Origin of the sequence: Mesorhizobium sp. WSM1497 (assembly GCF_001672455.2) — a bacterium.
Classification (GTDB): domain Bacteria; phylum Pseudomonadota; class Alphaproteobacteria; order Rhizobiales; family Rhizobiaceae; genus Mesorhizobium; species Mesorhizobium ciceri.
This window is the reverse complement of record NZ_CP021070.1, coordinates 5,098,359-5,207,528: the sequence shown is the minus strand read 5'-3', so window position 1 is coordinate 5,207,528 and position 109,170 is coordinate 5,098,359. Positions and strand designations below refer to the sequence as shown.

The 109,170-nt window shown below is 63.4% G+C and carries 118 protein-coding genes, 3 pseudogenes and 1 riboswitch (2 of these 122 running past the window's edge); of the genes and pseudogenes, 68 read left to right on the top strand and 53 right to left on the bottom strand.

The annotated features are described in order from the left end of the window. A protein-coding gene (locus A9K65_RS25595; RefSeq protein ID WP_013532416.1) for an RNA degradosome polyphosphate kinase crosses the window boundary here: on the top strand, positions 1-390 show its final stretch. The gene continues 1,812 nt to the left of window position 1, outside the view; the window shows 390 of its 2,202 coding nt (coding positions 1,813-2,202); its start codon lies beyond the left edge, outside the window; it ends in the stop codon at positions 388-390. Next, complete coding sequence (ppx, locus tag A9K65_RS25590) at positions 390-1,925, top strand: exopolyphosphatase (RefSeq protein WP_064994368.1); 1,536 nt, start codon at positions 390-392, stop codon at positions 1,923-1,925. The genes A9K65_RS25595 and ppx overlap by 1 nt, the downstream gene beginning before the upstream one ends. Positions 1,926-2,209: 284 nt before the next feature. On the opposite strand, the gene A9K65_RS25585 is transcribed toward ppx, so the two are convergent. From A9K65_RS25585 to A9K65_RS25570, 4 genes are all read right to left on the bottom strand, one after another. Continuing rightward, positions 2,210-2,614 (bottom strand): DoxX family protein, encoded by a 405-nt coding sequence (locus A9K65_RS25585; protein WP_064994381.1) that lies wholly within the window; start codon positions 2,612-2,614, stop codon positions 2,210-2,212. 157 nt (positions 2,615-2,771) lie between these two features. After that, entirely contained in the window at positions 2,772-3,191 is a 420-nt protein-coding gene (locus tag A9K65_RS25580; RefSeq protein WP_013532413.1) for a DoxX family protein, read from the bottom strand. Positions 3,192-3,426: 235 nt separating this feature from the next. Continuing rightward, entirely contained in the window at positions 3,427-4,824 is a 1,398-nt protein-coding gene (fumC, locus tag A9K65_RS25575) for a class II fumarate hydratase (RefSeq protein ID WP_024505710.1), read from the bottom strand. A 158-nt stretch (positions 4,825-4,982) separates the two neighbouring features. Continuing rightward, a complete protein-coding gene (locus A9K65_RS25570; RefSeq protein ID WP_064994369.1) occupies positions 4,983-5,462 on the bottom strand; it encodes a cupin domain-containing protein in 480 nt (159 codons plus the stop codon). 106 nt (positions 5,463-5,568) lie between these two features. On the opposite strand from A9K65_RS25570, the gene A9K65_RS25565 reads away from it, so the two are divergent. Then, positions 5,569-6,567 carry a LysR family transcriptional regulator gene (locus tag A9K65_RS25565; RefSeq protein ID WP_064994370.1) on the top strand — a complete coding sequence of 333 codons (999 nt, stop codon included), beginning with the start codon at positions 5,569-5,571 and terminating at the stop codon, positions 6,565-6,567. On the opposite strand, the gene A9K65_RS25560 is transcribed toward A9K65_RS25565, so the two are convergent. Next, complete coding sequence (locus A9K65_RS25560; RefSeq protein WP_064994371.1) at positions 6,552-7,310, bottom strand: glucose 1-dehydrogenase; 759 nt, start codon at positions 7,308-7,310, stop codon at positions 6,552-6,554. The genes A9K65_RS25565 and A9K65_RS25560 overlap by 16 nt on opposite strands. A 124-nt stretch (positions 7,311-7,434) precedes the next feature. Further along, on the bottom strand, positions 7,435-8,073 hold the full coding sequence (gene betI, locus A9K65_RS25555; RefSeq protein WP_064994372.1) for a transcriptional regulator BetI: 639 nt from the start codon (positions 8,071-8,073) through the stop codon (positions 7,435-7,437). Between the two features lie 81 nt (positions 8,074-8,154). On the opposite strand from betI, the pseudogene choX reads away from it, so the two are divergent. Continuing rightward, positions 8,155-9,093 (top strand): annotated as a pseudogene (gene choX / locus A9K65_RS25550) (choline ABC transporter substrate-binding protein). Beyond that, positions 9,090-9,914, top strand: a complete 825-nt coding sequence (locus A9K65_RS25545; protein WP_245321907.1) for an alpha/beta hydrolase — start codon at positions 9,090-9,092, stop codon at positions 9,912-9,914. Before choX ends, A9K65_RS25545 begins: the two are co-directional and overlap by 4 nt. An 82-nt stretch (positions 9,915-9,996) precedes the next feature. Here the strand turns inward: A9K65_RS25545 and A9K65_RS25535 are convergent, their stop codons facing one another. Next, on the bottom strand, positions 9,997-10,782 hold the full coding sequence (locus A9K65_RS25535) for an NIPSNAP family protein (RefSeq protein ID WP_064994373.1): 786 nt from the start codon (positions 10,780-10,782) through the stop codon (positions 9,997-9,999). 149 nt (positions 10,783-10,931) lie between these two features. Between A9K65_RS25535 and A9K65_RS25530 the strand changes: the two genes are divergently transcribed. Continuing rightward, positions 10,932-11,558, top strand: a complete 627-nt coding sequence (locus A9K65_RS25530; RefSeq protein ID WP_245321906.1) for a TetR/AcrR family transcriptional regulator — start codon at positions 10,932-10,934, stop codon at positions 11,556-11,558. 20 nt (positions 11,559-11,578) lie between these two features. Here the strand turns inward: A9K65_RS25530 and A9K65_RS25525 are convergent, their stop codons facing one another. After that, a complete protein-coding gene (locus A9K65_RS25525) occupies positions 11,579-12,172 on the bottom strand; it encodes a hypothetical protein (RefSeq protein WP_024505719.1) in 594 nt (197 codons plus the stop codon). A 110-nt stretch (positions 12,173-12,282) separates the two neighbouring features. Between A9K65_RS25525 and A9K65_RS25520 the strand changes: the two genes are divergently transcribed. After that, positions 12,283-13,413, top strand: a complete 1,131-nt coding sequence (locus tag A9K65_RS25520; RefSeq protein WP_064994383.1) for a metallophosphoesterase — start codon at positions 12,283-12,285, stop codon at positions 13,411-13,413. A 57-nt stretch (positions 13,414-13,470) separates the two neighbouring features. On the opposite strand, the gene A9K65_RS25515 is transcribed toward A9K65_RS25520, so the two are convergent. Beyond that, positions 13,471-13,650, bottom strand: a complete 180-nt coding sequence (locus tag A9K65_RS25515) for a CsbD family protein (protein WP_024505721.1) — start codon at positions 13,648-13,650, stop codon at positions 13,471-13,473. A gap of 198 nt (positions 13,651-13,848) precedes the next feature. Here A9K65_RS25515 and A9K65_RS25510 point away from each other — a divergent pair, with 198 nt between their 5' ends. The 7 genes from A9K65_RS25510 to A9K65_RS25480 all read left to right on the top strand — a co-directional run bounded on the left by A9K65_RS25510 (position 13,849) and on the right by A9K65_RS25480 (position 17,371). Beyond that, the gene (locus A9K65_RS25510) at positions 13,849-14,502 is read left to right on the top strand and encodes a glutathione S-transferase family protein (RefSeq protein ID WP_064994375.1); all 654 of its coding nucleotides are present in this window, start codon (positions 13,849-13,851) and stop codon (positions 14,500-14,502) included. 427 nt (positions 14,503-14,929) lie between these two features. Then, positions 14,930-15,139, top strand: a complete 210-nt coding sequence (locus A9K65_RS25505; RefSeq protein WP_010915421.1) for a cold-shock protein — start codon at positions 14,930-14,932, stop codon at positions 15,137-15,139. A 359-nt stretch (positions 15,140-15,498) separates the two neighbouring features. Further along, positions 15,499-15,726, top strand: coding sequence for a hypothetical protein (locus tag A9K65_RS25500; protein ID WP_013532399.1), 228 nt, complete (start codon positions 15,499-15,501; stop codon positions 15,724-15,726). Beyond that, positions 15,726-16,133: a hypothetical protein gene (locus A9K65_RS25495; RefSeq protein WP_013532398.1), complete on the top strand. Its 408-nt coding sequence runs from the start codon at positions 15,726-15,728 to the stop codon at positions 16,131-16,133. Before A9K65_RS25500 ends, A9K65_RS25495 begins: the two co-directional genes overlap by 1 nt. A gap of 1 nt (position 16,134) precedes the next feature. After that, a complete protein-coding gene (locus tag A9K65_RS25490; protein ID WP_084015952.1) occupies positions 16,135-16,302 on the top strand; it encodes a hypothetical protein in 168 nt (55 codons plus the stop codon). A gap of 55 nt (positions 16,303-16,357) precedes the next feature. Further along, positions 16,358-16,678 carry a YkgJ family cysteine cluster protein gene (locus tag A9K65_RS25485; RefSeq protein ID WP_064994376.1) on the top strand — a complete coding sequence of 107 codons (321 nt, stop codon included), beginning with the start codon at positions 16,358-16,360 and terminating at the stop codon, positions 16,676-16,678. Between the two features lie 81 nt (positions 16,679-16,759). Then, positions 16,760-17,371 (top strand): LysE family translocator, encoded by a 612-nt coding sequence (locus A9K65_RS25480; protein ID WP_064994377.1) that lies wholly within the window; start codon positions 16,760-16,762, stop codon positions 17,369-17,371. A 95-nt stretch (positions 17,372-17,466) separates the two neighbouring features. Here the strand turns inward: A9K65_RS25480 and A9K65_RS25475 are convergent, their stop codons facing one another. From A9K65_RS25475 to A9K65_RS25465, 3 genes are read right to left on the bottom strand one after another with little or no spacing between them, the layout of a single operon-like run. Continuing rightward, positions 17,467-17,853, bottom strand: a complete 387-nt coding sequence (locus A9K65_RS25475; RefSeq protein ID WP_063171832.1) for a nuclear transport factor 2 family protein — start codon at positions 17,851-17,853, stop codon at positions 17,467-17,469. Between the two features lie 16 nt (positions 17,854-17,869). Then, positions 17,870-18,316: an OsmC family protein gene (locus tag A9K65_RS25470; RefSeq protein WP_027163315.1), complete on the bottom strand. Its 447-nt coding sequence runs from the start codon at positions 18,314-18,316 to the stop codon at positions 17,870-17,872. 34 nt (positions 18,317-18,350) lie between these two features. Next, positions 18,351-19,358 carry an NAD(P)-dependent alcohol dehydrogenase gene (locus A9K65_RS25465; protein WP_064994378.1) on the bottom strand — a complete coding sequence of 336 codons (1,008 nt, stop codon included), beginning with the start codon at positions 19,356-19,358 and terminating at the stop codon, positions 18,351-18,353. A gap of 102 nt (positions 19,359-19,460) precedes the next feature. On the opposite strand from A9K65_RS25465, the gene A9K65_RS25460 reads away from it, so the two are divergent. Next, positions 19,461-20,096 (top strand): TetR/AcrR family transcriptional regulator, encoded by a 636-nt coding sequence (locus A9K65_RS25460; RefSeq protein ID WP_063171835.1) that lies wholly within the window; start codon positions 19,461-19,463, stop codon positions 20,094-20,096. Positions 20,097-20,183: 87 nt separating this feature from the next. Here A9K65_RS25460 and A9K65_RS25455 read toward each other — a convergent pair. From A9K65_RS25455 to A9K65_RS25440, 5 genes and pseudogenes are all read right to left on the bottom strand, one after another. Continuing rightward, positions 20,184-20,555, bottom strand: a pseudogene (locus A9K65_RS25455) (type II toxin-antitoxin system HicB family antitoxin); the annotation flags it as partial. Between the two features lie 224 nt (positions 20,556-20,779). Then, on the bottom strand, positions 20,780-22,435 hold the full coding sequence (gene groL / locus A9K65_RS25450) for a chaperonin GroEL (RefSeq protein WP_013532389.1): 1,656 nt from the start codon (positions 22,433-22,435) through the stop codon (positions 20,780-20,782). Positions 22,436-22,497: 62 nt separating this feature from the next. Further along, the gene (gene groES, locus A9K65_RS25445) at positions 22,498-22,794 is read right to left on the bottom strand and encodes a co-chaperone GroES (protein ID WP_006203049.1); all 297 of its coding nucleotides are present in this window, start codon (positions 22,792-22,794) and stop codon (positions 22,498-22,500) included. 164 nt (positions 22,795-22,958) lie between these two features. Beyond that, the gene (locus A9K65_RS36115) at positions 22,959-23,144 is read right to left on the bottom strand and encodes a hypothetical protein (protein ID WP_245321904.1); all 186 of its coding nucleotides are present in this window, start codon (positions 23,142-23,144) and stop codon (positions 22,959-22,961) included. After that, on the bottom strand, positions 23,141-23,755 hold the full coding sequence (locus A9K65_RS25440) for a class I SAM-dependent methyltransferase (RefSeq protein WP_245321903.1): 615 nt from the start codon (positions 23,753-23,755) through the stop codon (positions 23,141-23,143). Before A9K65_RS25440 ends, A9K65_RS36115 begins: the two co-directional genes overlap by 4 nt. Before the next feature lie 115 nt (positions 23,756-23,870). Between A9K65_RS25440 and A9K65_RS25435 the strand changes: the two genes are divergently transcribed. Then, complete coding sequence (locus tag A9K65_RS25435; RefSeq protein ID WP_245321902.1) at positions 23,871-24,542, top strand: hypothetical protein; 672 nt, start codon at positions 23,871-23,873, stop codon at positions 24,540-24,542. Next, positions 24,523-24,723, top strand: coding sequence for a hypothetical protein (locus A9K65_RS36110; RefSeq protein ID WP_245321901.1), 201 nt, complete (start codon positions 24,523-24,525; stop codon positions 24,721-24,723). Before A9K65_RS25435 ends, A9K65_RS36110 begins: the two co-directional genes overlap by 20 nt. Positions 24,724-24,731: 8 nt before the next feature. Here the strand turns inward: A9K65_RS36110 and A9K65_RS25430 are convergent, their stop codons facing one another. Beyond that, positions 24,732-25,358, bottom strand: coding sequence for a TetR/AcrR family transcriptional regulator (locus A9K65_RS25430; RefSeq protein ID WP_064994129.1), 627 nt, complete (start codon positions 25,356-25,358; stop codon positions 24,732-24,734). A 123-nt stretch (positions 25,359-25,481) separates the two neighbouring features. Between A9K65_RS25430 and A9K65_RS25425 the strand changes: the two genes are divergently transcribed. The 3 genes from A9K65_RS25425 to A9K65_RS25415 are packed head-to-tail and all read left to right on the top strand — an operon-like array spanning position 25,482 to position 29,098. Next, positions 25,482-26,669, top strand: a complete 1,188-nt coding sequence (locus A9K65_RS25425) for an MFS transporter (RefSeq protein ID WP_064994130.1) — start codon at positions 25,482-25,484, stop codon at positions 26,667-26,669. A 12-nt stretch (positions 26,670-26,681) separates the two neighbouring features. Continuing rightward, positions 26,682-27,959, top strand: coding sequence for a D-arabinono-1,4-lactone oxidase (locus tag A9K65_RS25420; RefSeq protein ID WP_064994131.1), 1,278 nt, complete (start codon positions 26,682-26,684; stop codon positions 27,957-27,959). Further along, complete coding sequence (locus A9K65_RS25415) at positions 27,959-29,098, top strand: alanine racemase (protein ID WP_064994163.1); 1,140 nt, start codon at positions 27,959-27,961, stop codon at positions 29,096-29,098. The genes A9K65_RS25420 and A9K65_RS25415 overlap by 1 nt, the downstream gene beginning before the upstream one ends. 5 nt (positions 29,099-29,103) lie before the next feature. Here A9K65_RS25415 and A9K65_RS25410 read toward each other — a convergent pair whose 3' ends face one another. Beyond that, positions 29,104-29,937, bottom strand: coding sequence for an AraC family transcriptional regulator (locus A9K65_RS25410; protein ID WP_064994164.1), 834 nt, complete (start codon positions 29,935-29,937; stop codon positions 29,104-29,106). Positions 29,938-30,172: 235 nt separating this feature from the next. Further along, positions 30,173-30,380: riboswitch (cobalamin riboswitch) on the top strand. A 164-nt stretch (positions 30,381-30,544) separates the two neighbouring features. On the opposite strand from A9K65_RS25410, the gene A9K65_RS25405 reads away from it, so the two are divergent. The 3 genes from A9K65_RS25405 to A9K65_RS25395 are packed head-to-tail and all read left to right on the top strand — an operon-like array spanning position 30,545 to position 33,346. Continuing rightward, complete coding sequence (locus A9K65_RS25405) at positions 30,545-31,333, top strand: ABC transporter ATP-binding protein (RefSeq protein WP_064994132.1); 789 nt, start codon at positions 30,545-30,547, stop codon at positions 31,331-31,333. A gap of 49 nt (positions 31,334-31,382) precedes the next feature. Beyond that, a complete protein-coding gene (locus tag A9K65_RS25400) occupies positions 31,383-32,330 on the top strand; it encodes an ABC transporter substrate-binding protein (protein WP_064994133.1) in 948 nt (315 codons plus the stop codon). Positions 32,331-32,359: 29 nt separating this feature from the next. Next, entirely contained in the window at positions 32,360-33,346 is a 987-nt protein-coding gene (locus A9K65_RS25395; protein ID WP_081714386.1) for an iron ABC transporter permease, read from the top strand. A 25-nt stretch (positions 33,347-33,371) separates the two neighbouring features. Here A9K65_RS25395 and A9K65_RS25390 read toward each other — a convergent pair whose 3' ends face one another. From A9K65_RS25390 to A9K65_RS25365, 6 genes are read right to left on the bottom strand one after another with little or no spacing between them, the layout of a single operon-like run. Next, positions 33,372-34,307: a phosphatidate cytidylyltransferase gene (locus A9K65_RS25390; protein ID WP_013532378.1), complete on the bottom strand. Its 936-nt coding sequence runs from the start codon at positions 34,305-34,307 to the stop codon at positions 33,372-33,374. Then, the gene (locus tag A9K65_RS25385; RefSeq protein WP_013532377.1) at positions 34,307-34,969 is read right to left on the bottom strand and encodes a lysophospholipid acyltransferase family protein; all 663 of its coding nucleotides are present in this window, start codon (positions 34,967-34,969) and stop codon (positions 34,307-34,309) included. Before A9K65_RS25385 ends, A9K65_RS25390 begins: the two co-directional genes overlap by 1 nt. Next, complete coding sequence (locus A9K65_RS25380) at positions 34,966-35,409, bottom strand: hypothetical protein (RefSeq protein ID WP_013532376.1); 444 nt, start codon at positions 35,407-35,409, stop codon at positions 34,966-34,968. The genes A9K65_RS25385 and A9K65_RS25380 overlap by 4 nt, the downstream gene beginning before the upstream one ends. Next, positions 35,406-36,731 (bottom strand): phosphatase PAP2/dual specificity phosphatase family protein, encoded by a 1,326-nt coding sequence (locus tag A9K65_RS25375; RefSeq protein ID WP_064994166.1) that lies wholly within the window; start codon positions 36,729-36,731, stop codon positions 35,406-35,408. The genes A9K65_RS25380 and A9K65_RS25375 overlap by 4 nt, the downstream gene beginning before the upstream one ends. 5 nt (positions 36,732-36,736) lie before the next feature. Then, entirely contained in the window at positions 36,737-38,524 is a 1,788-nt protein-coding gene (locus tag A9K65_RS25370) for a bifunctional alpha/beta hydrolase/class I SAM-dependent methyltransferase (protein ID WP_198327527.1), read from the bottom strand. A 48-nt stretch (positions 38,525-38,572) separates the two neighbouring features. Beyond that, positions 38,573-39,181: a CDP-alcohol phosphatidyltransferase family protein gene (locus tag A9K65_RS25365; protein ID WP_013532373.1), complete on the bottom strand. Its 609-nt coding sequence runs from the start codon at positions 39,179-39,181 to the stop codon at positions 38,573-38,575. A gap of 195 nt (positions 39,182-39,376) precedes the next feature. Here A9K65_RS25365 and A9K65_RS25360 point away from each other — a divergent pair, with 195 nt between their 5' ends. The 3 genes from A9K65_RS25360 to A9K65_RS25350 all read left to right on the top strand — a co-directional run bounded on the left by A9K65_RS25360 (position 39,377) and on the right by A9K65_RS25350 (position 42,872). Further along, positions 39,377-39,856 (top strand): MarR family transcriptional regulator, encoded by a 480-nt coding sequence (locus tag A9K65_RS25360; protein ID WP_013532372.1) that lies wholly within the window; start codon positions 39,377-39,379, stop codon positions 39,854-39,856. Beyond that, on the top strand, positions 39,853-41,034 hold the full coding sequence (locus tag A9K65_RS25355) for an HlyD family secretion protein (protein WP_013532371.1): 1,182 nt from the start codon (positions 39,853-39,855) through the stop codon (positions 41,032-41,034). Before A9K65_RS25360 ends, A9K65_RS25355 begins: the two co-directional genes overlap by 4 nt. Before the next feature lie 305 nt (positions 41,035-41,339). Continuing rightward, complete coding sequence (locus A9K65_RS25350) at positions 41,340-42,872, top strand: DHA2 family efflux MFS transporter permease subunit (protein ID WP_064994134.1); 1,533 nt, start codon at positions 41,340-41,342, stop codon at positions 42,870-42,872. A gap of 49 nt (positions 42,873-42,921) precedes the next feature. Here the strand turns inward: A9K65_RS25350 and A9K65_RS25345 are convergent, their stop codons facing one another. Next, positions 42,922-43,431, bottom strand: coding sequence for a CAP domain-containing protein (locus tag A9K65_RS25345; RefSeq protein WP_032899511.1), 510 nt, complete (start codon positions 43,429-43,431; stop codon positions 42,922-42,924). A 12-nt stretch (positions 43,432-43,443) separates the two neighbouring features. On the opposite strand from A9K65_RS25345, the gene A9K65_RS35710 reads away from it, so the two are divergent. Next, positions 43,444-43,698 carry a hypothetical protein gene (locus A9K65_RS35710; protein ID WP_064994135.1) on the top strand — a complete coding sequence of 85 codons (255 nt, stop codon included), beginning with the start codon at positions 43,444-43,446 and terminating at the stop codon, positions 43,696-43,698. Here the strand turns inward: A9K65_RS35710 and A9K65_RS25335 are convergent. After that, positions 43,682-44,905, bottom strand: a complete 1,224-nt coding sequence (locus A9K65_RS25335; RefSeq protein ID WP_027163217.1) for a TadE/TadG family type IV pilus assembly protein — start codon at positions 44,903-44,905, stop codon at positions 43,682-43,684. The genes A9K65_RS35710 and A9K65_RS25335 overlap by 17 nt on opposite strands. 300 nt (positions 44,906-45,205) lie before the next feature. Between A9K65_RS25335 and A9K65_RS25330 the strand changes: the two genes are divergently transcribed. Both A9K65_RS25330 and A9K65_RS25325 read left to right on the top strand, forming a co-directional pair. Further along, positions 45,206-46,030, top strand: a complete 825-nt coding sequence (locus tag A9K65_RS25330) for a DUF2189 domain-containing protein (protein WP_013532367.1) — start codon at positions 45,206-45,208, stop codon at positions 46,028-46,030. Positions 46,031-46,044: 14 nt separating this feature from the next. Next, entirely contained in the window at positions 46,045-46,896 is an 852-nt protein-coding gene (locus tag A9K65_RS25325) for a dienelactone hydrolase family protein (RefSeq protein WP_063167719.1), read from the top strand. Between the two features lie 25 nt (positions 46,897-46,921). On the opposite strand, the gene A9K65_RS25320 is transcribed toward A9K65_RS25325, so the two are convergent. Together A9K65_RS25320 and A9K65_RS25315 are read right to left on the bottom strand one after the other, a co-directional pair. After that, entirely contained in the window at positions 46,922-47,554 is a 633-nt protein-coding gene (locus A9K65_RS25320) for a LysE family translocator (RefSeq protein ID WP_024504845.1), read from the bottom strand. Positions 47,555-47,685: 131 nt separating this feature from the next. Continuing rightward, a complete protein-coding gene (locus A9K65_RS25315; RefSeq protein WP_198327525.1) occupies positions 47,686-49,671 on the bottom strand; it encodes a TadE/TadG family type IV pilus assembly protein in 1,986 nt (661 codons plus the stop codon). Between the two features lie 230 nt (positions 49,672-49,901). Here A9K65_RS25315 and A9K65_RS25310 point away from each other — a divergent pair, with 230 nt between their 5' ends. Beyond that, complete coding sequence (locus A9K65_RS25310) at positions 49,902-50,762, top strand: TIGR01459 family HAD-type hydrolase (RefSeq protein ID WP_063170199.1); 861 nt, start codon at positions 49,902-49,904, stop codon at positions 50,760-50,762. Positions 50,763-50,768: 6 nt separating this feature from the next. Further along, positions 50,769-51,749: a bifunctional riboflavin kinase/FAD synthetase gene (locus tag A9K65_RS25305; RefSeq protein WP_063171845.1), complete on the top strand. Its 981-nt coding sequence runs from the start codon at positions 50,769-50,771 to the stop codon at positions 51,747-51,749. Position 51,750: 1 nt separating this feature from the next. On the opposite strand, the gene A9K65_RS25300 is transcribed toward A9K65_RS25305, so the two are convergent. Beyond that, positions 51,751-52,305, bottom strand: coding sequence for an HdeD family acid-resistance protein (locus tag A9K65_RS25300; protein WP_013532362.1), 555 nt, complete (start codon positions 52,303-52,305; stop codon positions 51,751-51,753). A 194-nt stretch (positions 52,306-52,499) separates the two neighbouring features. Between A9K65_RS25300 and A9K65_RS25295 the strand changes: the two genes are divergently transcribed. The 3 genes from A9K65_RS25295 to A9K65_RS25285 all read left to right on the top strand — a co-directional run bounded on the left by A9K65_RS25295 (position 52,500) and on the right by A9K65_RS25285 (position 57,387). Further along, complete coding sequence (locus A9K65_RS25295; RefSeq protein WP_024504841.1) at positions 52,500-53,306, top strand: MipA/OmpV family protein; 807 nt, start codon at positions 52,500-52,502, stop codon at positions 53,304-53,306. A 234-nt stretch (positions 53,307-53,540) separates the two neighbouring features. Continuing rightward, positions 53,541-56,504, top strand: a complete 2,964-nt coding sequence (gene ileS, locus A9K65_RS25290) for an isoleucine--tRNA ligase (RefSeq protein WP_064994137.1) — start codon at positions 53,541-53,543, stop codon at positions 56,502-56,504. Positions 56,505-56,715: 211 nt separating this feature from the next. Next, positions 56,716-57,387: a hypothetical protein gene (locus tag A9K65_RS25285; RefSeq protein ID WP_013532359.1), complete on the top strand. Its 672-nt coding sequence runs from the start codon at positions 56,716-56,718 to the stop codon at positions 57,385-57,387. A 36-nt stretch (positions 57,388-57,423) separates the two neighbouring features. Here A9K65_RS25285 and A9K65_RS25280 read toward each other — a convergent pair whose 3' ends face one another. Further along, a complete protein-coding gene (locus A9K65_RS25280) occupies positions 57,424-57,873 on the bottom strand; it encodes a nucleoside deaminase (protein ID WP_064994139.1) in 450 nt (149 codons plus the stop codon). A 182-nt stretch (positions 57,874-58,055) separates the two neighbouring features. Here A9K65_RS25280 and A9K65_RS25275 point away from each other — a divergent pair, with 182 nt between their 5' ends. The 5 genes from A9K65_RS25275 (at position 58,056) to A9K65_RS25255 (ending at position 64,553) form a co-directional block, all read left to right on the top strand. Beyond that, positions 58,056-60,092, top strand: a complete 2,037-nt coding sequence (locus tag A9K65_RS25275; RefSeq protein ID WP_064994141.1) for a pseudouridine synthase — start codon at positions 58,056-58,058, stop codon at positions 60,090-60,092. After that, on the top strand, positions 60,089-60,643 hold the full coding sequence (gene rsmD, locus A9K65_RS25270) for a 16S rRNA (guanine(966)-N(2))-methyltransferase RsmD (protein ID WP_064994142.1): 555 nt from the start codon (positions 60,089-60,091) through the stop codon (positions 60,641-60,643). Before A9K65_RS25275 ends, rsmD begins: the two co-directional genes overlap by 4 nt. Positions 60,644-60,778: 135 nt before the next feature. Then, complete coding sequence (locus tag A9K65_RS25265) at positions 60,779-62,167, top strand: pitrilysin family protein (protein ID WP_064994143.1); 1,389 nt, start codon at positions 60,779-60,781, stop codon at positions 62,165-62,167. Next, the gene (locus A9K65_RS25260; RefSeq protein ID WP_245321899.1) at positions 62,167-63,687 is read left to right on the top strand and encodes a pitrilysin family protein; all 1,521 of its coding nucleotides are present in this window, start codon (positions 62,167-62,169) and stop codon (positions 63,685-63,687) included. Before A9K65_RS25265 ends, A9K65_RS25260 begins: the two co-directional genes overlap by 1 nt. Beyond that, complete coding sequence (locus A9K65_RS25255) at positions 63,684-64,553, top strand: patatin-like phospholipase family protein (RefSeq protein WP_064994144.1); 870 nt, start codon at positions 63,684-63,686, stop codon at positions 64,551-64,553. Before A9K65_RS25260 ends, A9K65_RS25255 begins: the two co-directional genes overlap by 4 nt. A 40-nt stretch (positions 64,554-64,593) precedes the next feature. Here the strand turns inward: A9K65_RS25255 and A9K65_RS25250 are convergent, their stop codons facing one another. Further along, a complete protein-coding gene (locus A9K65_RS25250) occupies positions 64,594-65,136 on the bottom strand; it encodes a dihydrofolate reductase family protein (RefSeq protein WP_064994145.1) in 543 nt (180 codons plus the stop codon). 187 nt (positions 65,137-65,323) lie between these two features. Then, entirely contained in the window at positions 65,324-65,893 is a 570-nt protein-coding gene (gene efp / locus A9K65_RS25245) for an elongation factor P (protein WP_013532351.1), read from the bottom strand. 117 nt (positions 65,894-66,010) lie between these two features. Between efp and epmA the strand changes: the two genes are divergently transcribed. Next, entirely contained in the window at positions 66,011-67,051 is a 1,041-nt protein-coding gene (gene epmA / locus A9K65_RS25240; protein ID WP_064994146.1) for an EF-P lysine aminoacylase EpmA, read from the top strand. A 111-nt stretch (positions 67,052-67,162) separates the two neighbouring features. Continuing rightward, positions 67,163-68,413: an FAD-dependent oxidoreductase gene (locus tag A9K65_RS25235; protein ID WP_064994147.1), complete on the top strand. Its 1,251-nt coding sequence runs from the start codon at positions 67,163-67,165 to the stop codon at positions 68,411-68,413. 23 nt (positions 68,414-68,436) lie between these two features. Here A9K65_RS25235 and A9K65_RS25230 read toward each other — a convergent pair whose 3' ends face one another. Then, positions 68,437-68,853, bottom strand: coding sequence for a VOC family protein (locus A9K65_RS25230; protein WP_013532348.1), 417 nt, complete (start codon positions 68,851-68,853; stop codon positions 68,437-68,439). Between the two features lie 166 nt (positions 68,854-69,019). Between A9K65_RS25230 and A9K65_RS25225 the strand changes: the two genes are divergently transcribed. The 6 genes from A9K65_RS25225 (at position 69,020) to lpxK (ending at position 74,639) form a co-directional block, all read left to right on the top strand. Beyond that, positions 69,020-70,363, top strand: coding sequence for a TldD/PmbA family protein (locus A9K65_RS25225; RefSeq protein ID WP_064994148.1), 1,344 nt, complete (start codon positions 69,020-69,022; stop codon positions 70,361-70,363). Continuing rightward, entirely contained in the window at positions 70,350-71,153 is an 804-nt protein-coding gene (locus tag A9K65_RS25220; RefSeq protein WP_013532346.1) for a 3'(2'),5'-bisphosphate nucleotidase CysQ, read from the top strand. Before A9K65_RS25225 ends, A9K65_RS25220 begins: the two co-directional genes overlap by 14 nt. Before the next feature lie 103 nt (positions 71,154-71,256). After that, positions 71,257-71,502, top strand: a complete 246-nt coding sequence (locus tag A9K65_RS25215) for a DUF4170 domain-containing protein (RefSeq protein ID WP_013532345.1) — start codon at positions 71,257-71,259, stop codon at positions 71,500-71,502. A 5-nt stretch (positions 71,503-71,507) separates the two neighbouring features. Continuing rightward, positions 71,508-72,299, top strand: a complete 792-nt coding sequence (locus tag A9K65_RS25210; RefSeq protein ID WP_013532344.1) for a lysophospholipid acyltransferase family protein — start codon at positions 71,508-71,510, stop codon at positions 72,297-72,299. Then, positions 72,296-73,612 carry a lipid IV(A) 3-deoxy-D-manno-octulosonic acid transferase gene (waaA, locus tag A9K65_RS25205; RefSeq protein ID WP_064994149.1) on the top strand — a complete coding sequence of 439 codons (1,317 nt, stop codon included), beginning with the start codon at positions 72,296-72,298 and terminating at the stop codon, positions 73,610-73,612. The genes A9K65_RS25210 and waaA overlap by 4 nt, the downstream gene beginning before the upstream one ends. Before the next feature lies 1 nt (position 73,613). Then, entirely contained in the window at positions 73,614-74,639 is a 1,026-nt protein-coding gene (gene lpxK / locus A9K65_RS25200) for a tetraacyldisaccharide 4'-kinase (protein ID WP_064994150.1), read from the top strand. Here the strand turns inward: lpxK and A9K65_RS25195 are convergent. After that, positions 74,636-74,869, bottom strand: coding sequence for a DUF2093 domain-containing protein (locus tag A9K65_RS25195; protein ID WP_013532341.1), 234 nt, complete (start codon positions 74,867-74,869; stop codon positions 74,636-74,638). The two genes, lpxK and A9K65_RS25195, sit on opposite strands and share 4 nt — an antisense overlap. 77 nt (positions 74,870-74,946) lie before the next feature. Between A9K65_RS25195 and A9K65_RS25190 the strand changes: the two genes are divergently transcribed. Next, on the top strand, positions 74,947-75,582 hold the full coding sequence (locus tag A9K65_RS25190; RefSeq protein ID WP_245321897.1) for a hypothetical protein: 636 nt from the start codon (positions 74,947-74,949) through the stop codon (positions 75,580-75,582). Positions 75,583-75,621: 39 nt separating this feature from the next. Here the strand turns inward: A9K65_RS25190 and A9K65_RS25185 are convergent, their stop codons facing one another. Beyond that, a complete protein-coding gene (locus A9K65_RS25185) occupies positions 75,622-76,548 on the bottom strand; it encodes a LysR family transcriptional regulator (protein ID WP_064994152.1) in 927 nt (308 codons plus the stop codon). 92 nt (positions 76,549-76,640) lie between these two features. Here A9K65_RS25185 and A9K65_RS25180 point away from each other — a divergent pair, with 92 nt between their 5' ends. The 4 genes from A9K65_RS25180 (at position 76,641) to A9K65_RS25165 (ending at position 79,140) form a co-directional block, all read left to right on the top strand. Then, on the top strand, positions 76,641-77,534 hold the full coding sequence (locus tag A9K65_RS25180) for a DMT family transporter (RefSeq protein ID WP_064994153.1): 894 nt from the start codon (positions 76,641-76,643) through the stop codon (positions 77,532-77,534). Between the two features lie 84 nt (positions 77,535-77,618). After that, positions 77,619-78,494 (top strand): alpha/beta hydrolase, encoded by an 876-nt coding sequence (locus A9K65_RS25175; RefSeq protein ID WP_064994154.1) that lies wholly within the window; start codon positions 77,619-77,621, stop codon positions 78,492-78,494. A gap of 57 nt (positions 78,495-78,551) precedes the next feature. Continuing rightward, the gene (locus A9K65_RS25170) at positions 78,552-78,878 is read left to right on the top strand and encodes a hypothetical protein (RefSeq protein WP_024504825.1); all 327 of its coding nucleotides are present in this window, start codon (positions 78,552-78,554) and stop codon (positions 78,876-78,878) included. 10 nt (positions 78,879-78,888) lie between these two features. Next, a complete protein-coding gene (locus A9K65_RS25165; protein ID WP_084015896.1) occupies positions 78,889-79,140 on the top strand; it encodes a hypothetical protein in 252 nt (83 codons plus the stop codon). Positions 79,141-79,212: 72 nt separating this feature from the next. On the opposite strand, the gene mutL is transcribed toward A9K65_RS25165, so the two are convergent. Together mutL and A9K65_RS25155 are read right to left on the bottom strand one after the other, a co-directional pair. Then, complete coding sequence (gene mutL / locus A9K65_RS25160) at positions 79,213-81,087, bottom strand: DNA mismatch repair endonuclease MutL (protein ID WP_064994156.1); 1,875 nt, start codon at positions 81,085-81,087, stop codon at positions 79,213-79,215. Between the two features lie 74 nt (positions 81,088-81,161). Further along, positions 81,162-82,064, bottom strand: a complete 903-nt coding sequence (locus tag A9K65_RS25155) for a LysR substrate-binding domain-containing protein (RefSeq protein WP_013532333.1) — start codon at positions 82,062-82,064, stop codon at positions 81,162-81,164. A gap of 90 nt (positions 82,065-82,154) precedes the next feature. Between A9K65_RS25155 and A9K65_RS25150 the strand changes: the two genes are divergently transcribed. The 4 genes from A9K65_RS25150 (at position 82,155) to A9K65_RS25135 (ending at position 86,589) form a co-directional block, all read left to right on the top strand. Next, positions 82,155-83,705, top strand: a complete 1,551-nt coding sequence (locus A9K65_RS25150) for a trimethylamine methyltransferase family protein (RefSeq protein ID WP_064994157.1) — start codon at positions 82,155-82,157, stop codon at positions 83,703-83,705. A gap of 42 nt (positions 83,706-83,747) precedes the next feature. Next, on the top strand, positions 83,748-85,397 hold the full coding sequence (locus tag A9K65_RS25145; protein WP_064994158.1) for an ABC transporter substrate-binding protein: 1,650 nt from the start codon (positions 83,748-83,750) through the stop codon (positions 85,395-85,397). Positions 85,398-85,493: 96 nt separating this feature from the next. Beyond that, entirely contained in the window at positions 85,494-85,973 is a 480-nt protein-coding gene (locus A9K65_RS25140) for a DUF3828 domain-containing protein (RefSeq protein ID WP_064994159.1), read from the top strand. Positions 85,974-85,977: 4 nt separating this feature from the next. Continuing rightward, positions 85,978-86,589, top strand: a complete 612-nt coding sequence (locus tag A9K65_RS25135; RefSeq protein WP_013532329.1) for a hypothetical protein — start codon at positions 85,978-85,980, stop codon at positions 86,587-86,589. Positions 86,590-86,598: 9 nt separating this feature from the next. Here the strand turns inward: A9K65_RS25135 and queF are convergent, their stop codons facing one another. After that, positions 86,599-87,060, bottom strand: coding sequence for a preQ(1) synthase (gene queF / locus A9K65_RS25130; protein WP_010915503.1), 462 nt, complete (start codon positions 87,058-87,060; stop codon positions 86,599-86,601). A 101-nt stretch (positions 87,061-87,161) separates the two neighbouring features. On the opposite strand from queF, the gene A9K65_RS25125 reads away from it, so the two are divergent. Further along, a complete protein-coding gene (locus A9K65_RS25125) occupies positions 87,162-89,207 on the top strand; it encodes an NADH:flavin oxidoreductase (RefSeq protein ID WP_064994160.1) in 2,046 nt (681 codons plus the stop codon). Between the two features lie 143 nt (positions 89,208-89,350). On the opposite strand, the gene A9K65_RS25120 is transcribed toward A9K65_RS25125, so the two are convergent. Then, entirely contained in the window at positions 89,351-89,758 is a 408-nt protein-coding gene (locus A9K65_RS25120; RefSeq protein ID WP_063167732.1) for a hypothetical protein, read from the bottom strand. Between the two features lie 115 nt (positions 89,759-89,873). Between A9K65_RS25120 and A9K65_RS25115 the strand changes: the two genes are divergently transcribed. Continuing rightward, on the top strand, positions 89,874-90,302 hold the full coding sequence (locus A9K65_RS25115) for a MarR family winged helix-turn-helix transcriptional regulator (protein WP_013532326.1): 429 nt from the start codon (positions 89,874-89,876) through the stop codon (positions 90,300-90,302). 115 nt (positions 90,303-90,417) lie between these two features. Further along, the gene (locus A9K65_RS25110; protein ID WP_245321895.1) at positions 90,418-91,230 is read left to right on the top strand and encodes a hypothetical protein; all 813 of its coding nucleotides are present in this window, start codon (positions 90,418-90,420) and stop codon (positions 91,228-91,230) included. Between the two features lie 71 nt (positions 91,231-91,301). Here A9K65_RS25110 and A9K65_RS25105 read toward each other — a convergent pair whose 3' ends face one another. Both A9K65_RS25105 and A9K65_RS25100 read right to left on the bottom strand, forming a co-directional pair. After that, positions 91,302-92,042 (bottom strand): polysaccharide deacetylase family protein, encoded by a 741-nt coding sequence (locus A9K65_RS25105; RefSeq protein WP_081714379.1) that lies wholly within the window; start codon positions 92,040-92,042, stop codon positions 91,302-91,304. A 76-nt stretch (positions 92,043-92,118) separates the two neighbouring features. Next, positions 92,119-94,185 (bottom strand): EAL domain-containing protein, encoded by a 2,067-nt coding sequence (locus tag A9K65_RS25100; protein WP_064994161.1) that lies wholly within the window; start codon positions 94,183-94,185, stop codon positions 92,119-92,121. Positions 94,186-94,516: 331 nt separating this feature from the next. Between A9K65_RS25100 and A9K65_RS25095 the strand changes: the two genes are divergently transcribed. Both A9K65_RS25095 and tdh read left to right on the top strand, forming a co-directional pair. After that, positions 94,517-95,704 carry a glycine C-acetyltransferase gene (locus A9K65_RS25095; protein WP_064994162.1) on the top strand — a complete coding sequence of 396 codons (1,188 nt, stop codon included), beginning with the start codon at positions 94,517-94,519 and terminating at the stop codon, positions 95,702-95,704. A 52-nt stretch (positions 95,705-95,756) separates the two neighbouring features. Beyond that, the gene (gene tdh, locus A9K65_RS25090) at positions 95,757-96,791 is read left to right on the top strand and encodes an L-threonine 3-dehydrogenase (RefSeq protein WP_086081342.1); all 1,035 of its coding nucleotides are present in this window, start codon (positions 95,757-95,759) and stop codon (positions 96,789-96,791) included. Between the two features lie 8 nt (positions 96,792-96,799). Here the strand turns inward: tdh and A9K65_RS25085 are convergent, their stop codons facing one another. Together A9K65_RS25085 and A9K65_RS25080 are read right to left on the bottom strand one after the other, a co-directional pair. After that, positions 96,800-97,306: a DUF2380 domain-containing protein gene (locus A9K65_RS25085; RefSeq protein ID WP_064995472.1), complete on the bottom strand. Its 507-nt coding sequence runs from the start codon at positions 97,304-97,306 to the stop codon at positions 96,800-96,802. Positions 97,307-97,446: 140 nt separating this feature from the next. Then, a complete protein-coding gene (locus A9K65_RS25080; RefSeq protein WP_024505603.1) occupies positions 97,447-97,920 on the bottom strand; it encodes a MarR family transcriptional regulator in 474 nt (157 codons plus the stop codon). A gap of 87 nt (positions 97,921-98,007) precedes the next feature. Here A9K65_RS25080 and hmgA point away from each other — a divergent pair, with 87 nt between their 5' ends. The 5 genes and pseudogenes from hmgA to A9K65_RS36105 all read left to right on the top strand — a co-directional run. Continuing rightward, complete coding sequence (gene hmgA, locus A9K65_RS25075; RefSeq protein WP_064995471.1) at positions 98,008-99,321, top strand: homogentisate 1,2-dioxygenase; 1,314 nt, start codon at positions 98,008-98,010, stop codon at positions 99,319-99,321. 11 nt (positions 99,322-99,332) lie between these two features. Continuing rightward, the gene (locus tag A9K65_RS25070) at positions 99,333-100,220 is read left to right on the top strand and encodes an MBL fold metallo-hydrolase (protein ID WP_064995500.1); all 888 of its coding nucleotides are present in this window, start codon (positions 99,333-99,335) and stop codon (positions 100,218-100,220) included. Beyond that, the gene (locus A9K65_RS25065) at positions 100,217-101,230 is read left to right on the top strand and encodes a fumarylacetoacetate hydrolase family protein (RefSeq protein WP_064995470.1); all 1,014 of its coding nucleotides are present in this window, start codon (positions 100,217-100,219) and stop codon (positions 101,228-101,230) included. Before A9K65_RS25070 ends, A9K65_RS25065 begins: the two co-directional genes overlap by 4 nt. 4 nt (positions 101,231-101,234) lie before the next feature. Next, complete coding sequence (locus tag A9K65_RS25060) at positions 101,235-101,522, top strand: hypothetical protein (RefSeq protein WP_027162461.1); 288 nt, start codon at positions 101,235-101,237, stop codon at positions 101,520-101,522. A gap of 4 nt (positions 101,523-101,526) precedes the next feature. After that, positions 101,527-101,622, top strand: a pseudogene (locus A9K65_RS36105) (damage-inducible protein DinB); the annotation flags it as partial. 27 nt (positions 101,623-101,649) lie between these two features. On the opposite strand, the gene A9K65_RS25050 reads toward A9K65_RS36105, so the two are convergent. The 3 genes from A9K65_RS25050 to hppD form a co-directional block, all read right to left on the bottom strand. Continuing rightward, positions 101,650-102,024 (bottom strand): type II toxin-antitoxin system VapC family toxin, encoded by a 375-nt coding sequence (locus A9K65_RS25050; protein WP_013532314.1) that lies wholly within the window; start codon positions 102,022-102,024, stop codon positions 101,650-101,652. Next, a complete protein-coding gene (locus A9K65_RS25045; RefSeq protein WP_013532313.1) occupies positions 102,021-102,248 on the bottom strand; it encodes a type II toxin-antitoxin system prevent-host-death family antitoxin in 228 nt (75 codons plus the stop codon). The genes A9K65_RS25050 and A9K65_RS25045 overlap by 4 nt, the downstream gene beginning before the upstream one ends. A 62-nt stretch (positions 102,249-102,310) precedes the next feature. Next, complete coding sequence (hppD, locus tag A9K65_RS25040) at positions 102,311-103,423, bottom strand: 4-hydroxyphenylpyruvate dioxygenase (RefSeq protein WP_013532312.1); 1,113 nt, start codon at positions 103,421-103,423, stop codon at positions 102,311-102,313. 138 nt (positions 103,424-103,561) lie between these two features. Here hppD and A9K65_RS25035 point away from each other — a divergent pair, with 138 nt between their 5' ends. Next, complete coding sequence (locus tag A9K65_RS25035; RefSeq protein WP_013532311.1) at positions 103,562-104,029, top strand: Lrp/AsnC family transcriptional regulator; 468 nt, start codon at positions 103,562-103,564, stop codon at positions 104,027-104,029. Between the two features lie 77 nt (positions 104,030-104,106). On the opposite strand, the gene A9K65_RS25030 is transcribed toward A9K65_RS25035, so the two are convergent. The 4 genes from A9K65_RS25030 to aztA all read right to left on the bottom strand — a co-directional run bounded on the left by A9K65_RS25030 (position 104,107) and on the right by aztA (position 107,246). Next, positions 104,107-104,445, bottom strand: coding sequence for a TIGR01244 family sulfur transferase (locus A9K65_RS25030; protein ID WP_013532310.1), 339 nt, complete (start codon positions 104,443-104,445; stop codon positions 104,107-104,109). Between the two features lie 150 nt (positions 104,446-104,595). Then, complete coding sequence (gene aztC / locus A9K65_RS25025) at positions 104,596-105,537, bottom strand: zinc ABC transporter substrate-binding protein AztC (RefSeq protein ID WP_013532309.1); 942 nt, start codon at positions 105,535-105,537, stop codon at positions 104,596-104,598. A gap of 27 nt (positions 105,538-105,564) precedes the next feature. Next, on the bottom strand, positions 105,565-106,440 hold the full coding sequence (gene aztB / locus A9K65_RS25020; protein WP_013532308.1) for a zinc ABC transporter permease AztB: 876 nt from the start codon (positions 106,438-106,440) through the stop codon (positions 105,565-105,567). Continuing rightward, entirely contained in the window at positions 106,440-107,246 is an 807-nt protein-coding gene (gene aztA / locus A9K65_RS25015) for a zinc ABC transporter ATP-binding protein AztA (RefSeq protein ID WP_027162460.1), read from the bottom strand. Before aztA ends, aztB begins: the two co-directional genes overlap by 1 nt. Positions 107,247-107,473: 227 nt before the next feature. Here aztA and A9K65_RS25010 point away from each other — a divergent pair, with 227 nt between their 5' ends. Then, positions 107,474-107,818: a RidA family protein gene (locus tag A9K65_RS25010; protein ID WP_024505595.1), complete on the top strand. Its 345-nt coding sequence runs from the start codon at positions 107,474-107,476 to the stop codon at positions 107,816-107,818. 45 nt (positions 107,819-107,863) lie between these two features. On the opposite strand, the gene hutC is transcribed toward A9K65_RS25010, so the two are convergent. Both hutC and A9K65_RS25000 read right to left on the bottom strand, forming a co-directional pair. Continuing rightward, the gene (gene hutC / locus A9K65_RS25005) at positions 107,864-108,601 is read right to left on the bottom strand and encodes a histidine utilization repressor (protein ID WP_084016258.1); all 738 of its coding nucleotides are present in this window, start codon (positions 108,599-108,601) and stop codon (positions 107,864-107,866) included. Continuing rightward, on the bottom strand, positions 108,598-109,170 hold the 3' portion of the coding sequence (locus A9K65_RS25000; RefSeq protein ID WP_084016256.1) for a formimidoylglutamate deiminase. 780 nt of this gene lie beyond the right edge of the window; 573 of the gene's 1,353 nt are visible here — the last part of the coding sequence; its start codon lies beyond the right edge, outside the window; the stop codon is at positions 108,598-108,600. Before A9K65_RS25000 ends, hutC begins: the two co-directional genes overlap by 4 nt.

Genomic DNA, 109,170 nt, shown 5'->3' with positions numbered 1-109,170 from the left:
GAGCACAGCCGCATCTATTGTTTCGGCAATGGTTTCGGCCTGCCGTCGGACGAGGCGATCGTCTACATCTCCTCGGCCGACCTGATGCCGCGCAATCTCGACCGCCGCGTCGAAACCATGGTGCCGATCACCAATCCAACTGTGCATGAACAGATCCTTGGCCAGATCATGCTGGGCAACATTATGGACAATCAGCAAAGTTTCGACGTATTGGCTGATGGAACCTCCCGGCGCGTCGTGCTGGAGGAGGGCGAGGAACCGTTCAACGCGCAGGAATATTTCATGACCAATCCGAGCCTGTCGGGACGGGGTGACGCGCTGAAGTCGCATGCGCCCAAGCGCATCGCGCAGTTCAAGCGCCGCAAGAAGAACGCCGCAGCGTCCGGCTGATGCTGTCTGATTCTCAGGGCCGGCTGCAGGACCGCCGACCGCTGTCCATCATCGACATCGGATCGAACTCGATCCGTCTCGTCGTCTATGAGGGGCTGGCGCGCTCGCCGACCATGCTGTTCAACGAAAAGATGCTGGCCGGTCTCGGCCGCGGCATCGTTTCGACCGGCAAGCTCGACCCCGAGGCGGTAACGCGCTCGATGGAAGAGTTCCGCCGCTTTCGTGCGCTTTCCGACCAGGCCGGCGCCGAGCAAATGTATGTGCTGGCGACCGCGGCGGCCCGCGAGGCGGTCAACGGCCCCGATTTCATCCACCGCGCCGAGGATGTGCTGAAGACCGAGATCCGAGTGATCAGCGGTCGTCAGGAAGCGTACTATTCCGCGCTCGGCGTCATTTCCGGTTTCCATCCGGCCGATGGCATCGCCGGCGATCTGGGCGGCGGCAGTCTCGAACTGGTCGATGTCAGCGGCGAGGCGATCGGCGACGGCATCACGCTGCCGCTGGGCGGCCTGCGCCTGCAGGACATGGCGAAGAACTCGCTGACCCAGGCGGCCAGGATCGCGCGTGACGAACTGGCGAAAGCCAAGCTGTTGAAAGGCGGGCAGGGCAGGCCCTTCTACGCCGTCGGCGGCACCTGGCGAAATCTTGCCCGGCTGCACATGGAAATGACCAACTATCCGCTTGGCGTCATGCACCATTACGAGATATCGGCCGAAAGCGCGGCGAACTTCCTCAAGCAGGTGGCCAAGGCCGAGATCGAGAAGGTCAAGGGCATCGAAGGCGTTTCGAAGAACCGCCGTTCGCTGCTGCCCTATGGCGCCATCGTGCTGCAGGAGATCATGGCGGCGATGCAGCCGTCGAAGATCATCGTCTCGGCGCTCGGCGTGCGCGAAGGCTTTCTCTATTCGCTGCTCGACGAGGCGGAGCAGAAGGCCGATCCGCTGATTTCGGCCTCGGAGGAACTCGCCCGCCTGCGCTCGCGCTCCGTCACCCATGCGCACGAACTTGTCGACTGGACCGCCAAGACCTTTGCGGCCTTCGGCATCGACGAGACCGAGGACGAGGCGCGCTACCGCCACGCGGCCGCATTGCTGGCCGACATCGGCTGGCGCGCGCATCCCGAATACCGCGGCAAGCAATCGCTCAACATCATTGCGCACGCGTCCTTCTTCGGCGTCGACCATCCTGGCCGTGCTTTCCTGGCGATGGCCAACGCCTATCGTCACGACGGCATCTTCAACGAAGCCATCGCCCCCGAGATCAAGGCTCTGGCATCGCCGCGTTATCTGGAGCGCGCCCGCGTCCTCGCCGCGATGATGCGCGTCGTCTACCTGCTGACGGCGTCGATGCCCGGCATCATGCCCAGGCTGAAATGGGAACAGCGCGCCAACGGCGTGCTGGCGCTGGTCTTGCCGGCATCGCTGGCCGATCTCTATGGCGAGCGGCCGGCCGGGCGCCTGGCGCAGCTGGCCAGGATCACCAACCGCCGGCTGGTGCTGGCCGTCGAGGGTGGCCCCAGCATGTCGGTGAAATAAGGCGCTAGCTGCTAGCAGACCCGTGTCTTATCTGACTTAAGCGGAGACCTGCCGGTCGTACTTCGCCGGCGGCATCGCGTTTGACGACCGGCTTCCCCCAATCCGTCGCTGCTTTGCAGCGCCACCTTTCCCGCTCCGGAGGGAAAGGAAGGGAGCCTTGTTGGAAGAGCGTTGGCGGCAACAGGCTCGCGGCCTTCCTCTACCCCGTCGATCGGGGGCGAGGTGGCTCGGCGAAGCCGAGACGGAGTGGGGTTGATCAGCTCGGGCCCATCTACGCAAAAATATCAAACCGCGCCGCGCCCGTCGATCGACCATGCGCCGGCGCCGGCCATCGCCAGCGCTACAAACCCACCTGATATCGCAATGTCTTTCATTAGCATCTGCTGGTGCAGGAAGGCGAGCATCGCGTCGCCGCCGCCCTGGCCATAATGGCCGATGAAGCCGGCGACGATACAGAAGGCAGCGAGCAGAAGCGCTATGATCTGGGTCTGGAAACCGACCAGGATGAGCAGCCCGGCGATCAGTTCGAACAGTCCCGTGCCCCAGGCAGCAAGTGTCGGCAGCGGCAGGCCGAGGCCGGCGAAATAGCCTGTGGTGCCGGCGATGTCGCTCAATGCATGGAAACCGGAAGGCACGAACAGGGCGGCGAGCAGCAGCCGGGAGAGCAGGAGCAGCGCGTTGCGGGGCATGTTCACCTCCGTTGTCGGCCGCCGGCCGGCCTCGTCCCGATAGCCCCGATCCTATCAGAAACTCCGGCCGACAGATCGGCGGTCATGCACCAACAACGAAAAAGCGGCGCGGAAAATTCCGCGCCGCTTTCTTGTTCGGCTATTGCCGGGTCTTGGCTCAGCCGCGCTTGGCGTCGATCGAATAGGCACCGGCGCCCGAGGAAGCCAGCACGAGGAAGCCGCCCGCAATGGCGAGGTTCTTGAGAAACTGGATCATCTGCATCTGGTCGGCCCAACCGGTATGGGCGACCAAACCGGTAGCGACCGTGAAGACCGCCAGCACCCAGGCGACAATCCGGGTCTTGAAGCCGACGAGGATGGCGAGGCCGCCGAGAAGCTCGATCAGGCCGACGACGGTGGCCGTTACGGTCGGCAAGGGCAGGCCGAGGCTGCCGAAATAGCCCGCTGTTCCGCTAATGGCGGTGAGCTTGCCGAAACCTGAAAGCAGGAAGATGACCGCGAGCAGGACGCGGCCGAGGAGGATGGTGGTCGAGGCATTGGATGCGCCGGAACCGGCGACTGAAATGTTGGTGGACATGGTGGCTCTCCGGGATGGGTTGATGCCGGGGAGATAGAGCAAACCGACTGTTCACCAAAGCCACCAGACTGGCGACACATTGTTCACAGTACTTACGTTTCCGTGATCGGGCGGCCTGCGCAAAATTCGCTTCGGGTGAGGTCGTGACGGGAGTAAATTCTCCCCTCACGAAATACCGGGCTTTTGGTTGACGCAATTCCGGACCGAAAACCGCAGACACTTTTCCTGGAATTGCCTACCCCGGATGCGTCATATCCTCCGGCCGCACCAGCCGGTCGTAATCGGCTTCGCTGACCAGCCCGGTGGCGAGCGCTTCCTCGCGCAAAGTGGTGCCCTTCTTGTGCGCGGTCTTGGCGATCTTGGCGGCATTGTCGTAGCCGATGGTCGGCGCCAGCGCCGTCACCAGCATCAGCGAGCGGTCGAGTGCCGCCTTGATGTTGTCTTCGCGGGCCTCGATGCCGACGACGCAATTGTCGGTGAAGGAGACCGAGGCGTCGCAGAGCAACTGCACCGACTGCAGGAAGTTGTAGGCCATCAGCGGATTGTAGACATTGAGCTCGAAATGACCCTGGCTGCCGGCGAAGGTGAGCGCCGCATTGTTGCCGAACACCTGTACGCAGACCTGCGTCAGCGCCTCGCACTGGGTCGGGTTGACCTTGCCCGGCATGATCGACGAGCCCGGTTCGTTTTCCGGCAGCGACAGTTCGCCGAGGCCCGAGCGCGGGCCTGAGCCGAGGAAGCGGATGTCGTTGGCGATCTTGAATAGCGCGGCGGCCGCCGCGTTGATGGCGCCGTGCGAAAACACCATGGAATCATGGGCCGCCAGCGCCTCGAACTTGTTCGGCGCGGTGACGAAGGCGATGCCGGTGATGGAGGCGATGCGATCCGCGACCCTTTCGGCGAAGCCGACCGGCGCGTTGAGGCCGGTGCCGACGGCGGTGCCGCCCTGCGCCAGTTCCTGCAAGCCGGGCAACGTCAGCTCGATGCGCTTGATCGACGAAGCGACCTGCGCGGCATAGCCCGAAAATTCCTGGCCAAGCGTAAGGGGGGTGGCATCCTGCGTGTGCGTGCGGCCGATCTTGATGATGTGATTGAACTCTCTGCTCTTGGCGGCGAGTGCCTTGTGCAGGTGCTTCAGTGCCGGCAACAGATCGTGCACGATGCGTTCGGCGCAGGCGATGTGCATGGCTGTCGGATAGGTGTCGTTCGACGATTGGCTCATATTGACGTGATCGTTGGGATGCACCGGCTTCTTGGAGCCCATGACACCGCCCAGCATCTCAATCGCCCGGTTGGAGATCACCTCATTGGCGTTCATGTTGGACTGGGTGCCCGAACCGGTCTGCCAGACCACCAGCGGGAAATGCTCATCGAGCTTGCCGTCGATGACCTCTTGCGCCGCCTCGACAATCGTCTTGCCGATCGCAGGATCGAGCCGCTTGAGCTCCATGTTGGCTTCGGCCGCCGCCCGCTTGACGATGCCCAATGCGCGCACGATCGACGCCGGCTGCTTTTCCCAGCCGATCTTGAAATTGCCGAGCGAACGCTGCGCCTGCGCGCCCCAATACCGGTCGGCGGCGACTTCGATGGGACCGAACGTGTCGGTTTCGGTTCTGGTCTTTGCAGCGGTCACGGGTCTCTCCTTGTCGAAGTCGGCAACGGCGTATCGCGTTGCACAAACGGCTTCAAGCGGAGAATGCGGGCGGCGAGGATGCAAATCGGTTGAAGGCGCGGCGCGTCTCTCCTTCTCCCACAAAGGGGAGAAGGGAAGGGCTGCGCAGTTTCGGCCTCTCACCCCAGCGGCGGACCGACAATGTCGATGCCGTTTTTTGCGCAAAGCTGCACCAGTGCCGCGATGATTTCCGGTGTTGGTTCCATCAGCGGCGGCAGTTCGGGCTGTTCGGCGGGACGGCTCGCCTGACGCAGCATCGTCTCAAAATCCAAACCGCGCGTGATGGTGAGGGCGCGCGCACCTTCCGGGGATTCGACCCGGTAGGTGTGCGGCAGGCCTTTCGGTGCGATGACGGTTTCGCCGGCGTCCGCAATGCGTTCGTGGCCGTCGATCTGAAAGCGCAATCTCCCCTCCAGGATGTGAAACACTTCGTCTTCCCTGCGATGCACATGCAGCGGCGGCGAGTCGCCATAGGGCATGTGATGCTCGACGACGCAGGTGCCGTCCTCTCCTGCCATCGACGAGACGTGGATCGCGACGAGCGTGTTGTTGAACCAGAAGAGTTCCTTGCCTGTGATCGTGCCGGGGGTCATTGTCATGGCGTGTCTGATCCTTCTGTTGCCTGTGCCTGCTGGGCCCATGACGATCTAGCCAGGGATACGCCGACAACGGAAATCGAATGATCGTATGGGGCGAATTGATGCGATGAATTTGAACGCGCTCGACCTCAATCTCATCAAGGTGTTCGACGCCCTTCTGCGGGAGAGAAGCGTTACGCGTGCCGGCGAGCAGATCGGCCTCAGCCAACCTGCCGTCAGCGCTGCGCTCAATCGCTTGCGACATCTCCTCAACGACCAGCTGTTCGTGCGACGGGGCAATGACATGATGCCGACACCGCGCGCCGAGAGCATGGCCGAGCCGTTGCGCGTGGCGCTTCGCGAGATCGAACGCGTCTTCCATTCGGCCAAGGCGTTCGATCCGGCGGAACTGGAGCGAACCTTCACGTTCATGGGGGCGGATTTCTTTTCCATGATGCTGATGCCAGCGCTGGCGGCACGCATCGCTGGCGCCGCGCCGCGCGCGTCGCTAAGGTTTCTCGATAGCGCGCGCGGCGATGTCTCGCGGCTGCTCCAGGACGATGAAATCGACGTAGCGCTCGAGCGTCCGCTGGAGGTCTCCGACTGGGTCTCAAGCACGCCTCTGTTCCATTCACCATTCGCCATCATCGCCGCGCAGGACAACGCTGCGATCAGGCAGGCGGGAATCATGGAAGGCAAGACTCTGCCGATCGACCTCTTCTGCGAGCTGCCCCATATTCTTCGTTCTATCGACGGGTCGATGTCGGGCTCCACCGACGAGGCGCTCCGCAAGATCGGGCGGACGCGCCGTGTAAGCCTGACCCTGCCGCACTTTCAGGCTGTCGCATTAGCCGTGGCAAATGGAAACCACCTGTCGGCGGTGCCCAGGCAGTTCGCGGTTTGGGCGGCCGAGACCCTGCCGCTCGTCATCTTTGAACCGCCGCTTCCCATTGCTGTTCCGGAAATCAGGATGTACTGGCACGCGCGCCACGACGACGAGTCACCCCATCGCTGGGTTCGCGATCAGGTCCTGGAGGCGGTAGGCGTACTTGGATTTGTAGAAAGTGGCGTCGCTGAAAATGTCGGCGCTTGGCGTGGCGCCCGGACGGATCAGCCCGCGGTATAACCACCGTCGACGGAGAAGACCCCGCCGCTGGTCCAGGCCGCCTCGTCGCTAGCGAGGTACACTGCGATGCCCGCCAGATCGTCGGGGCGGCCGATTCTGCCAAGCGGATAGCTGCGCTCGACATAGGCTTTCAGCTCGGCCTTTGCCTCGGCCGGCAAATTGTCGACGGTCTTGCGTCGCATGGCGGTGTCGACCGTGCCGGGCGCGATGGCGTTGACGCGGATGCCGCGCGGGCCGAGTTCGAAGGCCAGCGATTTGGTCAGCGAGTTCAACGCGCCCTTTGACAGGGAATAGAGGCTCGACGGCCGCTTCGGGATCATCTTGTTGGCGAAATAGGACGAGATGTTGATCACCGACGCGCCGGCCGCCAGATGCGGCAGCAGACCCTGGGTGAGGAAGAACACCGCCGTCACATTGAGCGCGAAGGATTGCTGGAACTGCGCCTCGCTGACGGTCTCGAACGGCACCAGGAAAGCCACCCCGGCATTGTTGACGAGGATATCGAGCGGCCTGCCCGATTTTTTCACATTCTCGACGACGGCCGCGATGCCGGCCGAGGTGGCAAGATCGGCCGACAGCGTCTCGATAGTGCCGCCGAGGTGCTTATGGGCGGCGTCGAGCTTCTTGGTGTCGCGGCCGACGATTAGGACGTCCGCGCCCTCGCGCAAAAAGGCCTCGGCGATCGCCAGGCCGATACCGTCCGACCCGCCGGTAACCAGCGCGCGCTTGTTGTGAAGTCTCATCGGATGCTCCGAGATTTCTGCGTCGTCGAGAGCACCGTATAGTGGCGGCCAAGGTCAAGCCGTCAGCCTATCCCACGGTATGAACTTCGACCGCCGCCACCCGGCAGGCCGGCCGAGGCTGGTTTTAAGCGCCGGCGGTCGCAAGCTCCCCCAAAGCCAGCCGTCCCGCGACATAATTCTTGACCTGGCGGACAGCCTGTTCGCGCGACACACTGCCCGGCTGCAGGCCGAGCCGCAACCAAAGCCCGTCGATCAGCGCGGTGACGCCAAGCGCGATGTCGTCGGCATCTCCGGGCGAGGCGAGGCCGCGCAGGCCCGACAACAGGTTCGAGCGCATGCGCGCATGGATCACCCTCTGGATACGAGCCATCTTCTCGTCGCGCGGCACCTCGGCGCAGAGCGACAGCCAGGCATGGCAGAGAGGCGGCTGGAACAGATGCTCCTCGAAATTGCCCTCGATCACCGCATCCATGCGCTCCATCGGCGTCTGCGCCCGGCGAAGCCGCGCGATCACCGCCTGGCACAGGACGGCGTTTGCCTCACGCATCGCGTGCTCGAACAATTCCTGCTTGTTGCGGAAATAGTGCAGCACGATGCCCTTGGAGGCACCGGCCTGCGCCGCCACCTTTTCCAGTGTCGCGCCGGCAATACCCTCGCGCTCCAGCACCGCGAAGGCCGCCTGCCGCAATTCCTTGCGGCGGATCTCACTGAGACGCTTGAGTTTCACGGGATCGGTCCATGCATGTCGAATCCACGTTGACATCTTCGTCCGTTCAGATCAAGAATTGACCCATGGGACAACAAAAAGACCGATTGGTCAATTTTACGGTCGAGGAGAACCGAAATGTTGCGCATCCTTGCAAATGGCGTCTGCCTTGCCGGCTTCATGTTGGCCACTCATGCGGCCCAGGCGGCCGAGGCCGAAGAGTGCAAGACGGTCCGCATGGCCGAACCCGGCTGGAACGACCTTGCCTTCACCACAGGGGTCGCCAACGTCTTGTTGGAGGCGCTCGGCTATCAGCCGCAAAGCCAGGTGCTCGGCATCAATGTCATCTATGAGGGCATGAAAAACAGGGACCTCGACCTGTTCCTCGGCTACTGGGACCCGGCCATGGTCACCTATTACGAGCCCTACAAGAAGGACGGCTCGGTCGAGAATGTGCGCGTCAATCTCGTAGGCGCCAAATACACATTCGCCGTGCCGACCTATGTCTGGGAAGCCGGCGTCAAGGGCATTTCCGACCTGCACAAATTCGCCGACAAATTCGGCAAGAAAATGTACGGCATCGAGCCCGGTTCAAACCAGTTGATGATGGACGCTATCGCCGATCCCGCCTTTGGCCTGGACGGCTGGTAGGTGGTCGAATCGAGCGAAGCCGGCATGCTTTCCGAGGTCGGCTACGAGATCAAGGAGAAGCAGTTCATCGTCTTCCAGGGCTGGGCGCCGCACCCGATGAACACGATGTACGACTTCAAATATCTGACCGGCGGCGACAAGTTCTTCGGCCCGAATTTCGGCGCCGCGACGGTGACGACGCAGGTGCGCAAGGGCTATCTGCAGCAATGCCCGAACGTCGCACAGTTCTTGAAAAACCTCGCCTTCGACATCGATTTCGAGAATGTCGGCATGGGTTATCTGATCAATGACGGCATGAAGCCGGAGGACGGCGCGCTGAAGGCAATCACGGCCAACAAGAGCCGTCTCGATGCCTGGCTCGCCGGTGTCACCACCTTCGACGGCCAACCCGGCCTTGCCGCGGTCAAGGAAAAGCTCGGCCTGTGAGGGCGGCGGTGCTGAATGCCTGCGCGAACCAGGACGGCTGGGCCGGCCGCAAGCAGTTCGTCACTGTCGGCAATCTCGACATCGCCTATGTCGAGATAACAGGCGCCGAGCCGGCACTGCTGTTGGTGCACGGCTTCACCGACACCAGCCGCAGCTTTTCGCTTCTGGCGCCCTATCTGGCCGGCCGCCGTCTGATCATGCCGGATCTGCGCGGCCACGGCGCCTCGCAGGCCGGCAAAGGCTGCGGCATAGCCGATTTCGCCGACGATATTGCCGGGCTGATCCTACGCTTGCGGCTCGACCGGCCGCTCGTCGTCGGCCATTCGCTGGGCGCCATGGTGGCCATCGCATTGGCAGGGCGACACAGGGAGCTGATTGGCGGGCTGGTGGTGCTGGCCGGCACGCTAAAGCCCGATTTCGCGCCGGATCATCCGCTGGTCGCGGGCGTCGAGGCGCTGCGCGACCCGATATCGCCGGCCGATCCGTTCTACGCCTGGTGGCATGCCTGCAGTCCCGACGTGCCTCCAGCCTTTCTCGCCAGCCTAGCGCAAGAGGCCTCGGCGATGCCGACGCCGCGCTGGCGCGCGATTCTCGAGGAAATCCGCCGCGCCGATCTGAGCGATGCGGCGCGGGCCGTGCAGGCCCGGACGCTGATCATCGCCGGCGCCTGCGACCCGCTGTTCGGCGAGGCGCACCAGCAGGCGTTGCAATCCGCTCTTGCCGGAGCCGTCTTCGTCCGGGCCGAGAGCTGTGGCCACAACCCGCATTGGGAAGACCCGGCCCTTGTCGCCAAGACCATCGTCGAGCCATTTGAAGTCTGATGCATGTCGCCCAAAAGTGGCCCCGGTTTTGGGAGAACGACATGCACAAAAAAGGATCTATTCCTAAGCGCGTCGACGCGCTTTAGGAATAGATCCCGACCAGTGATTGCGATGTCGGCGACAGCCGCAAGGTCTCCGTGGGTTTGGTCAGGCCGGGTTGCGCGGCCCGCCAAAAATCCTGCCATGCCGGCGAGGCGGCAAGCGCGGCCTTGTGGCGGGCATGCGCTTCTGTGCTGGCAAAACCCATGACGCTGATGAAGACGTTTTCGTCAGCCCGTACCGGCAGGCGCGGAAAACTGTTTTCGGCAGGCTCGGTCACGAACGCGGCGAGCAGGCGTGCGTCGGCCGTCATCAGGCACGCCGTCTCAATCTCGAAGCGGGTGGTGAAATCTGCCTCCGTGCCGGGCTGCAAATGATGAATCTCGATGACAACGATGCCGGTCAGCGGCCTGTTTCGAATGGGCTTTTCGTCGCCGGCCAGGTTTGGCCGCTGCGCCCCCGCGAGGTCGAAGCCGGCGCCCGGCCACGCCGGCTTGAGCAGCAGCACATCGTCGGAATCGATCATCGTCGCGTTGGCCGCATCGCGGTGCGCCGCCCAGACCGGCCCGCCATAGAAAGCGGCAAGAGCATCTTTCCGCGCATCCATGCTGTCGAAGCCGCGCATCCAGACGAACATGTCAGGCCGATCGAGATCCCGGAACTGGCCGATGATGGTCATGCCGGCGGCCTCCTGGCCCTCGATCAGCCTGCTGTCGAAGATGTCGATGAGCGTGTCGCGCCGGCCGGGTTTCAGCGTGTATTGCCGCAGCTCGACGACAGGCGAGGCGAGCGCCGAGGGTTTCGTCGCGACGTTCTGGGGCAGGTTCATCCGGCATTCTCCAAAACAGGGTGATTGTCCTGTTTGTAAAACAGACCGGTTGTCCTGTTTTGTCAATATGCTAATGTCCGGCAATGTCAGCAGAGATGATCGCTCAACCAAAACCGCGCCCGGGAAAACGCATCAACGACCCTGAGGGCATGCGCAAGAAAGTGCTCGATGTCGCCGAGGACGCGTTCCAGACGCGCGGCTATCACGCCTCCAGCATCGGCGACCTGATGGCGGCGGCTGATGTCAGCGGCGGCGCGCTGCATCACCACTTTCCGACCAAGAAGGCGCTGGCGCTGGCGGTGATCGACGAGCGTGTGGCGGCAGCGGTCGAAGAGACATGGATCGCGCCGGTGCTGGCGGCGGCGTCGGCCCGCGAAGGCGTGCGCGCGGTGTTCGAGGCCGTGGCGGCGGAACTGGAGCAGCAGGGTTTCGTGCGCGGCTGCCCGCTCAACAATCTGGCGCACGAACTGTCGCTTGCCGATCCCGATTTTCGCATTGCCCTTGCCGGTATTTTTGCCGGGTGGCGGCGGGCGATTTCCGACAAGCTGCGAGCCGACCAGCAGGCGGGCAGGGAAGAGGGCACGGATCCCGAGCGCTTTGCCGCGCTGGCGGTCGCCGCCTATTCCGGGGCGATGTCGATGGCCAAGACGGCGCAGGATGCAAGCGTGCTGCGGGATTGTCTGGCGGGACTTGAGCGAAGCGCGCCGTCGCCATCGCAGGGCGCATTGGCGGCCAGGCGACGCAACAGGATACTGCCACGGCCGGGAACCCCTTGACTCGCCGTGCTCTGGTTCAGCTACTCGGCCAGCGGCTTGATCGTCTCGTAGCCGTTGACGGATTCCGAACTGGTGCCTTCATCGTAGCGCCGGGCGAGCGCTGCCTGCAGATCTGGCGCATAGAGGGCGGTAAATGAATCCAGCGTCTCGCCGGCACCGTTCTTGAAGGTCTCCTTGACCGCCAAGACATTGTATTTGCACTCGCCCAGGCTGAATGTCTCCTTGCCCTTCACGACCAGGCTCAGCGTCTTGGTGCCCTTCGGCGGCTTGTTCGGCGACAACTCGACGAACTCTATCGCGGCCTTTGTCCCCGCCTTCAGTGGAAACAGTTTTCGCAGATCGGAAAACGGGATCATCGCCTGGCGACCGGTGTCGCTGTCGCGAAACACCTCGATCAGGCCGGCGAACAGATACTGGGTTTGAGGCGATTGCGATTCGTAGGTGTTGACAACCGACATCATCCCGCCAGCCACGGGCCGAAATTCGCTCTGGATGCCGGGTCTCGCCAGAACGAAACCCTTCCTGGCGGACTTGACGTCGACGCAACCGGCCGCATGCGCAGTGCTCGCGCACAACATCGCGGCCAGGATCATGCAGATAGGTGCGGCTTTCATTTTTCGTCCTCCTCCGCTTGCGCAAGCGAGACATGCCAGACCCGTGGCGTCATGTCGATGATGGCGCAGAGGCGCTGGACGACCGGCCGCTGTCCATGCTGAATCAGCGTATGATGAATCGCCGTTCGACTGCATCGCTTTCCCGACGCAACTTCCTGGCGCAGGCTGCAGGATTTGCCGCGGCCGGCGCCTTGTCGCGCCCGGCCTTCAGCCAGACCGGGCAACGCGTCCAGTCGATCGACGCCACCTTCCTGTTCATCGCCGATGTCCATGCCTGCCGCATGGCGAGCGGCTTGAGCCCCAACTGCCTGCAGGAAGGCAAGACCGACGCCGCGCTGCTGCGCAACGTGGCGGCGCTGAATGCGCTTGGCGACAAGGACTGGCCAACTGAGATCAATGGCGTCGCCACCGGCCTGCGTTCGGCCGGCAGGATAGGCACGCCGCTCGGCCTTGTCGTCGGCGGCGACATCACCGACGATGGCGGCGGCCAGATCACGCAGCCGAGCGAGGGCACCCAACTGCTCCAGTTCAGCCAGCGCTACAGCCAGGGCGTCGGTCCCGATCGCGTGCACATGCCGGTTTATATCGGGCTCGGCAACCATGATCTCGACCAGAACGGCCCGCCGCACCATGTCGACTGGTATCGGCGCGAACTGCGCGACTATGTCGAGGTCAACCATCGCGCCGGCGTGTTCTTCAAGCCGCCGGTGCCGGCCACCGACTATGATGTCGACACCGACTGTTACTCTTGGGACTGGGGCGGCCTGCATCTGATCCAGACGCATCGTTTCGCCGGCGATACCGGCCACGGCGCCGAGAGCAGCCTGCCATGGCTGAAGCAGGATCTGGGGACCTATGCGGCGGACGGCCGTCCGGTCATCCTGTTCCAGCACTATGGCTGGGACACTTTCTCGGTGGAACGTTGGGATGCCGCCAAGCGGCACTTCGATGATGACGGCAGTGGTGCGCCGCATTGGTGGAGCGAGGCCGACCGGCAGGCGTTGCTGGCGGCGCTGAAGGGCTACAATGTCGTCGGCATTTTCCATGGCCACCAGCACGAAACGCCGCTGATCTATCGCAGGGACGGGATCGACCTGTTCAAGCCGAAGGCTGCCTATATGGGCGGTTTCGCGCTGGCCAGGGTGACCAGCGACGGCATGGACGTGGTGCTGGGCGAGGCGGCCGGCGATCACGGCGAGGTCGCCTTCACCAATGCTTTCAGCAAGGGCTGGAGCACCTAAAAAAGGCGGCCTTCGCGACCGCCTTTCCCTCGATAAAGCGCGTTTGCCGATGTCGGATCAGAGCGCCTTCTTGACCTTGTCCTTGACGTCGCCATAGGCCTTCTGCACCTTACCGGCGGTCCGGTCGCCCGTGCCTTCGGCCTGGGTCTGCCTGTTGCCGGTCGCCTTGCCCGCGGCTTCCTTGACCGAGCCCTTGACCTGCTTGGCCACGCCCGCAACCTGATCCTTGTTCACCATTTTTTGCGCATCTCCTGGGGTTCTGAATTCGGAGGAATTCATTTGCGGTAGCTAACGAGCCGGCGTCGGTTAGGTTCCAGGCGTCGCCCGGACGGCAGATCAGGTCGCGCGGCCGCCGCCCTGGGGCAAGGCTGGTGGGCTAGGCTGCGAACACGTGTCGACCATGGAATTTGGATGGCCGTGCATGCGGGGAGAAAAATGGCTGAATTCACGCTCTATATCGGCAACAAGTGTTTCTCCTCATGGTCGTTGCGGCCATGGCTGGCGATGAGGCATCTGGAGATCCCGTTCGAGGAAGGTTTCGTGCGGCTGCGCACACCTGAAACCTTTGCCAATCTGGCGAAAGTGTCGCCGACCGGTCAGGTGCCGGTGCTGAGTCACAATGGCAAGATCGTCTGGGAAACCCTTGCTATCCTTGAATATCTCGCCGACCTGTTTCCCGAGAAAAAGCTCTGGCCGGCCGATATCGACGCCCGCGCGCTGGCGCGTTCGGCCGCGAGCGAGATGCATTCCGGCTTTCGCGAGGTCCGCTATGGCTGGCCGATGAATTTGCGCCGGCCGAAGGGCCACAAGCCGCTCGACGCCGAGGGCGAGGCGCAACGCGCCCGCATCGAGGCGCTGTGGCGCGAGTGCCGGGAAAAATACGGCAGGGGCGGCCCGTTCCTGTTTGGCCATTTCACCGCGGCCGACGCCATGTATGCGCCTGTCGTCACCCGTTTCGACACCTATGGCGGCACGCTTGCGCCGGATACGCGCGCCTATCTCGACGCCGTGCTGGCAACGCCGGCGATGCGGCACTGGTATGCCGAGGCGGCCAAGGAGAGGTGGCCGGAACCCGGGCCGGACGAATAGCCGGATCCAACGAAAACGCCCCTCGCACCTTTTATCGTGCGGGGGGCGTCTTTGCCATCAACCGTTCTTTCGATTGCTCTCACGAACTGCTGACGACAAGGCATAAATGCGCCTTTGCGCGGATGGTTCCTGGATGCCAGAAAATTTTTTCAACTTGGCGCAAGCGCGCTGTTTGGCGCCCGGTTTGCCGTCATGCCAGCTGGTTTAGCCTGGTGTTTTGGGAGAAATCCGCATCTGTGGCTTTATGCAAATTTGACAGCGCGCCAAAAGAAGCCTACAAGCAAATCGTCGATATTTGTTTGACTGACTTTTGTTATCCGCGCTTTCGAGCGCGCCTTTGACGAACTTCCCACATCAAAAATCGGGACAAACGACGTTGTGCATCCGCATGGCGTCGAACGAATATTTGCCATGGAAAGGGTTCGTCATGAGCACCGGCACAGTTAAATGGTTCAACGCCACCAAAGGTTTTGGTTTTATTCAGCCTGACGACGGCTCGGCCGACGTTTTTGTCCACATCTCGGCCGTAGAGCGCGCCGGCATGCGTGACATCGTCGAGGGCCAGAAGCTCGGCTACGAGATGGTCCGCGACAACAAGTCGGGCAAGATGTCCGCCGACCAGTTGAAGGCGGCCTGAAAAACGAATTCTGCTCTCCCGGTGACCACGGATGTACTGGCACCGGTGAGTGGCGAATTCGGGCGCATGGCCGCGGAGACCTGAGTTTCCACGGCATATCATGTGCATAAGCAGGGCGTTCCCGTGCGGTGCATCCTTTTGGATGTCATCTGGTTGCGCGACGCTCTCATGGAAGGTCAGGCGGTGCCTGGCCTTTTTCATTTTCCGCGCCTTGCCGCCGAAAGTGCGCTGCGCGCCGGCCTGGACGTGCTAAGGGACGCTCCAGCAATTTGAATTCGCCGCGCGTATTGCTTTGTGCGTGATCCTGACCGAAGACCCGGTCTCGCTCCATCGGCACAGGCTCCTGACAGGAGAAAGATTTGACCACCAGTTCAAAGACAACCGTCGATCAGGCCGTGTCCCTGTTCAGCAAGACGCAAACCCAGTCGATGTCGCTCAACCGCATCAATTCCGAGCGCGACGCCGTCAGCGAGGCACGCGAAGCCAAGACCGCGCGTCTGCGCGAATTGCGCCTGGAGAAGGAGGCCGACGAGATGGCCGCCGCCGCCGCGCTAGCCGCTTTGCCGAAGCGGGCCGGACGACGCTGATGGCCACCAAACGCGTACCGCCAACACCGATCGCCGCCGACGCAACCATTGCCGATATGGTCGAAGGCCTCGACAAGCCGGTCGAATTCGTCCGGCGTGTGCTGGAAAAGCTCGAACGCTGCAAGCGTGCCCACGGTGATGCCCAGGTTCGCGTCGGCGTGCGCGGCCGCGCCGAATGCCCGAACTACCTGATCGAGTATGTCCGCGAAGACGCCAAGACCCATGAGCGGGTGACGTATCAGGACGCCGCCTACAGCGGCAGCACGCATCGCGAGCTGGCAGCCCACCACATCGAGGCGGTGAAAAACTGGTCGCCCGAGGAAATGAACATCACGGCCGTTTCGGCGCTGATCGGCCGCCTGCGCAATCCGCGCGCCCCATCATCGCGCTTCGCCGACGAGGACTGACATGGCCATAAAATTCTCCTCCAAGGATCAGCCGGCAGTCTCGGGTGCCGCGGCAAAACCGGCCAAGCCGGTTGCCGCGCCGAAAGCTGGCGATGCCACCGAGGCGGCGACCGACCTGTTCAAGTCGCCGGCGGATTCGCCGAAGGGCAAGACGGCCAAGAAGAAATAGCGCCTTGCCGCAAGACGCCGATCACAACCCCGCCGCGCCAGGGCTGTCCGCCCTGGTGGCCGCCGCAAGCGTTTTGCCGTCGCAACAGGGCACCTTCGATTGCCAAAGCTGCGGTGCCTGCTGTTCCTATTCGGCCGAGTGGCCGCGCTTTTCCACCGAGGATGACGCACAGCTCGACCGTATCCCGGAAAAATATGTCGCATCCGACCTGTCAGGCATGCGTTGCGAGGGCGTGCGCTGCTCGGCGCTCTCCGGCGAGATCGGCAAGTCGACCGCTTGCGGCATCTACGACGTGCGGCCGGACGTCTGTCGCGCCTGCATGCCCGGCGACGAGGAGTGTCTGATGGCACGCCAGGCGCTCGGATTACCGGTGTAGCCAATCTCCCGTCGCCTCCGCTTGTGCGCCGACCCGCAGCCCGGTACCTTCCTGGCCGGGTAGGGTGCCGGAGGAACCATCGTGAGCATCGAATTTCTGTTGACGTCCCTGATTGTCGTGGCTTCGCCCGGCACCGGCGTTCTCTACACGCTGAGCGCCGGGCTTTCGCGCGGGGCGCGGGCTTCGATCATCGCCGCCTTCGGCTGCACGCTCGGCATCATCCCGCACATGGCCGCCGCAATCACTGGCCTGGCGGCGCTGCTGCACACCAGTGCGCTCGCCTTCGAGACGCTGAAATATCTCGGCGTCGCCTACCTGCTCTACATGGCCTGGAACACGCTGAAGGAAAAGGGCGGCCTCAGCGTCGGGCAGGATGTGACGCCGCGCTCGGCCGGCAAGGTGATTGCCACCGGTATCCTCGTCAACGTGCTCAATCCGAAACTGTCGATCTTCTTCTTCGCCTTCCTGCCGCAGTTCGTCAGCACCACCGAGCCCAATGCGCTGTCGAAAATGCTGGAACTGAGTTCCGTCTTCATGCTTTTGACCTTCGTGGTTTTCGTCGGCTACGGCATCTTCGCAGCCTCGATCCGCAGCCATGTCGTCTCGCGGCCAATGGTGTTGACCTGGATGCGCCGGACCTTCGCCGGCGCCTTCGTCATGCTCGGCGCAAAGCTGGCGCTGGCCGATCGGTAGCGGGGAGCGGTTCAGTCTCGCTGATCCGCTCTCCTTTGTTGCGCTATTCCGGGCGAAAAGCGGTTATGCGCTTTCGGGGCATTGCTCGGGGCGCGCTACCCCTTCACATAGCCCATCGCTTCGACGATCCGCCCATCGGCCACACGCATGAGGTTGACGCCGCGCAGCGAATTGCCGTCGGTCATGAAATAGCGCCAGCGGATCGTTGCCCGGTCACCGGCAACGAAGGTTTCCTCGATATCGAAGCGCGTGCCGGCCTGGGTCGCGATCGCCGTCCAAAGCCCGACGCACGCTTCCTTGCCGGCATGGCGGGCGCCGTCCGGCGCCGGCACGGTGTTCTCGATCACGCAATCGTCGGCCACCAGCTCGGCGAGTGCCGAAGGATCATGGCGCTGGAATACGTCGTTGTAGCGCCGCATGATCTCGGCCGTCTGCTGGGACAGACCGTACGCGTTTGCGTCCATGACAAGCTCCTGTGTCATCTTCTTTCTCCTGGCTTCATTGACCTTTGGTGGCTTCGACGAGCGTTGCCTTGAGGGTGATCTGAGACACGCCGCCAAGGGCCCGCGAGACGAGGCAGCCCGCCTTGGCGGACTGTGCAAGGCGCTCGAATTCATCTTCGGCAAGTCCCGCGACCTCTGCCTCGGTTTCGAGTTCGATGCGGGTGATCGTCGGACCGGCAGCGGTTGCGCCAAGATGCACCTTGGCGACGGTGCTGATGCTTGTCGGGACATGATTGGCGTTGCCCAGCATGGCGCTCAGCGCCATCGAGAAGCAGCCTGCATGCGCCGCGGCGATCAGTTCTTCCGGGTTGGTGCCCGGACCGTTCTCGAAACGCGACGGGAAGGAATAGGCGCCTTCGAAGACGCCGCTGCCGAGCCGCAACCGGCCCGAACCTTCCTTCAGCGTCCCTTGCCACTTGGCCGAGGCTTCACGAATTGTCATGGTCGTTCTCCCTTGGGTTTGAGGACTCGATGGGTCAGGCGCCGTCGATGATCACCTTCCCGAAGACGTCGCCCTGCTGGAAAAAGCGGTAGGCATCGCCGGCCTCGGTGAAGGCGAAGACCTTGTCGATGACGGGCCGCAGGCGGTGCTGCGAGACGGCGCGCAGCATGGCTTCGAGATTGGTCCGGCTGCCGACGAACAGGCGGCTGATGGTGGCGAGGCTGCGCTGGTAGAGTGCCGCCGGCAGCTGGATCGATCCGCCTTTCGCATCCTGCAGCGTCAAGAGCACGATGTGCCCGTAAAGCGTGCTGGCGATCAGCGACTGCGCGAAGGTCGCCGGGCCACCGGTCTCGACGACGAGATCGATGCCGCCGGTCTGGTCGCGGACGGCCGCACCCCATTGCGGCATATCCGGTGTCGAAATCACCAGGTCGGCGCCCAGCGCCTGCAGCCTGTCGGCTTTCTCGCCGCGCGAGGTGACGACGGCGACATGGCAGCCGAGCAGCTTGGCGAACTGCAATGCAAAGAGCGAGACGCCGCCCGAGCCGATGACCAGAACCCATTGGCCGGGCTTCGGAATTCCGGCGCCCGTCACCGCATTCCAGGCGGTCAGGCCGGCGCAGGTCAGCGTTGCGGCCTCTTGCCAGTCGAGATGATCGGGCAGCCGCACCGCCCATTGTTCGTCGAGAACCGCATATTCCGCCAGCATGCCGTCCAGCGTGCAGCCGAGCTGGTCGACGAGCCCGGCATGGATGCGGCCGTCGATCCAGCGCGCGAAATAGCTGCCGGTGACACGGTCGCCGACGGCAAAGCGGGTGACGGCAGCGCCGACGGCGACAACCACACCAGCCCCGTCGCTCAGCGGAACGACGCCTTGGCGTGGCGGCAGCGGATAGGTGCCGTTGAGGATCATCGTGTCGCGTCGGTTGAGCGATGTGGCGCGAACGCGCACCACGATCTCATGCGGTTTCGGCTCTGGCTGCGCCGCCTCGCGCATCACCAGGGATTCGGTCCCGGATCCTTCGAGGCGGTAGTTGCGCATTTCGTTCTCCTCAAGGAATATATAGACTGATCTACATATTATGTAGACCGATTGTCATATTCTGCGCAAGGCCTATAATGATTCCTACTGACAGAGGTTGACATGGCCAACGACACCCGCACCCGCATACTCGAGACGACTGGGCTGCTGCTCAGGCAGCGCGGCTATCACGGCACCTCGCTCAACGACATATTGAGCGCCAGCGGCGCACCGCGGGGCTCGCTGTATTTTCATTTTCCCGGCGGCAAGGACCAATTGGTCATCGAGGTGACGCGCGCCAGCGTTGCCGACGTGACGGAGAGGCTGGGCGAAGCGCTGGCCGCCGAAAAGGATCCGGCGGTAGCCGTCCATCATATCTACCAGTCGGTGGGGCGCATGCTGGAAGACAACCAGTTTTCACTCGGCTGTCCGATCGCGCCTGTCGTGCTGGACTCGCCCACCGACGTGCCGGAACTGGCGGAGTTGTGCCGCTCGGCCTTCGAACAGTGGATAGGTCTGCTGCGGGACGCCTTCGTCAGGGCAGGGGTGCCCGCGCGCCGCGCGCATGCATTGGCACTACTGGTCGAATCGTCACTGGAAGGGCTGATGGTGATCGCCCGCGCCACAAGCGACCGCGCCCCGGTACAGGCCGTGGCCGATGAGGTGGCGGCGTTGATCGAAGCCGCGGTGCTTGATGGAGTAGGCCGCAATCGCGACGCGGCGATTTCCGCGGTCGGGATATCCTCACCGGGGACCTAACGTTGCGACCGCGCCTGATGTGGTCAACGCGGCAAAGACCCAGCGTATTCCAGCCATGCAGCCGAAGGCAGTGGGCTTTTTGCGCAGCTAATCCACAATGTCTTTGCGAGCAGCTGAAGCAAGGAAGGCCGAGCGTGTCTGTCCACGTTCACGCGCCGTCGCATCGATAGCTTCGAGCAGGCCCAGATCGAAAGATACGTTGATCCGCGTCGTTGATCCGCGATCACGGATCAACGGAATGACAGTCGTCATGGCGCCGTCGCGATCCTCCGCCAGTTCTGGATCGCTCATGATGGCATCGAAGTCGCGCGGCGGCGGAACGGGATCGCCGTCCATTTCCAGCATGCGGACATGGCCCGACAGCGCCTCGACGGCGTTGCGCACAGCTTCGTCGATCGTAACTCCGGCCGAGATGCAGCCAGGCATGTCGGGGAAGCTCACACCGTAGATGCTATCCGGGTCTTTGTGAAAGCAATGTAACGCAAGCTTCTCACTTTTGGTTCAGGAGGCCCGCCTGCTTCAACAAAGCGCGAACGGTTCCTGTCGGTATATCCCTTACGCGGATGTGGAATTGTAACGCGACCTGTAGACGACAGCCAACACCCGTTCTGACGCGTCCTAAAAGAACGAAAAAGGGCGGCATCGCTGCCGCCCTTTCCGTAAGCTTAGCCAGGTTGGCTGGATTAGAAATCCATGCCGCCCATGCCGCCCATGCCGCCGCCGCCCATGCCGCCAGGCATGCCGCCGCCAGCCGACTCCTTCTTCGGAGCCTCCGCGATCATGGCTTCGGTGGTGACGAGCAGGCCGGCGACCGAGGCCGCGTCCTGGAGAGCGGTGCGGACAACCTTGACCGGATCGACGATACCCATGGCGATCATGTCGCCATAGTCGCCGGTCTGGGCGTTGTAGCCGAAGGTCGCGCCCTTGTTCTCAAGGATCTTGCCGGCAACGATCGATGCTTCCGCACCGGCGTTGGCCGCGATCTGGCGGGCCGGAGCCTGCAGCGCACGACGAACGATGTTGATGCCAGCGGCCTGGTCGGCATTGACGCCGGTGGCCTTGATGTTGGCCGAAGCGCGCAGCAGCGCGACGCCGCCACCAGCAACGATGCCTTCTTCGACGGCCGCGCGGGTCGCGTTGAGGGCGTCATCGACGCGGTCCTTCTTTTCCTTGACTTCGACTTCCGTCGCACCGCCGACGCGGATCACCGCAACGCCGCCCGCGAGCTTCGCCAGACGTTCCTGCAGCTTCTCCTTGTCGTAGTCCGAAGTGGTCTCTTCGATCTGCTGCTTGATCTGGGCAACGCGGCCCTGGATCTCCGCCTTCTTGCCGGCGCCGTCGACGATGGTGGTGTTCTCCTTGGAGATCGACACCTTCTTGGCGCGGCCGAGCATGTTGAGGCCGACGTTCTCGAGCTTGATGCCGAGGTCTTCCGAGATGACCTGGCCACCGGTGAGGATGGCGATGTCTTCCAGCATGGCCTTGCGGCGATCGCCGAAGCCCGGCGCCTTGACGGCGGCGATCTTCAGGCCGCCACGCAGCTTATTGACGACCAGCGTGGCCAGAGCCTCGCCTTCGACGTCTTCCGAGATGATGAGCAGCGGCTTCGAGGTCTGCACGACGGCTTCGAGAACCGGCAGCATGGCCTGGAGGTTGGACAGCTTCTTCTCGTGCAGGAGGATGTAGACGTCCTCGAGCTCGGCAACCATCTTGTCGGCGTTGGTGACGAAGTAGGGCGAGAGATAGCCGCGGTCGAACTGCATGCCTTCGACGACTTCGAGTTCGGTCTCGGCGGTCTTGGCTTCCTCAACCGTGATGACGCCTTCGTTGCCGACCTTCTGCATCGCTTCCGCGATCATCTTGCCGACCGACTCGTCGCCATTGGCCGAGATCGTGCCGACCTGGGCAACTTCCTCGGAGGTTTTGATCTTCTTGGCAGCCTTGCCGAGCGCCGAGACGACTTCGGTCACGGCCAGATCGATGCCGCGCTTCAGGTCCATCGGGTTCATGCCGGCGGCAACGGCCTTGTGGCCTTCCTGGACGATCGACTGCGCCAGAACGGTCGCGGTCGTGGTGCCGTCGCCGGCGATGTCGTTGGTCTTCGAAGCAACTTCGCGGACCATCTGAGCGCCCATGTTCTCGAACTTGTCTTCAAGCTCGATTTCCTTGGCGACGGTGACGCCGTCCTTAGTGATGCGCGGGGCGCCGAACGACTTGTCGATGACGACGTTGCGGCCCTTGGGGCCGAGCGTGACCTTCACCGCGTCGGCGAGGATGTTGACGCCGCGCAGCATGCGCTCGCGGGCATCACGGGAGAATTTTACGTCTTTGGCAGCCATTTTTAGCTCCTGGCAGGGGCTTTGATCGAGCCCGGGAATTCAGTTGACGGAAAGGCCTGATATCAGCCGATGATGCCCATGATGTCGGATTCCTTCATGATCAGAAGGTCTTCGCCATTGAGCTTGACTTCGGTGCCCGACCACTTGCCGAACAGGATGCGGTCGCCGGCCTTGACGTCCAGCGGGACCAGCTTGCCAGCTTCGTCACGAGCGCCGGAGCCGACAGCGATGATCTCGCCTTCCTGCGGCTTTTCCTTTGCCGTGTCGGGGATGATGATCCCGCCAGCGGTCTTGGATTCGGATTCGACCCGGCGAACGACCACGCGGTCATGAAGCGGGCGGAACTTCGACTTTGCCATTTTTTCTTCCTCGATGAGAACGGTGAGAAACAGTTCCTCCATCCGGCGGCGCCGGACATGTGGTTAGCACTCACCAAAGGCGAGTGCTAACGTGGCGCTGAAATAGGCTGGCGGCGCGCCGGAGTCAAGGCGCTCGGAGCGCCTCTTGGCGCATGATGATGAACTTACCGGTGCCTGGCCGAACCGAGCACCAGAAGCGGGCACCGTTCCGCCAGCGGATAGCTTCCGCTCGGCACGACGCGCACGTCGCCGAACCAGTTGGCTGCCTCGTTGGTCAGCGTGGCCAGCGTCGCGAAGCTGTAGCTTATGTCCGAGCCTGCATAGACGTCGATCGTGTTGATCGAGGTCATACTCCATCCTGTTCGCGCGGCAAGAGCTTCGCGGTCCGGAAACACCTGCCGAATGCATCGCGGATCGTTGCCACCTTGATGGTAAAATCGCGGTCGTCGGTCGTACACGCCATCGCAATCCGCCATTTGAGCGCGTGGAAATTCTCGATCCCGCCGGCCAGAACCAGAGCTTCGATGCCGCACAGATCGTCCGCCGTTTCCGGTCGTGCGAAGACGCGGATCGCTGCGCGCCTGCCAGGCTTCAGCACCCTGGCGACCTCGCCAAACAACGAACTGCGCGCCGCCTGGGAAGCGACCGCCGACAGGCATCCGTCGCCGATGACGGCGTCGATGCTTGCGCGGTCCACGGGCAGGTTAAGCCAGTTGCCGGCGATTGCCCGTCGCGAGCCGTCGTCGCCAGCCCATACGCCGGAAATCATGGCCGCCGACTGGTCGACCGCCAACATCGACTTGCCCAGAACTGCCAATTCCGGGGTAACCCCCAAGAGAAGGACATCGGCATTTCCGAGATCAAGTTCGCGATCGAATATAGCGACGGTTTCCGCTGTCGGCCGGAGCGGCGCTTCCAGAAGTTTCCAATGGCGGTGGTAATCGTCCCAATGATTTGTCATGCAATTCCATTGGCCCCCTGCACGCCTGGATTTTGGATATCACCGGGGCTTAATAGAGGTCGTTGGACAAGCCAAGAGATTTCAAGGCATCTACAGACAGTCCAGGAGGTGGATAGTGGCGCGTATCGCCGTGATAACGCATGAGCATGACAGGTTCCTGGGCAGGCGCGATATTCTGCTGCGCAGGAGCAGCCCATACATGCTGTTCGACATTCTTGCGGAATTGAAAAGGCGCGGCCATTCGATTCGGGTTCAGCAAGGCCTGTCGAAGCCGGTCAGCGCCGATATGGCGGTATTGCATGTCGATGCCACGGTGACGCCCACGGACTATGTCGACTATGCCCGGAGTTTTGCATTCTGCCTCAACATCGGCGCCGCCGACATATCCAAACGGCGGATCAGCGGTGCATTGATCGACAAAACCGACAGCTGGCAAGGTCAGGTGATCGTCAAAAGCAATCTCAACAATCGGGGAATCCCGGAGACGCTCCTCAACCGGCGATCCGAGCGCGCGGGCAAACAGCCGCCGTTTCCGCATTTGCCAATCTTGCACCCCTATGAGATCCACAGATCTCTCGGCGACGTTCCGGACGGCGTCTTTGATTGCGACGATCTCGTCGTGGAAAAGTTCATTCCGGAGAGAGAACCCGACGGTTTTGCTGTTCGTTTCTGGGTGTTTTGCGGAGAGCGAGAGCGCTGCACCCGCTACGTCTCCCCAAACGGCCTGGTCAAGGCATCGGAGACGATCCGGCGCGAGCCCGTATCCGGTGCCCGACGAACTGCGTGAGCGCCGGCGTGAACTCGGCTTCGACTATGGAAAATTCGATTTCGTCATGCATGAGGGCAGGGCCATCCTCCTCGATGCGAACAAGACTCCCGGCCGTCCGCAAAATCTCGTCAAGATGTTCGCGGCCGGCGCTTCGGATCTGACACACGGCTTCGAAGGCCTCGTCCATCGGGCGAAATAGGCGCGGCTCTAGAGGAACAGCCGCAGCTGCGTGTGAATGATAGACCGGTAATCCTCGATGGTCCGGCGGCTTTCCGCCTCGTCCTCGGCGAGCGCCAGGCGCACCACGCCGCCGGCGAGCTGGAAGATCAGCAGAACCATACGTTCGAACTGCTCGCGCCTCTCGGGCTCGATCAAGGCGATGACGTGGTCGCAGAACATTTTGGCTTGGTGACGCGTTTCGGCGAGGTCGAGGTTCTTGAGCGCCTTGTCGGCCTGGATGGCGTTCTGCAGATCCTGGATGGCCGGATCGCCGGCGACACGGCTGAGATAATCATCGAGCAGCCGGTCAGCGGCCACGATGACATCTTTCGCCTCGTGGATTTCGGCGATGATCGTCGTCAGCCGTGCCCGGCTGACCTCTGAAAACCGCTCATAGAGCATCGCCAGGATCGCCGATTTGTTGGGAAAATAGTGGTAGACGGTGGCGATCGGCCCGCCCGCCAGCATGCCGACCTCCTTCATGGTGACGGCGTCGATACCCTTTTCCCCGATCAGCCGCATGGTCGTCGACAGGATCGCGTCGATGCGCTCGCGGCTGCGTTCCTGCTTGGGCTTGCGCCTCGGCTCGGTCGCCATTCTCTTCAATTCCGTCATGCACCGATCTTTCGCACGGTTTTTAGATTCCGGTTGACAAGAAATATGATCAAGTATCAGTTTCTGAAATACTGACAGGTTGTCAGCTTTTTTGCCGCGCGGCAAGGACGTTGGGAGGCGCCTTTGGCTTCGACAGATACCGGCCATGCAGGCAGTGGCGACTGGCTGGTTGGCAATCCGACCGGCTGGCAGCTTGCCTCGGCTCTGTGGATCGGTTCGGTCGGCCTGCTCATCCTCGGCCTGCAGCCGGTGCTGCTCGGAGCTCTCTACACCGAAGGCCATGTCAGCGGCGACGAACTGGCGCTGGTCGCCACCGCCGAGATGATCGCCATTGCCATCGGTTCGGCCGTCGTGGCGATGCTGCTTTCGGCCCACAATATGCGCTGGAAAAGTGCCGTCCTTCTGCTGCTGCTGGCGCTGGCCAATGTGTGGACGGCCTATGCCGAGAGCGCCAACATGCTGATTGCGGCCCGCGCCCTGGCAGGGCTCGCTGAAGGCGGTCTGGTCGCGGTCGCCACCGAATTGATCGCCCGTTCGCGGCGCGCCGAGCGCATCGGCGGCTATTTCGTCACCATGCAGACGCTGGCGCAATGCGCGCTCGCCCTGTTGCTGGCGCTCTATGTCATTCCGGCCGCAGGGTCGGAGGGTGGCTTCATCGTTCTTGCCGTCGTCTGCGTCGTGTCGCTGGCGGTCGCTTTCACCGTGCCCGGTGACTATGCCGACCTGCCCAAGGAAGAGAATCTGGCCAATGTGCTGACGGTTCCCTCAATGACCGCGCTGTTGTCGGTCTTCTGCTACTTCATGTTCTTCGGCGCGGTCTGGGCTTTCCTGGAGCCGCTAGGCGCGCAATACGGCATCGATGGCCGCACCGTCGGCCTGATCGTCTCGGCCAGCCTCGCGGTGCAGGTCCTGGGGGCGATGACGGCGACCGCGTTCGAGGCGCGCATCGATTATCGCCTTGCCATCGCGGCGATCGGCGTCGTGGCGCTTGTCAGTTCCCTGGTTCTTGCCAGCAGCCCCGGCCTGACGACGTTCTGGGTCGCTGCCCTGGCCATGGGCTTTATCCTGCTGTTCATCGTGCCCTACCAGATCCGTCTGGCGATCACCGCCGACGAGACGCGCACCGCTGTGCTGCTGGTGCCGGCAGCCCAACTGTTCGGCCTGGCGCTCGGGCCGATTGCGGCGTCGCTGCTCATCGACGGCAAGGATTTCCGGTCAGTGCCGGAATTCGCCGCCGCCAGCGCGGTGGCAAGCGTGGCGCTGCTCGGTCTCTTCGTTCTTGTGTCACGTCGCCGTCGTGCGGTTGCCTGAGCGGGGAGCGCCATGTCGAACACTTGGAGCAACTGGTCGGGCTTCGTAAGTGCCGAGCCCAAGCTGATCGCCAGCCCCGGCGATGCCGGTGAACTCGGTGATCTCGTCCGGACCGCGCCCGGCCCGGTGCGCGTTGCCGGCGCCGGTCATTCCTTCACACCGCTGGTGAAATCGCAGGGCACGATCCTGTCCCTGGAGAGACTGGAAGGGCTGGTCTCGCACGACGCGCAAAAACATCAGGCGCGGGTGCGGGCAGGGACCCGGCTCGGCCCGCTCATGCACATCCTGCAAGGCATTGGCCAGGGCCTGCCCAACATGGGCGATATCGACCGCCAGGCGATCGGCGGCGCGCTGGGCACAGCCACGCACGGCTCTGGGCCGACGCTCGGCGCCTATCACACGCAGCTGGAGACGGTGCAGATCGTCGACGGGCTTGGCAAGGTCCGCGACTTCAAGCGGGCAGGGGATCGGGACATGATCCACGCCATCGGTGTCGCGCTCGGCGCTTTCGGCGTGCTCACCGAAGTGACGCTGAACAACATCGCGACCTACCGGTTGCGCCGCCGCAAATATGTGCTGCCGATCACCGAGATGCTGCGCGATTTCGAGGCGATGATGGCCGCGCATCGCTCGGCCGAATTCTACTACATTCCGTTTTCCGGCTATGCGCAGTTCATCGCCAGCGATTTCAGCGATGCCGCACCCACCACGCGGCCGCCGGAAGAGGACGAGGCGGGTTTGAGGACACTGCGCAGGCTGCGCACTTCACTTGCCTGGCTGCCATCGCTGCGTGGCCGCCTGATCCGATCGGCGGCCGCCAAGTTTCCCGCCGAGGACTACGTGCAGGACTGGCTCAACGTCTATGCCAGCGACCGGCAGACCAAGTTCAACGAGATGGAATATCATTTGCCGTTCGAGGAAGGGCCGAAGGCGCTGGCCGAGATCATCGAGCTGACCGAGAAGCGCTTTCCCGAGGTCTATTTCCCGATGGAGGTGCGCTCGGTCGCGCCGGACCAGTTCTGGCTTTCGCCATTCTACAACAGGCTGACCTGCTCCGTCGCCATCCACCATGACGCCGCGAACGATCCTTTGCCGTTCATGCGGGCGGCAGAGCCGATCTTCCGCAGATATGGCGGCCGGCCGCATTGGGGCAAGATGCACAGCCTGAAAGCGGCGGAGCTGAAAAAGCTCTACCCGCGCTGGGACGATGCCATGGCGGCGCGCCGCGACATCGATCCGGAAAACCGCTTCGTGTCGCCCTACATGGCCGGCCTGTTCGGCATCGAATGATGAGCACCTATTTTTCCACCCTCTCGGATGCGCTGAAGACCGCCGGCATCTTCCGACCCTGCCTGCTGCTCGACCGCGATCGGCTGGACGGAAACATTGCCCTGGTAAAAAGGAGGCTGGATCCCGGCCTGGCCGTGCGGCTGGTCGACAAATCGCTCGCCTGCCTGCCGCTGCTTGCGCATATAGGCAAGGCGCTTCGCCATGAGCGCTTCATGACCTTCCACCCGCCGATCAGCGAGGCGGTGCTGAAGGCGTTTCCGGATGCCGATCTGCTCTACGGCAAGCCGATGCCGATCGGTGCGGCAAGGGCTGCGCTGGTGAAGGGTGATGCCGACTGGTCGCGTGTCTGCTGGCTGATCGACAGCGAGGAGAGACTGGCGGAATACGGTGCTCTCGCTGACGAACTCGGCATCGGCCTGCGCATCGCTTTCGAGATCGATGTCGGGCTGCATCGCGGCGGCTTTGCTGATCCCGCGGCCTTGTCGAAGGCGTTGAGCGCGTTGCCGGTCCGGCTGCATTGCGAAGGCGTCATGGCCTACGAGGCGCATGCGCCGCTCATTCCCGGCCTTTTCGGCGGACCGGCAAAGGCATTGGCGGAGGCGTCGGCGCAGGCTGCGGCGTTCGTCGCTTGTCTCGGCGCCGACCAGCGCCGCATCCTCAACATCGGCGGCAGCAAGACCGCGCTGCTTCATCGTGGCGGCGCGGCCAATGAAGTGTCGATGGGCTCGGCCTTCGTGCTGCCCAGCGACTTCGATACGCCAGGCCTCGACGGCTTCCAGCCGGCGGCTTTCATCGCTACGCCGATCCTGAAAGTGGTCGAGCCGATGCTGCCTGGCCCGCCGGCCGTCACCCGCCTGCTGCAGGCGCTCGGCCGGTTTCCGCGCAAGGGCTGCTATCTCTATGGCGGCAAGTGGATGGCCGAGCCGGTCTTCCCCCAAGGCATGAAGACGAACGGCCTGCTCGGCCTGTCCTCCAACCAGCAATTCATGGGCTTGCCCGCCGATGCGACCGCAAGGCCAGGCGACTACGCGTTTCTAAGGCCGACGCAGAGCGAGGCCGTGCTGCAGCAATTCGGGTCGATCGCCGTGTTTTCCGGCGGAAAGGTCATCGATCGCTGGCCGGCGCTGCCGATGGCGTGATCGAGCTACGCCTTCACCGGTACCCAGATCTCCAGCCCGCCATTGCCGCTGTGGGCATCGAACTCCGGTCCATAGCGCTCGAATTCCGGTGCATCCGCGATTTCGTGACCGGAGTCGGGCAGCCAACTGTTCCAGATCGTGTTGATCGTCCGGCGGATGGATGAGATGTGCTCGCGGTGCGAGAACACCGCATATTTCTGCGCCGGCACCCGCACCCGATAGAAGTCCTTCGGCAGATCCGCAAAGCCGGACACTTCGACGCCGACGACATAGTCGAAATTGCCCGCGTCGTCGCCGTTAAGGCAGACGCCGTAGAAAACGCCTGAGATCTCGCCGGGGATGTTGCCGATATAGGGTGCAAAACGCTGCCACTGCATCGGAATCCCGGCGCTGGTTTCACAGCTGTAGCGTTCGCCGAGGCCGGCGATCAGGAACGGCCGGCTGGTCTCGAAGCGCGGTGGTTCGAGATTGGTGAGGAAGGACTGGTCCATCAGGATCGGCTCCACGAGGTCGAGGTTGTTGGTCGAGCCTTGCGCGCGCACCAGTTCCGGCGTGGTGCCGAACTGATCGCGGAAGGCACGGGTGAACGCCTCATGCGAGTTGTAGCCGGCGTCGAGCGCGACGGCGAGGATGTCGGGCGCTCCGCCGGCCAGCTTGCGCGCCGCCTCGGTCAGCCGGCGTGAGCGCATGTAACCCATCACCGAGCGGCCGGTTGCGGCGCCGAAGGCGCGCGTCACATGAAAACGCGACACGCCGCTGCTTTGCGCGACATCGTCAAGCGAGATCGCCTCCGGCAGATGGCTCTCGACGAACCACAGCGCTTTCTCGGTCGGGTTCATGGGGCTCCTTTTCGCATTGGCCGGATCATCTTGGCGTTTCCTGGCGCGGCCAGTTTGATCGAAATTGCGCATCCCGTGCAATCTGCGCCGATCCCATGGGCTTTCGCTTGACAGCGGGCCGCGTCATCTCCTAAGAATGTTATGTTATTACATAAAGTGAGCGTGCAATGCCTGTTTCCCTTAGCTGGCCCACCACTTCGTCCGAGAAATCCATTGCGAAGCGTTTGGTGGAAATCTACGCTGAAGTGGTGATGGTCCCCGAGCCGAAAGGCGAGGGGTGAAAAGGGAACACGGTGAGGCCTGTTCAGGTCGAGGCCGTGGCTGCCCCCGCAACTGTAAGCGGCGAGCAAAATCCGTGAATGCCACTGGCCGGCAAGGCTGGGAAGGCAGGATGGCGCAACGACCCGCGAGCCAGGAGACCTGCCATCACTGAGTTGACCGGACGGGGTGTGCCGGGAGGAAACGCGAGTCCCGGTCTTGTCGGCCGGTTCGCCAGCTTCCTTCCGTCGCCAGTTTTGGAAAGTGACGGAAAGTTGGACGGCTCCATCGATCATCGCATCACCATGCGCACGCTTTGCCGTCCCCGCAATCCGGCGGGCAGCAGCCGATGAGCGCAGTGCTTCTCGAAGCCCATGACCTCTGTGCCATGGCGAATGGGCGGAATCTGGTCCAGGCGGTCAGCTTCTCGGTGGCCGCTGGCGATCGCCTTGCCATCATCGGTCCCAACGGCGCCGGCAAGACGACGCTGCTGCGCATGCTGTCGGGCATGCTGCGGCCAAGTTCCGGCGAGGTGAAGCTTGGCGGACGCGGGCTGGACAGGATTTCGGCCGCCGAGCGGGCGTTGCATATCGCCGTTGTCGGCCAGACCGACCAGCCCGATCCGCGGCTGGCGGTGATCGATTATGTCGAGCTTGGCCGGGTCCCGCACGCCGGGCTGCGGCGCAGGCGCGAGGAACGCGATATCGCCGTCGAGGCGCTGCGCCGGACCGGCCTGCTGCCGCTGCTTGGCCGCACCGTCGGCTCGCTGTCGGGCGGCGAGCGCCAGCGCGCCCAACTGGCGCGCGCCATCGCCCAGCAGCCCAAAATCCTGTTCCTCGACGAACCGACCAACCATCTGGACCCGCGCGCCCGCGGCGAACTGCTCGACCTCGTGGCAGGCTTCGAGATGACGGTGATCGCGGTGCTGCACGATCTGGCGCTGGTAGCACCCTTCGCCACCAGGGTTGCGGTGATGAATCATGCCCGCCTGCAAGCGCTCGCCGCACCGCGCGAAGCGCTGGCCCAACAGCTGATCCGCGAGATTTTCGGCATCGATGTGCTGCGCCTGCGCCATCCGACCGAGGATCGAGAGTTGACGGTGTTCGAGGTTCCGAACCGTGCCGCGCCGCCGTCGTGATTGAAGCCGTTCCATAGTCGACCCGATCCCACCCACAAGGAGCATACCCGTGAAACGCCTCGCTTTTTCGCTTGCCGTCTCGCTGCTGACCTCGACCGCCTTCGCCTTCCCGGTAACCGTCGACAGCTGCGGCAAGCCGCTGACCTTCGACGCGCCGCCGAAGCGCGCTGTCATCCACGATCTGAACATGGCCGAGATGGCTTTCGCGCTGAAATTGCAGCCGTCAATCGTCGGCCTGACGGGCATCACCGGATGGTACAAGGTCGGTTCCGAATTCAAGGCAGAGCAGGGTTCGATCCCGGAGCTGGCGCCGAAATATCCGACGCTCGAAAACCTCGTGGCCGTGGAGCCGGATTTCTTCTTCGCCGGCTGGTACTACGGCATGAAGCCGGGTGGCGAGGTGACGCCCGACACGCTTGCCCCGCACGGCATCAAGACGCTGGTTCTGGCGGAAAGCTGCGTCCATCTCGACAAGAGCCGCCCCGCCGCCTCGATGGACCTGCTCTATGGCGACGTCGAAAAGCTGGGCAAGATCTTCGGCAAGGAGACAGAGGCGGAAAAGCTTGTCTCTGGCTGGAAGGCGCAGCTCGCCGACATCACCGCCAAGGTCGGCAGCGCCAAGGGCACGCGGGTGTTCCTCTACGATTCCGGCGAGGACAAGCCGTTCACCGCAGGCAAGTTCGCCATCCCCAGCGCCATGATCACTGCCGCCGGCGGCGACAACATCATGGCTGACATGGACACCAGCTGGGGCAACACGGATTGGGAAACGGTGGCGTCGCGCAATCCGCAATTCCTCATCCTGCTCGATTACCAGGACGGTGGCGGCTACAGGAAGCTGCTCGATTTCCTGAAAGCGCATCCGGCCATGAAGGAGACCGACGCGGTCAAGAACGAACGCTTCGTTGCCCTGCGCTACGCCGAGCTGACGCCTGGACCCGCCAACATCGAAGCGATCGACAAGATCGCCAAGGCCATGCACCCGGAAGCATTTTGAGCTTGCGTCATCCGGCATTTGCGTTGGCCATGCTGGCGGGAGCGGCGGCGATCGCCGCTCTCGCTCTGCTGTCGATCGCCTATGGCTCGACGCTGATCCCGCTGGCCGACGTTGTTGCAGCGCTTGGCCGCGCAATCGGCTTAGGCGGGCACGACGTGTCCGGGCCGGTCGGCAAGATCGTCGTCGATCTGCGGCTGCCGCGCACGATCCTGGCCATCTGCGTCGGCGCGGGCCTCGGCGTCGTCGGCGCGCTGCTGCAGACGGTGACCCGCAACGATCTCGCCGATCCGTTCCTGTTCGGCCTGTCGTCGGGCGCCGCCGCCGGTGCTGTTTCCGTCATCACCGTCTTCGGCGACAGCTTTGGCATCTGGACGTTGCCGGTCGCGGCCTTCACCGGCGGCATATTGGCCGCCGGCGTCGTCCTGCTGCTGGTCGCGCGGGTGAGGGGCCAAGGGCCGGAGCGGCTGATCCTCGCCGGCCTTGCTGTGTCCTTCATGTTCACCGCCTTGACCAACTACCTGGTCTTTGCCGGCGACCAGCGCGCCGCCCACTCCGTGTTGTTCTGGACGATGGGCGGCCTTGGCCTGGCGCGCTGGGACAATATCTGGCTCGGCGCGCTGGGTGCGGGCACCATTCTGGCTTACGCGCTGTGGAACCACCGCCGGCTCGATGCCTTCCTGGCCGGCGAAAACGCCGCCGAAAGCCTTGGCGTGCCAGTGGCGCGCATGCGCCGAATGACGTTTCTCGTCGCCGCCTTCTCGACGGCGATCCTGGTCTCTGTCGCCGGGGTCATCGGCTTCGTCGGGCTGATGATCCCGCATCTGTCGCGGCCGCTGGCAGGCCCCTTGCATCTGCGCCTGGTTGCCAGCTGCGCCGTCTTCGGCGCGGTGCTTTTGCTGGCCAGCGATCTTCTGGCCCGAACGCTGCTTCCGCCGCAGGAACTGCCGATCGGCATCATCACCAGCTCGGTCGGTGCGTTCTTCGTCGTCACCATGCTGATCCGCAACCGGCTTTGAGCGCCTTTGGCAACCGGTCGCCGGATCACACGGTCCAGAAATAGCGCACGATGTGGAAGAACACCGGGGCGGCGAAGACCAGGCTGTCGGTGCGGTCCATCATGCCGCCATGGCCTTCGATCAGATGGCCCCAGTCCTTGACGCCCTGGTCGCGCTTGATGGCCGAGGCGACCAGCCCGCCTAGGAATCCCATCGAGCAGGCGACGAAGGCCACGCCTGCCGCCTGCAGCGGCGAGAAGGGCGTCACGAACGACAACAGCGCGCCGAGCAGGCTCGCCGACACCAGTCCGCCGATCAGCCCTTCCCAGGTTTTCGACGGCGAGACGTTCGGCGAAAACCGGTGTTTACCAAACAGCTTGCCGAAGATGTACTGCAGCACGTCGCTGCCTTGCACGACGATGATCAGGAAGGCGATCAGCAGCAGGGTGCGGCCCTCGAAGCCTGGCACGTCGAGTGTCAGCAGGGCGGGGACGTGGCTGACGCAATAGACCGAGATCATCACCGCCCATTGCTGCGCGGCGATCCGCTCGAGGAAGCGTTCGGTGTCGCCATGCAGCGCCGTGATGGCCGGCATCAAGAGGAAGCAGTAGACCGGAATGAAGATGACGAAGAGCCCGTACCAGGCGGTCCACACCAGCCAGTACTGAAACGGGATGATGATGCCGAACATGCCGAGCAGCACCCAATGGTCGCTGCGGCGCGTATGCGTCAGCGTCACGAATTCGCGCAGCGCGGCGAAGGAAATCAGCGCAAACAGGATGGTCATCCCGTAACGGCCGAAGAAGAAGGCGACCGTCATCAGCGCCACCATCACCCACCAGGCGTTGATGCGCTGCGTGAGATTGACAAGCGTCGAGCTCAGCGGCTTCGGCGCTCGCGCCGAAAGGATGGTGGCGACGATGCTGGCGGTGGTCAAAACCGCCAGCAGGCCGATGATCAGGATGGAGATCTCGTGGCGCATCAATCGTCTCGCTCGGGACGCGGGTTGAGCGCCAGAAGCGCGGCGTGGGCGCGCTCGAGAAAGGCGCGGCGTTCTTCGCCCGGGCCAACCGCGACAGGCGCGCCGAAAACGACGCGGCACAGCAGCGGCACCGGCAGGAACTGGCCCTTGGGCAGCACGCGCGACATGTTCTCGATCCAGCACGGGATCAGCTCGACCTCAGGCCGCGCCGTCGACAGATTGTAGAGCCCGGAGCGGAACGCCAGCAGCGGCTCGTCTGTCATGTTGCGTGTGCCTTCGGGAAACAGGATAAGCGAGTGCCCTTGGTCGAGAACCGACAGCATGATCTCGATGGGGTTTTCCTCAGGTCTCGTCCATTGCCGGTTGATGAGCACGGACGACAACATGTCCTGCGCGATGAAGCGGCGCAGCCGCGACTTCCCCCAATATTCGCCTGCGGCAACAGCATGGGTGATCGCGCGCTCCCTTTCGCTGAGACAGGCCGACAAAAGGATGAAGTCGCCATGGCTGGTGTGATTGGCGAAATAGATGCGCTGCCGCTCGGAGGGCAGGCTGCCGTTCCAGATCGGCCGCACCCCGGTCACCATCCGGGCCAGAGCCGACAGGCCGACGGAGGTTACCGTCTGCAGCAAGGTGAAGGTCTTGAGCGAAAGCTTGTTCATCGCGGCGCCCAAAACCCTGCCGCCAGAAGCGCTGCGGCAAACAGAGCCAGGGCAGCGCGCTGCTTGAACAGCAAGCGGCTTGTGCCGGCCATGCGGTCATCGAGCAAGCGTGTCGCGAACGGAGCCGGTTTCAGGCGCATGCGCGCCAACATGTCATCCACCGCGGCACCGCCGGAAGCTTCGTCGTCATGGCTCGCCATCAGTCGGAACAGCAGCGCGTCGAATGCCAGCAATGCCGACAGCGCCAGCACCGCAACCGCGCTCGCGGCGGCGATCGACAAAGCGATGGCCGCGGGCAAGGTCTCGAAGGCACCGCGCGCCGATGCGGCTAGAGGCGCAAGGACATTTGCGGCCAGCACGATTGCGGCCGGCCACGCGGCCTGTCGCATCAGCATGCCGGCGAAGCGGTCGGTGCGGTCCTGATAGGTATTGCCTGTCATGACGCCGCCCGCCCCGTGGCCTCTGCAAGGTGGACCGGCCGGCCGGCGGCCGCGAGCATCTCGCGGGCGAGCGCTGGCGTCCCGGCCCTGCCGGTCGCCACCAGCCATTCGGCGACGACGCCGGCGCTGCGCTGGAAGCCGAGCGCGCAGCACACCAGGACGGTGCCGTCGCGGCGTGCATTCTCCAGCGCGCCGGCTGCCTGTTGCCGTATCGCCAGTGGCGGCGGCAACAGGTCGATCATCGGAAAGCTGATCCAGCGGCAATCGGTTGTCGCCGGCTTTTCGAGTTCGGCGGCGAGGTCGATGACCGTGCCGAAGCTGTTGGCCTCGCTTGCCGTGGGAAAGCGCCCGAGAAAGACACCTTCGGCAATCGCCACCTGGGGGGCAAGATTGCGCGTCCAGGCCCATATGTTTGCCCTGGCGCCGAGGCGATAAGGCAAGAGCAGGATACGGCTTGCAAGCGTGATGCTGCCATCGGCGGATTTCTGGAACACTTTTTCGCCTGCCCCTGCATAGGCGAGGGTGACGATGGCCAGCGCCAGCGCCGGCCAAAGCAGGAAGAGCGCGACGGCGCAAACGTAGGCACCGAGCGCGGCACCGGCCAGCGCGAGGACGGCGCCCATAGCGTAGAACCGCGCCAGCCGCCGCGCTTTCGCATCGTTGGTCAGCCGGAAGCCTGCAAACGGCAATGCGCCGCTGCGCGGAAACAGCCACAGCGCAAAGAACCCGAGCAGCGCGCCGGTCGGGATGTCGATGAAGTGATGCTGCCAGGTCGTCAGCACCGAGGCGCCGATGAGGAAGCTCCAGCCATGCCAGAGCGGCAGGAGCAACCCGCCGAGCCGGTGGCGCCAATGATCCCAGATGATCGCCAAAAGGGCGATATGCAGCGAGGGCGCCTGGTTGAACGGCTTGTCGAAACCGCCGAGCACGGCAAACAGGAACCCCGGCAGGCCGGTCGTCGCCGGTCGCACGAATGTAGCGGTCAGCGGGAACAGGATGAAGCAGATAACGGCGACGATTTGCGCTGTGAGATAGCGTCCGGCCAGACGGTCGACCCCTTGCCTGTCGTTGTTGAGCAGCAGCGACAGGCCGTAGAACAGGTTGATCGACCAATAGGGCACGATGGTCCAGGCGACGAACGGGATGCCGTGCTCCCACGAGAACACGATACTGCCGACATCGTCGCGCCGCGACGCCAGCCAGTTGGCGAAGCCGTAGCTGAGATAGAAGAACGGCGCCAGGAAGGCCAGCCACAGGGCTGCCCTGACGACCACCCGGCTATAGGGTTCGGCACGCGCCAGGGATGCAGGCGATGACACCATGCTGCTCAGCGGCGCCGCGCGAGCGAGACGGTGAAGATGCCCCATTGGTCGATGCGCTGGTCGAGCTTTTCGAAACCGGCGGCTTCGACGAGCTGGTCCATTTCGCCTTGCGTGCGCCGGCGCATCACCCAGGCCTCGCCGCCGCGATGCGAGGTCAGGCTGCGGGCGATCATCTCGAGCTGCGGGTGCCAAGGCTGGTTGGTGTAGAGCAACAGGCTGCCCGGCTGCATGGCGCTGGCCAATCCACCGAGCGAGCGGGCGATCATCGCATTGTCCGAGAATAGCTCGTAGAGGCCGGAAACGACGGCGAGGTCCGGCGCCGGATCGGCGTTGGCGAGCATGTCGGCATCGAAAGCGTCGGCGCGCTGGAACGTGACGTCAGCCGGCAATTGCCGCTCCGTGATCAGCTTGCGGCCAAGCTGCACGTTGAGGTCGGAATAATCCTGCAGACGCACGCTCGCCGGCTGGTCGGGGCTCTTCACGATGGCATCGAGAACATAGCGGCCGTGGCCGGCGGCGATGTCGAGAATATGCACTGGCCGGCCAGTGGTCTTGAGCGTTGCCAGGCAAGAGCCGATCAGTTCTTCGAGATGCAGCTTGCGCTGGCGGATGCCGCGCCAGCCGATGGCTTCCAGGAAGACACGGTCGACGACGCGGCCAAGGGGCGTAAGGCCGCGCGCGTCGTTTTCGTAGACATAATCCAGCGTCGAGCCGGAATCGAAGCCGGTGGCAATGCCGGTCTTCATGCCTTGGGAGACCCAGGCGCCCATGCGGATGGAGGCGCGGCTGAATGCCCAATAGAGACCCTTTGGCGACATCAAAGCGAGCGGTGAAGCAAGCCGGTCGGCCTCGTCGCGTGTGTAGCCGGCAATGTCCGCCTGCTTCAGGTCGACCGGCGCATCCGGTGCCGCGAACTGCCTGGCCAGGAACGGCCGGATCAGGTCGAGGGCCTTTGCCCGGTCGCGTTCGCCCAGCGTGTCGTGGAAGAAGCCCGGTAGCACATGACGTTCCTTGATGCGGCTGCCGAGATTGACGAAGAACTCGTGCTGCGGGCCGTGGCGCACGACCCAATCGCTGCCCGAAAGCAGAAGCTGCGTCGGCGCGGTGATGGCGCGGGCGTCCGCAACGATGCGGGCTGCATGCTGGTAGAGTTCGACCAGGATGTTGGAAGCGATCGGCCGCGTGATCAGTGGATCGCTCTCGAAAGAGGCGATTCGCACGGGATCATGGGTCAGGAATTTCGCCTTGACGTAGGAATTGACGAAGAAGCGGCCCTTGATCTTCTGCCAGAGCGCTATGCCCTCCTTGGCGAAGGGCACGTAGAGTTTTACCGAGAAGGCCGGTGAGGCCAGCACCATGGCGCGCAGCTTCGGCGCATAGTCATGCACCCAGGCGGCGGCCAGAACGGCGCCGAAGGACTGCGCGATCAGCGCGATATCGCGCGTGGCGAAGCCATCCCTTTCAGCGATCTCGCGCATGAAGCAGTCGATGTCGCGCACCAGCGCCGAGAAGGACGGGGCATAGCCGCGCTCGCCGGACGAACGGCCATTGCCGCGGGCATCCCAGGCATAGAAGGCGTGGCCCGGCATCCGCAATTCATCGACGAGATGGGCCATGCGGCCGCCATGCTCGTGGCCGCGATGGAAGAGCACCACCGCGCCTTTGGCATCGGCCGAAGCCGCCGGCCAGAATCGGTAGAAGATCTCCGTCCCGTCATGGCTGCGGAAGACCCGCTCTTGCGCTTGCCGCGCAAGGCTTTCCGTGGCCGCGGCGGCGATCGGGTCGTGCATCATGGTCTTTCCCTCTGGCGGCCCCACTGGCGGCATGGCGAGCCTCGATGCTCAGCTGGCGCTGCCAATAAGCCCGGCGCGTATCCGGTTTATGGCGGTCAGCAGCGAAAGCGTTGCCATGGCCGGAAACACAAATGGCGCGATCGATACCGGCCACAGCCCTGGGGCGCACAGCACGGCGACGACGCCGAGCGCCAGCGCCCTGTCGCTCTTGCCGAACGGCCCGGCATAGTTGCGGCCGATCTTGGCGGCGATGCCGAGCACGCCGGCAAACTCGGTCAGCACCGCCGATATTGCGAAGGCGACGACGCCCCATGCGCCAAATTCCGGAAAGACGGCAAAAGGCAAGATCAGCGCGAGGTCCGAAACGACGTCGCACAACTCGTTCAGATACATGCCGAGCGTCGAGGCTTGGCCATGCTCGCGCGCCAGCATGCCGTCCACGGCATTCAGCGCCATGCGCACGAACATCACCACGGGGATAAGCAACAGCAGCCAGCGCCATTCATGCCGGATCGCAATGGCCGCGCCGGCGGCTATCGACATCGCGGCCGCCAGGATGGTTATGCTGTTTGCGGTGACCCCGATGGCCGCCAGCCGATTGACCAGCGGCCGCAGTCGACCCTGGAAGGCCGGCTTGAGAGCGTAAAGCGTCGGCATTGCGTTGATCCCCCGATCCTGTTCAGCGGCTGTACATCAATATGCCAGACGCGACCAGCGGAGAGGCGGCGCGGCCATCATGCGTTCGCAAATCGATAACCATGATTGGCCCGGCAAAGCTGTCATGCACATTTGTCGGCTTTGTGTGCACTGCGGCACCTTGAATAGTGAGCACGCTTATTATATATCCCGCTCATGGTTTCCGATGGCATCGACAGATTGGGCTTCTTGATCCACGACGTGCAGCGCCTGATGCGCAAGCGCTTCGAGGCGAGGGCCAGTGGCTTGGGGCTTTCTTCGGCGCAATGGCGGCTTCTGGTCCGCGTTGCCAAGGAAGACGGTGTCGCGCAGGCGCGGCTGGCCGAACTTCTCGAAATCGAGCCGATCAGCGTTTCGCGCCTGGTCGACCGCATGGAGGAGGGAGGCTGGATCGAGCGTCGTTCCGACGCTGCCGATCGCCGCGTCCGCATGATCTTCCTGACGCCCAAGGCAAGCGATGCCTACGCCGTGATCAAGAGCATTGCCGGAGAAGTCTATGAGGAATCGCTGGTCGGCGTGAAACCGGAAGCCCGTCGCGTCCTCGTCGAGGGACTTGAGGCGATGGTCCGCAACCTGACCGACGACGAGACGCCGTCCATTGAAAAAGTGAAGAACACAGAGGGCGCAGCAGCATGAACGCGGTAGCCAAGATAGACGAGAAAGTGACCGAACTGGAAATGGAAGCGCCGGCGCAGCCGGCCGCGGCCCCGGCAACCGTTGCTCCCCCGGTGCAGCCGGCTCCGGCGCCGGTGAAGAAAAAGCGCCGGCTGGGCCGCTTCCTGCTCATGGTCGCGCTGCCTGCGGCATTGGCTGTTGGCGGCGGCTATGTCTGGGTTACCGGCGGCCGTTATCAGGAGACCGAGAACGCCAATCTGCAGCAGGCCAAGGTGTCGATCGCTTCCGACACGGCCGGCCGCATCGTCAAGGTCGACATCTTCGATAACCAGCTGGTCAAGCAGGGTGACGAGCTGTTTGCCATCGACCCCGAGCCCTACCGGATCGCGTTGGCGCAGGCCGACGCGGCGGTGGCGGGCGCGCGTCTCAATGTCGAGCAGTTGCGCGCCGCCTATGGCCAGTCGATGGCTCAGCAGAAGTCCGATGCCAGCCAGGTCGCCTTCGCCCAGTCGCAGTTCGACCGCGCCGCCGATCTTGCCCAGAAGGGCATCAACGCCAAATCGTCGCTGGACGAAGCCAAGAACGATCTCGACAAGGCCAAGCAGCAGCTCGCCGTTGCCGAGCAAGGCATCATCAGCGCCAAGGCAGCCCTTGGCGGCAATCCCGACATCGAAACCGACAAGCATCCGACCGTGATGGCCGCGCTCGCCGCGCGCGACAAGGCCGCCTACGACCTGGCGCAGACCACGGTCAAGGCGCCGGCTGACGGCATCGTCAGCCAGGCCTCGTCGTTCAAGGTCGGCCAGTATGTCGGTTCCGGCACGCCGCTGTTTTCGCTGGTCGAGACCGGCGACACCTGGATCGATGCCAATTTCAAGGAAACGCAGCTCACCCACATGAAGCCCGGCCAGAAGGCCGAGATCGTGGTCGACACCTATCCGGGGCGCACCTTCGAGGCGACGGTCAAGGCGATCGGCGCCGGCACGGGAGCCGAGTTCTCGCTGCTGCCGGCCCAGAATGCCACCGGCAACTGGGTCAAGGTCACACAGCGCATCCCGGTTCGTCTCGAACTGACCGATGCGGACGCCAAGATGGCGTTGCGCACCGGCATGAGCGCCACCGTTACCGTCGACACCGGCGTGGCGCGTGGCCTGCCTTCGATCTTCGGTCACGCCACGGCCGGCGAGGCCGCGCAGTAACGTCAACAGAATGCCGCAGGACCAGCGGCGGAGGTGAATAGCAGGATTGGTCTGATGGGAGGAGCTGGAAGGATCAGCGTTTGGGCACGCCGCATAGCGGCCTGGCCGAAGTCTGAAATCTCCGACGCGGACCCGTCGGTCCTCATGTTTCCGGGCGGCAAGCATCCGCTGATTAGAGACTTTCAGTCGATGTAACCCCCACATCGACAATCGCGTCCCACCGCGACGAGGGTCTCTCAACGGAAGGCGTTGCCGCCCGGAAACCCCTTGTACACGTTTTTGTTACCTGCTGGAAGTTCCACGCCATGAGCACGCCCGAACCCTTCAAAGAAGTGCCGCATCGCGGCCTGATCACGGTCGCGCTCATGTTGGCGACGATCATGCAGGCGCTCGACACGACGATCGCCAACGTCGCGCTGCCGACCATGACCGGCGATCTCGGCGCCTCGCCTGACAACATCAATTGGGTGCTGACCTCCTACATCGTTGCCGCCGCCATCATGACGCCGGTCACCGGCTGGCTGGCCGATCGCTTCGGCCGCAAGGAACTGTTCCTGACGGCGGTGGTCGGCTTCACCGTGTTTTCGATGCTGTGCGGCATCGCCTGGAGCCTGGAGACCATGGTGTTCTTCCGGCTGATGCAAGGCGTGTTCGGCGCCGCGATCGTGCCTCTGTCGCAGACCTTCCTGCTCGACATCAATCCCAGGGAACGCCATGGCCAGGCGATGGCCATCTGGGGCGCCGGCATCATGCTGGGTCCGATTCTGGGCCCGACACTCGGTGGCTGGCTGACCGAGAATTTCAACTGGCGTTGGGTGTTCTTCATCAATCTGCCGGTCGGCATCGTCGCCTTTCTCGGTATGGCCGCTTATTTGCCGGCTATCGCGCGGCGCGTGCGCGGCTTCGATTTCTTCGGCTTCGCCATGATATCGCTCGGCGTCGGCGCGCTTCAGCTGCTGCTCGACCGCGGCGGCGAGGTCGACTGGTTTTCCTCGGTCGAGATCTGGATCGAACTTGGTCTTTCGCTCACCGGCTTCTGGGTGTTCATCATTCACACCATGACGGCCGAGCACCCCTTCATCGATCCCAAGATCTTCCTCGACCGCAATTTCGTGACCGGGCTCGCATTCATCTTCGTCATGGGTGTGCTCATCCTGGCGAGCATGTCGCTGCTGCCGCCGATGCTGTCGACCATCTTCGGCTATCCGACCGTCACCATCGGCATCGTCATGGGGCCACGCGGCGTCGGCACCATGATTTCGATGCTCGTCGTCGGGCGGCTCATGAGCAGGATTGACGCCAGGATTCTCGTCGTCATCGGCTTCCTGCTGACCGCGCAGTCGCTCTACACCATGTCCAGCTTCACCCCGCAGATGGACAATTGGCTGATCATCAGCTCCGGCGTCATCCAGGGCCTGGGCATGGGGATGGTGTTCGTGCCGCTGTCGACCGTCGCCTTCGCCACGCTTGACGTGCGCTTCCGCACCGATGCCACGGCTCTGTTCAGCCTGGTGCGCAATCTTGGCTCGTCGATCGGCGTGTCGGTCGTGACGGTGTTGATGGTGCGCAACACGCAGATCAACCATGCCGAGCTTTCGGCCTTCATCAATCCGTTCAACCCCAATCTGTGGGCTGTCTCGCCGGCGGCCGCAGGCGGCGACCCAACGGCGCTCTCGCAGGTCGATCGCATGGTCAATCTCCAGGCCATGATGATCTCCTACGTCAAGGACTTCAAAATACTCATGGTGATGACGCTGCTTGCCATCCCGTTTGTTTTCCTGCTGCGCAAGCCGAAGCAGGCGCCAGCCGGCGGCGCGCCGGCGGCGCATATGGACTAGCTTTCCATCAAATCGTCTTGGGTGTGGCGCACCGCACCGGCACGTTTTCCTATTTTCCGAGCACGAGGCTCCAGTAACGGAGCTTGCTGTCGCTGCCGTCGCGCACATAGGCAAGGCCGAAGCGTGTGAAGCGCGGGTCGAGCATGTTGCGGCGATGGCCTGGTGAATGCACCCAGATGTCGAACAGCTTCTCGAGGTCGAAACGACCCTCGGCGATGTTCTCCGCCGCGGCACCGGAAATTCGATTGTCCCTGACGCGCGAGGCGAAATCCTTGCCCCAGCCGGTGGTGTGGCTCATGCGGCGGCGCTGCGCCATGTAGCCTGCCTGCTGCAGGGCGGCCTGTTCGAGCTGCCGGTCGGGGACCAGCGGCGCGAGCCCGGCCGAGGCGCGGATGCTGGCCAGCGTGCTGGTGGCGGAGGAGGAGACCCCGGCGCCTTCACCGGTTGGCAGTGAAACGGTGCTGCAGGCGGCGAGCCCCGCCAGGGCTGCGAGGCCGGTCAGCACCATGCGCCTGTTCAGCTTCGGGATCGGGTGGGTTTCGATTTTCGCTATGGTCATGCCTCTGAGATAATGGCGATCATGGCTTTTGCCGGGCATGGCGGCGAAAATCGAAGAGGGGGCGACAGACTGACGCTGGCCGGTACAACGCTGATCGGCGTGGCATGCTGGGCGGAATTTCACCAGGCGATCGACGGCGCTGCCTATCCCAGGCTGGCCGGATTGCGCCTCGCATCGAAACCGATCCGGCCGTGCGTTATCGCCATTTTCTCAACGCTACCGCTGGCGCCGCCGCACGTCAGGTTGTCTCTCATTTCACCAGAGTGATCATCCGATCGGCATACATTGTGCGATTTCCAAGCGCCGCCGCGCAGTCGGACTTGACGGACGAGTTCCCGGTCATCTGTATCGTATTGCCGACAAGCCTGAGACAGTCGCCCTGGGCGCTCATATCAGAATTGCCGGCGTAGGAAATGGGCGCGTCCGGCGCGTAGATGAAACCGCTGAGCACGGAATTTGCGCCACCATTCAATGTCAGGGCAGACGTGTTGCCGTGATCCTGGAAAATGGTGATGCCAGCATAAGGGCCGCTGGTGGGCGGGGAAAGGTTCACCTTCTCATTGGCATTTATGTAGATCTGAGCGCTTTCCATGAGGAAAATGGTCACGCCCTGGCCAGTCAGGCTGCCGTTTCCCCCTGGCTTTATGGTGGTGCCGCGCATGATGTAGACGCCCGGATTAAGCGTGATGTTCCCCGATAATGTCTTGTCGCAATAAGTGCCGGGCGACAGCGTGTAGGTTTTGCCGTTCGGGACAGGCAAACACAATGTGTAAGGGGGAGGAACGACGTCGGCCAATGGATCAAAGGACGCGTACCTATGTTCGTGCGGCGTTCCGCAGGCGAGACTGGCGCTGGGTGGCAACAGCCCGCTGGTGCCACCGACGGTTGAGACACAGCCGGCCGAAACCAGTGCGGAACCACCCCTGTTGACGGAATCCGACGCGTCCGAGTTCGCCGCGATCACGCAATTGTCCATCGAGACGTTGGTTGAGCCCTGCAGGTTCACGGCGGCGGACGCATGCGGATCGAGCGCCAGCACGCAGGCCTGTGCGCCAGGTTTTATCTTGACCGAGGCCGAGCGGTAGGCCTGCCAGGGGGCCGAGGCGCTGATGAAGCTTGGGCGGCTTATGCTGGACGACAGCGAGATAAAGTAGGCGCTTGGACTGCCGCTTGCCGTTGCCGCGAAAGCGGAGACGCTGCCCAAATATTCCTGCTGGTCGGCCGCGCTCATATTGGCGGCGAAGAACTGCAGCCCAAGCTGCTGGACATCGCCAGCCGCCATATCGGGAGAGAACTTCGTGCCGATGGCGAGCCCAGCCGCGTCCAGCGAGTTCTGGAGTTGCGAGGCGTCATGGCTCGTGCCGATCAGATCGACGGCGCCGGCCAAACCAATCATTATTGGCAGCATAGCGAAGGCGGTCGTTATGGCAAAGTTGCCGCGCTCCGAAGACCAGAAGGCTTTCAATGCGAACATAGTCCCTCGCCGAAACTCGTAAAGCTCAGGTGATACGCCAGGGATCCCTACGAGTAATTTAAGTAAATGCTAAAATGCGTAAATGCTAAAATGCAGCACAATGATTGGCCAAAACGAAGGTCTGCCAAGGTACGCCATATGAGAGGCCATACGGAGAGTTGAACACAACGAGGAGTTGCTCCCCAGGCCATTGACCCGGCGACAATCGCCGCCAACTCTGCTATCATGCTTGTCGATCTTGAAGTGGCAGCTCTGGCGGCCATCCAGGCGGTGACCGCCCCGACACACGGGAGGAAGGTTATGGCCGGCTTTCATGTCATGGCGGACGCACGTGGAATGCATGTGCAGCCGACGGTGCGCCGCATCACCACGTCGGACCTTTGGGATGCGTTGCGTCTCGGGTTCGAGGATTTCTGGGCAAAACCATCGCACTACGTGTTCCTGTGCCTGATCTATCCCATCGTCGGCCTGATCCTGACGCAGTGGACGTCCGGCGCCAATGCCATCCAGCTCATCTATCCCCTGATGTCGGGTTTCGCTCTGGTCGGGCCGTTTGCGGCGCTCGGCCTTTACGAGATCAGCCGCCGGCGCGAGCTCGGCATGAACACCTCCTGGCGGCACGCGTTTGATGTCCGGCGCTCGTCCGCGATCCCGTCGATCGCCGTCATCGGCGTCATGCTGGTGGCGCTGTTCCTGTTGTGGCTCTACACCGCGCAATCGATCTACACTGGCCTGTTCGGAGACCAGCCGCCGGCCTCGATCGGCGGCTTCATCCGCGACGTGCTGACCACCAGTAAGGGCTGGACGCTGATCCTTGCCGGTAATGCCGCGGGCTTTGTCTTTGCCGTAATCGTGCTGGCCACCACTGTGGTTGCCTTCCCGCTGCTGCTCGACCGCGACGTCGGCGCCGTCTCAGCCATCGAGACCTCGGCCCGGGCGGTGATGGCCAACCCGCTGCAAATGGCGCTGTGGGGCTTGCTGGTCGCCGTGCTTCTGGTGATCGGTTCGATCCCGCTGTTTGCCGGGCTCGCCGTCGTCATGCCGGTGCTCGGCCATGCCACCTGGCATCTCTACCGCAAGGTGGTCGAGCCGGAGCGGGCACAGCAGATAAGACGGCCGATGTAACGAAGCAGGCACCCATGGCCTTCACCCTGCCGAGACTGCCCAACAAGGTCGTCTGTCTGACCTGCCTTTGTATCGGTAGCTATCTGCATGCCGCGCCAGCGCGCGCTGACCAGCCGGTGCAGTTTGAAAGCGCGGCTTCGGAGCCAACGCCATTTCAGAAGCGCATTGCGCAAGCGGGCGGCAACGTCCCGAGGGCCGTTCCCGGCACGCCGCTGCAGGGGTATTTAACGCGTCCGCCGGGTGAGGGGCCGTTCCCGGCTGTCGTGGTTCTGCACGGATGTTCAGGTTTGCCCCGAAGTGTAAGGAAAACCTGGTCCGAGCGACTGTCTTCCTGGGGTTACGTCGTCCTCGTCGTCGACAGCTTCAGCACCCGCGGCATTAAGGAGACCTGTGATGGCCTCCACCCTGTTGATCGCGTATATGACGCCTACGGCGCTCTGGAATACCTATCAAAATACAGTTTTGTCGACCCGCGGCGCATTGCGTTGATGGGGTTCTCCGCTGGCGGGAACGCAACGCTCGAGGCCTTGCAGTCTGGTGGAGACGAGCGGCTTATGGAGCGCAAATTCAAGGCTGCGATCGCCTACTATCCGGATTGTTCGGCAACGAATGGCGACATGGCGGTCCCGACCTTGATCCTGATCGGCGAGCTGGACGATCGGACCCCCGCCAAAAATTGCCAGGAGATGATGACGCAGCGCAGCGGCAAGGGAAGCTCTGTGCAGCTTGACGTCTACCCGGGTGCTCGTCACGGATTTGACTCCGCAGGATTGAAGACCGGCATCGAGGCCTATGGTCAGTACAATGCTGCCGAGCAATCCATCCTTGCCTCTCATGCATTCCTGAAAGAAGTCTTCGGCGGCTGACAGCGGCGACCGCCGGTTTGCACTCTCAGCGCTGCGCGTCTGTCGCCATCTTCAGCGCAAGAGCCGCCAGCACGGTTCCCATCATCCAGCGCTGGATGACCAGCCACAAGGGCCGTCCGGCGAGAAAGGTGGCGATTGAACCGGCCGTCACCGCGATGACGGCATTGACGCTGAGGCTGATCGAGATCTGTGTCGCGCCGAGCACCAGGAGCTGCGACAGGACGTGACCCTTGCCAGGGCTGATGAACTGCGGCAACAGCGACAGATAGAGCACGGCCACCTTCGGATTGAGCAGATTGGTCATCAGGCCCATGGCGAAAAGCTTGCGCGGCCGGTCCCTTGGCAATTCGCGCACTTCGAATGGCGAGCGTCCGCCCGGCTTCACCGCCTGCCAGGCCAGCCACAGGAGATAGAGCACGCCGGCAAAGCGCAGCGCATCATAGGCGTAGGGCACTGCGAGCAGCAGCGCGGTGATGCCGAATGCCGCCGCCAGTACATAGAAGACAAAGCCGAGCGCCACGCCGCCAAGCGAGATGAGCCCCGCCTTCGGCCCCTGCGACAGGGAACGCGAGATCAAATAGATCATGTTGGGGCCAGGCGTCAGCACCATGCCGAGGCAGACCAGCGCGAAGGCGAGATGATTGGCTGTTTCGGGCATCTGTTCTTCCCCAGCGCGCCGCGAATGGACGCGCGATCCGGCAGGCGGCCAAGATGTGCCTGTCCCGGGAGGCGCGCGCAAGTGCATGGCGGCGCCAGCCGTTGTTCCAGCCAGCCCCCGAAGCCTGAGGATCAGCCGACGATGCGCAGGTTCGACAATTCGTTGCCGATTTCCTTGAAATCGTTCGACAAGCTGGCGCCGGTGGCATTCCAGAACAGTTTTGCCGGCTTGCTCGCGTCCGTTGGATCCTTGCGGAAGCGCGAGTTCGACGAGCAGGATTTCAGCGCCTCGATCGCCTGCTGATCGGCGGTTTTGGTCGTCGACAGGTCGAGCGCCACCGTCATCACCATGATATTGGCTGCCTTGGCGTTGTTGCAAAGCGTCGCCATCTGCTCGTTGAGCGCGTTGGTGTAGTTGCCGTTCGAATAGTCGAACTGGCCAATGGCGCTCGATGTGCCCATGAACAGGCGGCCCACCGAAGTGCCGTTGTAGCCTGGGTTGAGATAGCCGAAGGACGCATAGGTCGATTTCGAATCGGCGGGGTCGGAATGGCTGAGCGAGGACGGCGTGTAGTAGGTATTGGCGCCGTCGGTCAGCACGATGACGACCTTGTCGTTGCCTCTCTCGGTTTCCGGGCGGCCTTGCGTGAACGGCTCGCCGCTCGAAACCACCCGCCAACCCCAGGCCATGCCTTCGGGAACATTGGTGCCGCCATCGGGCTTCATCAGGTCGATCGCGGCCTTGATCGCGGTAAGCCCAGTGGTAACGCTGACATCGGTCAGCGGCGTGATCGGGTTGGTGGAGCAGCTGTAGTTCGGCCCGTTGCCGGCGGCCAGCGCCGGCGCATTGATCGGCCTCGGTTGGAAATATTTGGACATGTTGCGCAGCCGGGATTGGCCGGTACTGCTCGTCGGGTCGTCATTCCACCAGCTGTTGATGGCGCCATAGGTCGTCGGCGCGGCCTCGTCGGGATCCTGGGTGAGCCTCCAATGGTTGCCGGGTTCGTCCGGGGCGAACATCGGCACAAACATCGTCGCCGGATCGCCGACCCCTATGCCGGTGTTCGCCGAGCCGCCGGAAGGCGCCGCGTCGTTGACATTGTAGGGATAAGGCCTGGCCTCGACGCAGCCCTGCCAACTGGCGAACGGGCCATAGGTGTCGATGTAGTCGTATTCGTCGTGGTCGCGTTTGCAGGTGTTGTTCGGGTTGTATTCGTCGCACACCACGCGCTTGCTGTTGACGACACGCTCATGGTTGGTGACGACCTTCATGTCGCGATAGAGCGAAAACCGGGTCAGCATCTGGCCTTCGTCGGTTCCCCATCCGGTGCCGCGCTTGTACCAGATGCCGTTGGTCTGCTGGGCGTATTTGTCGGCTGCGTTCAGCGTCGACCAGTCGAAATTCTCGTTCGATACCGGCGACAATCCTTCGGTATCCATCCAGGGCGCATTGCCGTTGCCGGGCCCGACATTGACCGAGGCGGCAAACGGCACGAGGCCGAACTGCACCGGCCTGTCGACCTGCTTGATCATCGCCGCCTGCTGGGCCAGCGTGTCGACCAGCTGTTTTGCCGCGGTCTTGAGAAGGTCGATGCGCGTTTGCCCCGAGCCCGTTCCGGTCTTGGTCATCGACCCGGAATTGTCGAGTACCAGGGCGACTTCAAGAGTGTTCTTCAGCCGCACTTCCGAGGTGATGTTGAAGCTGATCCTCTGGTTGGCGTCGGTTTCGGATTTGCCGACGAGCTGGCCGAAGACCGGATAGAAATAGGGCTTGTAGTCAAGCCGCGCGGTCATCTTGAGCAAGCCGCCGCCGGTGGTGTTGCTTGGCAAGGTGACGGTGAGCGTCGTATTGGCGGGATTGATCTTGTTGAGGTTGGCATTGAAGAAGTCGAGCGCATAGGCCCGCAACCGGTCGTCGGTGGCACCCTCCGTCAGCCGGCGCGCCGTGGCGAAGTTTGCGGCATCGAGCGCGTTCGAAACCGCCTGTTTTTCGCGGCTCATCTCGGTGAAGTCGACGGCCATTGCCAGGGCGCCCATCAGCGGAACCATAGCGACGACCGTCATAAGAGCATAGTTGCCGCGTTGGTCGCGGCAGAACTGACGCCAAAGTCCATGCATGTCTTGGAGCGGCCCCCGCCGGCGGATTCTCGATCGACGCCAGCTTTCCACAAAACGCTGAAGGCCGGGTTTGGCAAATCGCTCTATTGCCGGGGCAGCGCTTCACCAACCGCTAACCAATCGTGCCTGGCGAAAGCTGGTGACAGGCCGGAATGGTTCGGCTAATCCGAACCGGCTGCGGCGAACCGTCTGTCGTGGCGGTCGCAACGATCATGACTGAAGGAAACGGCATGGCGGATTCGCCTGAAATCATCGGCTCGCTCGAAGACGTGTCGAAGGCCTATTCGGCAATCCTGTGCGACGTCTGGGGCGTGGTCCATAATGGCGAAACGCATTTCCCTGTGGCAGCCTCCGCATTGGCAAGGGCTCGAGAGGCGAAAATCCCCGTCGTCCTGATCACCAATTCGCCGCGCAGAAGTGCCGATGTCGTGGCGCAGATGAACGCGATCGGTGTTCCACCGTCAGCCTACGACCGGGTGGTTACCTCAGGCGACGTGACCCGGGATCTGATCGCCGAAGGGCCGCGCAAGATTTTCCATATCGGCGCCGACCGCGACTTCACCCTCTATGAAGGTCTCGACGTCGAGCTTGTCGAGGAGTTCGAGGCGTCCGGCGTCGTCTGTACCGGCCTGTTCGACGACGAGGTCGAGAAGCCCGAGGATTACGCGGAGCTCCTGCGGCGGCTGCGCGCCAGGAACCTGCCTTTCATCTGCGCAAATCCCGACATCGTGGTCGAACGTGGCGAACGCATCATCTGGTGTGCCGGCGCGCTGGCGCGTGACTATGCCCAGCTCGGCGGCCGCACATTGATCGCCGGAAAACCTTACGCGCCGATCTACAATCTCGCGATGAAGGAGGTTGCCGAGATTCTGGGCCAGCCGGTCGAGCGCGGCCAGGTGCTGGCCATCGGCGACGGCATGATGACCGATGTGAAGGGCGCCGCCGACAATGGCTTCGATGTTCTTTATGTCTCCGGCGGTATCCATGCCCGCGACTATGGCGATGCCCTGCAACCGGATCCGGCAAGATTGGCGGCCTTCCTGGAAAAGCATGGCTATGGTCCGGTGGCCGTCATTCCCAGACTTCGGTAGGTGACGATGGCAGCCTTCCAGCGCATCCTGGCAACCGCGCCGCTTCCCGCCGACCTGCGCGGCGGCGTCGTGGCGATCGGCAATTTCGATGGCGTCCATCGCGGCCATCAGGCGGTGCTCGAGCGAGCCTCGGCGGAGGCAGGACGGCGCGGCGTGCCGGCCCTGGTGCTGACATTCGAACCGCATCCGCGCAAGATCTTCAGGCCTGATATCCCGTTGTTCGTGCTGACGCCGCCGCCTATGAAGGCGCGGCTGCTGTCGCTGCTAGGCTTTGCCGCGCTCGTCGAGCAGCCGTTCACGCGCGACTTCGCCTCGCTGTCGGCGGAAGCGTTCGTGACGGATGTGCTGGAGACGAACCTCGGCATTACTCACGCCGTGACCGGGTTCGACTTCCATTTCGGCAAGGATCGTCAGGGCGGCCCGGCCTACCTGATGGCGGCCGGCGAGCGTCACGGCTTCGGCGTCACGCTCGTCGACGCGTTCCGGGACGAGGGCGCCGAGGTGGTGTCGTCCAGCCGTATCCGCGGATTGCTGGGCGAGGGCGAGGTGGCTGAAGCCGCCGGACTGCTCGGTTACCGGTTCACCGTCGAAAGCGAGGTGGTCGGCGGACAGCAGCTCGGCCGCACCCTTGGCTTTCCGACTGCCAACATGAGGCTTTCGCCCGAAGCGACTCTGAAAGAAGGGATTTATGCCGTCCGCTTCCGCCGCGCCGACGGCACGCTTCACGACGGCGTCGCCAGCTTCGGCCGACGCCCGACAGTCGACGACAACGGCGCGCCGCTGCTGGAAACCTTTGTCTTCGATTTCTCCGGCGACCTCTATGGCGAGGTTTGTCAGGTTTCCTTCTTCGGTTTCCTGCGTCCGGAGGTGAAGTTCGAGGGGCTCGACGCGCTGGTCGCGCAGATGAAGCGCGATGAAGCCGAGGCACGCGCGCTGCTTGCCGGCGTCAGGCCGCTCTCCGACCTCGACGCTGCGATGGCATTTTAAGCTACTTCTTCAGTGCCAGGCCAACGGCGATGAAGGTCCAGCCCTGGAAGATCAGATCGATCGCCAGGAACAGACCGAGCACCCACAGGCTGTTGACCGGCCAGCCCATGGCGATGATCAGGCCCGCAAGCGCGGTGATGACACCGGCAGCGACGATCCAGCCCCAGCCGCGTTCCGGCCGATGGCTGTAGCCGACCCAGGCCCTGAGCACCCCTGACGCGACCAGCGCAATCGCCAGCAGGAATGTCAGCACCGCCGAGGCAAGCAGCGGATTGCCGAAAGCGAAGAAGCCGGCAACGGCGTACAGCAGTCCGCTGAGCAGCCAGTAGAAGAAGCGGCTCCAGGTCTTGACGCCGAACGCGTGCACGATCTCGATGATGCCCGCCATCAGCATCAGCCATCCCACGACGTAGACGGAAGCCACCGTGGCGACGAACAGGTTGGCGAAGGCAATGCCGCCGAAGATGAGCAGCAGCACACCGAGCGCGACAAACCATCCCCATTTTGTCCGTGTCTGTTCGATCGCGATTTTCAGGGCGTCGCCATGCAGGGTCATTGTCGCGGTCTCCATCGAGGGCTGCGGAATACTGCGGATGGAAGGTAATCCGGGCGCGGGCCAACGTCCAGTCGATGACCGGCAGCGGCATCGCGGCAAAGCGCGAGCGTATGTCTCGGGTTTAAATCAAATTTTACCAAACGGCCGTCAAAGCTGTCATCGGTATTCATATGCGTTGTGTTAGTGGAGTGGCCATGAGTCCGGTCGGAAGAATCTCTCTGGTGTTGGCCGCTGCGGTGCTGGGCGGGGCGGGCGCCGCCAATGCGGGCGAGGGCAGCTGGCTGTCCGGCGACTGGTATCTGACCGTTGGCGCCACCGGCCTGGTCGCGCCCAATTTCGAGGGCGGCAGGAAATACATGCTGAGCGCCCAACCCATCATCTCATTGGGCAAGGCCGGACCGGCGGCACGCTTTGTCTCGCGCAACGACAACATCTCGCTGGCGCTGGTCGACGATGGCGGTGTCCGCGCCGGCCTGACCGGCAAGTTCCTGTTTTCCCGCGACGACGACAACGCCGATGAGCTGAAGGGCCTCGATCCGGTGCGCTGGGGCGGCGAAGTCGGCGGCTTCTTCGAATTCTATCCGACGGACTGGCTGCGCGCCCGCGCCGAGCTGCGCCACGGCATTCGCGCTCACAACGGCTTTGTCGCCGACATCGCCGCCGATGCCTTCTACGATGTGACGCCAACCGTCAGGATTTCGGGAGGACCGCGTGTTTCCTTCGCCTCGGGCAACTATTTTGACGCCTATTATGGCGTCAACGCGCAGGAGGCGGTGGCCTCGGGCCTGAGCGAATACCATCCCGGTGGCGGGCTGAAATCGACCGGCCTTGGCGGCGCCATAACTTGGAAGGTGACCGAGCCGATGACCGCCAGCCTGTTTGGCGAATATTCGCGCCTGATGGGACCGGCGGCCGATTCCAGCCTGGTCAAGGAGCGTGGCGACCGCAACCAGTTCACGGTCGGCGTGTCGACCACCTACCGCTTCGATTTCACGATGTAGGTGAATCGAACGAGAGACGCTTTATTCCTGCCGTGGCTTCGGCTAAAAGCCCAGCCATGACCAGCTTTTCGCGCCTTTTCGCGATCGCGATACGAATTACAGGCCCGGTGTTCCGGGTGGCCTGAGCGCCGCCGGAGCCGCCGGGAGTTTCTGCGCGCCCCTCGCGCTTTTTTCATAACATGATAGTTCACGCCCGAGCTTGTACGCCCGCCGGGCAATGCACATGGCAGACCAATGACCGATACAACTGAAACGATCGACTATTCCAAGACGCTTTATTTGCCGCAGACGGACTTCCCGATGCGCGCCGGCCTGCCGGAGAAGGAGCCGCTGCTGGTCAAGCGCTGGCAGGACATGGATCTCTACCGCAAGCTGCGCGAGAGCGCTGCCGGCCGCACGAAATACGTGCTGCATGACGGCCCGCCCTACGCCAATGGCAACATCCATATCGGCCATGCACTGAACAAGATCCTCAAGGACGTCATCACCCGCTCGTTCCAGATGCGCGGTTACGACTCGAACTATGTGCCCGGCTGGGACTGTCACGGCCTGCCGATCGAATGGAAGATCGAGGAGCAGTACCGCGCCAAGGGCAAGAACAAGGACGAGGTGCCGGTCAACGAGTTCCGCAAGGAATGCCGCGAATTCGCCGCGGGTTGGATCACGGTGCAGGGGGCCGAGTTCCAGCGCCTCGGCGTCATCGGCGACTTCAAGAACCCCTATACGACGATGGCTTTCCATGCCGAGTCGCGCATCGCCGGCGAGCTGTTGAAGTTCGCCATGTCGGGCCAGCTCTATCGCGGCTCCAAGCCGGTGATGTGGAGCGTGGTCGAGCGCACGGCGCTGGCCGAGGCCGAGATCGAGTACCACGACTATGAGAGCGACACGATGTGGGTGAAGTTTCCGGTCGCCAGCCTTGTCCGCCCCATTGACGATGGCCAGACCAAGCTGACGGAGGGCGCCCTCGATCTGCTGCAGGCCCACGTCGTCATCTGGACGACGACGCCGTGGACGATCCCAGGCAACCGCGCCGTCAACTATTCGCCGCGTATAAATTATGGCCTCTACGAGGTCACGGCAGCCGAGAACGCGTTCGGCCCGCAGCCGGGTGAAAAGCTGATCTTTGCCGACGCACTGGCCGAAGACTCCTCGGCCAAGGCCAAGGTCACCTTGAATCGTCTGCGCAGCGTCTCGGCGCAAGAGCTTGGAAGCCTTACGCTTTCACATCCGCTCAAGGGCTTGGGCGGCGGCTACGAATTTGCCGCTCCGATGCTCGCCGGCGACCATGTCACCGACGATGCCGGCACCGGCTTCGTCCACACCGCGCCCGGACACGGCCGCGAGGACTTTGACGCCTGGATGGACGCGGCGGTGGATCTGCGTGCACGCGGCATCGATCCCGCCATCCCGTTCACCGTCGACGATGGCGGCTTCTTCACCAAGGACGCGCCGGGTTTCGGACCGGACCGCGAGGGTGGGCCGGCGCGCGTCATCGACGACAACGGCAAGAAGGGCAACGCCAACCAGGCCGTCATCGACGAGCTGATCAAACGCAACGCGCTGTTCGCGCGTGGCCGGCTGAAGCACAGCTATCCGCATTCATGGCGGTCCAAAAAACCGATCATCTTCCGCAACACGCCGCAATGGTTCGTCTATATGGACAAGGACCTCGGCGACGGCTCGACGTTGCGCAGCCGGGCGCTCAAGGCCATCGACGAAACCCGTTTCGTGCCCGCCGCCGGCCAGAACCGCATCCGCGCCATGATCGAGGAGCGCCCGGACTGGGTGCTGTCGCGCCAGCGCGCCTGGGGCGTGCCGATCGCCGTCTTCGCCGATGTCGACGGCAATGTGCTGAAGGACGAAGCGGTCAACCAGCGCATCATGGACGCCTTCGAGAAGGAGGGCGCCGACGCCTGGTTCGCCGCTGGCGCCAAGGAGCGTTTCCTTGGCAATCACGATGCCTCCAAATGGAAGCAGGTGATGGACATCCTCGACGTCTGGTTCGATTCGGGCTCGACGCATGTCTTCACGCTGGAGGATCGCCCTGACCTGAAATGGCCGGCCGACGTCTATCTCGAAGGCTCCGACCAGCATCGCGGCTGGTTCCATTCCTCGCTGCTGGAAAGCTGCGGCACCAGGGGCAGGGCGCCTTACGATACTGTCGTCACCCATGGTTTCACCATGGACGAGGATGGCCGCAAGATGTCGAAGTCGCTCGGCAACACCGTGGTGCCGCAGGACGTCATCAAGCAGTCGGGCGCCGATATCCTGCGTCTGTGGGTGGTGACGACCGACTACTGGGAGGACCAGCGGCTCGGCAAGAACGTGCTGCAGACCAACATCGATGCCTACCGCAAGCTGCGCAACACCATCCGCTGGATGCTCGGCACGCTCGCCCATGACGATGGCGAAGAGGTGCCGCTGGAGAAGATGCCGGAGCTGGAGCGGCTGATGCTGCACCGGCTGGCCGAGCTCGATGAGGTCGTGCGCTCGGGCTACGACGCCTTCGAGTTCAAGCGCATCACCCGCATGCTGCTCGATTTCATGGTGGTCGAGCTGTCGGCGTTCTATTTCGACATCCGCAAGGACGCGCTCTACTGCGACGCGCCGTCGAGCCTGAAGCGCAAGGCTTCCGTGCAGGTGGTGCGCCATCTCTTCGATTGCCTGGTGAAATGGCTGGCGCCGATGCTGCCCTTCACTATGGAGGAGGCCTGGCTCGATCGTCATCCCGACTCGGTCTCGGTGCATCTCGACCAGTTTCCGCAAATCCCGGCGGACTGGAAGAACGAGGCGCTGGCGGAAAAGTGGCGCCAGGTGCGGCAGGTGCGGCGCGTCGTTACCGGCGCGCTGGAGATCGCGCGCGCCCAGAAGGTGATCGGATCGTCGCTGGAAGCGGTGCCGGTCGTCACCATCAACGATGCAGCGCTCGAAGCGGCGATTTCAGATGTCGACATGGCCGAGATGGCGATCACCAGCGATCTGGTTATCGCGCATGGCGAGGCACCGGCTGGTGCCTTCGCGATCGACGACGTCAGGGGTGTCGCCGTGGTGGTCGAGAAGGCCGAGGATCGCGGCCTGTTAAAATGCGCGCGCTCATGGCGCTACACCGCCGATATCGGCCAGGATCCGGAATACCCGGATGTTTCGGCCAGGGATGCGGCGGTGCTGCATGAATTGAAGGCGCTTGGCCGGCTTTGACAGGCCGGCCGGCCAGCTTGATCGGTGCACAAATGCCACGCCGGGCGGGTGAAAAACGCCCGCGCGTTGCCCTTAACGAGTGGTTGAGGTAAACACGCGAAACTCCGGAAGACAAATTGTCGCCGGATTTCCGTCGCAAGTGCTTGGACGATGGGGACCGGCCAGAAGGCTGGTGGCAATCGAGAGGCTGTCTAGAGTGGGACTTTTTGGCATGACCGAGAGATATAATGCGCGCCTGGCGCTGCTGGCGCCGCTTGTCGCGTCGGGCCTCGCTTTGTCCGGCTGCATGGGCTCTCCGACCTACGGCACCGACAAGACCGCCGGCGAACAGCTGGCCGGCGATATTTCAGGCGCCTTTTCATTTGCGCCGAAGCGCAAGGAACAGATCGACTACAAGCCGCGTCCGACGCTTGTAAAGCCGGCGCCCGGCCAGAAGGAAGCGCTGCCGGCCCCGCAGGACAGCATCGAGACGGCGAGCGCCGAATGGCCCGAATCGCCCGAGCAGCGCCGCGCCCGCTTGCGGGCCGATGCCACCGCCCATCAGAACGACCCGGCCTATCAGTCGGAGATCGTCGACGACGTGCAAACCGATCCGGCCTCGGTGAAAAGGGCGATGGCGGAGTCAGGCTCGAGCCACCCGCCGGCATGGACACCGGCCGATTCCGACAAGGGCCGTGCCGCCGAGATCCAGCGTCGCCTCGCCGACAGCAAGCAGGGCGATCCGAACACCCGCAAATATCTGAGCGAGCCTCCAGTGCAGTATCGTGTCGCGGCCGGCACCGCGCCGCAGAACGAGCTTGGCGAGGACGAGTACAAGAAGGAACGCCGTCTCAAGAAAGAGGCGGAAGGCAAGAAGGGCAGCGGCTGGTTCGATTGGCTGTAAAAACACCGAATTGTGTCGCCGGGCGTAGCGCCCGGTTCAGCCGCGCCGCTCCCGAAAAAATTCTTTGAGCAGCAGGGCTGCTTCGGTCTCGCCCATGCCCGGATAGATGTCGGGCGCGTGGTGGCAGGTCGGCGAGGCGAAGAAGCGCACGCCGTTGACCACCGCACCGCCCTTGTCGTCGGCGGCGCCGAAATAGAGCCGGCGCAGCCGGGCGAAGGAAATGGCGCCGGCGCACATGGCGCAAGGCTCCAGCGTCACATAGAGATCGTGCCCGGTCAGTCGCTCGGCCGACAGTTTGCGGCAGGCTTCGCGGATGACCAGCATCTCGGCATGCGCGGTCGGGTCGGCAAGTTCGCGTGTGCGGTTGCCGGCGCTGGCGACAACACCAGCGCCATTGGCGATGACGGCGCCGACCGGCACTTCGCCTCGCAAGGCGGCAGCTTCGGCCTCCTTCAGCGCCAGCGCCATGAAATCGGGCCGCTTCACGCGATTTCCACTCCGATTATCTCCTCGCCACCTGACGGTGATCCTGTTATGGAGCGCATGACCTCGAAAATCGGGACTCGGTTTTCGAAAATGATCATGCGCCACATCAAAAGTGCTACAGCGTTCGTTGCGCGCCCCAAAGGATGCGCCACGCTGTAGCAGCGCAAACGGATAAAGGCCACATGGACGACAACGACAAGAAATTCCGACCCAGGAAGGGTCCGGCCAAGAGTGGGCCGAAAGCCGCGGGACCGCGCAGCCGCGATGGCGCCGCGGGCAAGGGCGGCAAACCGTCCTTTGGCGCCAAGAAACCTTACGCACCGCGTGGCGACCGGCCGATGGCTGCCGATGGCGAGCGGCCGAAGCGCGATTTCAAGGGCGGCGACAAGCCTTTCAGCAAAGGCCCGCGTCCCGAAGGCAAGCCTTTTGAGAAACGCGAGGGGCCGCGCAAGCCCTATGCACCGCGCGGCGATCGCCCGGTGGCCGCCGAAGGCGAGCGCAAGCCCTATGAAAAGCGCGAGGGGCCACGCAAGCCCTACGCACCGCGCGGCGACCGCCCGGTGGCCGCCGAAGGCGAGCGCAAGCCCTACGAGAAGCGCGAAGGGCCGCGCAAACCCTACGCACCGCGGGGCGACCGGCCGGCTGGGGCGGCAGCGGGCGGCGAAAAGCGCTTCGACCGTCCCAAGCGCGATTTCGGTGACCGCGCCCCCCGTGACGCCGGCGATCGCCCAAGGCGTGACTTCGCCGACCGCCCCAAGCGTGACTTCGGCGATCGCCCGAAGCGGGATTTCAACGATCGGCCGCAAGGCGCGTCAGGCGGCAGCTTCAAGCCACGCCCGCGTCCCGCCGAGGCTGCGGAAGAGGCAGGCGAGCGCATCGCCAAGCGGCTGGCCCGCGCCGGCCTCGCCTCGCGCCGCGATGCCGAGGAACTGATCGCCGCCGGCCGCGTCAAGGTCAATGGCCGCGCCCTGACTTCACCGGCCTTCAACGTGATGCCTGATGACATCATCCATCTCGACGGTATGGAAATCCCGCCGATCGAGCGCACAAGGCTGTTCCTGTTCCACAAGCCGGCCGGCGTCGTCACCACCAACCGCGATCCCGAGGGCCGCAAGACCGTCTTCGACGTGCTGCCGGCTGAATTGCCGCGGCTGATGACCATCGGCCGGCTCGACATCAACACCGAAGGCCTGCTGCTGCTCACCAATGATGGCGGCCTGTCGCGCGTGCTCGAACTGCCGGCCACCGGCTGGCTGCGCCGCTACCGCGTGCGCGTCCACGGTAAGGTCGAGGAAAGCGCGCTTGCCGGCCTGCGCGAAGGCATCGCCGTCGACGGCGTCTTTTACGGCGCCATCGAAGCGACGCTCGATCGCGAGCAAGGCACCAATGCCTGGCTGACGATCGGCCTGCGCGAGGGCAAGAACCGCGAAGTCAGGAACATCCTGGGTTCGCTCGGCCTCGACGTGACGCGGCTGATCCGTATCTCCTACGGGCCGTTCCAACTCGATGACCTCGCCGAGGGCCATGTGCTGGAAATCAAGGGCAGGGTGTTGCGCGACCAGCTTGGCGAGCGCCTGGTCGAGGAATCCGGCGCCAATTTCGACGCCGATGTCACCAAGCCGTTTTCCAACAAGCCGGTGCGGCGCACCGAAGTTCGCGAGCCGGAGCCGGAACGGCCGAAATTCACCCGCGATGGCGAGCGCCGCCCGATCGGCGAGGGCGGGTTGATCAAGAATCGCAAGCGCCGCGAAGGCAGCCGCGATGAGGCTCTGGGCAAACTGTCGACAAGCCCCGACAGAAACGCTGAGAAGAGTTTTGGCGAACGCGCCCCGCGTCCCGAACGCAGCTTTGGCGACAAGCCGCGCGGCAATTTCGGCGACAAACCGCGCGGTGGCTTCGGCGACAAGCCGCGTGGTGCTTTTGGTGGCAAGCCGGGCGGTGGCAAAAAGTCCGAGCGCGAGCAGCGGCCGATCGAGCCGCCCGGCCAGCGCAAGGCCAATGTCTGGATGGCGCCAGGCGCGCGACCGATCGGCAAGGGCAGGGCCGAAGCCGACGCCGCCAAGGCGGCTGACGCCAAGGCGCGCAAGGCCTCGTTCAAACCGACCTATGGCAAACCGGCCGGTGCAAAGCCGTTCGGCAAGCCGCGCGGCGAACGTCCGGGCGGGGCTGGCGGCGGTGAGCGTCCGCGCAACGGTCCCCGGGGCCCCAAAGCGAGATGAGAATCGTCGGCGGTGAGTTTCGCGGGCGTCCGTTGGCGACGCCGCGCTCGAGCGCCATCCGTCCGACGACCGATCGTACCCGCGAGGCGGTCTTCAACGTGCTGGCGCATCGCTTTGCCGAGCAATTGGACGGCGCACGCGTGCTCGACCTGTTCGCCGGCACCGGCGCGCTGGGGCTCGAAGCGCTGTCGCGCGGTGCCTCCTACGGTGTCTTCATCGAGGAATCGGCGGAAGGCCGTGGCCTGATCCGCGACAATGTCGAGGCCTTCGGCCTGACCGGCCGCACCAAGATCTTCCGCCGCGATGCCACCGGCCTCGGCGAGGCCGGCACGCTGGCGCCGTTCGGCCTTGTCTTCGCCGACCCGCCCTATGGCAAGGGCCTTGGCGAGCGCGCCTTGCAGTCGGCCAAAGCCGGCGGCTGGCTTCGCCCCGGCGCGCTGTGCGTGGTCGAAGAGGCCGCGGCGGCGTCCTTCGAGCCAGGCCCCGGCTTTTCGGTGCTGGACGAACGCAACTATGGCGAGACCGTCATCCGCTTCATCGAGGCGGCCTGATACGCCTCGTATCCTTGGCCGGGCATCCATGGGCCGGCCTCTTTGCCGCCGCCTTTGCCGGCAACATGATCAACAAATCACTTTGCTTGTCGCCAGCACCTTGCCTATCGTCTGTCGACAGAACCGGAGCCGTTGATGACATCCAGGATTGAATGGCTGCGGGGAACGCTGTTGGCGACCTCCTTGGCTTTTGTCACGACCAGCCCAGTGCTGGCCGAGAGCCCCGTCTTGCCCAACACGGTTCCGGCCGAGTTCAAGGTCACGGATTTCCTGCTCGACAACGGCATGGAGGTGGTCGTCATTCCCGACCACCGTGCGCCGATCGTCACCCACATGGTCTGGTACAAGATCGGCAGCGCCGACGAGCCGCCCGGCAAATCCGGCATCGCGCATTTCTTCGAACATCTGATGTTCAAGGCAACGACCAACCATGCGGCCGGCGAGTTCGACCGCGCCGTCTCCGATATCGGCGGCTCCAACAACGCCTTCACCTCCTACGACTATACCGCTTTCCACGAGACGGTGGCGCCGTCGGCGCTCGAGCTGATGATGAGCTTCGAGGCTGACCGCATGCGCAACCTCATCCTCACCGACGATGTCATCAAGACCGAGCGCGACGTCATCCTCGAGGAGCGCCGCTCGCGTATCGACAACAGCCCCGAGGCTGTGCTGGACGAGGAGGTCGATGCGACGCTGTGGCAGAACCAGCCCTATCACATTCCGGTCATCGGCTGGATGCAGGAGATGCAGCAGCTGAACCGCGTCGACGCCACCGCCTTCTACGACAAATACTACCGGCCCAACAACGCCGTGCTGATCGTCGCCGGCGATGTCGAACCGGACACGGTGCGGGCGCTGGCCGAAAAGACCTATGGCAAGGTGGCGCGCGGCCCCGATCTGCCGCCCCGCATCCGCCCGGTCGAGCCGGAGCAGAACACCAAGCGCACGGTCACGCTCTCCGACGCGCGCGTCAGCGTGCCGAGCTTTTCCACGCAATGGGTGGTGCCGTCCTATCATTCGGGAAAGCCGGGCGAGGCGGAAGCGCTCGACCTCTTGGCGGAGATCCTCGGCGGGGGCAATCGCAGCCGGCTGTACCAGGCGCTCGTCGTCCAGCAAGGTATCGCATCCAGCGCCGGCGCCTTTTTCCAGGGCACCATGCTCGACGACACCAACTTCACCGTCTACGGCGCGCCGCGCGGCGATGCCAGGATTTCCGACGTCGAAGCGGCAGTCGATGCGGAGGTGGTGCGCATCGTCAAGGATGGCGTGACGCCATCGGAACTGGAAAAGGCCAAGGACCGCTATGTCAGGTCGATGATCTTTGCCCGCGACAAGCAGGATTCCATGGCCAACATCTACGGTTCGACGCTGGCCACCGGCGGCAATGTGCAGGACGTCCAGCAATGGACGGACCGCATCCGCAAGGTCACCGCAGACGAGGTCAAGGCGGTCGCCGCGCGCTATCTGGTGCTCGCCCGGTCGACGACCGGCTATCTCTTGCCGCAGCAACAAGCGGGGAATTGATGATGAATTCGATCCCCATGAGCGAGGCAGCCCCCTCATCCGGCCGCTTCGCGGCCACCTTCTTCCCGCTGGGGAGAAGAGGCTGGCGCCAGCGCTGGCAAGCTCCTCTCCCCGTCGGGGAGAGGTCAGCCGAGCAAAGCGGAGGCTGGGTGAGGGGGAGCGCCGGCTTCCGCGATTGGTCGCTGCCGACGATTGCCGCATGGCGTGCCCTCACCACCCTCTTTCTCTCCATCCTCTTCCTCATCCTGCCGGCGCTCACCGCGCGGGCCATGGAGATCCAGTCCGTCACCTCCCCAAAGGGCATCACCGCCTGGCTGGTCGAGGATTATTCCGTGCCGGTCGTCGCCATCCGCTTCGTCTTTGGCGGCGGCTCGACGCAGGATCCTGTCGGCAAGGAAGGACTGGCCAATCTAATGACCGGCCTGTTCGACGAAGGCGCCGGCCCGCTCGATAGTGAAGACTTCCAGATCAAGCTCGACGATGCCGGCGCCGAGATGAGCTTCGACGAGAGCCGCGACGGCATCTACGGCTCGATGCGCATGCTGGCCGAGCAGCGCGACCAGGCCTTCGACCTGCTGCGGCTGGCGGTCAACGAGCCGCGCTTCGACCAGTTGCCGATCGACCGCATCCGTTCCCAGATCCTGTCCGGCATCATCGCCGGCGAAAACGACCCGGACACGGTGGCGCAGAACAAATGGGCGCGCGCCCTCTATGGCGACCATCCCTATTCCCGCTCCGATCAGGGCACCAAGGAAAGCATCGCCGCCATCACGTCCGATGATCTGAAAGGCCTGCACAAAGCGGTGTTCGCGCGCGGCGGCCTGCATGTCGCCGTGGTCGGCGCCATCGACGCGGAGACGCTGAAGAAGAAGCTCGACATGGTGTTCGGCGACCTGCCGCAGAACCAGGCGCTGAGGCCTGTGGCCGATATCGACCCGAAGCTGGCGCAGCATATCGAGGTCGACTACGACCTGCCGCAGACCTCCCTGCAGCTCGCTTTTCCCGGCGTGAAGCGCAAGGCGGCGGATTTCTTCCCCGCCGTGCTGATGAACGAGATCCTCGGCGGCGGCACCTTCACCTCGCGCCTGTTCCAGGAAGTGCGCGAAAAGCGCGGACTGGCCTACAGCGTCAACTCCTCGCTGATCAACCAGGACCACGCCAGCGCGTTGATCGTCAGCACCGGCACCCGCTCCGACCGCGCGGCCGAGACGCTGGGCATCGTCCGCGATGTGGTCAAGCAATTGGCCGAGCAAGGCCCGACCGAAGCGGAACTGGCGGCGACCAAGAAATACATGATCGGCGCCTACGCCATCAACAATCTGGACTCGTCCAGCGCCATCGCCTCGACATTGGTCGAGTTGCAGCTCGACGATCTCGGCATCGACTACATGCAGCGCCGCGCCGGCTACATCAACGCGGTGACGCTCGAACAGGTCAAGGCGGCGGCGAAAAAGCTGCTGACCACCGAGCCGACCATCATGGTCATCGGCCCGAAACTGGCCGGAGCCGGCAAGGGATGAGCCCCACCTTCGGCATCGCCTTCGGCGGCGGCGGCGCGCGCGGGCTGGCGCATATCCATGTCATCGAGGCGCTGGACGAGCTGGGCATCAGGCCGGTGGCCATAGCCGGCTCGTCGATCGGCGCCATCATGGGTGCCGGCATGGCATCGGGTATGGCCGGCAAGGACATCCACGACTACGCCCGCTCGATCCTCGGCCGCCGCGCCGAGGTGGCCAGCCGCATGTGGCGGGCGCGGCCGGGCACGATAGCCGAAGCCATGCAGAACGGCATCCGCGTCAGCCAGTTCAATGTCGAGCGCATCCTGAAAGCCTTTCTGCCCGAGGCCATCCCCGAAACCTTTGCCGAGCTGAAAATCCCGCTGAAGGTGACGGCGACCGACTATTTCGGTCACAAGCTGGCCGTCTTCGAAGACGGCGACCTGCACTCCGCGCTGGCGGCGTCAGCGGCCATTCCCGCCGTGTTCCGTCCGGTGATGCGAGACGGCAGGCTGCTGATCGACGGCGGCATCTACAACCCCGTGCCGTTCGACCTGATCGAGAACGACGCCGACATCATCATCGGCGTCGACGTCGTCGGCGCACCGGAAGAGGCCGACCGCAAACAGCCGACCTCCGTCGACCTGATGTTCGGCGCCACGCAATTGATGATGCAGTCGATCATCGCCAACAAGCTGAAGCAATGCCGCCCCGACATCCTGGTCCGCCCGGCAGTGTCGAGATACCGCGTCCTCGATTTCCTGAAGATCGACGCGCTGATGAACGAGACGGTGGATATCAAGGACGAGCTGAAGCGGCAGGTGGAGAAGGCGGTGGAGGCGAGGAATAGCGCCGCCATCAAGGGGAGACGGGGCAAGCAGGTCGGGTGAGGATGCATCTTCCCCATTCGATCTGAAAGGCTCCAACCGATTACGACTTCGCCGCCACCGGCGCATACTCCAGCGCCACAACGCCGTTGCTGAACGGCATCGCAGAAATCAATTCCAGCGCCACCGGTTCGCCGCCTGGGAACAGCGGCTTGCCCTGGCCGACGGTGCCGGGATAACTGAGCAGCCTGACGCGGTCGACCAGGCCATGGCGCAGCAATTCCTGCGCGACGCTGAGGCTGCCATGCACATAGATGTTGCCGCCGCTGCCTTGCTTCAGCGTCCTGACCGCTTCCGGCAGCGGTCCCTTCAGCAATTCGGCAGGCTTCCAGTCGAGCGCCTTCAGGCTGTTCGACGCGACATATTTCGGCAGCGCGTTGAACCGTTCGGCAAAATCTCCGGTTTCCGTCGGCCAGGAGCCGGCAAAGATCTCATAGGTCGTGCGCCCCAAAAGCATGGCGCCGCTATCGGCAAGCTCGTCCTCCTTGAACCTGTTCATCTCGTCGTTCCAGGTCACGCTTGGCAGCTTCTCGACCTCGGCAATGCCATCGACGCTGATGAATTCGGTGACGATAAGTTTTCGCATGGCGTTCTCCTTCTTCGCTCAAAGGACGGACCGCGCAGGGTGTTTGCGACATGCTTCGTGAAAAATATCACTGTGCGGGCGGAGGCGCCGCGTTCAAGGGGAGACAGCGGAAGAGGACAAGGGTGAGCCCTGGTGAAACGCAGGGCTGGCCGGTAAACCCGTAACCCCGTAACCCCACCGCTCGTCTTCAGTCCTTCGCCCGCTCCACATAAGCCCCATCCGCCGTCATCACCACCACGCGGGTGCCCGGCGCGATGTGGGGGGGCACCAGGGTGCGTACGCCGTTGGACAGCACGGCCGGCTTGTAGGACGACGAGGCCGTCTGTCCCTTGGTCGTCGGCTCGGTTTCCACCACTTCGAAGGTGGCGCGCTGCGGCAGCACCAGGGAAATGGCAATGCCGTTGAACTGCGACACCTGCACGGCCATGCCTTCCAGCAGGTAAGGCGCCATGTCGCCGACCACGGCTTCCGACACCGCCACCTGGTCGTAGGTTTCCGGGTTCATGAAGTGAAAGCCTTCGCCGTCGCGGTAGAGGAAGGTGTGCTCGCGCTCTTCGACATAGGCGCGCTCGACCTGCTCGGTGGTGCGGTAGCGTTCCGAAACCTTCACCCCGTCGCCGATGCGGCGCATGTCGAGCTGCGTTACCGGCGTGCCCTTGCCTGGGTGGATGTTTTCGGCAAAGAGGATCACATAAAGCTTGCCGTCCTTGTCGACGACATTGCCTTTGCGGAGCGAACTGGCGATGACTTTCACCACGGTTTTAAATCCTGCAAGAAGAGTTGACTGGCGTTTGCCGGCTAGTGCGGCGCTGGATGGGGGCCTACCGCATCTTGGCCGCCGCCGCCAGCCCCCTTCCACCATGTTCCGAGCCGCATGACCGAAGCTTCGCCCTGGTGGACGCCTGACGTTCACGCCGACCGCCGCCCGCGGCTGATGCTGCGCAATGGCATCGCCGCCGGCCTGCGCGACTGGTTCGCCGCCCATGATTTCGTCGAGGTGCAAACGGCGGCGCTGCAGGTCTCGCCCGGCAATGAGGCGCATCTGGCGGCTTTCGCCACGGAAGCGGTCGGGCCGGACGGTGCAAGGGCGCCACTCTATCTGCACACCTCGCCGGAATTCGCCTGCAAGAAGCTGCTCGCCGCCGGTGAAACCCGGATTTTCAGCTTCGGTCCGGTCTATCGCAACCGCGAGCGCGGCCCCTTGCATCATCCCGAATTCACCATGCTCGAATGGTACAGGGTGGGCGAGGCCTATGAGAGCCTGATGCTGGATTGTGCGGCCTTTCTGGCGCTGGCCGCGACAAGGACAGGGGCGACTCTTTTCTCTTTCCGGGGCCGCGACTGCGATCCGTTTGCCGAGCCGGAACGACTGACGGTGGCGGACGCTTTCGCCCACCATGCCGGCATTGATCTGCTGGCCACGGTCGCCGCCGACGGCAGCACCGACCGCGACGCGCTGCACGCCGCCTTGACCCATGCCGGCCTGCGCACCGCGCCCGACGACAGCTGGGCCGATCTGTTCAGCCGGGTGATGGTGGAAAAGGTCGAGCCATTCCTCGGGCAGGGGCGCGCGACCATCCTGTGCGAATATCCTGTGGCCGAGGCGGCACTGGCGCGGCCGAGCCAGCGCGACCCGCGCGTCGCCGAGCGTTTCGAGCTCTATTGCTGCGGCGTCGAACTCGCCAACGGCTTTGGCGAACTGACCGACGCCGACGAGCAGCGCCGGCGCTTTGTTATCGAGATGGACGAGAAGCAGCGCATCTATGGCGAGCGCTATCCGCTGGACGAGGATTTTCTCTCAGCCCTTGCCATCATGCCGCCGGCCAGCGGCATCGCGCTCGGCTTCGACCGGCTGGCGATGCTGGCGACCGGCGCGCAAAAAATCGAGGACGTGATCTGGACGCCTGTCGCCTGAGGGCGGAAAGATCTGGCCTATTCGATTCCAGGGATCAAGACTGGACCGTGACCCCGAACCAAGAGACCACATGATCGGTACTGGATTCAAGGTCAATCGGGAAGATCTATAGTGGCTGCTTCTGAAACGGTCGAAATCGCCATTGTCGGCGCCGGAGTTGTCGGGCTGGCGACGGCACTTCGCCTTGTCGCGGACGGCCGCGAAGTCCTGCTCATCGATCCGAACGAGCCGGGCTCAGGCGCGTCGTTCGGCAATGCCGGAACGATCGCCGAATATGCCTGCATGCCGGTCGGCACTCCTGCGGTGCTGCGGGCTTTGCCAAAGCTGCTGCTTGATCCCGACAGCCCGTTTTCGCTGCGCTGGCCGGCGCTGCTGCAGCTGGCGCCATGGCTCGTCCGGTTCATGCGGCAATCGCTGCCGGCGGCCACCCGGGCCAATGCGCTGGCGCTCGCCGGACTGCTGGCCGACGCCCTCCCGGCCTGGGAAGACATGGCCGGGGAAGCCGGGCTGGAGGACCAGCTGCGCCGCAATGGCTGTCTTTACCTCTATCGCCGCTTGAGCGATTTTGCCGCTGGCGCCGGCGGCCGGGCAATGCGCGCTGGGTTTGGCATCCACCAAGAGGTCCTGACTCCCGAAGAGGTGGCGGCGCTTGAGCCGGGCCTGCCGGCGACAGCAGCGCATGGCGTGTATTTTCCCGACTCGATCAATGTCACCGATCCGGCAATGGTGATGCGGCGGTTGCTGGGCGCGGTGAGTGCCCGTGGTGCATCGGTGAAGCAGGCAGAGATCACCGGGCTGCAGGTCGAGGCTGACGGTGTGCAGCTCAGCGGACCCGGCGTTCGCATCAAGGCTGGCACGGTGGTGATCGCCGCCGGTGCACGGTCGCGCGCACTGGCCGCGCAGGCCGGCGACAGGATTCCGCTCGAGACCGAGCGCGGCTATCATCTGGAATTCCAGACCGACGCGCCGCTGCTCAACCGACCTGTCTGTCCCGTCGATCTTGGTTTCTACCTGACGCCGATGGCTGGCCGCTTGCGGGTCGCCGGCACCGTCGAACTCGGCGGCCTGGTCGCGCCGCCAAATCCGCGCCGGCTGGCGCTGCTTGACCGTGGCGCCAGGCAAATTTTTCCCAGGCTCGGCTCGCCTGCCTCGCAATGGCTCGGCTTCCGGCCGTCCCTGCCGGATTCCAGGCCGGTCATCGGCGCTTCGCGCGGCAGCTCCCGCGTAATTCATGCTTTTGGGCACGGCCATCTCGGCCTGACGCTGGCTCCGATCACCGCGCGGCTGGTCGCCAACTTGATCGGCGGACGCGGCGATCCGGCTCGGCTCGCACCTTTCGCGGCGGGCCGTTTCGGCCGTTGATCGATGGATGCCCTCGATCTGAGCTAGTGCGCGAAAACCTGCTCCAGCGAGCGAAAGCCCTTGAATTCCAAGGCATTGCCCGAGGGGTCGCGGATGAACAGCGTTGCCTGTTCGCCGGGCTCGCCCTTGAAGCGGACCATCGGCCGTTCCAGCCAGTCGATGTCGTCGCGCGCCTCCAGCCGTGTCGCCAGGCGCTGCCAGTCGTCCATCAAGAGCACCGCGCCGAAATGCGGGATCGGCACGACAATGCCGTCGACCTTGCCGTCGCTGGGGGCCTGTGCGGCCTGCGGCCGCAGATGCGCCGACATCTGGTGACCGTAGAGGTCGAAGTCGACCCAGGTCGCTGACGAGCGGCCGATCGCGCAGCCCAGCACCTCGCCATAGAAAACGCGGGTTTCATCGAGATCACGGACCGGGAAGGCGAGATGGAAAGGCGTCATCGAAATGCTCCGTGCAGGCTGCGAACCGATTTTGCGTCACAGGGTTCGCGGTTTGAACCGTCCGCCCTGCATTTTGATTGAAGCCTATGCCATTGCACAAGCCGGACCGGAACAATAGATGGGTGGGCAACGGCCGCACACCGGCCGCACCAGCAGGATTTCAGGCATGACCGACATATCAGACGCAGCAAAATTGACCGACCGCGTCGCGGCCCTGGTCGAGGCTGCCAAAAAGGCCGGCGCCGATGCCGCCGACGCGGTGGCCGTGCGCGGCCGCTCGACCGGTGTGTCGGTGCGTCTCGGCAAGGTCGAGGCTACCGAAGCTTCCGAAAGCGAGGATGTGGCGCTGCGCGTTTTCGTCGGCGGCCGCGTGGCGAGTGTCTCGGCGACAGCGGCGTCCGACCCGAAAACGCTGGCCGAGCGCGCCGTGGCGATGGCGAAAGTGTCGCCGCAGGATCCCTATCAAGGGCTGGCCGATCCGGCATTGCTCGCCAAACAGACGCGCGATCTCGACCTGTTCGACGCCACCGAAGTGTCGGCAGACCAGTTGAAGGAAGCCGCATTGGCGGCGGAAGCGGCAGCGCTTGCCGTCAAGGGCGTGACCAATTCGGCCGGCGCCAGCGCCGGTGCCGGGCTGGGCGGCCTGGTGCTGGCCACCTCGCACGGCTTCCTCGGCCACTATGTCGGCTCGCGTTTTTCGCGCTCGGCCAGCGTTATCGCCGGCGAGGGCACCGGCATGGAGCGCGACTATGAATTCTCCTCGCGCCAGCATTTTGCAGATCTAAATGCGCCCGAGGACATCGGCCGCAAGGCCGGCGAGCGCGCCGTGCGCCGCATCGGCGCGCGCAAGGCGGCGACCGGGCCGGTCGACGTGGTGTTCGACCCACGCGTCGCGCGCGGCATCGCCGGCCATCTCGCCGGCGCCATCAACGGCGCCTCGGTCGCGCGCAAGACCTCGTTCCTGCGCGATATGATGGGCAAGCAGGTGGCCGCCTCCGCCATCACCGTCACCGACGAGCCGCTCCGGCGGCGTGGCCAGGCCTCGCGTCCGTTCGACGGCGAAGGCGTCGAGGGCGAAAAGCTGTTGATGGTCGAGAAGGGCGTGCTCAACCACTGGTTCCTGTCGACCTCGGCTGCAAGGGAGCTGGGCCTCGTCACCAACGGCCGCGGCGCACGCAGCGGCTCCTCCGTGACGCCATCCTCCACCAATCTCGCCATCGAACCCGGCGAGCGGTCGCCGGAAGAGCTGATCAAATCGCTCAAGACCGGCTTCTACGTCACCGAGGTGTTCGGCCAGGGCGTCGACATGGTCACCGGCGAATACAGCCGCGGCGCTTCCGGTTTCTGGATCGAGAATGGCGAACTGGCCTATCCCGTCGCCGAGGTCACCATCGCCTCGAACCTGAAGACGATGTTCCTCAACATGGTCCCGGCCGATGACCTCGACCGCAATTTCGGCACCGCGGCGCCGACGCTCCTGATCGAAGGCATGACCCTTGCCGGAGCATGACCTGACCACTGCCGGAGCCACCGAAGACTTGCCGCTGCTGCGCGATGCCGCCCGCGAGGCGGGGGTGATCGCCATGCGCTACTTCGGCAACAGCCCGCAAGTCTGGATGAAGGGCGGCACATCACCGGTCAGCGAGGCCGACCACGCGGCCGACGCCTATCTGCGCGAAACATTGCTGGCGGCGCGGCCGGATTATGGCTGGCTGTCGGAAGAGACAGTTGACGATCCGGTCCGGCTTTCGGCACGCCGCACCTTCGTCGTCGACCCGATCGACGGCACGCGCGGTTTCCTGGAAGGCCAGCGCACCTGGTGCGTCAGCGTCGCCGTCGTCGAGCATGGCCGCACGCTGGCCGGCGTGCTGGAATGCCCGGCGATGGAGGAGACCTATTGGGCGCTGCCCGGCCAGGGTGCTTTCCGCAACGGCAAGCGCATTGCGGTTCGCAAGCTGGCGGAAACGGCCGAGATTTCCGGGCTGAAGCAGTTGACCGACCTGATGCCTGCCGAATGGCAGGCGCGGCTGAAGCGGGCGCCTTACAGCCCTTCGCTCGCCTATCGGCTGGCCATGATCGCCAATGGCGCGCTGGACGCCACTTTCGTCAAGCCGAACGCGCATGACTGGGACATTGCAGCGGCCGACCTCATCCTGCGCGAGGCCGGCGGCCAGCTGCTCGACCAGCATGGCCGCGCTCCACTTTATGCCGGCGAGGTGACTCGTCACGGCGCCCTTGCTGCCGGCAGCGGTGAATTGCTGGCCGTGCTCGCCGGCGTCATCGCCGGTCTGGACACGTGAAAGCGTTTTCCCCGGCGAGATGAATTCATCTCGCCCTAAAGGTTCCAAAGTCGGCGGCTTTGGTCTAGACCTGTGACAAACTCACGATATGTGAAGGACCGACATGGCCGCGGAAGACGGAAAGAAACAGCTTTTGCATCTGGTGTTCGGTGGCGAACTGAAGAAGCTTGGCGGCACCGAATTCCGCGATCTCGACGGGCTCGACATCGTCGGCATCTATCCCGACTATCAATCCGCGCACACGGCGTGGAAAGCCAAGGCGCAAGCCAGCGTGGACAACGCTCACATGCGTTACTTCGTCGTTCATCTGCACCGGCTGCTGGACCCCGACAACAAGGCTGCCGGTTGACTTCGATGGAGCATGACCTGGCGAAAGGGCCAGCAAGCGATGCCGCGCCCACGGGCAGGGGACGCAGCCGCACGACCAAGGCCTTCTGGCGCAAGATTCGCCAACCGCTTGCGCAGTCGCGATTCGTCAAGAACGCCATCGCCAGCCTGTTCGCCCAGTTCGTCCGCTTCGTGCGCCTCACCAATCGCGTCGTCGAGGGATCGGCACGGTTTTCGGGCGGTGCCTATACCGAGTTCGAGCCTGGCATCATCGCCTTGTGGCACGGCCAGCATCTGCTGACGCCTGCCTATTATCCCAAGCGCAAGCCGCTGGTCGCCATGGTTTCGCGCAGCGCCGATGCCGAGCTCAACGCCTTGATGCTGGAAAAATTCGGCATCGAGGCGGTGCGCGGCTCGGGCGGGCGGGAAAATGCCAGGCACCTCGACAAGGGTGGGGCAAAAGCGCTTATCGCCCTGAAAAAGTCGCTCGCCGTCGGCAAGAACGTCGCCATGATCGCAGATATTCCGCACGGCACGCCGCGAGACGCAGGACTTGGTATCGTTCTCCTGGCTCGCCTCTCGGGCCGGCCGCTTGTGCCCGTCGCCATCACCACCAGCCGCCGCAAGGTGCTGGAGAAGAGCTGGGACAAGACCACCATCAACCTGCCGTTCGGCCGTTCGTCGATCGTCATCGGCCAGCCGATCTTCGTGGCGGCCGGCGCCGATGACGCCGAAATGGAGCGCAAGCGCCAGGAAGTGACGACAGCGCTCAATGCCGCGACCGCCGAGGCTTACCGTCTCGTGGATGCTCCGCGATGAGCGGCCGCTGGGCACGGGCCATGCTGTCGGCTTACCGATTCGCGGGTGCGGCAGCCTATCCGCTGGTCGGGCCCTACGTTGCCTGGCGCACCTCGCGCGGCAAGGAAGACCGCTACCGCCGCCGCGAGCGCTATGGCGTCGCCGGCCGCGCGCGCCCCGACGGGCCGGTGATCTGGATCCATGCCGCGAGCGTCGGCGAGACCATAGCCGTCGTGCCGCTGGTCGAAAGCATCCTCGACTACGGCGTCAACATCGTGCTGACGACCGGCACGGTCACTTCGGCGCAGGTCGCCGAAGAGCGGCTCGGTGACCGCATCATCCATCAATATGTACCGCTCGACCTCAAGCCGGCGGTCAGCCGGTTCCTCGATCACTGGCAGCCGGATCTGGCAATCATCGCCGAATCCGAGATCTGGCCGATGACCATCCTCGAGCTTGGCGCGCGACGCGTGCCGCAGGTGCTGGTCAATGGCAGGCTGTCCGACCGCTCGTTCAAATCGTGGAAGAAACGCGCCAACATCGCCGAGGCGCTGTTCGAGAACCTGGCTCACGTCGTGGCGCAGTCCGATGTCGATGGCGAGCGGTTTCTCGCGCTCGGCGCGCGGCCGGTGACGGTGTCGGGCAACCTCAAGGTGGACACGTCGCCGCCGCCGGTCGACGAACGGGCGCTGGCGACACTGCGGCGGCAGATAGGCACCCGCCCGACCTGGGCGGCGATCTCGACCCATGACGGCGAGGAAGTGGTCGCGGCTGAAGTCCACGCGACGCTGCACAAGCGCCACCATGGTCTTCTGACGATCGTCGTTCCGCGTCATCCCGATCGCGCCGAGGCGCTTGCGGCGCAGATTTCCGGCATGGGCCTGAAGGTCGCGCGGCGCAGCAAGGGCGACAGGATCACGGCCGACACCGACATATTGCTTGGCGACACGATCGGCGAGATGGGGCTCTATCTCCGGCTGACGGAAATAGCCTTCGTCGGCCGCTCGCTGACCTCCGAGGGTGGCCAGAACCCGCTGGAGCCGGCCATGCTCGACACGGCGGTTCTCGCCGGGCGCAATGTGCAGAATTTTCGCGAGGCCTACCAGCGTCTGCTCGACAGCGGCGGCGCCAAGCTGGTGCGCGATCGCGACATGCTGGCCGGCGCCGTCAATTTCCTCCTGACCAACGAAGTGGCGCGCCACGAGATGATGGCGGCAGGCATTGCGACCGTCGACGAGATGCGCGGTGCGCTGGCGCGTACGCTGAAATCGCTTGAGCCCTACATCCAGCCGCTGGTCGTCAAGTCGCGCCTGAAGGGCGCGAACGGGCGCTAGCGTGGCCTCCGAAGCACCACCATTCTGGTGGGAGGAGCCGGACTGGCGGGTCCTGGCACTGTCACCGCTGTCGGCCATCTATGCGGCTGCCGCCGGCCGCGGCATGCGGCGGGCCAAGCGTGAGAAGATCGAAGCGCCTGTTCTGTGCATCGGCAATTTCACGGTTGGCGGCACCGGCAAGACACCGGTGGCCATCGCGCTCGCCAAGCAGGCCAAGCGCATGCATCTCAAACCAGGCTTCCTGTCGCGCGGCCATGGCGGCTCCTTCGCCGAGCCGCACGTGGTCGATATCGACCACGACAGCGCCCGGCATGTCGGCGACGAACCGCTGCTGCTCGCCGAACACGCGCCGGTGGCGGTGACGCCGAACCGCGCCGCCGGCGCCCGGCTGCTGCTGGAACGGAATGGCTGCGATTTCCTGATCATGGACGATGGCTTCCAGAGCGCCCGCATCCACATCGACTATGCGCTGGTCGTGGTCGATGCGCGCTACGGGATCGGCAACGGCCGCGTCATTCCGGGGGGGCCGCTCAGGGCCAAAATTGTCGACCAGCTGGTTTTCACCAGCGGGTTGTTGAAAATGGGCGGGGGCACTGCCGCCGACAGCGTGGTCCGCCAGGCGGCACGCGCCGGCCGGGCGATCTTCGAGGCCCATACAGAGCCAAGCGGCAAGGCAGGGCTTGCCGGCAAGCGGTTCCTCGCCTTCGCCGGTATCGGCCATCCCGAGAAATTCTTCGACACGGTGCGCGAGGCCGGCGGCGAACTGGCATTGACGCGGCCGTTTCCGGACCATCATTTCTATGCGGAGGACGAACTTGCCGAGCTGGCGGCGACCGCACGCACTGAGGGGCTGGTGCTCATCACCACCGCCAAGGACGCCGCCCGGCTGCGCCACGGCGCCTCACAGGACTTTCTCGACCGGCTCGAGGTGCTGGAGATCGACACGGTCTTCGAACTCGATCACGTTCCCGAGCGCATCATCGACGAGACGCTCGATGCCTGGCGCCAGCGCAAGCTGAAGGGTTAACTGCGCTTACGCAGCTCCGGATGCATCTCGATTTCACGGCGCAGCGAGGCGGTGGCGCTGATATAGGGCTCTTGCCTTGCGACGCTCCAGTATTTCAACTCGTCGAGCGGAATGCTTTCGCCTGTCACCGCGCAGCGCACGAACGCGCCGGGGCTGGTAACCTGGAAGTCGCCATCCAGGTAGCGGATGCGGGCTTCCTTGCCGCCGGGGCCTTCGAAACGGTTCATCATGCGGGGACGCCAGGGTTCATGAGGATTTCATCGCCATAAATTCCCGGCGAGGTCAAGCATGAGACAAGCCTGAGACAATGCTGAACGCTTATTGTGAAGCGGAAAAATGTCGTTGGTGGGCCGCAATGGACGTTTCCTCCACTCGTCTTCCCGCCCTGCTTAGGGAAGTGATGACGCCGCAAGCCGTGCCCTCGGGGCAGGCTGATCCAGTGATGACGGCACTGGTCAAGGCGCTGGTCCAACCGCCGGCGCCGTCTCTGCTCGCGCAGCAGACAGCGCCGGCGCTGTTGATTTTGCCGGCGGCGCCGATGGCCGTCAAATCGCAGCAGATCGCATCCGCTGGCATCGTCGATGCCTATCTTGCCCAGCTTGAGACGGGCGAAGAGGCGGCGTTGGCAACAGTCGTGGCGAGAAAGGCAAAACCCGAAGCCGAAACGCTGCGAGCCTTCTTGCCGCCTTCGACAACCGCCAATGACAATGCCTCCGCCAGGGTTGCGGGGCTGTCATTGCTGTCGCTTATCCCGGCGCAGGCTCCAATCCCGCGCAACGCTGCCGCCCTGGGTACGCCGGCGGGCAGGCACAGGCCGGCCAATCAATCCCATGGTGCGGTGCCGAACCCTGAGCAGTTGCTGGTGAAAATTGGCTTTGTTTCGATAATGGCCGGTTTGCTGGGAGCGGTGATCCTTGGGTTCGTTTTGTTGTTGCTTCGCTGAGCTTCGAATCGGCCGGTTTTCCATATAGGTCCGGAAGGTCTATCGCTCGGCTTCGATAAACGCCTCGATCTTGTCCTGGGCCAGCCCGGCCTCTGCCGCGATGCGGCGGGCGAGGTCGGCGGCGGCGGTACGCGGCCGCCCCATCGGCCGGTCGAGCCAGTAGGATACCGGGTTGAGGGCTGTGCGCTCATCGACGGGAGTGATGCGGCCCGATTGTAATTGATGTCCGGTCAGCGGCGGGCGGGCCAGCGCGATGCCGAGCCCATAGGCGGCGGCGTCGAGCACCAGATTGTAGTCCTCGAAGCGGCGGTCCTGCGGGCGCGGGCGGTAATCCATGCCTTGCGCGGCAAACCAGGCGCGCCAGGCCGACGCGTCGGAATCATTGATCAGCGGATATTTGAGCAGCCGGGCAGGGTCGCCGCGGCCGATCTCGCGGGCAAGCTCAGGTGACGCGACGGGAAAGACATGTTCCTCGAAAAGTTGCACCGAGATGCGGCCCGGAATGCCGCCGCGTCCACAACGGATCGAGAGGTCGATGCCTTCATCGGCAAGGTCGGCCTGGCGGATGTCGACATCGAGCACGATGCGCAGCTTGGAGGGATTGTTCTCCAGAGCCGCCATGCGCGGCATTAGCCACAGCCCGCTGACGGAGGGGATCGAGGTCAGCCGCACCACCGCCGTGCCACGCGGCTCGACCCAGCGGTCGGAATGGGTCGATATCAGCGCAAAGGCTTCCGCCGTGCGCAGATGCAGCCTGTTGCCTTCGATCGTCAGCGAGACGCCGCGCGCACCACGGTCGAAGACTTTCAATCCCAGCCAGTCCTCGAGCTTGGCGATCTGCCGGCTGACGGCGCCATGGGTGATATTGAGCTTTTCGGCGGCCGCCGAAAAGCTGCCTGTTCGCGCCGCCGCATCGAAGGCGCGCAGCGTTTCGAGCGGCACCATTGTGTCCGAGCTGTGATCCATAGTCACAGGTGATCCTCGATTTCGTCGTTTGTCAACCGGGGTGAAAAGGCGTTTTCTGCCTTTCAGGACCGAAGAAATACGAGGGCGGTGAGATGAGCGAGATAACGGGCACGTTGAATTCGACACAGCGAATGGACACCACGGCAGCCATCGCGGTGGCGCTGACGCTGGTTGGTTGGGCCTCCGCCTTTCCCGCTATCCGAGCCGGTCTCGCCGCCTTCGGCCCACTGGAACTGGGTGCGTTGCGCTTTGCCATCGCCGCTGTGCCGGCGGCGATCTTCCTGGCCGTCAAGCGCCCGGCGCTGCCAAGGCTCGACGAAGTGTGGCGCCTGGTCTTTGGCGGCGCCATCTTCGTCGCGCTCTACACCGTCATGCTCAATTTCGGCGAACTGACCGTCTCGGCCGGTGCCGCCGGCTTCATCATCAATGTCAGCCCGATCTTCACCGCCATCATGGCGATGGCATTGCTGGGCGAGCGCTTCTCAGGCGTGGCCTGGATCGGTACGGTGATTTCCTTCGCCGGCATAGGCATCATCGCCATGGCCGACGGGCATGGCCTGTCGTTCAACACCAGTGCTCTGTTGGTGCTTGGTTCGGCCTTGTGCTCGGCCGTCAACACCATCGTCCAGAAGCCGCTGTTTGCCCGCCATCATCCATTGACCATTGCGGCTTCGAACATGGTGCTCGGCGCACTATGCCTGGCCCCCTTCCTGCCGTCGGCCTTTTCGCAGGCGGCGGTCGCCGACACAGCAGGCCTCGGCGCCGTCATCTTTCTCGGCATCGTGCCCAGCCTCATCGCCTATGCCGCCTGGGCGACCGCGCTGTCGCGTCTGCCGGCGGCACGAGCCTCCAACTTCCTCTATCTGGTCTCGCCGATGTCCGCGCTGATCGGCTTCTTCTGGCTGGGCGAAGTTCCCACTCTGCTCGGCATAATCGGCGGCGCGCTGGCGCTGGGCGGTGTCATCGTGGTGAATTTGAAGAGATGAATATTGCCGACCGCCCGCTTCCCCCATTCGGAACGATCCCTCGATCAAACGCGTTTAGCCGAGGTTTGTTCAACGGAGGTCCGAATGCCGGGTGCAACGACGCACCGACGCATGCAACTGGATGATCTATCCATTTTTTATCGCGAGGCAGGGCCGTTAGAAGCACCTGTCTTGCTCTTGCCGCACGGCTATCCCTGCTCTTCATTCCAATTCCGCCGACTGATGCCGGCGCTCGCCGACCGCTGGCGGACGATTGCATTCGACTGGCCTGGCTTCGGATACAGCGGCACACCCGATCCGGTCACCTTCGGCTATGATTTCGACGCCTATTGCGACGTGCTTTCCAAGCTTGCCGATGAATTCGGTCTCCAACGCTACGCCTTGTGGCTGCACGATTATGGCTCGCAGATTGGACTCCGGCATGCGATCTCGCACCCGGAGCGGATCAGCGCCCTGATCATCCAGAACGGCGACATCTACGAGGACGTGCTTGGACCCAAATACGCCACGATCAAGGCCTGGTGGACCGACAAGACGCCCGGCAAGCACCGTCCGCTCGAGGCCGCGGTAAGTGAGGACGGGTTCCGGGCCGAGTTCATCGGGGAAGTGGCTGACGACGTCGCCATGCGCGTGCCGCCCGATCTCTGGAGCCTTCACTGGCCACTGATGAACACGCCGGTTCGTCGGCAGATCGCCGTCGGTCTGATGGAGAAGCTGGAAGCCAATCTCACCTGGTTTCCGCGCTACCAGGCTTATTTGCGTGAACACCATCCGCCCACGCTGATCCTTTGGGGGCCAGAGGATGGCTATATGCCCGCGGCGTCGGCACGGGCCTATCATCGCGATCTGCCCGATGCGGAACTGCATCTGATCGAAGGGGCGGGTCATTGGCTGCTCGAGACACATTTCGACGACGCGCTGCCGCTGGTCCGCGATTTCCTGGCTCGTGTTCACGGCTGATCACAACTAGCGTCCGCTATGCCCAGTTTGCTGTCCGCCTGACTGAAGGAGAACCTCATGCCGACCACACCGACCATCGCGCGCATCTGGCGCGGTCGCACCCGCCGCGACATCGCCGACGCCTATGAGCCATACCTGCGTGCCGAGGGTATTCCGCCCCTCGAGAAGACGGCGCTTGGCGTCCAATTGCTGCGCGAGGACCGTGATGCCGAGACGTGGTTCACAACCATCTCGTATTGGGCCGACATGCAAGCGATGACCGCCTTTACCAAAGGCGAACCGACCAAAGTCCATCATCTGGACCGCGATGCCGAGTTCCTGATCGAGCTGCCGGAGCGGATCGAAATCCATCGGATACTTGTCGATCGTCGGGGACTGCGCTGAGCGCCGATCGGTGGTTCGCAACCTCTTCTTCTTCGCGGTGATATCGCTGATCTGGGGGCTGACCTGGGCCGCGATCAAGCTCGGTCTCAATGACGCGCCTCCGCTCCCGCTGGCGGCTGCACGCTATTTGCTGACCGCTTTGGCGGCAGGAGCCTGGCTCTTCGGCGAGGCGGTCGGCTGGGCTGAAATCACCGGTGCGATCCTCCTGCTGACGGCGGCTGCGATCGCGCTACTCAGGCCGCTGGGCGAAAATCGCGGGTGACCACATTGTCGGCCGGCCTCCTGACCTGCCGACCTCGAGCGGCGAAGCGATAGGCCCGCAATCCGTCCGCAGCTATCGCCGTCCGAAAAGCCGTTCGATATCCGCTAGCTTGAGTTCGATATAAGTGGGGCGGCCGTGGTTGCAGGTGCCGGAGCCGGGCGTCGCCTCCATCTGCCGCAGCAGCGCGTTCATCTCCTCGGCCTTGAGCAGGCGGCCGGAGCGCACAGAGCCGTGGCACGCCATGGTCGCGGCTATCTTGTCCAGCCGCTCCTTCAGCGTGTCGACCGTGTCGTTGTCGGCGATCTCGTCGGCGAGGTCGCGCACCAATTGCTGGACATTGGCCTCGCCCAGCATCGACGGCGTCTCGCGCACCGCGACAGCGCCGGGGCCAAAGCGCTCGATGCCGAGACCGAAGCGGGCCAGCGTTTCCGAATGCAGCGCAAGCCGCTCCGCATCCTCCTCCGGCAGGTCGATGATCTCGGGCAGAAGCAGCATCTGCGAGGGCACCGGGCGCGAGTGCAGCGCATTCTTCAGCGCCTCGTAGACCAGCCGTTCATGCGCCGCATGCTGGTCGACGATGATGAGCGAATCCCTGGTTTGGGCGACGATGTAGTTCTCATGCACCTGCGCACGCGCCGCGCCCAGCACCGCGCCAAGCAGCGTCTCCGTCGCCTCATCCTGTCCGGCGCGCGCATCGGCTCTGGCAAGCGGGCCGGCATCGAACGCCGCCTGATCGTTTTCACGCAAACCGCGATGTTCGAAGCCCGAGCCTTCGAAGCCCATGTCGAGCGGCCGCTGCGGCGATCGGGCCGCGTCGAAGCCGGACGGGCCCGACGCGCGGTAGGCCGCGTCGTAGCTGCGGTGGCCGTTTGCCGGTCCGCCGTGGCCGTAGGATGCGGCCCCTGGCCGGAACGCCGCCATCATGCCGGCGGCACCCGTGGTGGCGGCGCGGACGCCGGCATCGGCCAGTGCTTGCCTGATTGCGCCGACGATCAGCCCGCGCACAAGGCCGGGATCGCGGAAGCGCACATCGGCCTTGGCTGGATGGACATTGACGTCGACGATGGCCGGATCGAGCGTCAGGAACAGTACCGTCACCGCGTGGCGGTCGCGCGGCAGGACGTCGGCATAGGCGCCGCGTATGGCGCCGGCGATCAGCTTGTCGCGCACTGGGCGGCCGTTCACATAGGCATATTGCTGCAGCGCGTTGGCGCGGGTGAAGGACGGGATCGACACGTGGCCGGTCAGATGCACGCCATCGCGCATCGCGTCGAGGGCAATGGAATTGTCGGGAAAGTCGGCGCCCATCACCTGGGCGACACGACGCAGGCTGCCTTCCGCGCTGTCGTCCGCCGCCGGCAATTCCAGCGTCGAGCGGTCCGAGCCGGCCAGCGTGAAGCGCACGGCGGGGAAGGCGATGGCGATGCGCTTGACCACATCGCTGGTGGCCGAGCTTTCGGCGCGTTCGCCCTTCATGAACTTCAATCGGGCCGGCGTTGCGAAGAACAGGTCGCGCACCTCGACCGTGGTGCCGCGATTGGCCGCCGCCGGCCTGACAGGCAGGACGCGGCCACCCTCGATGCCAATCTCGGCGGCGCTGTCGCTTGCTGCCGTGCGCGAGCGGATCGAAAGTCGCGACACCGAGCCGATCGACGGCAGCGCTTCGCCGCGGAAGCCCAGCGAGCGAATGTCGTTGATATCCTCGGTGAGCTTGGAGGTGCAGTGACGTGCGATCGCCAGCGCCAGCTCCCGTTCGGGAATGCCGGAGCCGTCATCGGTGACGCGGATCAGGTTCAGCCCGCCGCCCGATGTGACGATCTCGACGCGCGAAGCACCGGCATCGAGCGCATTCTCGACCAGTTCCTTGACCACGCTCGCCGGACGCTCGATGACTTCGCCGGCGGCGATCTGGTTGATCATCGTTTCGGAAAGCTGGCGGATGGGCATGGCGGCACTATAGGCGGATTCGCGTCGCGCGGGAGGGGCAGAATTGCGCCAGCGGTGGATCAGTGGAAAACGACTTATGCCTGCGCCGCCAGCCAGTCGCGCACCTTGCGGGCGTTGTCGCTGAGCTCCCGGTTCTTCGGCCAGACGACATAGAAGGCCTTGCCGGTCTTCAGCACATGATCCGTCACCGGCACCAGCAGGCCCGACGCCAGCAGCCGCTCGGCGAGATGCCGCCAGCCGAGCGCGATGCCTTGGCCTTCCATGACACCCTGGATCACCAGGCCGTAGTCGTTGATGCGTAGGCCGCGCGCGGTATCGCTGAGATTGGCGCCCGCAGACTGGAACCATTCGTCCCAACTGGCCGCCTCGCGATACGGCTCCTCCAGATGGATGAGGCGGTGCGTGGCCAGTTCGGCAGCGGATCTGGGCAGGCCGAACTTTGCCGCATAGCTGGTGCCGGCGACGGGAAATATCTCCTCGTCAGCCAGCGGCAACGAATGATAGTCCGGCCAGTCCCGCGGCGCGCCGCCGCGCACGCCGAGCGGGATGCCTTCCGCGATGATGTCGAGGTCGCGGTCGGCGGTCTGGATACGCAGGTCGATGCCCGGCAGCTCGTCACGGAACTGCTGCAGGCGCGGCATCATCCAGAACGAACCGAACGCGGTCGAGGCGGCCAGCGTGACATGACCGCCGGTCGCCTGCAGGCGCAGATCCTCCGCCGATTTGCGGATGTGCGAAAGGCCGAGCGAGACGTCGGCATGGAAGCGCTCGCCGGCCTCGGTCAGGAGCACCTGGCGGTGGCGGCGCTGGAACAGCTTGGCGCCGAGCTGTTCTTCCAGTCCGCGCACGGCATAGGAGACGGCGGCCTGCGTCATGCCCAGCTCGCGCCCGGCGGCGGTGAAGCTCGACAGCCGCCCGGCCGCCTCGAAGACGATCAGGCTGCCGGCCGAAGGCAGAAGGTGGCGCAAGCTTCGCATAAGCTGAGCTTATACAAGAGATCAGGATTTTCCAGCGTCACATCACCATTTTGTCGCGCTAGGCTCCTTCATGAGTGGAATGGAGTTGCCATGAACGCACCGGCCCCCGAAGTGACCGAACATGCCAACCGCCGCAGTGGCGGCCGCCTGGGGCGCAAGGCCCTGCGCGGAGCCCCCGTAACGTCGTTCCCGACGCTGGTCCGCCAGATCCCCGTCTACCAGATGGTCCCGGATGAGGCGGTCGAGCTGATCCACGAGGAGTCGCTCTTGATCCTCGAAGAGGTGGGATGCGAGTTCCGCGACGACGAGGCTATCGCACTGTGGAAGGCGGCGGGCGCGGATGTCTCGGAAACCCGTGTGCGGATCGACCGGGCCCTGCTGATGGAACTGGTGTCGAAGGTCCCGTCGGAGTTCACGCTCAATGCGAGGAATCCGCAGCGCACGGTGCGGGTGGGCGGCAACAATACCATCTTCGTGCCGATGTATGGCGCGCCCTATGTTCGCGATCTCGATAACAACAGGCGTTACGGCACGCTCGCCGACCTCAACAATTTCCACAAGCTCGCCTACATGGCGCCGGCGCTGCATTCATCGAGTTCGGTCATTTGCGAGCCGATGGAAATCGCGGTACCGAAGCGTCACCTCCACATCATCCATTCCGCGCTTAAGTATTCCGACAAGCCGTTCATGGGCATCGTCACGTCCAAGGAGCGGGCGGAAGACACGATGGCGATGGCAGGCATCGTGTTCGGAGAGGATTACGTCCGCGACAATCCGGTCCTGGTGTCGATCACCAACTGCAATTCGCCGCTGGTGTGGGACGCCACCATGCTGGACGCGATGAAGGTCTATGCGCGAAGCAACCAGCCGCTGATCCTCGCACCCTTTGCACTGTGCGGCGCCTCGACTTCGGCGTCCGCCGTGGGCGCTGTGGCACAGGTCAATGCGGAAGCGCTGGCGGGCGTCGCCTTCACGCAACTGCTGCGCCCAGGCTCGCCGCAGATCTACGGACAGTTCATGGTCACGGTGGACATGAAGACCGGTGCTCCGATGGGCGGCACGCCCGAGGCGGCGCAGATGATGTATCTGATGGGAGCGCTGGCACGGAAATACCGGCTGCCGTGGCGCACCTCCGGCTTCCATGTCGGGTCGAAGCTCAACGACGCCCAGGCTGGTTACGAGGCGAACATGCTGATGCATGCCGCCATCCTCGCCGGCGCCAACTACATCTGGCACTCCGCCGGATGGCTCGAGGCCGGCCTGACCTGCGGCTATTCGAAATTCGCCACCGACTGCGAACAGCTCATCGGCTGGTACAAATATGCCGGCGGCCTGCCGTTCGACGATTTCAAGGAAGCCATGGCGGCAATCCGCGAGGTGGGACCGCAGGGCCATTTCCTCGGTACCCAGCACACGCTGGAACATTTCGAATCCGCCTTCTTCATGCCCTCGATCATGGACTTCAATTCGTTCGAACAGTGGAAGGCAGAAGGGGCGAAGGACCACGACACGCGCGGCCGCGAGAAGGCGCGCAACATGCTGGCGGATTACGAGGAGCCGAAGCTCGACGAAGGCATCGCCGATGGCCTGATGGATTTCATCGCGCGGCGCGAGGAGAGGCTGCCGGACAGCGTCAGTTGAGGCGAAGAACCAAGATCAAAGGGAACCAGACGGGAGGAAAAAATGGCATTCTTCAGAAGCAGTGGCGATCGCGTGCCGAGCGCTATCGAGGCAATGGCGGTCGAAGCACGCGCGGGTCGTGTCGACCGGCGCGAGTTCCTGGCGCTGGCAAGCGCCTTCGGCGCATCGACGGCTCTTGCCTATGGCATGATCGGCCTTGCCGTGCCGGATCGGGCCTTGGCCGAAGAGCCGAAGAAAGGCGGAACGCTGCGCGTCTCGATGTCGGTGAAGGGACAGAAGGATCCGCGCACTTACGACTGGGTGGAACTGGCGAACATTTCGCGCTGCTGGCTGGAGCCGCTTGTCCGCTATACCAGGCAATTCACCTTCGAGCCGGTCCTGCTCGAAAGCTGGGATATCAACGACGACGCCACCGAATACGTGCTGCATGTGCGCAAGGGCATCACGTGGAACAATGGCGATGCCTTCAACGCCGATGACGTCGCTCACAATCTGACCCGCTGGTGCGAGAAGAATGTCGCCGGAAATTCCATGGCCGCCCGGGTCGGCGCGCTGATCGACGCAAAGACCGGCAAGGCCAGGGATGGCGCGATCACCAAGGTCGACGACAATACGGTCAAGCTGAAGCTAAGCGAACCAGACATTTCACTGATCCCGAATTTCACCGACTATCCGGCGCTCGTCGTCCATCGCAGCTTCGATGCCGAGGGTGCCGATCCGATCAAGAAGCCGATCGGCACGGGACCGTTCGAACTGGTCTCCTACGATGTCGGCCAGAAGGCGGTCGTCAAGCGTCGTGAGAATGGCAAATGGTGGGGTGGTGAGGCGCCGCTCGACACGGTCGAGTTCGTCGACTACGGCACCGATTTCAACGCCACCGTGAACGCGTTCGAATCCGGTGAGATCGACCTCAATTTCGAGTCGCCGGCCGACTTCATCGACATTCTCGACAAGATGGATCTGGTGAAATCTGAGGTGGCGACGGCGACGACGCTGGTTGCCCGCACCAACATCACCCACAAGCCCTACGACGACAAGCGGGTGCGCAACGCCCTGCAAATGGCCGTCGACAACAATGCGGTCCTCGAACTCGGTTATGCCGGGCGAGGCACCCCTGGTGAAAACCACCACGTCGCCCCGATCCATCCGGAATACTATGCGCTGCCCAAGAAGACACGCGACGCCGCCGGCGCCAAGAAGCTGATGGCGGAAGCCGGACAGGCTGACTTCGAGCATGAGCTGATCACCATCGAGGACGATTGGCAGAAGAATACCGGCGACGCCATTGCCGGCCAGCTGCGCGATGCCGGGATCAAGGTGAAGCGCACGGTGCTGCCGGGTTCGACCTTCTGGAACGACTGGACGAAATATCCCTATTCGATGACGATCTGGTACATGCGCCCGCTTGGCGTGCAGGTGCTGGCGCTCGGCTATCGCACCGGCGAGGCCTGGAATGAATCGGCATATTCCAACCCCGATTTCGATGCCAAGCTCAAGCAGGCGCTTTCGCTCATCGACGTGGAGAAACGACGCGAGGTCATGAAGGATGTCGAGCAGATCCTGCAGGATTCGGGCGTCATTATTCAGCCCTTCTGGCAGAAGCTCTACAGCCACATGAACAAGAAGGTGAAGAACTATGGTGTCCACCAGACATTCGAGATGGACCTTCAGAACGTCTGGCTGGACGGCTGAAACAAGGTGCTGCAGGACTTCATGAGCCGCAAAAAAGCCGATATGCAGGATACGTGGTGTTGATAGGCTCAAGCCGTCAAAAGCCGGAGATTCTGCATGCGACTGACAGTGATCGTTGCCGCCCTTTCGATAGCCCTGCCGGCCGGAGCCGTCGCCGGACCGGCGTCCGACGCGGTGAAGTTCTTCTATGCCCCGGCGGTCAAGTTCGAGGCCGACGAACAATATCGGGACCGGTTCACCGAACCGGTGACGAAACTGTTCGAGCTCAACGACCAGGCAACGAAAAAGAACCCGGACCAGGTCGCCTGCATCGATTTCGATCCTGGTCTCGACGCTCAGGATTTCGATCAGAAAACCGTCTCGAAAACGCTGAAACTGTCTGAGAAGCAGGATGGCGACAACGCACAGGTCACGGCATCCTTCAGCCTGTTTCCGGAAGGCGATGATTCCAAACGTGAAATGCTCTGGTCGCTCAAGAAGATCGACGGCAAGTGGAAGATATCGGACATCGCTTCCAAAACCAGCGACTGGACGCTCAGCGCGCTGGAATGCATGGCCGGCCAGACGCCGGAGTGAAGCGATGGCCCACCGCCGGTTCGTGGCACTGTCGGGTGTGTGCCTGCTGGCGGCTCTGAGCGGCGCCGCCGCGCAAGGCTTGTTGGGTGCGCCGCCGGCAAACGCCCCGGCCGACACCCAGCCGAGCGACAGCGCTGCACCGCCCGCAAATGCGCCGGGCGGAGCGGCAGAACCGGCCACGCCGCCGGTTGGATGGTCGCCGGCCGAAGCCGCGCCCGCCGCACCGATCCAGCCGGGCTCGCCGACCGCCGTTGTGCGGCCGTTTTACGATCAGGTCGGGCTGGAGATCGATCCGGCCGAGCGAAGCCATTTCATCGATCCAGCCAAAACCGTGCTCGACAAGAGCGACGCCTTGCGCAAATCCGGGCAGGGCGAGTGCCTCGACCCCAACATGGCGCTCGACAATGCCGATTACGACAAGGCCGAGATAGACAAGAGCCTGAAGACGCTCGAGGCGATCAACGGTGACCAGGCCAAGGTCATCGTCGCCTTCGTCATATCGGGCAACCCGCACCGGCTGGAATGGAAATTCAAGAAGGTCGATGGCGACTGGAAGATCACGGACCTGTTGTCGGTGACCGGCGAATGGGCACTCAGCCAATATCAGTGCGAATGATGGGCGAGCTCAACCCCGCCCGCGATAGGGCGCCACCCCGGTGTCGGGGAGCCAGGCGCCTTCCGGCGGAGCGCCGGTTTGCCAGAACACATCGATCGGAATGCCGCCGCGTGGATACCAATAGCCGCCTATGCGCAACCACAGCGGCTTGGTTGCCGCCACGATGCGGCGGCCGATCATGACGGTGCAGTCTTCATGGAAGGCGCCATGGTTGCGAAACGAGGTCATGAACAGCTTGAGCGACTTCGATTCCACCAGAGCCGCATCGGGTGCGTAGTCGATGACGATATGGGCGAAGTCCGGCTGGCCGGTGACCGGGCACAGCGAGGTGAATTCCGGGCAGGTGAAGCGCACGATCGCCGGCGGCCCGTCGCCGCGCGAAAACGGTACGGTCTCCAGGACCGCTGCTTCGGGGCTTTGTGGCGTCTCGACGTGCGCACCGAGCTGGGTGAGAGTTTTGGTATCGATCATGGGCCCAATCCTTGTCGCATGCGCCCGGAGTGCGTGCGGGACGACATGCTTGAAAACGAATTTTGCCGCTCATTAGCACAATTTGAAACCGCAGGAAGACGATGACCTCCAACGATCCGCTTCTCCAGCCCTACCAGCTCAAACATCTGACGCTGAAGAACCGGGTCATGTCGACCAGCCATGAGCCGGCCTATTCCGAGGACGGCATGCCGAAACAGCGATACCGGCTCTACCATGCCGAGAAGGCCAAGGGCGGTATGGCGCTGACCATGACCGCCGGCTCGGCGATCGTCTCGCGCGACAGCCCGGCCGCTTTCGGCAATCTGCATGTCTATGACGACAGGATCGTGCCGTGGCTGGCCGAGCTCGCCGATGCCTGCCACGAGCACGACTGCAAGGTGATGATCCAGATCACCCATCTCGGCCGCCGTACCGGCTGGAACAAGGCCGACTGGCTGCCGGTGCTCTCGGCCTCGCCGGTGCGTGAGCCGGCGCATCGCGCATTCCCGAAAATCATCGAGGACTGGGACATCGAGCGCATCGTCGCCGACTATGCTTCGGCCGCCCAGCGCTGTCAGGCCGCCGGCCTGGACGGCATCGAGTTCGAATCCTACGGCCATCTGATGGACGGCTTCTGGTCGCCGGCCACCAACCATCGCGACGACGAATTCGGCGGCTCGCTCGACAACCGCCTGCGCTTCACCAACATGGTGCTTGATGCCGTGCGTGCGTCGGTCGGCGAGAAATTCGTCGTCGGCATCCGCATGGTCGCTGACGAAGATTTCGAAAAAGGCCTGTCCAAACAGGAGGGCATCGAGATCGCCGGGCGGCTGGCCAATTCCGGCAAGGTCGATTTCCTCAACATCATCCGCGGCTCGATCGAAAGCGACGCGGCGCTGACCAAGGTCATACCGGTGGCCGGCATGCGCTCGTCGCCGCATCTCGATTTCGCCGGAGAGGTGAGGGCGGCGACGAAATTCCCGACCTTCCACGCGGCGCGCATATCCGACGTGGCCACCGCACGCCACGCCATTGCCACCGGCAAGCTCGACATGGTCGGCATGACCCGCGCCCATATCGCCGATCCGCACATCATCAAAAAGGTGATAGAGGGCCGCGAGCATGAGATCCGCCCGTGCGTGGGCGCCACCTATTGTCTCGACCGCATTTATGAGGGCGGCGAAGCGCTTTGCGTCCACAATGCCGCGACTGGCCGCGAGGCCGAAATCCCGCATATCATTGTCAAGACCGAAGGACCGAAGCAGAAAATCGTGGTCATCGGAGCCGGCGCCGGCGGGCTGGAGGTTGCGCGGGTCGCAGCCGAGCGCGGCCACAAGGTGACGGTGCTTGAAGCATCGAGCCAGGCCGGCGGCCAAATTCGACTGGCGACGCAGAATCCGCGCCGCAAGGAGCTGATCGGTATCATCGACTGGCGGCTGGCTGAACTCGCCCGGCTCGGCGTCGAGATCCGCTACGACACCTGGGCGGAGAAGGACGATGTTCTGGCGCTGTCACCCGACGTGGTGGTGGTCGCCACCGGCGGCCTGCCGCAGAACCCGCCGCTGACGGCCGGCGACAATCTTGTCACCTCAAGCTGGGACATCATGGCCGGCAGCGTCAAGCCGGCCGAAAATGTACTGCTCTATGACGACAATGGCGGCCATCAGGGCATGGGCGCCGCCGAACTGATCGCCAATGCCGGCTCGAAACTCGAACTTGTCTCGCCCGAACGTTTCTTTGCCCCGGAAATGGGCGGCATGAACCATGTGCCGTACATGCGCGCCTTTCAAGAAAAGGGCGTCAGCATCACCATCAACACGCGGCTGCGTTCGGTGCGCCGCGAGGGCAACCAACTGGTCGCCGAACTGGCATCGGATTTCGCCGATGGCTGGCGCGGCGAGCGCAGGGTCGACCAGGTGGTGGTCGAGCACGGTACGTTGCCGCTCGACGATCTCTATCTCTCGCTGAAGCCTCTGTCGAAGAACGGCGGTGCGGTCGACTACGAACGGCTGGTGAGCGGTGGCGACATCTTCCCCAAGCGCAATCCAGAAGGCGGCTTTGTACTGTTCCGCATCGGCGACGCGGTCGCCTCGCGCAACATCCATGCCGCCATCTACGACGGCATCAGGTTCGGCTTGCGGATCTGAAATTGGGCGTTGCGAGGATCGGTGGCGCGCGGCCGGACCTGCGTACGAGAGCCCATGTACTTCGGTCCGGCCGCGCGCTCGCACGTCATTGGCTCGTCGCCAGACAACGCACGATTCTGTGAGGGTGTGCCGCGTGGCGGCGTTCAAAACATTCTGGCGGTGGCCATGCACAGCACTGTCAGCACCAACAGCCCCCCGGCAATGCGCTCGCCTCTTGTCATCTTCGCGCGCAACTGCCTTTCCGTTGCCGCATCAGCACCGGCAAGCTGCCTGCTGGTTGAGCCTACCAGCGCGCCTTGCACGCCGGCGGCGATCAGGGCCGTCACGATGCCCAGCGCCAGCACCTTCTCCATCGAGCCGAAAACACCCTCGTGAAAGAAATACCAGAGCAGTATGCCGGTCAGGAAAACCAGGCCGGCAGCGCCCATTTGCGGCCGGAAGAACCGTTCCGCCCGGATGTCCGGGTCACGGCCGACCGCGATGGTCGTGCCCGCCCAGAATACGCCTGCCATGACATGAAGACCGATAACGACGATGTAGACATATTGCATGACCGGATTTCCTCTTTAGCCCGCCATCTCTAGATGATTAGATATCGAACGGTTAGATGTCAATATATAAGTCGTGCCAGTTCCATCCGTGCATGACACCGTCTAGGGTCCTGCAATGACACCCTTTGACCGCCCGCCAGTCGGCATGAATCTCGGACGAACCGCCAAGCTGGTTGCCCAGGCCTTCGATGCTGCCCTGGTCGAGGCTGGAGGTACATTGCCGATCTGGCTCACGCTGCTATCGGTCAAGTCGAGCAACCTTGCCAACCAGCGCGAGCTTGCCGGCATGATCGGTATCCAGGGCGCGACGCTGACCCATCATCTCAACGCCATGGAGGCGCAGGGCCTGCTGATGCGCCGCCGCGACCCCGTCAACCGCCGGGTTCATCTGGTCGAATTGACCGAGGCCGGAGAAGCGATGTTCGAGACACTGCGCAAGGCCGCGCTCGTCTTCGACAAGCGGCTGCGAGTGGGATTGACCGACGAGCGTCTGGCGGAGTTCGCGCAGGTGCTGGCCGTGTTGCGGGGCAATGTCGGGGGATAGAATCCGACGGACCAAGAATTTCCTTGGACTGGACTTCCCTCATCACATTTGTAACGTTCCATTGTCCGGCTGATCCTGGTGGGAAGAGGTCGGGCTCAACTCTTCCGCAAAATCTGTGCAAGAATACCGAAGCCGCTGGCTTCGGCAGCGAGAAGTCGCCGGAAAACCTAACAACGTTCGGGGGGACAAGTTGACCAAAGAAGATCTGTTCGTTCCGCGCCAGACCAACACGGCGCTTTACATCCAGCTATACGAGGCTGGATATCCGCTTGCCGATATCGCCAGGGTGCAGAAGGCGTATCGTGTGTGTTGCGCGATGTTCAACGGCCGTTATCGCAAGACGGGACGGCCTTTCATCTGCCATGCGGTGGGAGCTGCGTCGTCGGTCGCGCATTTCGACAAAAGCGTCGATCTTGTCCTCGCTGCTATGTTTCACGCCGCCTATGACGGAGGCCAGTATCCGGACGGCAAATCCAGCAGGCGAACCGATGCTCACCGCAAGTGGCTGGAGCAAAAAATCGGTCCTCGCGTCGAGGGTCTTGTCGCTCGCGTGGTCGGACTGAAATTCGACACGGGAGATCCCGAGCGCATTGTGGACAAAGGTGTGCCTGCCGGCGACGAGGACATTCTGTTCCTGGCGCTTGCCCATGAGGTCGATGACCTGGCGGACGGCGGACTGGCGTTTGCGCCCAAATACGGCCAGTCGATTCGTTCGAGGGTTGCTGCCTGCGCCACTCTGGCCAGAAATCTGGGCCGCGAAAATCTTGCCGCCACCATCGAAGGTTACGGCGCCCGCTACGAGACGATGGCGTGGGCTGCTCCCCTCCAGGAGACGAAGCTGGTGGGCTTTCAGATGACGCCTAATTTGCGCACATACATCAAATTGCGTCGGCACAAGCTGCGCGGGGAGTCGATCGAGGTGCTTTGACGCCTTGCCGGCCATGCGACAGCATCGGGTACCGATGCACATCCGCTGAAGAACTTGCCGTCCTTACCGGTTCAGTCGTCGTAGCCCTGGATTGCCCCAAAGGCGTAACGGCGCAGCTTCAGCGCGGCGATCAAATTGGTCAGCTTCGTCTTGCCGTCGAAGCCGTCCTGAAACATCTCGTCATGCATCAGCAGGATCAGCTTGCCGGGCTTGACGAAGCGGCCATAGCCGAACAGATGGTCGATCTCGCTGACCAGATGGTCGACGCTCTGCACCGGCTCGCCGTTGTCCTTGTGCACCCATTCATGGTCCCAGCCGTAGAGATAGAAGCCTGAGGCCGCGACAAATTCGTAGTCGGGCTCTTCATGCCCCTCCTGGGCGAGGCCAAGCGAAGTGTCGTTCTTCGACATGGAGGGCAGCCTGAACACGTCGCGCCCCGGCAGCCTTGCATGCACCACGGGCTTCAAGCCGAGCACCGCGTTTGCCCGTACCATGTCGGCGACGACACCCTCGGTGTCGCCGTAGAAATGCCGGTAGTGATTGTAGGCATGGCTGTAGCTGTGGTTGCCGAGCGTCACCAGAGGAAGCTGCTTGGCGCGCTGGACGAGCGCTCTGTTGGCAGCGCTCGCCTGTGCATGCATGCCGACCATGAATAGGGTTGCAGGAACCTGCTCGGCCTCCAGCACGTCGAGGATGTTGCTTGTGCCGTTCAGCGGCCCATCGTCGAAGGTAAGATAGATGGTGCGATCGGCGCCCTGGGCGGGGGCCGCAAAGATCAGCAGTGCCGCAAGGGCAAACCGAAACGGTGTCATCAGCCCCGATATCCCTGTTGCGATCACGACAAGGCGGCCATCTTCACACGCGGTTGTCAAGGCAGCCCGGCCGTACCTATGCCAGGCTTCCTTGCAGCACCGTCAGCTTGGCCTTCTTCGGCATGCGAGCGGTCAGCCATTCCAGCGCCTTGTCGTGCGGCATCGGGAAGGCGATGGAGTAGCCCTGCACCTGGTCGCAGCCGATCGCCATCAGCGAATCGAGCTCGGCCTCGGTTTCGGCACCCTCCGCGACGATCGAGATGCCGAGGCCACGCGCCAGCTCGGTGATGGCGCGCACGATCTTCGAGTTGTCGCCATTCTCATGGATGTTCTGAACGAAGCGGCGATCGATCTTCAGCCGATCGATCTCGTTCGGGTTGACATGGCTGAGCGAAGCATAGCCGGTGCCGAAATCATCGAGTTCGAGATGGACGCCGGCTGCCCTGATGTGGCGCAGCTTGGCGGCGATGCCTGTCTTTTCGTCGTCGAGGATGACGGATTCGACGATTTCCAGCGACAGTTTTTGCGGCGGCAGCCCAGCCTTTTCCAGCGTCTCGAACAAGAACGCATCGAAATCGTGCTCGCGCAGCTCGGTGCCGGAAACATTGACGGCAAGCCGTCCGAAGGCAATGCCGGCGCGATTCCATTTGGCCGCCTCGTTGATCGCCTTGGTGATGACGATGCGGCCGATCTCGGGCATGAAGCCGCATTTCTCGGCGACCGGGATGAATTCGCCGGGCGGGATCATGCCGCGCTCCGCATGGTTCCAGCGCACCAGCGCCTCGATGCCGCTGATCGTGCCGTTGGTCAGCGAGACCTGCGGCTGGAAATAGACCTGGAACGCCCGCTCCGCGATGGCGACCTTGATGTCGTGCTCGAGCTGCTTGCGATAATCGAGTTCGCGGCGCAGTTCCTCGGAGAAGAAGGAGAAGTTGCCACCGCCAAGCTTCTTGGCGGAATAAAGCGCCAGGTCGGCATGGACCAGCAAATCCCCAGCATTGTCGGCGTCGATCGGATAGACCGCGATGCCGGCGCTGGCGCCTGGGAGAATGGTCGTGCCCTGGAAGACGATCGGCTCGTTGATGTGCGCCAGGATGCGCCGCGCCAGCATGTTGATGTCTTCGGTGCCGCCGGCGCCGCCGAGGATCATGACGAACTCGTCGCCGCCCAGGCGCACGCACAGATCCGACGCCCGGCAGGAATCGCGCATGCGCTGTGCCGTGACGACCAGCACATAGTCGCCGGCGGCGTGGCCGAGCGTATCGTTGATCTGCTTGAATCGGTCGAGATCGAGCTGGACGACGGCAAGGCGTTCGCGACGCCGGTGCGTGCCCTTGATCAGCGTGTCGAAATGATCGGTCAGGAACGTGCGGTTGTGCAGGCCGGTGAGGCCGTCATGAACCGCGATGAAGGCCATGGAATTGCGCGCGTCGATCAGTTCATGCGTCTTGCGCAGGATGGCGTTCGACATCGGCCTGAAGATGAAGAGCGCCACCAGTATGATGACGCCGATTGTGGCGTAGAACAGCGTGCGATGGAGAGCGAGCAGCCTCTCGGAGCGGTCGTCGGCGTCGGCAGTGATGCGCTGGCCGAGCGCGGCATAACCCGACAAGGTCGCATTGGCGACTGAGGCGTCGAGATTGACGCGTTCGCCGCCGCCCTTGTAACCGCCATTGCCGCTGAATTGCGATTCATAGGCAGAGATCAGGCGGTCGCCATTGGCGATCAGCCCGACCGAGAAATAGTCGAGGTGGAAGGGCTTGGCGAAGAGGACGCTTTCGATCGACTTCGGGTCGAGCTTGGCCGGCGATTGCGGATCGGCTCCTGTCTGATGGAGCAGCAGGTCGTAGTTGGTCTCGAACTCCGCCGTTGCCTGCTTGAGCGCGCTGACCAGCGCCGGTTGCTTGTCGCGTGAACCGGCACCCGTTGCACTGGCAAGGAAGACGATGCGCTGCGACAGCGTCTTTTGTGTGCTGACGATGTCGAGCAAGGTGTGATTGTGCTGTTGGGTGGCCATCATCTGCTGCAGCAGGATGAAGGAGGCGATCACCATGGCCGCAATGATCAGCAGGGCTAGCCAATAGCCAGCCTTGATCAGCAGTATGAGCTTGCCTGAAACGGTTTGCACCGGCTGCTGCGACATTTTCGGGGGCGGCCCTCTCGCCTAAGGATTCTTGCCTAGGGATTCTTGTATGAGCACCATTGAACTGCAAACGTTAACAGGACCGGAAATCGACGGCTGTCCGGCAAGGGGCGGCCGTGGAAAGATCGCGGAATGGTTATCGGCTCGTTTAGCACCGTACCGGCATTTGAGCGGACATCGGCCAGAACCTTTGTCGTGGTGTCGTTCCTCGGCCGCGTGATGATCGACATCGGGGCCGCATCGTGCTGCTTGCCACCGATCCGGTCGTTTTTGCGATGGATTTTTCGCGCGGACGAGACGACAGTCGGCCCACATCAAACGAGGCTAGGTCATGACCGCAGCATTCCTCTCCCACATCGACAGCGAGCTCGCGGGGCTCAAATCGGCAGGCCTCTACAAGTCGGAGCGGGTGATCACTTCGACGCAGTCGGCCGAGATCGAGGTCGGCGGCGACAAGGTGTTGAATTTCTGTGCCAACAACTATCTCGGCCTCGCCGATAGCGCCGATTTGCGCAATGCTGCCAAGCAGGCGCTCGACCGCTATGGCTACGGCATGGCATCGGTGCGCTTCATCTGCGGCACGCAGGAAGAGCACAAGCAGCTCGAATCGACGATTTCCTCCTTCCTCGGCATGGAAGACACCATCCTTTACGGCTCCTGCTTCGATGCCAATGGCGGCCTGTTCGAGACGCTGCTGGGCGAGGAAGACGCCATTATTTCGGATGCCTTGAATCATGCCTCGATCATCGATGGTGTGCGGCTGTCGAAGACCAAACGTTTCCGCTACGCCAACAACGACATGGCCGATCTCGAGGCGCGCCTGAAGGAAGCCCGGGACTGCCGCTTCCGGTTGATCGCCACCGACGGCGTGTTTTCGATGGATGGCATCATCGCCAATCTCAGGGGTGTCTGCGACCTCGCCGAGAAGTATGACGCCATGGTGATGGTCGACGACAGCCATGCCGTCGGCTTCGTCGGTCAGAACGGCCGCGGCTCGGCCGAGCATTGCGGCGTCGAGGGCAGGGTCGACATCATCACCGGGACGCTCGGCAAGGCACTTGGTGGGGCCTCCGGTGGTTACACCTCGGGCAAAGGCCAGGTGGTCGACTGGTTGCGCCAGCGCTCACGGCCGTATCTCTTTTCCAACACGCTGATGCCGGCGATCGCCGGCGCTTCGATCAAGGTGTTCGAACTGATCAAGGACGGCGATGGGCTGCGCGACAAACTCTACGACAACGCTGCGCGGTTCCGGTCGCAAATGGGCAAGCTCGGCTTCACGCTGGCCGGAGCGGATCATCCGATCATCCCGGTGATGCTGGGCGATGCCAGCCTGGCGCAGGAGATGGCCGCGCGCATGCTGAAGCGCGGCATCTACGTCATCGGCTTCTCCTTCCCGGTGGTGCCAAAGGGGCAGGCGCGCATCCGCACGCAGATGTCGGCGGCGCATTCCAGCGCCGATATCGACCGCGCGGTGGAAGCGTTCGCCGCCGTCGGGCGCGAACTCGGCGTCATTTCCTGACAAGCCGGAATCGAAAAGCGATTCCGGAACAAGAGCTTCAAGGGACAAAAGCATGTCGAACATGATGAAAGCGCTGGTGAAGGCCAAGGCCGAACCAGGCATCTGGATGGAAGAGGTGCCGGTGCCGGAAATCGGCCCTAACGACGTGCTGATCAAGATCAAGAAGACGGCGATCTGCGGCACCGACGTGCACATCTACAATTGGGACCAGTGGGCGCAGAAGACGGTGCCGGTGCCGATGGTGACGGGCCATGAATTCGTCGGCACCGTTGCCGATTTCGGCGCAGCGGTCACCGAATACAAGGTCGGCCAGCGCGTGTCGGGCGAGGGCCACATCGTCTGCGGTCATTGCCGCAACTGTCGCGCCGGGCGAGGGCATCTGTGCCGCAACACGCTCGGCGTCGGCGTCAATCGTCCGGGCGCCTTCGGTGAGTATCTGGCTATCCCGCAGCACAATGTCGTGCCGATCCCCGATGATGTGCCGGACGAGATCGCCGCTATCTTCGATCCGTTGGGCAATGCCGTGCACACGGCACTCTCCTTCGATCTGGTCGGCGAGGACGTGCTGGTCACCGGCGCCGGGCCGATCGGCATCATGGGCGCGCTCGTCGCCCAATGCGTCGGCGCGCGAAAAGTGGTCATCACCGACATCAATCCGGTGCGGCTGGCGCTGGCGAAAAAGCTCGGCGTCCAGCATGTCGTCGACGCGTCCAAGGAAAAGCTGCGCGATGTCATGCCGGCACTCGGCATGACCGAGGGTTTTGATGTCGGCCTCGAAATGTCGGGCGCAGCCCCCGCCTTCCGCGACATGATCGACACCATGAACAACGGCGGCAAGATCGCCATTCTGGGCATCGCCCCGACCGGATTCGAGATCGACTGGAACAAGGTCATCTTCAAGATGCTGCATCTCAAGGGCATCTATGGCCGTGAGATGTTCGAGACCTGGTACAAGATGATCGCGCTGGTGCAGGGGCCGCTGGATGTTTCCGGGCTTATCACGCACCGCATCGGCATCGACGATTTCCAAGCCGGCTTCGATGCAATGCGCCGCGGCAGTTCCGGCAAGGTGGTGATGGATTGGTAGATGCCGCCCTAACGCAGAATTCTGTTTTTCATCAGCCATTTCACGGAGCGGGGCCACGCGTAGTTCGCACCCATGCGAAGATCGCTAAACCCCTCCGAAACATGTTTCCCGGTTTCGGCGTCAAGGATGCGAATGAACATAGTATGTTCTGTTCGGTTGACGCGCGTTACAACGCCAAGCAAGGCAAGCGACGCGCCGTGCTCCTTGGCAATCGGGCCTTCACAACCAGCGCAGTTGCGCAATCCGTGCGGCGCCGCAGCCTGTGTATCCCTCGCCGGCACATCAATTACTGTAAAACGCCCAGACTGGGAGAGCATGTCCTTAGCAACTTGTGCTGATTCCGACAGATAGCGCCTGTCATATTCATCCGGGGGAATTATTCCCGCCCCGGCGCTCTTGTCCTCCAATTCGAAAGGGAACACTTCGATCGACATCGGCTTTGTCTGCTGCGCCTGCGCAAATGTGCAGGTGCCTACAAGCAGCGTCACCAGGACACTTAATGTGCGAATGCTCATCGTAGTCCTCCTGTCGGTATGATGGGCATTATACGCGGCCTGACAACGCAAATCACGATTAAATCGAAAGCAATGCTATGCTTCGGGAGTTTCCACGCAGTCTCGCTCGAACTCCGTCGTTCAGAGTGATTGGCTTGATCTTAGCTCTTGCTCGGGACCAGACTGGTCTCCAATGCAGCCAGTCCGCTGGTGATCGCCGTGCGCTCTTCAGCGCTGAGCCTTGCCAGCAAATCCCGTTCGAACGCCTTCGCCAGCGGCACCATCTCGCGATAGGCGGCAAGCCCCGTTCCGGTCAGCGTCAGATGTTCGATACGGCGATCTTTCTCATCAGGTGTCCGCATCAACCAGCGCCGCCGTTCGAGTTCAGCCACGGCGCGTGAAACCTTGGTCTTGTGCATAGCCGATTGCTCGCCGAGTTCGGTCGCAGTCATCGTTCCATGCTGCCCCAGCCCCGAAAGGGTGCGCCATTCCGGCCGCGTCAGGCCATGGCTGTCCTTGTATATCCTCGAAAATTCGCGGCTGACGGCGTCGGCAAGCCGGTAGAGCCGGTAGGGCAGGAAGTTTTCCAGATTGAGAATTTCAGCCGCGTCGGACGCTTCGCTCCTGATCGCCATTTTTCAAAGCCGCCATTGATGGTTACATTTTCGATGGTTACAAATGAAACCAGTTTGGTCAATTGAGATCCATTCCGGGAGGAAGCAATGGCCTTTTCCTACATGTCGGGTTTCGGCAACGATTTTGAGACCGAGACGCTGCCCGGCTCGTTGCCGCAGGGACGGAATTCGCCGCAGCGGCCGGCCTACGGCCTCTATGCCGAGCAGCTTTCAGGCTCGCCCTTCACCGCGCCGCGCGGCACCAATGAGCGGTCCTGGCTCTACCGCATCCGGCCGAGCGTCAAGCACACCGGCCGCTTCAAGGCGGCGAGCTATCCCTTGTGGAAGAGTGCGCCCAATGTCGGCGATCATGAACTGGCGCTCGGCCAGTATCGCTGGAACCCGGTGCCGATGCCGAAGGAGCCGACCGATTTCATCGCCGGTATGCGCAGCATCACAACCGCTGGCGACGTGCTCGGGCAGACGGGTATGGCAGCCCACGTCTATGTCGCCAACACCTCGATGGCGGACGATCATTTTTTCAATGCCGACGGCGAGTTGCTGGTCGTGCCGCAAGTCGGCGCATTGCGCTTCATCACCGAGATGGGCGTCATTGAGCTGCGGCCCGGCGAGATCGCGGTGTTGCCACGCGGTCTGGTCTTCAAGGTCGAGCTGGTCGACGCCGAAGTGCGCGGCTACGTCTGCGAGAACTACGGCGCCAAGTTGACGCTGCCCGATCGCGGCCCGATCGGAGCCAATTGCCTGGCCAACCCACGCGATTTCAAGACGCCTGGCGCATGGTTCGAGGAGAAGGAAACGCCGTGCCGGCTGATCGTGAAATGGTGCGGCAATTTCCATGTCACCGAGATCGGCCATTCGCCGCTCGATGTCGTTGCCTGGCACGGCAACTATGCGCCCTACAAATATGATCTGGCGACCTTTTCACCGGTCGGAGCGCTTTTGTTCGACCATCCCGATCCGTCGATCTTCACCGTGTTAACGGCACCAAGCGGCGAGGAGGGCACGGCCAACATCGACTTCGTCATCTTCCCGCCGCGCTGGCTGGTGGCCGAAGATACCTTCCGGCCGCCCTGGTACCACCGCAACATCATGAGCGAGTTCATGGGCCTGATCCACGGCCAGTACGACGCCAAGGAAGAAGGTTTCGTGCCCGGCGGCATCAGCCTGCACAATCTGATGCTGGCCCATGGGCCGGATGCGCCTGGCTTCGAAAAGGCCTCGCGCGCGGAGCTGAAACCGGTCAAGCTCGACAACACCATGGCCTTCATGTTCGAGACCCGATTTCCGCAGATGCTGACCCGCTACGGCGCCGAGCTCGAAACCCGGCAGGACAACTACATCGACTGCTGGGCCGACCTGAAGAAGCGTTTCAACGGCACGCCCGAGGGCGACTGGTCTTGAGCACCGAGCCAATGCCGGACCGGCTGGTGCTTTTGGGCTCGAAGGGTGGCCCGGCATTGCGGCCGGGTGGTCCATGGCCGAGTTCGTCGCTGCTGCAGATCGGCGGCCGCAGCATCGTCGTCGACTGCGGCCTTGGCGTGACGCGTGGTCTGGTCGATGCCGGCATCAGCCTGAAGTCGCTCGACCTGATCTTCATCACGCATCTGCACTCCGACCATGTGCTTGAACTGGGGCCGCTGATCCACACCGCCTGGACGGCGGGCCTCGCGACGCCCGTCGGCGTGTTCGGTCCGCCCGGCACCGGTCATTACTGGCGGCGCTTTTGCCAGGCGATGGAGTTCGACATCGAGATCCGCATCGTTGACGAAGGCCGGCCGGATATTCGCGATCTGGTGTCGATCGGCGAATTCGGCGAAGGCCAGGTGGTCGCGCAGGGCGGCTTGACGGTTTCGGCGCTGCGCGTCGAGCATCCGCCGGTGACCGACTGTTTTGCTCTTCGCTTCGAGCATGGTGCCAAAAGCGTCGTGTTCTCCGCCGATACGGCCTTTTATCCGCCGCTCGCCGATTTTGCCCGAGGCGCCGACATCCTCGTCCACGAGGCAATGCTGGAAGAAGGCATCGAGCGACTGGTGGCCAGGACCGGCAATGGTGCGCGGCTCAGAGAGCATCTGCTCGCCAGCCACAGCTTTGCCGAAGAGGCCGGCAGCATCGCAAGCGATGCCGGCGTGAAGAGATTGGTGCTCAACCACCTCATTCCGGCCGACGATTCTTTGATAGGCGAGGCCGACTGGACTGCCGCCGTCAGGAAAACTTGGAACGGCGACTTGACGATCGCCCGCGACGGTCTTGTTGTGGGCTTAAGCAGCGCCAAAGCTGCAGCAGGAGAGGAAACCGCATGAAGCTTGCCACATTGAAGGACGGGACGCGCGACGGAAAACTCGTCGTCGTCTCGCGCGACCTGACACGCTTCACCGACGCCTCGTTCCTGGTACGCACGCTGCAGGCGGCGCTCGACGACTGGCGGCGCATCGCCCCGCATCTCGCGACGATAGCGGAATCGCTTGAGAACAATGCGATGCCGGCGGAGCGCTTCCACGAACATGACGCCCATTCGCCGCTGCCGCGTGCCTATCAATGGGCCGATGGCTCGGCTTACGTGAACCATGTCGAGCTGGTGCGCAAAGCGCGCGGCGCCGAGATGCCGGCGAGCTTCTGGACCGACCCGCTGATCTACCAGGGCGGCTCGGATTCTTTCATTCCGCCACGTGATCCGATCCGCACGGCTGACGAAGCCTTCGGCATCGACATGGAGGGCGAGGTCGCTGTCATCGTCGACGATGTGCCGATGGGTGCAAGCCTCGAAGAAGCAAAGGCAGCGATCCGACTGGTCATGCTGGTCAACGACGTTACGTTGCGCGCGCTCACCGGACCGGAACTGGAGAAAGGTTTCGGTTTTTTCCAATCAAAGCCGTCCTCGGCGTTTTCGCCGGTCGCTGTGACGCCGGACGAACTGGGTGATGCCTGGGACGGCGGCAAGGTCAGCCTGCCGCTGCTTGCCGATCTCAACGGCAAGCCGTTCGGCCGCGCCAATGCCGGTATCGACATGACCTTCGACTTTCCTGCGCTGATCGTTCATGCAGCAAGGACACGGCCATTGGCCGCCGGCACGATCATCGGTTCCGGCACCATCTCCAACAAGCTAGACGGCGGGCCGGGCAAGCCTGTCTCGGCCGGTGGCGCCGGCTATTCCTGCATCGCCGAACTGCGCATGATCGAAACCATTGTGTCGGGCGAACCCAAAACGCCGTTCCTGCGCTTCGGCGACACGGTGCGCATCGAGATGAAGGACAAAACCGGGCATTCGATCTTCGGCGCCATCGAGCAGAAGGTCGAAAAATACGAGAGGTGAGGGCATGACGGCGGTCTATCTGCTGGCCGGTGTCTGGGCACTCGCCATACTGGCGGTCTTCATCCAGGCGATCCGGCTGAGCTATCGCATAGAGGCACGCTCGCCCGACCTGACCAACCGCAGCGGCTTTCCGCGCAAGGCGATGATGTTCCACACCATCACCAACATGGACGTCGCGCGGGACGCGGAAACGCAGAGCATGCGTCGGCGTATGAACTGGTTGCTGCTGATCGTTCTTGCTGGATTTGTCGTTATGTGGGCGGGCTTGTATCTGTCGCGGTCAACCGGATGACGTGATGAGCCTGCCCGACTACCCGCGCAGCATGGCCGGCAACAATCTCTGGTCGAACGACCGACTCTACCGCGCGGTATTGTCCCTTCAGCCCGGCGAAAGAGGTCAAGCGGCTGGGCTTGGGCGATCAGGCCAATACGACGTCATAGGCTGAAAATTGCCGATCCGCGGAGACCAACGTCAGGCCTTCAATTTGGGTCTGCGCAATAAGCAGGCGGTCGAAGGGATCGCGGTGGTGAAGCGGCAGATGTTCAAGTCTCGCCGCGTGTAGTTCGTTTACGCCGAGAATCGGAATCCCGTTCGATCGCAGGATGTCCACGATGTCGCCTGTGAGCGTCACTTTGCCGAGCGATTTCTTGATGGCGATCTCGGCCACCGAGACGGCGCTGACGATCACATCCTTGCCTGTGAGAAAGATATCGCGATGATGATCCGAAAGACGTGAATCGGCGTTGAGTACCCAAAGCAGAATATGGGTATCGACCAGATATCTGCGGCTCATTTAATATACTCGTCCCATTCGGGACCGAGTTCATCAAAATCATCCGATATCCAAATCTGGCCTTTCAGGGCGCCAAGCAAGCCTTTGCTCCCACCAGCCCGAACGGGAGCGCTCAAGGTTGCGACAACCTCTCCATGTCTGGTCAGATGGATCTCTTCGCCAGCCTGGGCACGTTTCACCAATTCGGAAAGCTGAGCCTTCGCTTTTGCCATGGGGATATTCATAGACGACCTCTTATGACCAGAATTTAGGTCATAATTGGCCGGGCCGCAAGTGAGTTCGATGGCTATTCCGCCGCCTGAACCTTGATCACGCCACGCTTGATCTGGTCCTGCTCGATCGATTCGAACAGCGCGCGGAAATTGCCTTCGCCAAAACCTTCGTCGCCCTTCCTCTGGATGAACTCGAAGAAGATCGGCCCGATCACGGTTTTCGAGAATATCTGCAGCAGGATCTTGGTCGTGCCGCCGTCGACGACGCCTTCGCCATCGATCAGGATGCCGTGCTTCTTCATCCGCTCGATCGGCTCGTCATGGCCGTTCACGCGGTCATAGGACATATCGTAGTAGGTTTCCGGCGGGCCGGGCATGAACTTCAGCCCGTTGGCGGCGAGCTTGTCGGTGGCCTCGTAGATTTCGTCGGTGCCGACGGCGATGTGCTGGATGCCTTCGCCATTGTACTTCTTCAGGTACTCGGCGATCTGGCTGGTCTCGTCCTTGGACTCGTTGAGCGGAATGCGGATCTTGCCGCAGGGCGAGGTGATGGCGCGGCTGACCAGGCCGGTGATCTTGCCGTCGATATCGAAGAAATGGATCTGCTTGAAGCCGAACAGATTGCGGTAGAAATCCCACCATTTGTCCATCTGGCCGCGATAGACATTGTGGGTCAGGTGATCGAGATAGTAGAAGCCGACGCCTTCCGGCCGCGGGTCGCGCGCACCCAGCCACTCAAACTCGGCGTCATAGGCCGAGCCCTTCTTGCCGTAGGTTTCGATGAAATAGAGCAGCGAGCCGCCGATGCCCACGATCGCCGGCACGTCCAGCGCCTTGTCGGCCCCGTCGTAAGGCGTGGCGCCCTTGGCAACCGCGTGGTCGAAAGCATGCTTGGCATCGACCACCCGCCAGGCCATCGAGGCGGCGCAGGGGCCGTGCCTGTCGACAAATTTCATCGCATGCGAGCCGGGTTCGGCATTGACGACATAGTTGATGTCGCCCTGGCGCCAGATGGTGAGGTCTTTCGTGCGGTGCTTGGCCACCGCGACGTAGCCCATACGGGTGAACAGTTCAGCCAGCTTTTGCGGCTCCGGATGCGCGAATTCGACGAACTCGAAGCCGTCGGTGCCGGCCGGGTTGTCCTTGCTGATCCTGGCGGGCGGGGCGTCGTGCGGGAAGGGACCCATAATATTCCTCCGAAAGCTGGCCTGGCCTGAAAAGGCGATTTGACACGATGATAACGCGGAGGAGGCGCACGGTGCTTGCATTCAAACGCTTGAAATGATGATGTCATGCGTGAAGCGTGCATGATGTAAGGGAAAGCCATGGATGAGGCGCGCATTGACCAGTTCGACCGCAAGATAATGGCACTGTTGCAGGGTGATGCGCGGCTGACCAACAACGATCTTTCGGAGCGGGTGAACCTGTCGGCGTCGCAATGCTCGCGCCGCCGTCAGCGGCTGGAGGAGGACGGCTTCATCAGGGGCTATCGCGCTGTTCTCGACCGCGACAAGCTCGGTTTTTCCCTGGTCAACGTCATTTCGGTCACGCTCGCCACCCACAATCGCGACAATGCAAGGCGCTTCGGCGAACTGGTGGCGCGGCTGCCCGAAGTGCAGGAAGCGCACGCGCTGACCGGCGAGATGGACTACATCCTGAAAGTGGTGACGCCGGATCTCAAATCATTGTCGGAATTCGTCAACGGCGTGCTACTGCCGCACGAATCCGTGCAGCACGTGAAGACGGCGATCGTGCTGGAGACGCTGAAGGAAACCGGCGCGCTGCCGATTTAATCTGAGCGGATATCATTGATACGTCGGCAGGCCAGAGGGGGTGTGAAGGATCGCCAGCCTAATGACGGAAGGGCCGTTCAACCCTTCGACTGCTGGATCAGTCCATAGAGATTGGTGCAGCGGGCGCCGGAACGGCAATAGGCGAAGACCGGGCCGTCGAGTTCCTCGAGCGCTTCGGCCTGATCCTCGACATTCTCGGCCGTGATCTGGCCGCTGATCACCGGAATGTAGCGGAAGGCGAGGCCTGCGGCTTCGACCGCTGCCCCGACGGTGTCGGCAGAAGGCTGGCCCGGCTGTTCGTCATCGGGCCGGTTGCAGATGACGCTCTTGAAGCCGGCTTTCTTGATGGCGGCGACGTCTTCGGGCTGGATCTGGCCCGAAACCGAATAGTCCTCGCTGATTTCGCGGTATTCCATGGCAGCATCCTCGCAAACTGGTCAGGTGGCAGTCTTGCCACTCCCCGACATGGGCGGCAATCCGTGCCGAAGGATTTCTCTGCCAAATAGACATTGCGTGCCAGAAAATCCAACCGGGCCGATGCGGCCCGGCTGGACGATCCTTCAAACTCAGCTGCCGAGAATAGCGCCTTTGATCTGACGGATGTTGTTGTGCATCATATCGATATAGGTCGCGGCCGGGCCGTCGGGCTGCGACAGCGCGTCCGAATAGAGCGTGCCGCCGACCTTGATGCCGGTTTCGCTGGCGATCTGCTCGATCAGGCGCGGGTTGGTGATGTTCTCGACGAAGATCGCAGCCGCCTTGTCCTGCTTCACCTGATTGACCAGCTTGGCAACGTCTGCGGCGGATGGTTCGGAGTCGGTCGACACCCCTTGCGGGGCGAGGAAGGTCAGGCCGTATGCATGTTCGAAATAGCCGAAGGCGTCGTGCGAGGTGATGACGACGCGCTTGCTCTCCGGGATCGAGGCAATTGCCGCTTTCACTTCACCTTCGACCGCATCAAGCTTCTTGGTGTAGGCGGCGGCATTGGTCTGGTAGCTGACGCAGCCTTCCGAATCGGCCGCGCAGAAAGCCTCAGCGATGTTCTTCACATAGATCCTGGCGTTGGCAATCGACTGGAATGCGTGGGGATCGGTGACCGTCTTGCCGCCGCCAGTGCCGGCACCTTCGGCCGCGTCGGCATCGGCGAATTCAGGCTTGAAATCGATCGGCGTCACGCCCTTGGTCAAGGTGATGATCGAGGCCTTGGTGGCACTGGCATCGACCAGCCGCTGCAGAAAACCTTCGAAATGCAGGCCGTTGACCAGCACGATGTCGGCCTTGGCCATGGCCACCGCATCGGCTGGGCTCGGCTCGTAGACATGGGCATCGCCATCCGGCCCGACGATGGTGGTGACATCGATGCGGTCGCCGCCGACATTTTTGGCGAAATCGGCAATGACGGTGAAGCTGGCGACCACTTTCAGCGGTGCCGCGAAGGCCGACGATGCGCCAAAGGCGGTTAATGTTATAACGCTCATCGCCAGGGCAGCATGGATGGATTTCAGCATAGAGGGGTCTCCTTCTAAGGGCGGGGATCAGGCCGTTCTGTGACGGTGATGGATGATGCGTGCGCGCAGAATGCCGCGCGTGCCAAACAGGATCGAGGCGAAATAGACGACGCCGGCCGACAGGATGATGGCCGGGCCGGATGGCAGCGAGGCGTGATAGGACAAAAGCAGCCCGGCGACGCAGGATGCGAAGCCGATCAGTACGGCCAGCACGCACATCGGCTCGACGCGAACCGTCCAGAAGCGGGCGGCCGCGGCCGGCAGCATCATCAGCCCAACCGATAGAAGCGTGCCGAGCGCCTGGAAGCCGCCGACGAGGTTGAGTACGACAAGGCCGAGGAAGATGAAATGCACCGGGCTGCCGAGCCGGCTGACCGAGCGCAGGAACAGCGGGTCGAGGCATTCGGCGACCAGCGCCCGCCAGAAGATGGCGAGGCTGACCAGCGTCACCGCGACGATGCCGCCGATCAGCGTCAGGGCCTCGTCATTGAGCGCCAGCACGGTGCCGAACAGCACATGCATGAGATCGACGCTGGAACCGCGGATCGACACCATCAGCACGCCGATGGCGAGCGAAATCAGGTAGAAAGCCGCCATCGAGGCGTCTTCGCGCTGGATGGTGAAACGCGAGACGGCGCCGGCGCCGAGCGCGACGATGACGCCGGCGATCAGGCCGCCGATGGTCATCGGCAGGATTTCCAGCCCATAGAACAGGAAGCCGGCGGCTGCACCGGGCAGGATTGCGTGCGCCATGGCGTCGCCCGACAGGCTCATGCGCCGCAGCATAAGGAAGACGCCGATCGGGCAGGCGCCGAGCGACAGCATCAGCGAGCCGATCAACGCCCGCTGCATGAAGGCGAAATCGGCGAAGGGCGCGATGACTAGGCCGTAAAGCATGTCCATCAAGCAGCCCTCGGTCCGACGCCATGTCGGTGATCGTGATCGTGGCCATGGTGATCGTGACCATGAGCGTCCTCGCCCGGCTCGCACCAGGGTGCATTTTCTTCCCAGGCCTCGTGAAAACGGCGAGCGCGCAACAGATTTTCAGGCTTCAGCGTTTCCCGGGTTTCGCCCCAGGCGATCGGCTGGCGGGCCAGAAGCAGCGTTTCGGGGAAATTCTGCCGCACCAGATCCAGATCGTGGACGACGACCATGATGGTGCGTTCCTCGCCATGCCAGTGCTTGATCAGCGCAATGAGGTCGCCGACCGTCTTGGCGTCGACGGCGTTGAAGGGTTCGTCGAGCAGGATGAGGTCGGCGTCCTGCAGCAGCACACGCGCAAACAGCGTGCGCTGCAACTGGCCGCCCGACAGCGTGTCGATCGGCCGCTTTTCAAAACCGCCGAGGCCCACCGCCATCAGCGCCTTGCTGACGTCATCGCGATCTTCCCTGGTGTAGCGGCCAAGCAGGCCGCGCCGTGGCCACAGGCCGAGCGAAACCAGATCCACCACCCGTGCCGGAAAGGAGCGGTCGAGCTCCGATTGCTGCGGCAGATAGGCGGCACGTACACCGGGCGCGCGGACAACCTCGCCGGCCATGGGCTTCAGGACGCCGACAATGCCTTTCATCAGCGTCGATTTGCCGGAGCCGTTGGCGCCGACCACAGCGGTCAGCGAGCCCTTGCGGATGGTGCCGTCGAGATGATGGATCGCCGGATGGCTGCCGTAGCCAAGCGTCAGGTCGCGGAATGTCAGGCAGGTATTTGTCATTCTGCGATCCGTAGGCGGCGAAATCCGGCTGCTGGCAGCGGCCGATTGGATATGTGATGTTATTACATTAGTCAACAAGTCAATCCGGCGGAATTGCGGCGGCAGGGTCAACTTGCCGTGTGTGCACATCCATATGCCGTTGGCCCAAGGGGATTCGACCTAGCGACCTTGCCCCAAGCCGGTCGCGACTCTAAAGAAGCGCAACCGCCACAGGAAGGAACCATCCAATGAGCATTCGTCGCATCGATGTCGGCCCGCGCATGAGCCAGATCGTCATCCATGGCAATACCGTCTATCTGGCTGGTCAGGTCGGCCAGCCAACCGGCAACGTCGCTTCGCAGACCAGGGACATCCTGGCGGCTGTAGACGAATTGCTGGCCAAGGCTGGCTCCGACAAGACCAAGATCCTGCAGGCGATCATCTGGCTGGCCGACATGAGCACCTTTGCCGAGATGAACGCTGAGTGGGACAAGTGGGTGCCGCAGGGCAACACGCCAGCCCGCGCCACCGGCGAAGCAAAGCTCGCCGCCCCGGAATATCTGGTCGAGGTTATTATTACCGCTGCGATTTGAGGCGTTGAAGCTGCCAATCTCCCCCCACGTGGGGGGAGGTCAGCCTCACCCCTGCGGCCTGAACCTCGCCACCAGCGTGTGGCTCTCGGCCGCGTAGGTGAAGCGCACATGGGTGACCGGGTGCTCGGCGCTCCACGTCCGTCGCTCGACCACCAGGCAGGGCGCACCGGTTTCTATATCGAGTGCAGCCGCGATATGCCTGTCGGCGGCGACAGCGCGAATCCGGTGCTCGGCTTCGCTCCACGGCACGCGGCCAATCAGCCATGGTCCTGGTGCGGTGGCCACGAATTCCTCGTCCGCTGCCTCGGGCACGGCGGTGAGATTGATCAGCCGCTGTTCATGCGCGAACGGCCGCTCGCCGGCGAAATGACCGCACTCCAGCGCCAGCACCGGTCCGGCCAAGCCCAGCTCCAGCAGCGCGCGATCCCCGGCGCTGCTGCGCCTTTTGTGTCGGGCGACGCGCTCGTAGCGATAGGGCAGGCCGAGCGCTTCGACCTCGATGCGGATATCGTGGATTTCCAGCACCGCGGCCTGCGACTGCGGCCGGCGCACAAAGCTGCCTGAGCGGCGGCGGCGCTCGATCAGTCCGGCCTTGGCAAGCTGCGACAGCGCTTTGTTCACCGTCATGCGCGAGCAATTGTATTGCACGCTCAACTCATGCTCGAACGGGATGCGATGACCGGGCGCCCAGGCGCCGGACAGGATTTTCTCGCTGATGTCAGAGAGGATGCGCTGGTGCAGCGAGCCGCCGCCTTCCGCCTCCACAGTGCCGGCCATGCTCATGCCGAAAGCGCCGTCATCACGTTGCGAAAACGCTCAGCGATGGCCTCTCGCTTCACATGCCTGCCGCCGCTGACCTGTTTGCGGCCATGCACCCAGGCGCAGTCGACCTTGCTGCCATTGGCGAAGATCCAGGCGTCGAGGATCGCGTCGCCACTCTTGCCGGCCAGCGAGGGATTTTTGGGATCGAGCGAGACGAGATCGGCGGATGCGCCGGCGGCGATCGAGGAAGCGCCGGCGCCAAGCGCGACGCTGCCACCGTCGAGCGCGGCGTCGAACAGTGCGCGGCCGGTCGAGCCGCCGGCGACCGCCAGCACATTGCGGGCGCGGTGGGCGAGGCGCTGCGAATATTCGAGCTGGCGCAACTCGTCGGGCAGGCCGATGAGCACATTGGAATCGGAGCCGACGCCATAGCGGCCGCCATGTTCCCTGAACAGCGGCGCGGCAAAAGTGCCGTCACCGAGATTGGCCTCGGTGATCGGGCATAGGCCGGCGATGGCACCGCTTTTGGCCATGGCAACGGTTTCAGCATCGGTCATGTGGGTGGCGTGGATCAGGCACCAGCGCTTGTC

What these genes read in the sequence shown, in the direction of transcription:
- ppx (WP_064994368.1), top strand. Translation starts at nt 390, where the DNA reads ATGCTGTCTGATTCTCAGGGCCGGCTGCAGGACCGCCGACCGCTGTCC.
- A9K65_RS25585 (WP_064994381.1), bottom strand. Translation starts at nt 2,614, where the DNA reads ATGCCCCGCAACGCGCTGCTCCTGCTCTCCCGGCTGCTGCTCGCCGCC.
- A9K65_RS25580 (WP_013532413.1), bottom strand. Translation starts at nt 3,191, where the DNA reads ATGTCCACCAACATTTCAGTCGCCGGTTCCGGCGCATCCAATGCCTCG.
- A9K65_RS25570 (WP_064994369.1), bottom strand. Translation starts at nt 5,462, where the DNA reads ATGACAATGACCCCCGGCACGATCACAGGCAAGGAACTCTTCTGGTTC.
- A9K65_RS25565 (WP_064994370.1), top strand. Translation starts at nt 5,569, where the DNA reads ATGAATTTGAACGCGCTCGACCTCAATCTCATCAAGGTGTTCGACGCC.
- A9K65_RS25560 (WP_064994371.1), bottom strand. Translation starts at nt 7,310, where the DNA reads ATGAGACTTCACAACAAGCGCGCGCTGGTTACCGGCGGGTCGGACGGT.
- betI (WP_064994372.1), bottom strand. Translation starts at nt 8,073, where the DNA reads ATGTCAACGTGGATTCGACATGCATGGACCGATCCCGTGAAACTCAAG.
- A9K65_RS25535 (WP_064994373.1), bottom strand. Translation starts at nt 10,782, where the DNA reads ATGAACCTGCCCCAGAACGTCGCGACGAAACCCTCGGCGCTCGCCTCG.
- A9K65_RS25530 (WP_245321906.1), top strand. Translation starts at nt 10,932, where the DNA reads ATGCGCAAGAAAGTGCTCGATGTCGCCGAGGACGCGTTCCAGACGCGC.
- A9K65_RS25525 (WP_024505719.1), bottom strand. Translation starts at nt 12,172, where the DNA reads ATGAAAGCCGCACCTATCTGCATGATCCTGGCCGCGATGTTGTGCGCG.
- A9K65_RS25520 (WP_064994383.1), top strand. Translation starts at nt 12,283, where the DNA reads ATGATGAATCGCCGTTCGACTGCATCGCTTTCCCGACGCAACTTCCTG.
- A9K65_RS25515 (WP_024505721.1), bottom strand. Translation starts at nt 13,650, where the DNA reads ATGGTGAACAAGGATCAGGTTGCGGGCGTGGCCAAGCAGGTCAAGGGC.
- A9K65_RS25510 (WP_064994375.1), top strand. Translation starts at nt 13,849, where the DNA reads ATGGCTGAATTCACGCTCTATATCGGCAACAAGTGTTTCTCCTCATGG.
- A9K65_RS25505 (WP_010915421.1), top strand. Translation starts at nt 14,930, where the DNA reads ATGAGCACCGGCACAGTTAAATGGTTCAACGCCACCAAAGGTTTTGGT.
- A9K65_RS25495 (WP_013532398.1), top strand. Translation starts at nt 15,726, where the DNA reads ATGGCCACCAAACGCGTACCGCCAACACCGATCGCCGCCGACGCAACC.
- A9K65_RS25490 (WP_084015952.1), top strand. Translation starts at nt 16,135, where the DNA reads ATGGCCATAAAATTCTCCTCCAAGGATCAGCCGGCAGTCTCGGGTGCC.
- A9K65_RS25475 (WP_063171832.1), bottom strand. Translation starts at nt 17,853, where the DNA reads ATGACACAGGAGCTTGTCATGGACGCAAACGCGTACGGTCTGTCCCAG.
- A9K65_RS25470 (WP_027163315.1), bottom strand. Translation starts at nt 18,316, where the DNA reads ATGACAATTCGTGAAGCCTCGGCCAAGTGGCAAGGGACGCTGAAGGAA.
- A9K65_RS25465 (WP_064994378.1), bottom strand. Translation starts at nt 19,358, where the DNA reads ATGCGCAACTACCGCCTCGAAGGATCCGGGACCGAATCCCTGGTGATG.
- A9K65_RS25460 (WP_063171835.1), top strand. Translation starts at nt 19,461, where the DNA reads ATGGCCAACGACACCCGCACCCGCATACTCGAGACGACTGGGCTGCTG.
- groL (WP_013532389.1), bottom strand. Translation starts at nt 22,435, where the DNA reads ATGGCTGCCAAAGACGTAAAATTCTCCCGTGATGCCCGCGAGCGCATG.
- groES (WP_006203049.1), bottom strand. Translation starts at nt 22,794, where the DNA reads ATGGCAAAGTCGAAGTTCCGCCCGCTTCATGACCGCGTGGTCGTTCGC.
- A9K65_RS36115 (WP_245321904.1), bottom strand. Translation starts at nt 23,144, where the DNA reads ATGACCTCGATCAACACGATCGACGTCTATGCAGGCTCGGACATAAGC.
- A9K65_RS25440 (WP_245321903.1), bottom strand. Translation starts at nt 23,755, where the DNA reads ATGACAAATCATTGGGACGATTACCACCGCCATTGGAAACTTCTGGAA.
- A9K65_RS25430 (WP_064994129.1), bottom strand. Translation starts at nt 25,358, where the DNA reads ATGACGGAATTGAAGAGAATGGCGACCGAGCCGAGGCGCAAGCCCAAG.
- A9K65_RS25420 (WP_064994131.1), top strand. Translation starts at nt 26,682, where the DNA reads ATGTCGAACACTTGGAGCAACTGGTCGGGCTTCGTAAGTGCCGAGCCC.
- A9K65_RS25415 (WP_064994163.1), top strand. Translation starts at nt 27,959, where the DNA reads ATGAGCACCTATTTTTCCACCCTCTCGGATGCGCTGAAGACCGCCGGC.
- A9K65_RS25410 (WP_064994164.1), bottom strand. Translation starts at nt 29,937, where the DNA reads ATGAACCCGACCGAGAAAGCGCTGTGGTTCGTCGAGAGCCATCTGCCG.
- A9K65_RS25405 (WP_064994132.1), top strand. Translation starts at nt 30,545, where the DNA reads ATGAGCGCAGTGCTTCTCGAAGCCCATGACCTCTGTGCCATGGCGAAT.
- A9K65_RS25395 (WP_081714386.1), top strand. Translation starts at nt 32,360, where the DNA reads ATGCTGGCGGGAGCGGCGGCGATCGCCGCTCTCGCTCTGCTGTCGATC.
- A9K65_RS25390 (WP_013532378.1), bottom strand. Translation starts at nt 34,307, where the DNA reads ATGCGCCACGAGATCTCCATCCTGATCATCGGCCTGCTGGCGGTTTTG.
- A9K65_RS25385 (WP_013532377.1), bottom strand. Translation starts at nt 34,969, where the DNA reads ATGAACAAGCTTTCGCTCAAGACCTTCACCTTGCTGCAGACGGTAACC.
- A9K65_RS25380 (WP_013532376.1), bottom strand. Translation starts at nt 35,409, where the DNA reads ATGACAGGCAATACCTATCAGGACCGCACCGACCGCTTCGCCGGCATG.
- A9K65_RS25375 (WP_064994166.1), bottom strand. Translation starts at nt 36,731, where the DNA reads ATGGTGTCATCGCCTGCATCCCTGGCGCGTGCCGAACCCTATAGCCGG.
- A9K65_RS25370 (WP_198327527.1), bottom strand. Translation starts at nt 38,524, where the DNA reads ATGATGCACGACCCGATCGCCGCCGCGGCCACGGAAAGCCTTGCGCGG.
- A9K65_RS25365 (WP_013532373.1), bottom strand. Translation starts at nt 39,181, where the DNA reads ATGCCGACGCTTTACGCTCTCAAGCCGGCCTTCCAGGGTCGACTGCGG.
- A9K65_RS25360 (WP_013532372.1), top strand. Translation starts at nt 39,377, where the DNA reads ATGGTTTCCGATGGCATCGACAGATTGGGCTTCTTGATCCACGACGTG.
- A9K65_RS25355 (WP_013532371.1), top strand. Translation starts at nt 39,853, where the DNA reads ATGAACGCGGTAGCCAAGATAGACGAGAAAGTGACCGAACTGGAAATG.
- A9K65_RS25350 (WP_064994134.1), top strand. Translation starts at nt 41,340, where the DNA reads ATGAGCACGCCCGAACCCTTCAAAGAAGTGCCGCATCGCGGCCTGATC.
- A9K65_RS25345 (WP_032899511.1), bottom strand. Translation starts at nt 43,431, where the DNA reads ATGACCATAGCGAAAATCGAAACCCACCCGATCCCGAAGCTGAACAGG.
- A9K65_RS35710 (WP_064994135.1), top strand. Translation starts at nt 43,444, where the DNA reads ATGGCGATCATGGCTTTTGCCGGGCATGGCGGCGAAAATCGAAGAGGG.
- A9K65_RS25335 (WP_027163217.1), bottom strand. Translation starts at nt 44,905, where the DNA reads ATGTTCGCATTGAAAGCCTTCTGGTCTTCGGAGCGCGGCAACTTTGCC.
- A9K65_RS25330 (WP_013532367.1), top strand. Translation starts at nt 45,206, where the DNA reads ATGGCCGGCTTTCATGTCATGGCGGACGCACGTGGAATGCATGTGCAG.
- A9K65_RS25325 (WP_063167719.1), top strand. Translation starts at nt 46,045, where the DNA reads ATGGCCTTCACCCTGCCGAGACTGCCCAACAAGGTCGTCTGTCTGACC.
- A9K65_RS25320 (WP_024504845.1), bottom strand. Translation starts at nt 47,554, where the DNA reads ATGCCCGAAACAGCCAATCATCTCGCCTTCGCGCTGGTCTGCCTCGGC.
- A9K65_RS25315 (WP_198327525.1), bottom strand. Translation starts at nt 49,671, where the DNA reads ATGCATGGACTTTGGCGTCAGTTCTGCCGCGACCAACGCGGCAACTAT.
- A9K65_RS25310 (WP_063170199.1), top strand. Translation starts at nt 49,902, where the DNA reads ATGGCGGATTCGCCTGAAATCATCGGCTCGCTCGAAGACGTGTCGAAG.
- A9K65_RS25305 (WP_063171845.1), top strand. Translation starts at nt 50,769, where the DNA reads ATGGCAGCCTTCCAGCGCATCCTGGCAACCGCGCCGCTTCCCGCCGAC.
- A9K65_RS25300 (WP_013532362.1), bottom strand. Translation starts at nt 52,305, where the DNA reads ATGACCCTGCATGGCGACGCCCTGAAAATCGCGATCGAACAGACACGG.
- A9K65_RS25295 (WP_024504841.1), top strand. Translation starts at nt 52,500, where the DNA reads ATGAGTCCGGTCGGAAGAATCTCTCTGGTGTTGGCCGCTGCGGTGCTG.
- ileS (WP_064994137.1), top strand. Translation starts at nt 53,541, where the DNA reads ATGACCGATACAACTGAAACGATCGACTATTCCAAGACGCTTTATTTG.
- A9K65_RS25285 (WP_013532359.1), top strand. Translation starts at nt 56,716, where the DNA reads ATGACCGAGAGATATAATGCGCGCCTGGCGCTGCTGGCGCCGCTTGTC.
- A9K65_RS25275 (WP_064994141.1), top strand. Translation starts at nt 58,056, where the DNA reads ATGGACGACAACGACAAGAAATTCCGACCCAGGAAGGGTCCGGCCAAG.
- rsmD (WP_064994142.1), top strand. Translation starts at nt 60,089, where the DNA reads ATGAGAATCGTCGGCGGTGAGTTTCGCGGGCGTCCGTTGGCGACGCCG.
- A9K65_RS25265 (WP_064994143.1), top strand. Translation starts at nt 60,779, where the DNA reads ATGACATCCAGGATTGAATGGCTGCGGGGAACGCTGTTGGCGACCTCC.
- A9K65_RS25260 (WP_245321899.1), top strand. Translation starts at nt 62,167, where the DNA reads ATGATGAATTCGATCCCCATGAGCGAGGCAGCCCCCTCATCCGGCCGC.
- A9K65_RS25255 (WP_064994144.1), top strand. Translation starts at nt 63,684, where the DNA reads ATGAGCCCCACCTTCGGCATCGCCTTCGGCGGCGGCGGCGCGCGCGGG.
- A9K65_RS25250 (WP_064994145.1), bottom strand. Translation starts at nt 65,136, where the DNA reads ATGCGAAAACTTATCGTCACCGAATTCATCAGCGTCGATGGCATTGCC.
- epmA (WP_064994146.1), top strand. Translation starts at nt 66,011, where the DNA reads ATGACCGAAGCTTCGCCCTGGTGGACGCCTGACGTTCACGCCGACCGC.
- A9K65_RS25230 (WP_013532348.1), bottom strand. Translation starts at nt 68,853, where the DNA reads ATGACGCCTTTCCATCTCGCCTTCCCGGTCCGTGATCTCGATGAAACC.
- A9K65_RS25225 (WP_064994148.1), top strand. Translation starts at nt 69,020, where the DNA reads ATGACCGACATATCAGACGCAGCAAAATTGACCGACCGCGTCGCGGCC.
- A9K65_RS25215 (WP_013532345.1), top strand. Translation starts at nt 71,257, where the DNA reads ATGGCCGCGGAAGACGGAAAGAAACAGCTTTTGCATCTGGTGTTCGGT.
- A9K65_RS25210 (WP_013532344.1), top strand. Translation starts at nt 71,508, where the DNA reads ATGGAGCATGACCTGGCGAAAGGGCCAGCAAGCGATGCCGCGCCCACG.
- waaA (WP_064994149.1), top strand. Translation starts at nt 72,296, where the DNA reads ATGAGCGGCCGCTGGGCACGGGCCATGCTGTCGGCTTACCGATTCGCG.
- A9K65_RS25195 (WP_013532341.1), bottom strand. Translation starts at nt 74,869, where the DNA reads ATGATGAACCGTTTCGAAGGCCCCGGCGGCAAGGAAGCCCGCATCCGC.
- A9K65_RS25190 (WP_245321897.1), top strand. Translation starts at nt 74,947, where the DNA reads ATGCTGAACGCTTATTGTGAAGCGGAAAAATGTCGTTGGTGGGCCGCA.
- A9K65_RS25185 (WP_064994152.1), bottom strand. Translation starts at nt 76,548, where the DNA reads ATGGATCACAGCTCGGACACAATGGTGCCGCTCGAAACGCTGCGCGCC.
- A9K65_RS25180 (WP_064994153.1), top strand. Translation starts at nt 76,641, where the DNA reads ATGAGCGAGATAACGGGCACGTTGAATTCGACACAGCGAATGGACACC.
- A9K65_RS25175 (WP_064994154.1), top strand. Translation starts at nt 77,619, where the DNA reads ATGCCGGGTGCAACGACGCACCGACGCATGCAACTGGATGATCTATCC.
- A9K65_RS25170 (WP_024504825.1), top strand. Translation starts at nt 78,552, where the DNA reads ATGCCGACCACACCGACCATCGCGCGCATCTGGCGCGGTCGCACCCGC.
- mutL (WP_064994156.1), bottom strand. Translation starts at nt 81,087, where the DNA reads ATGCCCATCCGCCAGCTTTCCGAAACGATGATCAACCAGATCGCCGCC.
- A9K65_RS25155 (WP_013532333.1), bottom strand. Translation starts at nt 82,064, where the DNA reads ATGCGAAGCTTGCGCCACCTTCTGCCTTCGGCCGGCAGCCTGATCGTC.
- A9K65_RS25150 (WP_064994157.1), top strand. Translation starts at nt 82,155, where the DNA reads ATGAACGCACCGGCCCCCGAAGTGACCGAACATGCCAACCGCCGCAGT.
- A9K65_RS25145 (WP_064994158.1), top strand. Translation starts at nt 83,748, where the DNA reads ATGGCATTCTTCAGAAGCAGTGGCGATCGCGTGCCGAGCGCTATCGAG.
- A9K65_RS25140 (WP_064994159.1), top strand. Translation starts at nt 85,494, where the DNA reads ATGCGACTGACAGTGATCGTTGCCGCCCTTTCGATAGCCCTGCCGGCC.
- A9K65_RS25135 (WP_013532329.1), top strand. Translation starts at nt 85,978, where the DNA reads ATGGCCCACCGCCGGTTCGTGGCACTGTCGGGTGTGTGCCTGCTGGCG.
- queF (WP_010915503.1), bottom strand. Translation starts at nt 87,060, where the DNA reads ATGATCGATACCAAAACTCTCACCCAGCTCGGTGCGCACGTCGAGACG.
- A9K65_RS25125 (WP_064994160.1), top strand. Translation starts at nt 87,162, where the DNA reads ATGACCTCCAACGATCCGCTTCTCCAGCCCTACCAGCTCAAACATCTG.
- A9K65_RS25120 (WP_063167732.1), bottom strand. Translation starts at nt 89,758, where the DNA reads ATGCAATATGTCTACATCGTCGTTATCGGTCTTCATGTCATGGCAGGC.
- A9K65_RS25115 (WP_013532326.1), top strand. Translation starts at nt 89,874, where the DNA reads ATGACACCCTTTGACCGCCCGCCAGTCGGCATGAATCTCGGACGAACC.
- A9K65_RS25105 (WP_081714379.1), bottom strand. Translation starts at nt 92,042, where the DNA reads ATGACACCGTTTCGGTTTGCCCTTGCGGCACTGCTGATCTTTGCGGCC.
- A9K65_RS25100 (WP_064994161.1), bottom strand. Translation starts at nt 94,185, where the DNA reads ATGTCGCAGCAGCCGGTGCAAACCGTTTCAGGCAAGCTCATACTGCTG.
- A9K65_RS25095 (WP_064994162.1), top strand. Translation starts at nt 94,517, where the DNA reads ATGACCGCAGCATTCCTCTCCCACATCGACAGCGAGCTCGCGGGGCTC.
- tdh (WP_086081342.1), top strand. Translation starts at nt 95,757, where the DNA reads ATGTCGAACATGATGAAAGCGCTGGTGAAGGCCAAGGCCGAACCAGGC.
- A9K65_RS25085 (WP_064995472.1), bottom strand. Translation starts at nt 97,306, where the DNA reads ATGAGCATTCGCACATTAAGTGTCCTGGTGACGCTGCTTGTAGGCACC.
- A9K65_RS25080 (WP_024505603.1), bottom strand. Translation starts at nt 97,920, where the DNA reads ATGGCGATCAGGAGCGAAGCGTCCGACGCGGCTGAAATTCTCAATCTG.
- hmgA (WP_064995471.1), top strand. Translation starts at nt 98,008, where the DNA reads ATGGCCTTTTCCTACATGTCGGGTTTCGGCAACGATTTTGAGACCGAG.
- A9K65_RS25070 (WP_064995500.1), top strand. Translation starts at nt 99,333, where the DNA reads ATGCCGGACCGGCTGGTGCTTTTGGGCTCGAAGGGTGGCCCGGCATTG.
- A9K65_RS25065 (WP_064995470.1), top strand. Translation starts at nt 100,217, where the DNA reads ATGAAGCTTGCCACATTGAAGGACGGGACGCGCGACGGAAAACTCGTC.
- A9K65_RS25060 (WP_027162461.1), top strand. Translation starts at nt 101,235, where the DNA reads ATGACGGCGGTCTATCTGCTGGCCGGTGTCTGGGCACTCGCCATACTG.
- A9K65_RS25050 (WP_013532314.1), bottom strand. Translation starts at nt 102,024, where the DNA reads ATGAGCCGCAGATATCTGGTCGATACCCATATTCTGCTTTGGGTACTC.
- A9K65_RS25045 (WP_013532313.1), bottom strand. Translation starts at nt 102,248, where the DNA reads ATGAATATCCCCATGGCAAAAGCGAAGGCTCAGCTTTCCGAATTGGTG.
- hppD (WP_013532312.1), bottom strand. Translation starts at nt 103,423, where the DNA reads ATGGGTCCCTTCCCGCACGACGCCCCGCCCGCCAGGATCAGCAAGGAC.
- A9K65_RS25035 (WP_013532311.1), top strand. Translation starts at nt 103,562, where the DNA reads ATGGATGAGGCGCGCATTGACCAGTTCGACCGCAAGATAATGGCACTG.
- A9K65_RS25030 (WP_013532310.1), bottom strand. Translation starts at nt 104,445, where the DNA reads ATGGAATACCGCGAAATCAGCGAGGACTATTCGGTTTCGGGCCAGATC.
- aztC (WP_013532309.1), bottom strand. Translation starts at nt 105,537, where the DNA reads ATGCTGAAATCCATCCATGCTGCCCTGGCGATGAGCGTTATAACATTA.
- aztB (WP_013532308.1), bottom strand. Translation starts at nt 106,440, where the DNA reads ATGGACATGCTTTACGGCCTAGTCATCGCGCCCTTCGCCGATTTCGCC.
- aztA (WP_027162460.1), bottom strand. Translation starts at nt 107,246, where the DNA reads ATGACAAATACCTGCCTGACATTCCGCGACCTGACGCTTGGCTACGGC.
- A9K65_RS25010 (WP_024505595.1), top strand. Translation starts at nt 107,474, where the DNA reads ATGAGCATTCGTCGCATCGATGTCGGCCCGCGCATGAGCCAGATCGTC.
- hutC (WP_084016258.1), bottom strand. Translation starts at nt 108,601, where the DNA reads ATGAGCATGGCCGGCACTGTGGAGGCGGAAGGCGGCGGCTCGCTGCAC.